General features: G+C 59.9%; 70 protein-coding genes and 1 pseudogene. 42 read left to right on the forward strand and 29 right to left on the reverse strand.

Features of this window, described 5'->3' with window-relative positions:
• Positions 1–1,009 precede the first annotated feature (1,009 nt).
• Positions 1,010–2,050: a pseudouridine synthase gene (locus HMPREF3155_RS08620; protein ID WP_082778664.1), complete on the reverse strand. Its 1,041-nt coding sequence runs from the start codon at positions 2,048–2,050 to the stop codon at positions 1,010–1,012.
• On the opposite strand from HMPREF3155_RS08620, the gene HMPREF3155_RS13060 reads away from it, so the two are divergent.
• From HMPREF3155_RS13060 to HMPREF3155_RS08635, 4 genes are all read left to right on the forward strand, one after another.
• Positions 1,998–2,141: a hypothetical protein gene (locus HMPREF3155_RS13060; protein ID WP_162839578.1), complete on the forward strand. Its 144-nt coding sequence runs from the start codon at positions 1,998–2,000 to the stop codon at positions 2,139–2,141. The two genes, HMPREF3155_RS08620 and HMPREF3155_RS13060, sit on opposite strands and share 53 nt — an antisense overlap.
• A 43-nt stretch (positions 2,142–2,184) precedes the next feature.
• Positions 2,185–3,084 (forward strand): universal stress protein, encoded by a 900-nt coding sequence (locus HMPREF3155_RS08625; RefSeq protein ID WP_061925137.1) that lies wholly within the window; start codon positions 2,185–2,187, stop codon positions 3,082–3,084.
• Positions 3,085–3,239: 155 nt separating this feature from the next.
• The gene (locus HMPREF3155_RS08630; protein WP_061925134.1) at positions 3,240–3,503 is read left to right on the forward strand and encodes a GlsB/YeaQ/YmgE family stress response membrane protein; all 264 of its coding nucleotides are present in this window, start codon (positions 3,240–3,242) and stop codon (positions 3,501–3,503) included.
• Positions 3,504–3,578: 75 nt separating this feature from the next.
• Positions 3,579–4,187: a TetR/AcrR family transcriptional regulator gene (locus HMPREF3155_RS08635; RefSeq protein ID WP_070433098.1), complete on the forward strand. Its 609-nt coding sequence runs from the start codon at positions 3,579–3,581 to the stop codon at positions 4,185–4,187.
• Here HMPREF3155_RS08635 and yidC read toward each other — a convergent pair.
• Positions 4,144–5,118: a membrane protein insertase YidC gene (yidC, locus tag HMPREF3155_RS08640; protein ID WP_070433099.1), complete on the reverse strand. Its 975-nt coding sequence runs from the start codon at positions 5,116–5,118 to the stop codon at positions 4,144–4,146. The genes HMPREF3155_RS08635 and yidC overlap by 44 nt on opposite strands.
• Positions 5,119–5,179: 61 nt before the next feature.
• Between yidC and HMPREF3155_RS08645 the strand changes: the two genes are divergently transcribed.
• Both HMPREF3155_RS08645 and HMPREF3155_RS13065 read left to right on the forward strand, forming a co-directional pair.
• Positions 5,180–5,911, forward strand: coding sequence for a class E sortase (locus HMPREF3155_RS08645; RefSeq protein ID WP_061925125.1), 732 nt, complete (start codon positions 5,180–5,182; stop codon positions 5,909–5,911).
• Positions 5,912–6,064, forward strand: coding sequence for a hypothetical protein (locus tag HMPREF3155_RS13065; RefSeq protein WP_162839577.1), 153 nt, complete (start codon positions 5,912–5,914; stop codon positions 6,062–6,064).
• Here the strand turns inward: HMPREF3155_RS13065 and HMPREF3155_RS08650 are convergent.
• A complete protein-coding gene (locus HMPREF3155_RS08650; protein WP_061925122.1) occupies positions 6,061–6,615 on the reverse strand; it encodes a DUF2020 domain-containing protein in 555 nt (184 codons plus the stop codon). The two genes, HMPREF3155_RS13065 and HMPREF3155_RS08650, sit on opposite strands and share 4 nt — an antisense overlap.
• On the opposite strand from HMPREF3155_RS08650, the gene HMPREF3155_RS08655 reads away from it, so the two are divergent.
• The gene (locus tag HMPREF3155_RS08655; RefSeq protein ID WP_070433100.1) at positions 6,614–7,786 is read left to right on the forward strand and encodes a sensor histidine kinase; all 1,173 of its coding nucleotides are present in this window, start codon (positions 6,614–6,616) and stop codon (positions 7,784–7,786) included. The two genes, HMPREF3155_RS08650 and HMPREF3155_RS08655, sit on opposite strands and share 2 nt — an antisense overlap.
• Positions 7,787–7,828: 42 nt before the next feature.
• Positions 7,829–8,467: a LuxR C-terminal-related transcriptional regulator gene (locus tag HMPREF3155_RS08660; protein WP_061925116.1), complete on the forward strand. Its 639-nt coding sequence runs from the start codon at positions 7,829–7,831 to the stop codon at positions 8,465–8,467.
• Between the two features lie 53 nt (positions 8,468–8,520).
• On the opposite strand, the gene HMPREF3155_RS08665 is transcribed toward HMPREF3155_RS08660, so the two are convergent.
• Positions 8,521–9,153, reverse strand: a complete 633-nt coding sequence (locus HMPREF3155_RS08665) for a DUF6474 family protein (RefSeq protein ID WP_070433101.1) — start codon at positions 9,151–9,153, stop codon at positions 8,521–8,523.
• Between the two features lie 66 nt (positions 9,154–9,219).
• Here HMPREF3155_RS08665 and HMPREF3155_RS08670 point away from each other — a divergent pair, with 66 nt between their 5' ends.
• Positions 9,220–10,683, forward strand: coding sequence for a TM0106 family RecB-like putative nuclease (locus tag HMPREF3155_RS08670; protein WP_083281292.1), 1,464 nt, complete (start codon positions 9,220–9,222; stop codon positions 10,681–10,683).
• Positions 10,684–10,766: 83 nt separating this feature from the next.
• Here the strand turns inward: HMPREF3155_RS08670 and HMPREF3155_RS08675 are convergent, their stop codons facing one another.
• Positions 10,767–12,047: a copper oxidase gene (locus tag HMPREF3155_RS08675; RefSeq protein ID WP_246815567.1), complete on the reverse strand. Its 1,281-nt coding sequence runs from the start codon at positions 12,045–12,047 to the stop codon at positions 10,767–10,769.
• Between the two features lie 11 nt (positions 12,048–12,058).
• Positions 12,059–13,210, reverse strand: a complete 1,152-nt coding sequence (locus HMPREF3155_RS08680) for an MFS transporter (protein WP_070433103.1) — start codon at positions 13,208–13,210, stop codon at positions 12,059–12,061.
• Between the two features lie 92 nt (positions 13,211–13,302).
• Here HMPREF3155_RS08680 and HMPREF3155_RS08685 point away from each other — a divergent pair, with 92 nt between their 5' ends.
• Positions 13,303–14,211 (forward strand): LysR family transcriptional regulator, encoded by a 909-nt coding sequence (locus HMPREF3155_RS08685; RefSeq protein ID WP_070433104.1) that lies wholly within the window; start codon positions 13,303–13,305, stop codon positions 14,209–14,211.
• A gap of 95 nt (positions 14,212–14,306) precedes the next feature.
• Here HMPREF3155_RS08685 and HMPREF3155_RS08690 read toward each other — a convergent pair whose 3' ends face one another.
• On the reverse strand, positions 14,307–14,909 hold the full coding sequence (locus tag HMPREF3155_RS08690; protein WP_061925107.1) for a superoxide dismutase: 603 nt from the start codon (positions 14,907–14,909) through the stop codon (positions 14,307–14,309).
• Between the two features lie 197 nt (positions 14,910–15,106).
• On the opposite strand from HMPREF3155_RS08690, the gene msrA reads away from it, so the two are divergent.
• Positions 15,107–15,757: a peptide-methionine (S)-S-oxide reductase MsrA gene (gene msrA / locus HMPREF3155_RS08695; protein WP_070433105.1), complete on the forward strand. Its 651-nt coding sequence runs from the start codon at positions 15,107–15,109 to the stop codon at positions 15,755–15,757.
• Between the two features lie 40 nt (positions 15,758–15,797).
• On the opposite strand, the gene HMPREF3155_RS08700 is transcribed toward msrA, so the two are convergent.
• Positions 15,798–17,645, reverse strand: a complete 1,848-nt coding sequence (locus HMPREF3155_RS08700; protein WP_082778662.1) for an alpha/beta-hydrolase family protein — start codon at positions 17,643–17,645, stop codon at positions 15,798–15,800.
• 130 nt (positions 17,646–17,775) lie between these two features.
• Between HMPREF3155_RS08700 and HMPREF3155_RS08705 the strand changes: the two genes are divergently transcribed.
• The 3 genes from HMPREF3155_RS08705 to HMPREF3155_RS08715 are packed head-to-tail and all read left to right on the forward strand — an operon-like array spanning position 17,776 to position 20,363.
• Positions 17,776–18,723 (forward strand): L-lactate dehydrogenase, encoded by a 948-nt coding sequence (locus HMPREF3155_RS08705; protein ID WP_061925105.1) that lies wholly within the window; start codon positions 17,776–17,778, stop codon positions 18,721–18,723.
• The gene (locus tag HMPREF3155_RS08710; RefSeq protein ID WP_070433106.1) at positions 18,723–19,421 is read left to right on the forward strand and encodes a glycerophosphodiester phosphodiesterase family protein; all 699 of its coding nucleotides are present in this window, start codon (positions 18,723–18,725) and stop codon (positions 19,419–19,421) included. The genes HMPREF3155_RS08705 and HMPREF3155_RS08710 overlap by 1 nt, the downstream gene beginning before the upstream one ends.
• A gap of 21 nt (positions 19,422–19,442) precedes the next feature.
• Positions 19,443–20,363: a DUF5926 family protein gene (locus HMPREF3155_RS08715; RefSeq protein WP_062036768.1), complete on the forward strand. Its 921-nt coding sequence runs from the start codon at positions 19,443–19,445 to the stop codon at positions 20,361–20,363.
• Positions 20,364–20,481: 118 nt separating this feature from the next.
• Here the strand turns inward: HMPREF3155_RS08715 and HMPREF3155_RS08720 are convergent, their stop codons facing one another.
• From HMPREF3155_RS08720 to HMPREF3155_RS08730, 3 genes are all read right to left on the reverse strand, one after another.
• Complete coding sequence (locus tag HMPREF3155_RS08720; protein WP_070433107.1) at positions 20,482–21,825, reverse strand: LCP family protein; 1,344 nt, start codon at positions 21,823–21,825, stop codon at positions 20,482–20,484.
• A 103-nt stretch (positions 21,826–21,928) separates the two neighbouring features.
• Entirely contained in the window at positions 21,929–22,678 is a 750-nt protein-coding gene (locus HMPREF3155_RS08725) for a CPBP family intramembrane glutamic endopeptidase (protein ID WP_179294350.1), read from the reverse strand.
• Positions 22,675–23,823, reverse strand: a complete 1,149-nt coding sequence (locus HMPREF3155_RS08730) for an amidase (RefSeq protein ID WP_070433109.1) — start codon at positions 23,821–23,823, stop codon at positions 22,675–22,677. Before HMPREF3155_RS08730 ends, HMPREF3155_RS08725 begins: the two co-directional genes overlap by 4 nt.
• Before the next feature lie 33 nt (positions 23,824–23,856).
• On the opposite strand from HMPREF3155_RS08730, the gene pheA reads away from it, so the two are divergent.
• Both pheA and HMPREF3155_RS08740 read left to right on the forward strand, forming a co-directional pair.
• Positions 23,857–24,774 carry a prephenate dehydratase gene (gene pheA, locus HMPREF3155_RS08735; RefSeq protein ID WP_070433110.1) on the forward strand — a complete coding sequence of 306 codons (918 nt, stop codon included), beginning with the start codon at positions 23,857–23,859 and terminating at the stop codon, positions 24,772–24,774.
• A gap of 11 nt (positions 24,775–24,785) precedes the next feature.
• Entirely contained in the window at positions 24,786–25,451 is a 666-nt protein-coding gene (locus tag HMPREF3155_RS08740) for a histidine phosphatase family protein (protein WP_062043068.1), read from the forward strand.
• A 9-nt stretch (positions 25,452–25,460) separates the two neighbouring features.
• Here the strand turns inward: HMPREF3155_RS08740 and HMPREF3155_RS08745 are convergent, their stop codons facing one another.
• Genes HMPREF3155_RS08745 through HMPREF3155_RS08755 form a run of 3 tightly spaced genes read right to left on the reverse strand, consistent with a single transcriptional unit; the run spans position 25,461 to position 27,715 of the window.
• Entirely contained in the window at positions 25,461–25,808 is a 348-nt protein-coding gene (locus tag HMPREF3155_RS08745) for a metallopeptidase family protein (protein WP_096337089.1), read from the reverse strand.
• A 45-nt stretch (positions 25,809–25,853) separates the two neighbouring features.
• The gene (locus tag HMPREF3155_RS08750) at positions 25,854–26,936 is read right to left on the reverse strand and encodes a septum formation family protein (protein ID WP_070433111.1); all 1,083 of its coding nucleotides are present in this window, start codon (positions 26,934–26,936) and stop codon (positions 25,854–25,856) included.
• Positions 26,937–26,980: 44 nt separating this feature from the next.
• A complete protein-coding gene (locus HMPREF3155_RS08755; RefSeq protein WP_061925084.1) occupies positions 26,981–27,715 on the reverse strand; it encodes a GntR family transcriptional regulator in 735 nt (244 codons plus the stop codon).
• A 65-nt stretch (positions 27,716–27,780) separates the two neighbouring features.
• Here HMPREF3155_RS08755 and serS point away from each other — a divergent pair, with 65 nt between their 5' ends.
• The 6 genes from serS to HMPREF3155_RS08785 all read left to right on the forward strand — a co-directional run bounded on the left by serS (position 27,781) and on the right by HMPREF3155_RS08785 (position 36,383).
• Complete coding sequence (gene serS, locus HMPREF3155_RS08760; RefSeq protein ID WP_061925081.1) at positions 27,781–29,037, forward strand: serine--tRNA ligase; 1,257 nt, start codon at positions 27,781–27,783, stop codon at positions 29,035–29,037.
• 140 nt (positions 29,038–29,177) lie between these two features.
• Entirely contained in the window at positions 29,178–30,998 is a 1,821-nt protein-coding gene (locus HMPREF3155_RS08765; RefSeq protein ID WP_070433112.1) for a lysophospholipid acyltransferase family protein, read from the forward strand.
• 353 nt (positions 30,999–31,351) lie between these two features.
• Positions 31,352–33,064, forward strand: a complete 1,713-nt coding sequence (locus tag HMPREF3155_RS08770; RefSeq protein ID WP_070433113.1) for a glycerol-3-phosphate dehydrogenase/oxidase — start codon at positions 31,352–31,354, stop codon at positions 33,062–33,064.
• A 27-nt stretch (positions 33,065–33,091) separates the two neighbouring features.
• Positions 33,092–33,832 carry an MIP/aquaporin family protein gene (locus HMPREF3155_RS08775; RefSeq protein WP_061925072.1) on the forward strand — a complete coding sequence of 247 codons (741 nt, stop codon included), beginning with the start codon at positions 33,092–33,094 and terminating at the stop codon, positions 33,830–33,832.
• A 45-nt stretch (positions 33,833–33,877) separates the two neighbouring features.
• Complete coding sequence (glpK, locus tag HMPREF3155_RS08780; protein WP_062043075.1) at positions 33,878–35,425, forward strand: glycerol kinase GlpK; 1,548 nt, start codon at positions 33,878–33,880, stop codon at positions 35,423–35,425.
• 121 nt (positions 35,426–35,546) lie between these two features.
• On the forward strand, positions 35,547–36,383 hold the full coding sequence (locus HMPREF3155_RS08785; RefSeq protein ID WP_062043078.1) for a Cof-type HAD-IIB family hydrolase: 837 nt from the start codon (positions 35,547–35,549) through the stop codon (positions 36,381–36,383).
• Positions 36,384–36,418: 35 nt separating this feature from the next.
• Here HMPREF3155_RS08785 and HMPREF3155_RS08790 read toward each other — a convergent pair whose 3' ends face one another.
• Complete coding sequence (locus HMPREF3155_RS08790; protein WP_070433114.1) at positions 36,419–38,578, reverse strand: N-acetylmuramoyl-L-alanine amidase; 2,160 nt, start codon at positions 38,576–38,578, stop codon at positions 36,419–36,421.
• Positions 38,579–38,782: 204 nt separating this feature from the next.
• Between HMPREF3155_RS08790 and glf the strand changes: the two genes are divergently transcribed.
• Complete coding sequence (glf, locus tag HMPREF3155_RS08795) at positions 38,783–39,979, forward strand: UDP-galactopyranose mutase (protein WP_070433115.1); 1,197 nt, start codon at positions 38,783–38,785, stop codon at positions 39,977–39,979.
• Between the two features lie 258 nt (positions 39,980–40,237).
• Positions 40,238–41,728 carry an ATP-binding protein gene (locus HMPREF3155_RS08800; RefSeq protein WP_070433134.1) on the forward strand — a complete coding sequence of 497 codons (1,491 nt, stop codon included), beginning with the start codon at positions 40,238–40,240 and terminating at the stop codon, positions 41,726–41,728.
• Here HMPREF3155_RS08800 and HMPREF3155_RS12700 read toward each other — a convergent pair.
• Positions 41,725–42,115, reverse strand: a pseudogene (locus HMPREF3155_RS12700) (type I restriction enzyme endonuclease domain-containing protein); the annotation flags it as partial. The gene HMPREF3155_RS08800 and the pseudogene HMPREF3155_RS12700 overlap by 4 nt on opposite strands.
• Before the next feature lie 291 nt (positions 42,116–42,406).
• On the opposite strand from HMPREF3155_RS12700, the gene HMPREF3155_RS13150 reads away from it, so the two are divergent.
• Positions 42,407–42,949, forward strand: coding sequence for a three-helix bundle dimerization domain-containing protein (locus HMPREF3155_RS13150; protein WP_061925057.1), 543 nt, complete (start codon positions 42,407–42,409; stop codon positions 42,947–42,949).
• A gap of 8 nt (positions 42,950–42,957) precedes the next feature.
• On the opposite strand, the gene HMPREF3155_RS08815 is transcribed toward HMPREF3155_RS13150, so the two are convergent.
• Complete coding sequence (locus HMPREF3155_RS08815; protein ID WP_070433117.1) at positions 42,958–44,268, reverse strand: hypothetical protein; 1,311 nt, start codon at positions 44,266–44,268, stop codon at positions 42,958–42,960.
• A gap of 210 nt (positions 44,269–44,478) precedes the next feature.
• Here HMPREF3155_RS08815 and HMPREF3155_RS08820 point away from each other — a divergent pair, with 210 nt between their 5' ends.
• From HMPREF3155_RS08820 to HMPREF3155_RS08870, 11 genes are all read left to right on the forward strand, one after another.
• Complete coding sequence (locus HMPREF3155_RS08820) at positions 44,479–46,458, forward strand: glycosyltransferase (RefSeq protein ID WP_070433118.1); 1,980 nt, start codon at positions 44,479–44,481, stop codon at positions 46,456–46,458.
• Positions 46,448–46,975, forward strand: coding sequence for a phosphatase PAP2 family protein (locus tag HMPREF3155_RS08825; RefSeq protein WP_070433119.1), 528 nt, complete (start codon positions 46,448–46,450; stop codon positions 46,973–46,975). The genes HMPREF3155_RS08820 and HMPREF3155_RS08825 overlap by 11 nt, the downstream gene beginning before the upstream one ends.
• Positions 46,972–47,967 carry a decaprenyl-phosphate phosphoribosyltransferase gene (locus tag HMPREF3155_RS08830; RefSeq protein ID WP_061925046.1) on the forward strand — a complete coding sequence of 332 codons (996 nt, stop codon included), beginning with the start codon at positions 46,972–46,974 and terminating at the stop codon, positions 47,965–47,967. Before HMPREF3155_RS08825 ends, HMPREF3155_RS08830 begins: the two co-directional genes overlap by 4 nt.
• A 128-nt stretch (positions 47,968–48,095) precedes the next feature.
• Complete coding sequence (gene zomB / locus HMPREF3155_RS08835) at positions 48,096–49,856, forward strand: arabinofuranosyltransferase AftB family protein (protein WP_371441327.1); 1,761 nt, start codon at positions 48,096–48,098, stop codon at positions 49,854–49,856.
• Between the two features lie 225 nt (positions 49,857–50,081).
• Positions 50,082–51,104: an alpha/beta hydrolase gene (locus tag HMPREF3155_RS08840; protein WP_061925041.1), complete on the forward strand. Its 1,023-nt coding sequence runs from the start codon at positions 50,082–50,084 to the stop codon at positions 51,102–51,104.
• Positions 51,105–51,365: 261 nt separating this feature from the next.
• Positions 51,366–53,333, forward strand: coding sequence for an alpha/beta hydrolase-fold protein (locus HMPREF3155_RS08845; RefSeq protein WP_070433121.1), 1,968 nt, complete (start codon positions 51,366–51,368; stop codon positions 53,331–53,333).
• Positions 53,334–53,335: 2 nt separating this feature from the next.
• Positions 53,336–53,869 (forward strand): DUF732 domain-containing protein, encoded by a 534-nt coding sequence (locus HMPREF3155_RS08850; RefSeq protein WP_070433122.1) that lies wholly within the window; start codon positions 53,336–53,338, stop codon positions 53,867–53,869.
• An 11-nt stretch (positions 53,870–53,880) separates the two neighbouring features.
• Positions 53,881–54,816 (forward strand): cutinase family protein, encoded by a 936-nt coding sequence (locus HMPREF3155_RS08855; RefSeq protein ID WP_061925032.1) that lies wholly within the window; start codon positions 53,881–53,883, stop codon positions 54,814–54,816.
• Between the two features lie 102 nt (positions 54,817–54,918).
• Positions 54,919–56,757, forward strand: coding sequence for a FadD32-like long-chain-fatty-acid--AMP ligase (locus HMPREF3155_RS08860; protein ID WP_070433123.1), 1,839 nt, complete (start codon positions 54,919–54,921; stop codon positions 56,755–56,757).
• Positions 56,758–56,938: 181 nt separating this feature from the next.
• Entirely contained in the window at positions 56,939–61,720 is a 4,782-nt protein-coding gene (locus HMPREF3155_RS08865) for a type I polyketide synthase (protein WP_070433124.1), read from the forward strand.
• Complete coding sequence (locus HMPREF3155_RS08870; RefSeq protein ID WP_062043135.1) at positions 61,720–63,264, forward strand: acyl-CoA carboxylase subunit beta; 1,545 nt, start codon at positions 61,720–61,722, stop codon at positions 63,262–63,264. Before HMPREF3155_RS08865 ends, HMPREF3155_RS08870 begins: the two co-directional genes overlap by 1 nt.
• A gap of 240 nt (positions 63,265–63,504) precedes the next feature.
• On the opposite strand, the gene HMPREF3155_RS08875 is transcribed toward HMPREF3155_RS08870, so the two are convergent.
• Genes HMPREF3155_RS08875 through trmB form a run of 6 tightly spaced genes read right to left on the reverse strand, consistent with a single transcriptional unit; the run spans position 63,505 to position 69,652 of the window.
• Positions 63,505–64,569: an HNH endonuclease signature motif containing protein gene (locus HMPREF3155_RS08875; RefSeq protein ID WP_061925021.1), complete on the reverse strand. Its 1,065-nt coding sequence runs from the start codon at positions 64,567–64,569 to the stop codon at positions 63,505–63,507.
• A gap of 41 nt (positions 64,570–64,610) precedes the next feature.
• Positions 64,611–64,955, reverse strand: a complete 345-nt coding sequence (locus HMPREF3155_RS08880) for a DUF3054 domain-containing protein (RefSeq protein WP_061925014.1) — start codon at positions 64,953–64,955, stop codon at positions 64,611–64,613.
• A 6-nt stretch (positions 64,956–64,961) separates the two neighbouring features.
• A complete protein-coding gene (locus HMPREF3155_RS08885; protein ID WP_062043141.1) occupies positions 64,962–65,978 on the reverse strand; it encodes a lysylphosphatidylglycerol synthase transmembrane domain-containing protein in 1,017 nt (338 codons plus the stop codon).
• Complete coding sequence (locus tag HMPREF3155_RS08890; RefSeq protein WP_070433125.1) at positions 65,975–68,272, reverse strand: MMPL family transporter; 2,298 nt, start codon at positions 68,270–68,272, stop codon at positions 65,975–65,977. The genes HMPREF3155_RS08885 and HMPREF3155_RS08890 overlap by 4 nt, the downstream gene beginning before the upstream one ends.
• Before the next feature lie 7 nt (positions 68,273–68,279).
• Positions 68,280–68,876 carry an NYN domain-containing protein gene (locus tag HMPREF3155_RS08895; RefSeq protein ID WP_062043147.1) on the reverse strand — a complete coding sequence of 199 codons (597 nt, stop codon included), beginning with the start codon at positions 68,874–68,876 and terminating at the stop codon, positions 68,280–68,282.
• A complete protein-coding gene (trmB, locus tag HMPREF3155_RS08900; RefSeq protein WP_061925002.1) occupies positions 68,876–69,652 on the reverse strand; it encodes a tRNA (guanosine(46)-N7)-methyltransferase TrmB in 777 nt (258 codons plus the stop codon). Before trmB ends, HMPREF3155_RS08895 begins: the two co-directional genes overlap by 1 nt.
• Before the next feature lie 407 nt (positions 69,653–70,059).
• Here trmB and HMPREF3155_RS08905 point away from each other — a divergent pair, with 407 nt between their 5' ends.
• A complete protein-coding gene (locus HMPREF3155_RS08905) occupies positions 70,060–71,877 on the forward strand; it encodes a phosphoenolpyruvate carboxykinase (GTP) (protein WP_070433126.1) in 1,818 nt (605 codons plus the stop codon).
• Between the two features lie 398 nt (positions 71,878–72,275).
• Here the strand turns inward: HMPREF3155_RS08905 and HMPREF3155_RS08910 are convergent, their stop codons facing one another.
• Positions 72,276–73,061 (reverse strand): class I SAM-dependent methyltransferase, encoded by a 786-nt coding sequence (locus tag HMPREF3155_RS08910; protein ID WP_070433127.1) that lies wholly within the window; start codon positions 73,059–73,061, stop codon positions 72,276–72,278.
• Positions 73,062–73,085: 24 nt separating this feature from the next.
• Here HMPREF3155_RS08910 and HMPREF3155_RS08915 point away from each other — a divergent pair, with 24 nt between their 5' ends.
• Positions 73,086–74,189, forward strand: coding sequence for a glycosyltransferase family 4 protein (locus HMPREF3155_RS08915; protein WP_061924992.1), 1,104 nt, complete (start codon positions 73,086–73,088; stop codon positions 74,187–74,189).
• Here the strand turns inward: HMPREF3155_RS08915 and HMPREF3155_RS08920 are convergent.
• Both HMPREF3155_RS08920 and HMPREF3155_RS08925 read right to left on the reverse strand, forming a co-directional pair.
• Positions 74,154–75,524 carry an MmpA family trehalose lipid delivery protein gene (locus HMPREF3155_RS08920; protein ID WP_083281293.1) on the reverse strand — a complete coding sequence of 457 codons (1,371 nt, stop codon included), beginning with the start codon at positions 75,522–75,524 and terminating at the stop codon, positions 74,154–74,156. The genes HMPREF3155_RS08915 and HMPREF3155_RS08920 overlap by 36 nt on opposite strands.
• Before the next feature lie 124 nt (positions 75,525–75,648).
• Positions 75,649–76,800 (reverse strand): PorA family protein, encoded by a 1,152-nt coding sequence (locus HMPREF3155_RS08925; protein WP_070433128.1) that lies wholly within the window; start codon positions 76,798–76,800, stop codon positions 75,649–75,651.
• A gap of 61 nt (positions 76,801–76,861) precedes the next feature.
• On the opposite strand from HMPREF3155_RS08925, the gene HMPREF3155_RS08930 reads away from it, so the two are divergent.
• Entirely contained in the window at positions 76,862–78,022 is a 1,161-nt protein-coding gene (locus HMPREF3155_RS08930; RefSeq protein WP_305763936.1) for an acyltransferase family protein, read from the forward strand.
• Here the strand turns inward: HMPREF3155_RS08930 and HMPREF3155_RS08935 are convergent.
• Genes HMPREF3155_RS08935 through HMPREF3155_RS08945 form a run of 3 tightly spaced genes read right to left on the reverse strand, consistent with a single transcriptional unit; the run spans position 77,938 to position 81,848 of the window.
• Positions 77,938–81,120 (reverse strand): alpha-(1->3)-arabinofuranosyltransferase domain-containing protein, encoded by a 3,183-nt coding sequence (locus tag HMPREF3155_RS08935; RefSeq protein WP_070433130.1) that lies wholly within the window; start codon positions 81,118–81,120, stop codon positions 77,938–77,940. The genes HMPREF3155_RS08930 and HMPREF3155_RS08935 overlap by 85 nt on opposite strands.
• Positions 81,120–81,317 carry a DUF2613 domain-containing protein gene (locus tag HMPREF3155_RS08940; RefSeq protein ID WP_061924980.1) on the reverse strand — a complete coding sequence of 66 codons (198 nt, stop codon included), beginning with the start codon at positions 81,315–81,317 and terminating at the stop codon, positions 81,120–81,122. The genes HMPREF3155_RS08935 and HMPREF3155_RS08940 overlap by 1 nt, the downstream gene beginning before the upstream one ends.
• 33 nt (positions 81,318–81,350) lie before the next feature.
• Positions 81,351–81,848 (reverse strand): universal stress protein, encoded by a 498-nt coding sequence (locus HMPREF3155_RS08945; protein ID WP_061925158.1) that lies wholly within the window; start codon positions 81,846–81,848, stop codon positions 81,351–81,353.
• A 59-nt stretch (positions 81,849–81,907) separates the two neighbouring features.
• Between HMPREF3155_RS08945 and HMPREF3155_RS08950 the strand changes: the two genes are divergently transcribed.
• Genes HMPREF3155_RS08950 through HMPREF3155_RS08960 form a run of 3 tightly spaced genes read left to right on the forward strand, consistent with a single transcriptional unit; the run spans position 81,908 to position 86,609 of the window.
• Positions 81,908–83,077 (forward strand): glycoside hydrolase family 3 N-terminal domain-containing protein, encoded by a 1,170-nt coding sequence (locus HMPREF3155_RS08950; RefSeq protein ID WP_246817718.1) that lies wholly within the window; start codon positions 81,908–81,910, stop codon positions 83,075–83,077.
• Positions 83,078–83,135: 58 nt separating this feature from the next.
• Positions 83,136–84,821 (forward strand): VanW family protein, encoded by a 1,686-nt coding sequence (locus tag HMPREF3155_RS08955; RefSeq protein ID WP_210385658.1) that lies wholly within the window; start codon positions 83,136–83,138, stop codon positions 84,819–84,821.
• A 3-nt stretch (positions 84,822–84,824) separates the two neighbouring features.
• Positions 84,825–86,609 (forward strand): ABC transporter ATP-binding protein, encoded by a 1,785-nt coding sequence (locus tag HMPREF3155_RS08960; RefSeq protein WP_070433132.1) that lies wholly within the window; start codon positions 84,825–84,827, stop codon positions 86,607–86,609.
• Positions 86,610–86,892 lie beyond the last annotated feature (283 nt).

Genomic DNA, 86,892 nt, shown 5'->3' on the forward strand with positions numbered 1-86,892 from the left:
CCGCAACACCCCTACCAACAAGCCGCTCTCAGCAGCTGGAGGTCTTGTGATCGCAGGGGTATTTGCGGCGTCAATTATTCACTCAAGCCACACCGGTTTTCCAATAGTGCTCCTGTTTGTACACCGATTTTCCCGTTTCCCTTAGGAATGCTCAATCCCTGCGTTTTTGAATGGCGTTTAGATCGCTTTATTCGTTGTTCAGCTAGTCGAGACGTTTTCCGTGAGTAGTCCCATTTTGAGCCGGTGGGTAATTGCGTCTATTTGTTTGCATAGCTGTGCAATTGGTGCTTGTCCGTCTCGTGAATGTGCAGGTAGAGACAGTTTCACTGATAGCGGCGCGCCGCCGGACTGATTTATTGCCCGTGGGCGACGGTGTCGGTGACTGTTCCAATTCGCCGTCCTTAGTCTCGGCTTAAAGCACAGTGTCGAAACGCTTCTTATGGATGGATCGCATGAAAGTAGACATTTCGCCGTCGATTTCTCTATTGCGATTGCAGCCGTGGACCGGTTGGTCCTTGGGTAGTGGCGACGAGTGGGGTACGGAGTTGCTATGGGGCTTACGGTGCCGGTGTAGTTTCGGGGAATCGCAACCTCACCGAGGTAAGTCGCCCTTTCAAGTTTTGTCGTTTCGTTTGCGTCGCGGCGGCTCCGACTTCATCGTCTGCGGAGCGTTGAGTCTTAGTCGTTCGGGGTGACCTTATGCTGCGGGCTATAACTCTAAGTCTGCGGCTTGTACGTGGTTGCTGTAACGGGTCGTGCCTGTTTGGTGGTTTGCTCGCGCCAGGGTTATTGCTTTCTGGTCGGGTCCAGGGCACGATAGCTTGAGCATGAATGCTCTAATGCGCGCTGCATTTTAATGTGGGCGAGGCACGGCTTTTGAAAGTTTGGAATGCGGGTCGGCTGTTTTTATTTCTTTTCGGTTTAGTGGGTTGGGTAAAAGATGAGTTTGTAGACGCTCGTAATTTTCCTGGTGAAAAGTTCGATGGGATCGACGTACGAATTACAACATTTATGGGTGAAGGAAATTATGGGCGACTAGTGGCAAGTTTGAGGAGAACTCGCGAGGTTTGCCAGAAAGTGGATCGGTGAATGCGATGTGCGTTGCGGTGAGATGCATTGGGACGCGCATGTCCTCCGCGTCGGCGGGATAGATGACGGGGTACACGGGGTCGCCGAGAATGGGTACGCCGGCTTGCCACATGTGGAGCCTTAGCTGATGGGTCTTACCCGTCTTCGGCTTGAGCGTGTAGCGGGCGAGCGGGGGTTGCTTGCCATGAATATTTTCGTAACCGGTGTTGTCCACAGCGGTCACGTCGGCGAGGATGGTGATCGCGTTTACGGGGCCGTCCACAATGCGCCCTTGGATTTCGCCAGGGGTCTTTTCGATGCGTGACTCCCACACGGTGCCCGCCGCGACGTCGGAAAGCGGGGCGATAGCCTCGTAAGTCTTTTGCACACGCCTTTCCGCAAATAGTGTCTGGTAGGCGCCGCGTACGTCCTTCGTCTTTGTAAATACCAAGATTCCGGAAGTAAGTCGGTCGAGGCGATGCGCGGGTGTGAGTTCGTCGATTCCGGTCTTGCGGCGCATCTGAACAGTGGCCGTCTGGACGATGTGCTTTGCGCGCGGCATCGTTGCCATAAATGGCGGCTTGTCTACTACGAGCAGGTGCTCGTCCTCATAGATGATCGGGATGTCATAGGGCACCGGTGTTTCGGGCGCCGGCATGCGGTAGAAGAACACGTCAGTGTCGGTGCTGAGCAGTGTATCCGAGCGCAGGACCGTTTGGTCGCGCAGAACCACCTCATTGTTGTCGAAGCGCGCCTGGAGCGCCGCGGCGTCGTCAAGCGGACTGCGATGGCGCTGTGCTGTAATCACTTCTTCCAAAAATGCCCAGGCTGTAATTGGGCCGGCCGGTACGCGCACCCTGGTCGGATTCAGACCATCTTTAATTGGCAATGGGCTGAACCCCTTGCGCATATGCACTAGTCTGTTTCCCATGGATTTTGACTCTCTTCTCGCACCGGTAATTGAATTCTTCTCTAACGGCATTGGCGCCGTAATCGCACAGATTGCGGAGTTCTTGTACTCCGTATTTTTCCCAGCTAATGCAGGCGCTGCAACTACTGCGGAGATTGGTTAGTACGTACTAGACTGAGGGTATAACCAGCTGAAAGGAAAACATCATGGCCAAGGAAGACATTGTTGTTGTTGCCGTAGACGGTTCGGAAGCCTCCAAGAACGCTGTTCGTTGGGCTGCTAACACCGCAACCAAGCGCGGCATTCCGCTGCGCATTGCCTCCAGCTACACCATGCCGCAATTCCTGTACGCAGAGGGCATGGTCCCTCCGAAGGAACTCTTCGATGATCTGCAGGCAGAAACTCTGGAGAAGATCGAAGAAGGCCGCGCCATCGCTCATGAGGTTTCGCCGGATCTGAAGATCGGCCACACGGTGGCTGAAGGCTCCCCGATTGACATGCTGCTGGAAATGTCCAAGGACGTCACGATGATTGTCATGGGCTCCCGCGGTATGGGTGGTCTCTCCGGCATGGTGATGGGTTCCGTTTCCGCTTCCGTGGTTTCCCACGCTGCCTGCCCGGTTGTTGTGGTTCGTGATAACAACAACGTCACCGAGCTGAACAAGTACGGTCCGGTTGTTGTTGGTGTCGATGGTTCTGAGGTTTCCCAGAAGGCTACCGCTTATGCCTTCAAGGAAGCAGATGCCCGTGGCGCCGAGCTCATCGCGGTTCACACTTGGATGGACATGCAGGTTCAGGCTTCCCTCGCTGGCCTCTCCGCCGCACAGGCTGAGTGGGCAGACGTGGAGAAGGAGCAGGCAGAGCTGCTCAGCGAGCGCATTGCTTCCCTTCAAGAGGAGTACTCAGGCGTTCAGGTCAAGAAGGTTATTGCTCGTGACCGTCCGGTCCGCGCACTTACCGACGCCGCTGATGGCGCCCAGCTGCTCGTCGTTGGCTCCCACGGCCGCGGCGGATTCAAGGGCATGCTTCTTGGCTCCACCTCCCGCGCACTCTTGCAGTCGGCACCATGCCCGATGATGGTTGTGCGTCCGGACTCCGGAGAATAGAGCGCTAGTTTCTGGGGGTTCCCTGGCAATTAACTAACGATTCATCAACGCTTCGAGGGACGACCTGCGGAAACGCAGATCGTCCCTTTTGTGTTTATATTTTTTGCTGGCACCATAGTGCTTGTAGCTGAAAGAACTAATAAAAGGAGATAGCTATGGGCATGGGCCTAGGATTTTTCGGATCGATCATCGTCGGCATTATCGCTGGCTGGTTGGCAGAGAAGATTATGAAGCGTGATCACGGCCTTCTGACCAACCTGATCGTCGGTGTACTTGGCGGCCTCTTGGGCGCAGGCATTATGTCCTTTGTTGGTTTTGACTCCCCGAATCGATGGATCATGATGATCGTCGTCGCCACCTTGGGCGCTTGTTTGCTTCTGTGGATTGTCGGCCTGGTTACCAAGAAGTCTCCCAAGTAAACAGGATTAATTAGCGTACATACCGGTTTGTCTATATTGTATAGATGAACCGGTTTTGTCGTTTTAGGAGAGGATATGCCAGAAAAGAAATCGCGCAGGAACCGTCCGAGTCCGCGCAGCCGACTCCTTGAGTCCGCAACCAATCTTTTCACCACCGAGGGCATTCGCGTCATCGGTATTGACCGCATTCTCCGCGAGGCGGATGTGGCCAAGGCATCCCTTTATTCCCTCTTTGGCTCTAAAGACGCCCTCGTCATTGCATATGTGGAGTCGCTTGATGAAAAGTATCGGGCCGATTGGGAAGCCCGTACCGCAAACATGACCGATCCGCACCAGAAGGTGCTGGCCTTCTTCGATAAAGCAATCGAGGAACAGCCAGGAATCGAATTCCGCGGCTCCCACTTCTTAAACGCGGCGGGCGAATATCCACGCCCTGAAACCGATGCTGAACGCGGCATCGTGGCAGCCTGCGTAGAGCACCGCACCTGGGTGCACAACACCATGACTGCGCTGCTTACCGCAAAGAACGGCTATCCTTCTGCCACGCAGGCAAGCCAGCTGCTCATCTTCCTGGACGGCGGCATGGCAGGCGCGCGCCTTACCCGTGAGCTTTCACCGCTGAAGACCGCGCGCGAACTGGCTATTCAGCTTCTTTCTGCGCCTCCTGCTGACTATTCGATCTAAGCTGCTTGCGAGCCTGCGCTACGATGCGCATGTTTTCCTTGCGCTTCGCCTTAGCCTGTTCCTTTGCCTCCTTGCCGGAACGGGCTTTCTTTTTGCGCTTTTCTTCCTTGGAACGCCAGCGGCCGATGGTCTCACGGCGGAAGGCATGGACTTCCTCTGGTAGCGGGTAACGGCGGCGCAGGATTAGCTCATAAACCACTGTCTGGATGAGCGTGTAAAGATACGTCCAGCCCCAGTAGTAAATGATTGCCACCGGGATAGGTGCGTTCATTGCGGTGTTCCACAGCAGCCACGGCACCAAGAAGATGAGCAGGACCGTAAACCAGAGCATGCGGCGGTTGAACTTCTTATCAAACTGCGTGGTCAGATAAGAGCGGTAAAGCGTGATGACCATGTTCAGAACGGTGAACAAAAGCGCTAGCACCAAGATGGGAATCACAAGATCCTTGTGCTCACGGGCGAAATCCGTAATCGGTACTCCGTTGAGCAAGGTGGTGCGGAATGCCGCGACGTCTGCGGGATTTAAAAGGCCCACATGGTCGCTGTTGCCCTCGCGGGAGGCGCGCAAAACCACCTGGTAGAGGCCCAAGAACATCGGCATGATGATGAAGATGGGCAGGCAGCCTACCGCCGGGTTGAATTTGAATCGCTCACGCAGTTCCTTTTGCGCGGTGAGGATCTCCATCGCCTCTTCCACCGTGGTTGCCTCTTTGAGGCGGGCATTGAGAGCGACCTGCTCTGGGCGCATGAGCGCGCCAATGCGCCCCGACTTCACCGAAAGCCAATTCAGCGGTGCGATAAAGCTGCGGATTGTGATCACAAGGAAGACGATTGCCACCAACCACGCCAGCGAGCTATCGAGGAATTGGGCGAAAAGTATGTGCCACAACTTCATGATTCCGGAGACCGGGTACATGAATATTTCGAGCATGTTAATCCTTCACGAGGCGCGGATAGGGCTTTCTGTACTGTACAGCGATTAAGTTTAAATTATGAGCAAAAATAGAGTGAGCACCGTCATCGGTGAGCTATTGCTGACCAGTGGCGTCATCTTGCTTCTCTTTGCCTTCTATGAGGCCTACTGGACCAACCTTGAGTCTGACCGTCTGCAGGAAAAGGCGAGCGAAAACTTGGAAACTCAGTGGCATAACCCCCGCGGAAAACTCCACCCCAAGCTGGGTGAGGCCTTTGCCCGGATGTATATTCCGACGTTCGGCTCGGATTTCCAATTCGCCATCATTGAAGGCACGCAGGAAGAGGATCTACTGCGCGGTCCAGGTCGCTACACCGATAGTCAGATGCCGGGGGAACTCGGAAACTTCGCCGTCGCCGGCCACCGCGTGGGCAAGGGTGCCCCATTTAATGACTTGGCTAATCTTGAGACCTGCGATGCCATCGTGGTCGAAACCCAGTCGGAGTGGATAACCTACCGCGTGTTGCCAATCGACGGCGCGCCAGCTGATTGCTTTAGCCCTGAACAGAAGGCTAAGCCTGAGTACCAAGGTCTGAGCGGTCGGCATATCACGCTGCCTGGCGATGTCGGGGTTATCGCCCCTGTCCCGGGCTGGGATACCCCGGTCGAGCAGGCGTCGGAAGCCTTGCTCACCCTAACCACCTGCCACCCGCAGTTTTCGAATGCGGAGCGCATGATTGTCCATGCCATGGAAGTCGCACATGAACCGAAGGTAGAGGGCAAGACCCCTGCCGTACTGGAGGAGAGCTAGATGTATCGCGCACTATGGAATCTTTTGCCAGGGCCTACCGCCGTCAAAGTGGTGTTGGTGCTCGCGATTGCGGTTGGCGTATTTTTTCTCCTGATGGAGGTTATTTTCCCGTGGGTTTCGACGATAATGCCGTATAACGACGTGGCGGTTTAAAGGCCCAAGTTCTTAATCGCCTCTTGGGCGATGAGCTCAGCCTTCAAGGTTTGGAGCTGATTCGACCACACCAGCACGGCCTTGTTGTCCTTTTGCACGGCGTATACGGAATACGCTTCGTCGAAGACGCCGCGGCCGCCGGACCAGCCTGCGAACTCGGCTAGTTCCGTGGAATCGACCGGGGCGGCCCAATCCACCACGGCACGGGCCTGTTCAACGTCCGGCATCTCGCGGACTACGACCGTGGCCTGCGGGTCTTCCGGATAGGACCAGAAGATGCACGCGGGGGTGCTAAAGCGCTTGTCGACGGCCGTGCGGGTCATCCTCTGCCCATTCGTATCAGCTACCCACTGGGTATCGAGATAGGGGCAGGCTTCTTCGGCATTCGGCTCGGCGGTGGCATCGACGGGCAGGCCGTCTCCTGGAGCCGCGGAAGACGGCGCGGCGTCGTGAGGCGCGGGTGCGGAGTCGGTGGATGCGGTCTCCTGGGAGCTGCAGGCGCCGAGGGCGAGCGTGACGGCCAGAAGGCCGGACAGTAGGCTTTTGCGCATGATGTCCACAATAGACCAGCGTTCCTCAGAGACTGAGGCTTTGCGCAATGGCATTCATATCCTTACCGCGACCTTGCTCGTGGTGGCCATCTTCAGCACGGTGCGCCTGCCGTTGTGGCAGGCCGTGATTAACCTGTTGCTGCTGACGGCGTTTGCGGCAATTTACTTCGCAGGCTCGGTCTTTTTGGAGCAATGGCCAAAGGGCGTGCGATACCTATGGCTGGTGATTCTATCCGTCGTGTGGATGGCAGACATGTTCGTCGCTCCCGTTGCGATTTACCTGGTCTTCGCGCTGTTCTTTTTGTATCTCTACGTACTGGACCTGTACGTGGGCATAGTCTGCGTCATTGCGGCGACGGCGATTTCGGTGATCATGCAGATCCCGGGTGGGTTGACCTTCGGCGGTGTCATGGGACCTGCGGTCTCTGCGCTAGTGACGGTGGCTATCTACTACGCATTCCGAGCCTTGTCCCTGATGAATCGCGAGCTCATCGAGACGCGTTCGCAGCTGGCGGAATCGGAACGTGAAAGCGGCATGATCGCAGAGCGCCAGCGCATCGCGCACGAGATTCATGACACCCTGGCTCAGGGGCTTTCCTCCATCCAGATGCTGCTGCATGCGGCAGATCGGGACTTGGGGAAGGAAGACATCAAGCGAGCCCAGGAGCGCATCGAACTCGCGCGGCGAACTGCGGCCGATAACCTGCACGAAGCCCGCGCCATGATTGCGGCGCTCCAACCACCCGCGCTGGCGGAGGCTTCACTGGAGGCGGCGCTTAACCGCATGGCTGAGAACTTCGCGGCCACTAGCGGCGTGAACGTCGAGGTGGAGGCAGAAGGTGAAGAAGTTAAGCTGCCGATGAAGGTAGAGGCGGCGCTTTTGCGTATCGCGCAGGGCGCGGTGGGCAACGTCGTCAAGCATGCGGGTGCCACCCGCGCGCGCATCACCGTGACTTATGCCCCGGACGAGGTGCGTGTCGACGTCGTGGATAACGGGCATGGCTTTGACGTAGCGGAGGTGCAGGACCAGCCCGCGGGCCTGGGGCATATTGGGCTCAGCGCTATGAGCCGGCGCGCGGAGGAGCTCGGCGGTGAGGTCGTGGTGGAGTCAACACCAGGTTCCGGTACTGCGGTGTCAGTTAGTATGCCCTTGGGCGGCACGGTAGATTAAACTTTTGGATGATTGTCTCGACCACTTTAGGAGGAAGCGCGCGTGATTAGGGTCTTGTTGGCCGATGACCACGAGATCGTTCGCCTCGGGCTGCGATCCGTACTCGAAGGCGCTGAAGACATCGAGGTTGTAGGCGAGGTGGCAACTGCGGAGGCCGCGGTGTCCGCGGCACAGGCCGGCGGAATCGATGTCATCTTGATGGACTTGCGCTTCGGCGCCGGTGTGGAAGGCACGCGCGTGATGGGCGGTGCTGAGGCAACCGCAGCTATTCGCTCCTCCATGGCGCATCCGCCGAAGGTTCTCGTAGTGACTAACTATGACACCGACGCCGATATTCTCGGCGCCATTGAGGCTGGCGCAGTGGGCTACCTGCTCAAGGACGCTCCGCCGAACGAGCTGCTCGCTGCCGTGCATTCCGCCGCAGATGGTGACTCGGCGCTTTCGCCGATCGTGGCAGATCGTTTGATGACCCGCGTGCGCACTCCGCGCACCTCGTTGACCCCGCGAGAGCTAGAGGTACTCAAGCTGGTGGCTGCCGGCGCTTCCAACCGTGAGATCGGCCAAGACCTCATGCTGTCTGAGGCAACCGTGAAGTCCCACCTGGTGCACATCTACGACAAGCTGGGCGTGCGCTCGCGTACCTCCGCTGTGGCGGCTGCTCGCGAGCAGGGCGTGTTGTAGAGCCTTCTCGGCCTTACTGCCCACAGGGGGAAACGGGATATTACTGGTCGACCTTATGCGGACAGACGCTGCTGGATTTCAGCGGTGATGTTGTCAATCTCCGCGTTGATGGTCTTGTGCACGCGGCGGCGCTGCTGGTCGGTCATGTACTCAGCGTTATCGATGGAAGAATCAACCTCGTTGAGGCGCTCCTTTACGTCACGCTTGAAGCCGGCCGGGAGATCAGAATCCTTGAGGGTGTTGCGGATGCCTGCGGTGCGAGCCTTTAAGGAAGCACCGTGGCCGGAGAATGCCGCCATCTGATCGGTGGTCAGGCCGGCTTTCTTAGCGCGGTTGGCCTCAAGCTGGCCCTGTGCCGCAACGATGCCACGGTAAACGAGCGGCAGCAGCAGTGGGGCAGCGGTGCGCAGAGCGCCGGCGTAACGCTTGACATTGTCCTTGTTAAGGCGGCCGTGCTTGAGCTTATCGAGCTCGAGCTGTGCCATCTTCTTTTCGTGCTTGCGGCGCTTCTTAAGGCCCTTCTCCTCGGACTTGATAAGCGCCTTTTCCTGCTTGGCCAGGATCTTCTGCTGGCGCTTCTGGGCCTTGGATGCTTCCTTAACCTCTGCCTTGACGCGGGTCTTAGCGGCCTTGACCTCGGCGCGTGCTTCGCGGCGAGCCTTCCTAATCTTCTTCACGATGCTCATAAATTTTTCCTTTACTTAATTGTCTGGGTTCAACTTTACCTTGCTGTTCTATTAAGCTCACCCGTTGTGAAGGATGTGCTTGGTGCTGCGGACCTCGTGGGGTGCCGCTATAGGCTGGTGCAGCGGCGTGCCCATCCGGAGATCCAACCAACTGAGGCCTCCAAGGCCCGGGCCGAAAGGCACGTGGCCGCCGTAGAAGCCGCGATGGCGAACCTGCCGGTCAAGGCTCCCGGCCGCTTCCGGCGCATCGACTTGGAAGGTGATGAGTGGGAGCGTTCTATGGCCACGCTAGAAGCGTTGGCTTATGGATACACGCATATTACGGGAGCCATTTTCGCCACCGGCGAATGGAAGGTAGAAATAGACCTTCTGCTGCGTGAGGGGGAGGCCTATACGCCGATCATCGTCTCGAATCACCGCGTAGCGCGCCGTAACGAAAATGCGCGCACTCTGGCGGTGCCCACCCACAGGGTAGGCCTTAGTGAACCACTAGAGGTGCCTTATAAGCTGCGGCATCATTCCGTCGACGGCTATCGTCTGGCATTTGCCGCGCGTGCGCTGGAGGACCTTGATCTAAATTCGGGCCGGGGCGGAGCGATTGGCCAGGATCGCTCGCGGGTATTTTTCACCGACACCGCACGTTTCGACGTCGCGAGTGCGTTGGCGGAGCCTTTGCCCACGGGTCCACGCCGCGTCAAAGAGTGCGCAACCTGCCGTTTCTGGAAGCTGTGCGAGCCTGAGCTGCGCGCCCGCGACGACATTTCACTGTTCCTGCCGGGCGATCGCGCCAAGGCCTACCGTGAAAAGGGCATTGAGACGGTGCAAGCGCTTATCGACGCCCAGTTGGGCGAGCCCTCCCAGCTCGCCAAGGCCTGGCGCGTGGGCGAGCCACTTTTGCGCCGCGATGAAACTGCACAGAGCGCTCAGCCCGGACTCACCGTGCCACGTGCCGACGTCGAAGTCGATGTGGACATGGAGGCCTACCTGGACCAGGGCGCTTATCTCTGGGGTGCTTGGTATGAGGGTGAGTACCACGCCTTCGTGACCTGGGAACCGCTCGGCGGGCGCGCTGAGGCCGCTAACTTCGCGGAGTTCTGGGAGTGGCTGATGGGCTTGCGTGCCCAGGCGCATGCTGCGGGCAAGACCTTCGCGGCCTATTGCTATTCCGCGCACGGTGAGAACCACTGGATGCGCATGTCCGCCAAGCGTTTTGGCGCCCCACAGCTCGAAGAGGTCGAAGAGTTCATCGCCTCACCCGAGTGGGTTGACATGTTTGTCCACGTCAAGCGCAACTTTATGGGCCCCTATGGGCTCGGCCTTAAGACCGTGGCTCCCGTTGCCGGTTTTCAATGGCCCGAAGACTTCGACGGCGAGGAATCCGTCAACGCCCGCCGCGAAGCATTGGCAGGGGATATGGAAGTTCGCCAGCAAATCCTTGACTATAATTCTGGCGACGTGCAGGCCACCCGTGCCGTGCGCGACTTTATGAGTGCTGGCGCGCCGGGCGTGCCTGCGCTTTCTAGCATCTAGCCTTTGGGGCTTTATCTAATCTCTCTAGCATCCTCCGATCCTGGATACGCCGGAACCGCCGCTGTAAGCGACGAGTCTGCGTATTAGAACAGCAGCAGTGGTGCCAGGATGGCAGCGCCTATGCCCACTTGGTGCCACGGAATGGTGGTCTCCGGGGCAGGGCCCTCGGCTTTCTTCTGCAGCACTGCTTTCTGGGCTTTCACCGCGCGTACGATGAGCACCGGGTAAACCGCGAGGGAGCCGATGCACAAGAGGGCGGCGCACAGGGTGACCCAGACTGTCGTCGAGGACATCCAGATCGCCACGCCGCCGTTGATGAAAGTGGCGCGCAGCAGGCCTAAGCGGTTGAGTTCCTGCAGGCCCGAACGGGTGGCTGCCGGGCCGCCGCCCATGGTGATGGGAAGCAGGTAGCTCATCACGCCAAAGAGGAGCTGTGCGGCAAAGCCCACCACCAGTCCAAGCGTGGGAATGCCGGGCTCAGGGCTAAAGAAGTGTTGCACCGTGTAGTAGGTCAGCGCGCCTACCAGCCAGAAAGCGGAGCACAGAACGGAGATCGAAGGGTAGTTCACCCGCCCGCGCGGATCCTTAGCCACATTGAGCACGTTGGTGACCCATCCCTCAAGGCTTAAGACCCAACCCACGCAGTAGACCGCGAGCCCGAACTCCGGGTGGTTAACAATGGTGCCGACCAAGGTGATGACAACGCCGAGCGCCAACAAAAGGAAGCTTGGGCGCATACGCTTGTTGACGCCCTTGGTGCGCCAGATGGACGGGAACAAGATTGTCAGCGAGCCGGCCGCGGCCAAGCCCACGAAGCCGGCGACGTTGGCCGTGACGTGGGCGATGAGCAGCTGTGGGTGGGCAGGATGCACCGAAAGCAGCGCGCCCAAAGCAGCGCCCACCGCGAGGAAGAAGGCGGAGGCGACGTAGGCGGCAATGACGGGGCGGAAGCGTTTGCCCTTGCTTCCACGCCACTGGCCGGACAAGGAAACGCCATGCCAGGCAATCATCGCAGCAACTATCGTGGCGCCGACCTGGGTGAGTATCCAGTGCTGTGACCACGCATGCAGAAGCAATTGACCGATAAGCACCAGCACAATGCCCGCGTTGAGCACGTAGATGCGGGTGAGCTGGGCGGGCCGGGCGGAATCCGGCAGGCGGGTTTGCACAAACTTCTCAGAAAGGTGCTGGGACCACACCACGATGGAGTTGCTCAGAATGCCCAGCGTGAAGATGTGAATGAGCACCCAGCGCGCGTTCGGGATAAAAGTGTGGATAGCGCCTGCAACGATGAAGACCATCATCCAGATTGTCACGGGACGCGAGGCCCGGCGATGCCACGTGCGCGCTGACCATTTATCCATAAAACACGAGTTTATTCGTTTTTTCTCAAGGTCAAAGTCAGGCCTGTCAGTACCAGCGCCGCGCCGCCGTAACAGGCGATGAAGCCGGCCCAGGGCAGGGCGTCGAAAAGCAGGCCTGCCACCGCGCCCAGGACGGAAGAACCAAAGTAATAACAAAAGACGTACATGCTGGAGGCCTCCGCACGGTCATGGGTGGCCAGGTGGCCCACCCAGCCGGAAGCCGTGGAGTGCGCGGCAAAGAAACCGACCGTCAGCGCCACGATGCCCAGCAGAACTAGCGGAAGGGGGCCGGCGCAGGCAAAGATACCGAGCGCGAAAAGGAGGCAGGAAGAAAACAGTGTCTTTCCATGGCCGATCTGCTGTACCAGCCGGCCTGCGCGAGCCGAGGCCCACGTGCCGCTCAAGTAGAAGAGGAACACCGAACCCGCCAGCGCTGGCGCCAGGCCAAAGTGCTGGATGAGCCGGAATCCTAAGAAGTTGTACATCGAGACAAAGGTGCCCATCGCCAGAAATGCCACGAGGTATAGCTCCACCAGTTTGCGGTTGAGCAGATGGCCAAAGATGGCGCGTAGCTCGTTGCCAAAGCGCAGTTCCTTAGGGGTGAAGTTGCGCTGTGCAGGCAGCAACAAGATGCAAACGAGGGCGAAAAACAACGAGACGCAGGCTGAGCCGAACAACGCCCATCGCCAAGAGCTGAACTCCACGATGCTGGTGGGCACGAGACGGCCGGTTAGCCCGCCGATGGAGGTGCCGGCGATGTAGAGGCCCATCGCGCGGGCGAGATCGGTGGCAGAAAGCTCCTCAGATAGCCAGGCCATAGCCGTGGCTGGGGCGCCGGCAATCACCGCGCCCTGCAGGCCCCGCAAAGTAATGAGCAGTGCGGCGTTTGGGGCTAGCGGTACGACTAAGCCCAGCAACGTCGCGCCCACCGCCGAGACGATGAGCAGGCGGCCGCGTCCGAATCGCTCCGAAAGGATGGAAGCGGGAATCACGCATAGTGCCAGCGCGCCAGTGGCCGCTGACACCGTCAGGGCGGCCTGCGTGGAGCTGAGCCCCATCTGTTCCACCAGCGTGGGCAGTAGGGCTTGGGTGGTGTAGAGACAGGAAAAGATCGCCAGCCCCACGAAGAGCATTGCGAGCATGGCGCGCCGGGTTCTAGTCATATAAATAGCATGCGTGGCGGCAATGCATGTGTAAAATGTCTGAAAGTTAGAAACTTAATGCAGACGGCGCATATAGAAAAGTGGGTGCGGGAATGAACCTGGATGACGTTCGTGGCGTCGTCGCCGTTGCGGAGCTCGGGCAGGTGGGCGCCGCGGCCGATGAGCTAGGCATTTCCCAGTCTGCGCTCACCCGCCGAGTGCAACGCATGGAGCGCGCGCTGGGGGCAAGTCTTTTCAACCGCGTGGGGCGCAGGCTGGTGCTCAATACCCGCGGTGAGGCATTCGTAGTGCACGCACGGAAGATGCTCGCCGCCGAGCGCGCCGGGCGGGATATGGTGGCCCGGCTCATGGACCCGGAACGCGGCACGGTTCGCTTAGATTTCATGCATTCGCTGGGCACCTGGATGGTCCCTGACCTGGTCAAGGCTTATCGCGCACAGCATCCGAACGTGGATATTCGTCTGCATCAAGGCGCCGCGCAAGAGCTGGTTGGCCGCGTGCTCGCGGGCGAGTCTGACCTAGCGCTGGTGGGCCCGCGGCCTACTTTGCCCGAAGCGGCGGAGCCGGCAACTAGCGCACAGGTAGGTTGGCATCAGATCGAGAGGCAGCGGCTGGGGCTCGCCGTGCCCGAGGGGCACTGGGCCGCAGGCCGCGCGGAGGTAGGAATCGCCGAGTTCCGCGAGGAACCCTTCATCGGCATGCTTCCCGGGTATGGCACGCGCATGCTTCTCGACGCCCTGGCAGACAGTGCAGGCTTTAGCCCACGGTTGGTCTTTGAGTCGATGGAGCTAACCACTGTAGCAGGACTCGTTGCCGCCGGCCTGGGTAGCGCGCTTCTGCCCCTCGACGACCCCTACCTGCAGGTGGGGAACCTCGTTCCGCTGCAGCCGCCCGCCTACCGCGAGCTTGGCCTCGTCTGGCGGCAAGGAGATGAGGCTCCGCCGGTCGCGCAGTTCCGCGACTTCATCGTGGAAGGGGCCTGGGCTAAAGGCAGGGGCTAACAAGGGCTCGAGAAGTAGGTGAAAACAAAAAGAAAGCCGGCCTTCCTGCCAATCAAAGGCGGGTAAAGGCCGGCTCTAAGAGCGTGAATTAACGCTTACTTGGAAGCTGCAGCGAAGCGCTCAGCAACGTCATCCCAGTTGAATACGTTCCAGACTGCCTTGACGTAGTCAGCCTTCACGTTCTTGTACTGGAGGTAGAAAGCGTGCTCCCACATATCCAGCATGAGCAGCGGGGTGAAGTTGATGGAGGTGTTGCCCTGCTGATCGGTCAGCTGCTGAACGAGCAGGCGGCCAGCGATGTGGTCGTAACCAAGCACTGCCCAGCCGGAGCCCTGCAGGCCAAGAGCCGCAGCGTTGAAGGCCTTCTGGAAAGCCTCGAAGGAACCGAAGTCACGGTTGATAGCCTCTGCCAGCTCGCCGGTTGGCTCGCCGCCACCGTTAGGGCCAAGGTTCTTCCAGAAGATGGAGTGGTTGGTGTGGCCACCCAGGTTGAAAGCAAGGTTCTTGTACAGAGCGCGCAGGCGGTCAGCGTTGCCCTCACCCTTGATCTCAGCGTCGATAGCCTCGAGAGCAGCGTTTGCGCCAGCAACGTAGTTAGCGTGGTGCTTGGTGTGGTGCAGCTCCATGATCTCTGCGGAGATGTGTGGCTCGAGTGCGTCGTATGCGTAGTCGAGTTCTGGAAGTTCGTAGACAGCCATTGTTAATTCCTTTCTTTGGGTACGGTGCCCAATGATAGGAGCGCTGAAAGTATTCCGCCACAATTTTTCCACCCTGCGCTACACTCGTCCGCATCGAAGAGCAGGCCTTGGCCCTAAACGGTGGCCAAACGGCCCGAAGAAAATTCGTGAAAACCATCAAATAACCATCAAATTCAAAGTGAAACGAGGAAGAAAACATGTCGTGGTTGTTTAAACCAGAACCGAAAATCGTTAGCCGGGAAGATGCTCTGCCGGGGCGCGCGGAACCGATCTTGGAGCCGCAGCCGCACGCTGTGTTGGGCACGCCGATTACCGGCCCCTGGAAGGAGGGGCAGAAGTCTCTCGTGATCGGCATCGGCTGTTTCTGGGGTGCGGAGAAAATGTTCTGGGAAACCCCCGGTGTGGAGTCCACGTCCGTTGGCTATGCCGGCGGCACCACCCCAAACCCCACCTATTACGAGGTCTGCCGCGGGCTGACCAATCACGCGGAGGTCGTGCAGATTACCTATGACCCGCAGCAGGTAACCCTGAAAGAGCTCGTGGTCAAGGCCTTGGAGGCACACGATCCAACGCAGGGCTTCCGCCAGGGCAATGATGTGGGAACGCAGTACCGCTCGGCCTTTTATCCAGAGACCGAGGCCGAGCGCGTGGATATTCAGGGCATCGTTGGCTCTTACGCGGGCAAGCTTGCCGACGCCGGCTTTGGTGACACCACCACCGAAGTAGTCGTGCTATCTGAGACCGACGCAGGCGAGTATTACCTCGCCGAAGACGAGCACCAGCAGTACCTGCACAAAAACCCGCACGGCTACTGCCCGCATCATTCCACTGGCGTGAAGTGTGGCTAAGACCCAGCCATGCCGGGATAGAGCGAGAAGCGTTTCTTAGCTAAAAACGCTTTTTTACCTGGTGCCGGAAATCGGAAGGCTTGTTGAGCTGGTCGCGCTCGACGAAGGCGCGCATGCGCTCTGCCAGTTCTGGCGTTAGCTGCGTACGCGCCTGTGAGCCGAGCACGCTATCCCAGTACCAGAAGGTTTCCTCGAAGTAGTTATGCCCGTGCCCGCCGGGAACGTTGAGGGAGTTGAGCTGGTCCAAAGCAACCTGCCAGAAGGTGATAAACGGCACCCATGGCAGGCGCCTGAAGGTATCTGCGTACAGCGTCCTTGGGGTGGGTTCCTGGATCCAGTCAGGGCGCATGAAGATAAGGCGGCGATCCCACCATACGATGGCGTCCGAGGCGTGTTGGCCAAAGACCACGCGGGGGCGCTGCCAGCGTTGATAGTCGTTGCCGAAGGCATCGTGCTCCATATGAGCAGGTACGGAGGCAAACCTGACGTGCCGCCCGGCGTCGATAAGCGGTAGCCGCTCCAATGAACCGCGGTCGCGGGCGCGGGCCAAACGGCGGGTAAAAGCCGTCATCCGCGGCGGGCCGGTAAAGACCGCGCCGTCGCAAGCCGCCAGCAATTCCTCCAAGTCCCGATAGTTTTCAACGATGCCGTAGCAGCCCAAAGACTCCCCGGCGAAGTAAAGCTTCGGCCGGTTATCCTCCGGCATATCGTTGATGCGTGATTGCACCGCGGCGATGAGTTCGCGTGCAGCATTGATTGGTGCTTTGCGGTCCACGACGTAGCAAAAGACCGAAGGAAGATAGGAAAACTGCAGCGTCACGGTGGCGCAGTCGCCATGGGTTAAAAACTCATAGGCGGATACCGAATAGTTGTTGATCCAACCGGAACCTGCTGGCATCTCAATCACAATGGTGTCGCGGCGGAAGGCACCGGTGCGTTCCAGCTCGGCGAGCGCCTGTTGAGCGGCAGCGATGGGGCCGCGGCCTTGGACCAATCCAATGAAAATGCGGATCGGTTCGTGCGCATCAGAGCAGAGCATGACGTCCTTGATGTCGTGCGCGCGGGGGCCGCGATCCAAAAAGGCGCGGCCTTGTGAGCCCACGGCAGTCCATGGCTCCAGGGACCACGGGCTGCCGGAGCGCTCAGGCTCCCACGGCATCACAGAGCCGGGATAGACCAGCTTATTAAGCTGCAGCGCCTGCATCGAGGCGTCGTGGATGAAGCGCCGCCACAGCATGCGGTCACTAAACAAAGTCATGAGATAACCCACGGTTGATCCGGCCAACGGCCACGCCAGCCAGCGTGGCAGCCAGCGTTGGGCCTGGCGGGAGAGCTGGGTGACAGTGAGCTGAGCGGCCTCGCCGATGACGAGCAGGCTGCCATAACCTAGGATTCCGATGGCGATGCCGAGTGCTGCCGACTGGGGGCCGCGTTCGTTGTACTTGTTGACCAGCTTGGCCTGCTCGCTCTGATTACGCAGAGAGCGCACGCCCATCAAAAGAGTGACTGCGCCCAGTGCGAGGTGGGTGCGGCTGCGGGTGGTGGGGCCAACCCTGTCTTGCGGGCGCTTACCGATGTAGCGCAGCCCGCGTTTAGTGATAAACGCAGCGGTGGTTGCCGTGAAATGTCCGGCTGCCTGCCCGATGGCGACGTTGGCGGCCGTGACCCACCACGGGCGAGGAAGGAGCGAGGGTGAGACCGCCGCCCAGGTGGCAATCTCGGCGGCGAAGATGCCGGGCGCCATATTTTGTGGCAAACGTCTCCTGCCCGTCATGCGTACTCCAGGGGTAAGATCGCTTAGCACTTCCAGGCCGAAAACCGCAGCTGAAAGGGTATGTATGGCTGCGGTGCGGGCGAATTTGCGGGCGATATCACGCATGCGAACCATTCAACCAGCATCCTCACCCTCGTGCAGGGGATGTTTGATCGGGCATAAATGATGTGAAATCGGACAGTCCCTTGTGTGAGATCGGGCGTACAACAGGCGAAGTTGGGGGACTCGGGGCACAATAGGGCTCATGGGAAATCATGTAGGAAACAAAGTCGTACTCATCGGCGCAGGTGATGTTGGAGTTGCCTACGCATTCGCACTCGTTAACCAAGGAACCGTCGACCACCTGGCCATCATCGACATCGACGAGAAGAAGCTCGCCGGCAACGTGATGGACTTGAACCACGGCGTGGTCTGGGCGCCTTCGCGCACCCGCGTCACCAAGGGCACCTACGCGGATTGCGCTGATGCCGCAATGGTGGTCATTTGCGCCGGCGCCGCGCAGAAGCCGGGCGAAACCCGCCTGCAGCTGGTGGATAAGAACGTCAACATCATGAACTCGATCGTCTCCGACGTCATGGCCAACGGCTTCGATGGCATCTTCCTGGTTGCTTCCAATCCAGTGGACCTTTTGACCTACGCAGTGTGGAAGGCTTCCGGCCTGCCGCATGAGCGCGTCATCGGCTCCGGCACCATCCTGGACTCCGCGCGTTATCGCTACATGCTCTCGGAGATGGATGACATCGCTCCGACCTCCGTCCACGCCTACATCATCGGCGAGCACGGCGACTCTGAGCTCCCGGTTGTCTCTTCGGCCAATATCGGCGGTGTGTCCTTGTCCCACCGCTCCGAGGAGGACCCGGGCTACAACGAGCGCATCGAGAAGATCTTCGAAGATACTCGCGACGCTGCCTACACGATCATCGATGCCAAGGGTTCCACCTCTTACGGCATTGGCATGGGCCTGGCACGCATCACTCGTGCAGTCATCCAGAACCAGGCAGTTGTGCTTCCGGTTTCTGCGTACCTGCAGGGCCAGTACGGCGTTGAGGATGCCTACATCGGCACCCCGGCAGTGATCGATCGCTCCGGTATCAACAAGGTCGTTGAGCTGGCGCTCGACGAGCACGAAAAGGAGCGCTTCCGCGCTTCCTATGAAACGCTCAACAAGATCAAGACTGAGATCTTCGGATAGTGAAAATCGTCGCACACAGGGGATACTCCGGTAAATATCCGGAATTGTCCCCTCTTGCATTTGCTAAGGCGCTGGAGCTGCCGATTCACGGCCTCGAGTGCGATATCCGCCTGTCCCGGGACGGCAAGGTGGTGGTCAACCATGACGCCACCCTTGACCGCACCGCGGGCCGCCCAGGCCGCATCGCGCAGATGGATTGGGAGGAGTTGCACCAGGTCGATATCGGCGGCGGCCAGCACATGTTGCTGCTCGATGAACTGCTGGAGATGCTGGGCGATAACCCGCATCACCTTTACATCGAAACCAAGCATCCCTCCGGCCAGGGCGATGTCCTTGAAGAACAGCTGGTGCTGCGCTTGCGCTACGCCGGGCTTCTCGACGACCCCCGCATCCACATGATTTCCTTTTCCCACAAAGCAGTCCGGCGCATGCAGTCTCTTGCCCCGCAGGTCGATCGCTTCTATCTACGTCGCGACTGGGAGCGGCACTTCCCGGATGTTTTGCTTTCCCGCCCAACGGGCCTGGGCATGTCGTTGTTGCGTGCCAAATTGCGCCCCGATGACATCGGGGCCCTTGGGCTTCCCACCTATCTGTGGACGGTGGATAAACCGGATGACATGAAGTGGGCGTGGTCCAACGGGATAGACATTTTGGCCACGAATCAACCAGAAGTGGCCCTACACGCCATAGAGCTCTAGCCAGCAGGTAGATTGGTGAACATGGCCAAGAAGAAAAAGAACAAGGAACAGCTGCCTGAGGGAATGTCTCGCCGTCAGGCCAAGCTAGCTGCTCGCGCCGCAGAGCGCGCGGCCCTAGAAAAGGACGCCCGTCCGTTTGGCGGCTTGAGCGCTGAGGCTTCCCTCGTTGCGATGCAGGAATTCGTTCCTTCCGCGACTGCAAAGCTTTCCCTCAAGGGCTTTGACAAGGACGTTTATGTCGCCACCGTTCTGCCGGGCGCTTCTGCCGCACTCATCCGTGACGATGAGTTCGGCGGCGACGCATTCGTGGGCTTGCAGGTACAGTCCCACACCCACAACCCGGGCCGCGACCTCGCATTCGCCCTGAACTGGGTAAAGAATAATGAGCCGGGCTCTACCCTTGAGTCCACCGCGGCAGACGGCTCCGAGCCGGCTCTTAGCGAGCTGCTTGAGGAATCTGCAGACTTGGATATCAACGTCTACCAGGACTTCTCCTGGTGGATGCCAGAGGGCGCTCAGATCACCCCGCAGGTGGCGCAGTCCATGCAGATGGCAAACGACTCCGTCATCGAGTCCCACCAGGTAGGCAACGACATCGAGGGCATCGCCTTCTGGGCAAACGCCGGCGGCGGCAAGGCGCACATCCGTTGGGTACGCCCGAACGATGATGAGAACGCCTTCTTGAACGCCCTGGCCCGCGTTGCAGCACGCGGCGAGCTGAACCTTGGTGAAAACACCAAGTTCGCCGGCGTTTTCCGCACCCACGGCCTCATCGCGCCGGTCTTTGACCTGCAGCCAGAGGTAGCATTCGACTCCTACGAGGCAGAGCTTGCCCGCGTAGACAAGGCACTCGCCGCAGAGATCGACAACGACGAGAACCTGAACTCCGACGAGCGCAAGCAGCTCGAGAACATCAAGTCCCGCCAGGTCACCCTGCGCTAGAAAGTAGCTGTTTAGTACTTCCCGCGCGGACGATGCGCCTACAAAAGACACAAAGAAGGGGAGGCACCTCCGATGAGGTGCCTCCCCTTTCATGATCGCTGCTTTACCGGGAGCGGTCTTACTTCAGCGAATCCCATAGCTGCTGGGTTGCTTCTTCATCCCAGAGCACCACGTTGCCCACCGTGGTGTCCTCGAAGCCGCCGATTGGCACGGTCTCGGTCTCCACGCCGCTGGCCATGGCCAGCGCCACGCGGGCCAGGTGCCAGACGTGGTCTTTTTCGCCCACGATGAAGGAGCTGGCGGTGTGGTTGACCAGGGAGATGGTCCTAAACGGATTGATCAGCGTGCCCGGCGAGGTGATCTTATCCAGCAGCGCTGCGAAGAACTCGCGCTGGCGCTGGACACGGTCAAGGTCGCCCATCGCGGTAGCGCGCGTACGCACATAGCCCAGCGCCTCCGGTCCGCGCAGCTCCTGGCAGCCCGGCTGCAGGTTGATGCCGGCGAGCGGATCATCAATCGCTTCCTTGACGCAGATATCTACGCCGCCAACAGAATCGACCACGTTGGCCAGGCCGCCCATGCCGATTTCGGCATAGTGGTCGATGTGCAGGCCAGTGGATTGCTCCACGGTTTCCGTCAGCAGCTGCGGGCCACCATAGGTAAAGGCAGCATTGATCTTGTCCATGCCGAAGCCGGGTACCTCGACGTAGCTATCGCGGGGAATGGAGACCAGCTTGGCCTTGCCGGAGGTCGGAATATGAAGGACCATGATGGTATCGGTACGGCCAACGCCCACGTCACCGCCGGTGCCGAGCTCTGCCTGCTGTTCCTCCGTCAGCCCCTGGCGGGAATCGGAGCCCACCAACAGCCAGTTGGTGCCCGCCGTATTGGAGACCTGCTGTTCCGGCATCGCCTCGATGCGGGTCAGGCGCGAATCCGTCCACAAGGTAAAGACCAAAGTCAGCACGAGCATGATCGCCACGAACCAGCCCAGGCAGCCCAAAGACTTCTTAATCGGGTTTACCTTCTTGCGGCGGCGATGCGGACGCTGCGGCTTTACGCCCCTTGTGCCTTCAGGTGAGCGATAGCTGCGCGGTACATCCGGCGTTGCGCGCCGAGGCGCGCGCTGTGGCATAGGCTGTTGCTCGAGCCGGGGCGGCGTGCGCCGTGGCGCGCCCTGATTGCGCTCCATGTATGCGCCCACATCAAAACGGGTTTCTTCCGGGCGGGGAGAGGTTGGGCGGGAGCTAGGGTTACTCGCCGCAGATCCTGCCCGCGGTGGGCGCGGCGCTGCTTGGCGACGCCGCACTGGGCGCCCAAAGCGGTCCCTTATAGGTTTGCCGTCAGCACCGAGCACGTAGTCTGCGGCCGAGCCTGCGCCGGAATCTGCTCCGGAGGCGGGCACAGGGCTATCACCTGCGCGGCGTGCCTCGCGATGCGGGTCTCGTCCAGATTCAGTCATGCGCTCAACTCTACATCGAATTCACTCCTGTCCCATATGTGTACATGCGTTTGTCCACATGCGTGTGTCCCGAACTGGGCCGTGAATAAACAGAATACGCAATCTAGAAAAGCAGGGCATATCCCACGAAAGCCACGGCGTCGATGAGAAAGTGCGCGATGATAAGCGGCCAGACCTTGCCGGTCTTGGCATAGAAGTATCCGTAGACCAGCCCCATCACGATGTTGCCGAAACCTGCCGATACACCCTGGTAGAGATGATAAGAACCGCGCAGGATTGATGACGCCGCGAGGGTGGCCGGCAGCGCCCAGCCTGATTGGCGCAGGCGGGTCATAAACCAGTAGACCACCACGACTTCCTCGGCAAAGGCGTTCGCGGCTGACTTCAAAAGCAGCACTGGCATTTCCACCCAGGCATTATCGAAGGAGGTTGGGACGACTTCCTTGGTCCAACCAAAGTGCAGCGCAGAGTAGTACAGTGCGAGCCCCGGCAACCCGATGAGCGCGGCCAGGCCTGCGCCCTGCAGCCAATCCCTTACACGCGGGAAACGCTCAAGCATCGCCGCGGGTTTGTTTCGGACCGAAAGCAAATAGAGCGCCAGCGCGCCCCAGGAAAACAGCACGGCGGCGGAGCAGAGCTGCAGGCCCAGGTCCAGCCACGGGGAGACAGATTGGCTCGAGTTGATGGTCACCGATTGCTCGTTTAGCGGTGCTGGATTGAGCAGGTCATCGATGAGCCGCAGCACCGAGCGCACGCCCGAAATACCAAAACTCAAGGCCAAGACGATGAGGATTTCCGTCAGCGTTGCTCGCATCGCCTGGGGTCGAGCATCCTTGTGTAGATTGCGCGTCATGGGTGCAGCACTTTCGCGAGGCCGAGCAGCTCGGCGTCGTCAAGCGTGATGCCTCCCAAATGCACGCCCACCGGCGGATGGTCTGGCACCTTCCAGGGAATCGAAACCGCGGGCAGCATCGCGACGTTGAACAGCGAGCCCCACGGCGACCACCGCGTTTGTTCGTCGAAATTCTCCTGGTGCGGGAGGGAGGTGAACGCGCCGCGCCTGGGCGGATCATAGGCCAGCATTGGTGTGAGAATGGCGTCTACCTGCCAGTACTCCGCTAACAACGCTGGCAGCTGCGCCGCGTGTTCGCGCGCCGCCGCGTGCTCCGCGTTGCTAACCTGCATCCCGTGCTGGCGAATCCACTCGGCATAGCCGGTGGTCTCCGGGAGCTTGGCCAGCTTGCGCATGAATAGGTTCTGGAAAGCTTGGAATGTCTCGCCTGCCTGCGGATAGGGCGAAATCGACACCGTTTCAAAACCCTGGCCCTCCAGTACCTGCGCTGCTTGATTGACCGCCTGCACCATGTGCGGGGCAACGGCCGTGGAAGCAAAGAGCGGATCGACCAGCACGCCTACCCGTGCGCGTGGCGTCCGTGGGCGCAGCTCGTGGAGAAAAGCGGCGTCGTCAAGAGTGCGCGCAATAAAGCCCTGCACCGCCAGCTCCTCGCCGGAGGGCTTGAAGCCCACCACGCCACAAGCCGCAGCGGGCACACGGATGGAGCCGCCTCCATCCGAAGCATGGGCCGCACGCAGCAACCCTCGGGCCACCTGCACGGCCGCACCGCCCGAGGAACCACCCGGCGTCTTTCCTGGATAGAGCGGATTATCTGGATGTGGCAGGCCTACCGGCTCCGTATCTATCCGCAGGCCCAGCTCCGGTGCCGCGGACTTACCCACGATGCGCGCTCCCTGCTGCTCCAAGCGCTCGATGAAAGGATCGCTGAACTCTGGGAGATAGGTGCGCTGCGCATGCCCCATGGTGGTAGGCATGCCCGCTACATCGTTGAGATCCTTGGCGGAGAGTATCCACCCGCTCAACCGGCCTTCCGCCTGTGGTGCGCGCTCCAAGTCGAGGTGGGTAAATCCATGCTCTTCGGCGCTTAAATGCCCAAGCGATTCGCGGAGAGCCGCCAAGCTGAAATCCGGGGAAAACTCCATGGCGCCACAGTCTAGTGGGCTAGGGTTGCCAGCATGAGCACCGCAACAAAAATTGCCTTCCTTGGTCCCGCCGGTACTTTCACCGAGGCTGCCCTGCAGCAGATGGCCAGTGAATTCGCTGCAGTGGAGCCGCTGCCAGTGGACTCGCCCGCGGCAGCTGTGAACGCGGTGCGCGCAGGTGAAGCGGACTATGCCTGCGTTGCCCTGGAAAATTCGGTCGACGGTGCGGTGACCGCCACGTCCGACGCCCTGGTCGATGGCGACGCAGTGCAGATCTATCGCGAAGTCGACCTGTCTGTTGCGTTTAGCATCATGGTTCGGCCCGGCACTAAGCCCAATGACGTGCGTACCTTCTCCACCCATCCGGTGGCCTTTCAGCAGGCCCGTGGCTGGTTGGCAGAGAATCTTCCCGCTGCCACGTTTGTTGCCGCCAGCTCCAATGGCGCCGCAGCCCAGGCGGTAGCTGCGGGGGAAGTCGATGCGGCAGCAGCGCCGGCCCGCGCCGCGGAACTCTTTGAGCTGGACACGCTTGCCGATGCCGTGGCCGACGTCCAGGGCGCCACCACCCGCTTCGTCCTCGCGGGGCTGCCCGGAAAACCAACGACCCGCACCGGTCGTGACAAGACCGCAGTGGTCTTTACCCTTCCCAACGAACCCGGTTCGTTGGTCGGCGCACTGGAGGAATTCGCCCACCGCGGCGTGGATCTTTCCCGCATCGAATCGCGACCTACCCGCACCGGACTCGGCACGTATAGGTTCCACGTGGAACTAGTAGGCCACATCGATGACGAACCCGTGGCCGCAGCGCTGCGCGCATTGTGGTTGCGCGCGGAAGAACTCGTCTTCTTGGGTTCGTGGCCCTCCTATTCGGATAAGGGCACGCAGCCGCGTGATCTATCGCGCTTGAAAGCGGCAGATGAATGGGTAGCGCGGGCACGGAAGGGCCAATAGTGTAGGAAACTATGAGCGGAAGAATCTTTCTCGTGCGCCATGGCCAGACCTACTCCAACGTCGAGCACCTGCTTGATACACGCCCGCCGGGAGCCGAGCTTACCGAGCGTGGCCGTGGTCAGGCCACGGACGTGGGCCAAGAGCTTGCGGAGCTAACCGCAGGCCGCAAGGTGCGCTTTTATTGCTCTATTGCGTTGCGCGCCCAGCAAACCGCGATGCTGGCGGCGGAGTCTTTTGCCAAGGCCACCGGCCAAATCCGTGTGCCTGTGGAGGTGAAGACGGGCATCCACGAAGTCTTCGCCGGCGACTTCGAGATGGACGGCAGCGAGGACGCCCACCGCTCCTACATGGTGGCGCTGCGCGGCTGGCTCGACGGCGACGAGAACGCCTGCATGGAAGGCGGCGAGACCTACCGCAACGTTTTGGAGCGCTATCAGCCGGTGATTGAAGAAATTGCCGCTAACTTAGGCGAGGACGAGGACGCGGTCGTTGTCAGCCATGGCGCTGCCATTCGTGTGGTCAGCCGTCACGCCACCGGAGTCGACGCGGACTTCGCCTACACCGGGTACATGGCAAACGGACGTTTTACGGTGATGGAACCCAACGGCCAGCCCTTTGGCAAGTGGACACTGAAGCGCTGGGCAGATACCGATATGGAAGAATCCAGCAGCATCTAGCCGAGGGGGCTAACCCCAGCCCAGATGGTGTAGCTCGTGTTCTTCTAGCCCGAAGTAGTGGCCTAGCTCGTGGAAGACAGTCACCTCGACTTGGTGCGCCAGCTCTTCTTCCGTGTTGCACCATTCCTGCAGCGCACCGCGGTAGATGAAGATGGTGTCGGGTAGAAAGCCCGTGTGGTCGAAAGTGCGATCTGGAAGGGCCACGCCCACGTAGAGGCCCAACAGGTGGGGATTTTCTGCGTTGAAATCCTCCACCAAGATGGCCAGGTTGCGCATCCGCTGGACGAACTCGTCCGGGAGTTTATCGAGCGCATCGTTGACCATCTCATCGAAGCGCTCTTCGCTTACTAAATACACCTGCTGCTCGTTATCGCCTTTTGTATTACCGATTTGCTCGGCTTATTACTGCGCGGCAGGTGCCGGAGCGTTAGCCGCCGAGTTATTGTCTGCTGGGGCGCCTTGTGCGTTAGGCGCTGTGGTGGGCGCTGCGGAAGGCTTGCGCACCGGATTGCGCTCTGGCTGGACTGCTGGTGGCGCGCCGTCGATAGTCAGAGCGTCACGGCCGCCGGTGGCTGAGCCGGTGATTGCGGAGAAGTGGCCATCGTTTGGGTGCATCAAAGAGCAGTTCACGGAGCGGCTGCCACCGTTCCATGCGGCCTCGCTGACCGAGCCCCAGAAGGGCTGCAAGGTGGACTGATAAAGGTTTTCTTCCTCGCCCAGGTACTCGATGGCGGCGGCCGTACAAGTTTCGTTGAGGTAGGAGTTTAGTTCCTCACCGTTGGGGTAGCCACCGGTGAAGTGTTCGCCTAGGTTCACGATGGATACGGTCTCCAGCTGGTGCGGCTGCGCACAGTCCACGGTGCGCACGATCTGCTTGTCATCAATGCTGCGGCATTCGCCAGGCTTGGCGACGACCGACTGATCCACCGCTTCCACGTTGCCGGTATTTAGCTGTGGAACGCCTGCCTCATCGGTGGTCTGTAGGCCACAGAGTAGGGTGCGATCTCCTTGCTGCCATGCTGCCTGTGGCGGCAGGACGGATGCAATGTCGAACTTGCCGTTTGGATCCCATTTGCCGTGCAGGTAGCCCAGGGTGCTGGACTCGCACAGCTCATCGCGCAGCGCGTTCTGGCGGGTGACGTCGGGCCGCTCAGCGTCGGGGCCGAACTCACTGGTGGGGTAGGTGCTGAGATCCTCGCGAGCAGCAACCTCAAAGCGGTGCGGCTTATCGCAGGAAATCTCGGCGAAGTTGGAGATTTCTCCCTTGCCGTCGATGTCCCAGGATAAGCAGGTGCCGGACTCGGCCGAGGTAAATGCAACTACCTCCGGCTCGGCGGAGGGCTGCTCTGCTTTATTGGGAGCGGACTGGTTGCCAGTATTCGGGCTAAGCAGCCCGTATGCACCGAGAAACGCGGCGGCTGCGAGGGTGGCCACCAAGAATAAGCGGACGGCAAACGATGAGCGCCAAGGAGAATTCTTACTCATAAGGCCTCCCATAGTACCCGCCTGCCTGGGATTCTTCTTATCTCTTAGGTGTCGAGAGCGCGGCTTACCCGCGTGGTAAGCCGGTAGCGGTCGGTGCGATAGACCGAAGAACACCACTCAACTGGGCGATCGCCCGAGCGGGACTTGCGGATGATGTGCAGCAGTGGGGTGCCGGGCTCGACGTCGAGAAGCTGCGCTATCTCCGCATCCGCCGCAATCGCCGTGACCGTCTGATCCGCCTCCGTGATTGGCAGATCGAAGTTGGAGTCCAGGATGGCGTAGACCGAGTTGTAGATGTCATTTTCCAGAAGGTTGGGAACAAAGGCAGAGTTATACCAACCGTCATCGATGGAATAGGGCTCCCCATCGCCCAAGCGAAGGCGGCGCAGGTGGGTATGCGTCACGGAAGGATCGGCGCCGAAGAACTCGGACACCTCATCCGGGGCTGACGCGCGGCCGCCCAAGAGGATTTTGCTGGAGGCCTGGACACGTTGGGCACCCATTTCATCGGAGAATGAGGCCAAATGCAGACGAGATACTAGGGGATTAGGGGCGACGAAAGTGCCTTTGCCGCGCACGCGCCGCAGGCGTCCGGCGGCAACCAAATCACCGATAGCGCGGCGCACCGTGATGCGAGAGACGCCATAAGTCTCTTCCAGAATGCGCTCACCTGGGAGGATGTCCCCTGGTTTCAAAGTGGTGTTGCACAGCTCGGTGAGGATGTCACGCAGCTGGGCATGCTTTGGGACGGGTCCATCGGTGATTATTTGTGCGGTCATAAACACATAATAATTCGCTGGTTATTACCACTGCAAGGGCAGCTTAGTGCGCTAAACTCTTAAGCGTGATTGATCTAAAGTTCCTCCGCGAAAACCCAGACGTTGTCCGTGCCTCCCAGGTAACCCGTGGTGAGGATCCAGCTCTTGTTGACGAGCTTCTGGCCGCCGACGAAGCCCGCCGTTCTGCCATCCTGGCAGCCGACGAGCTACGTTCCGAGCAGAAGGCCTTCGGCAAGAAGATTGGCCAGGCATCCCCAGAAGAGCGCCCAGCCCTGCTGGAGGGTTCTAATGAGCTGAAGGAAAAGGTCAAGAAGGCCGAGGCGGAACTGGCTGCTGCTGAAGAAAAGGTAAACGAGCTGCAGTTCCAGCTCTCCAACGTCGTGGAGGGCGCGCCGGCTGGCGGCGAGGATGACTTCATCGTCCTCGAAGAGGTTGGCACGATCCCAGAGTTCGACTTCGAGCCGAAGGATCACTTGGAACTCGGCGAGTCCCTTGGGCTTATCGACGTAAAGCGTGGCGCCAAGGTGGGCGGCGCCCGCTTCTACTACCTGACCGGTGACGGTGCCTTCCTGCAGCTGGGCATGCTCATGCTCGCGGCACAGAAGGCGCGCGAGGCTGGCTTCCAACTGATGATCCCGCCAGTTCTGGTTCGCCCAGACATCATGGCTGGCACCGGCTTCTTGGGCCAGCACTCCGATGAGATCTACTACCTGCCGGCAGATGATCTCTACCTCGTCGGTACCTCCGAGGTTGCGCTCGCGGGCTACCACAAGGATGAAATCCTGGATCTCAGCGACGGCCCAATCAAGTACACCGGTTGGTCCTCCTGCTTCCGCCGCGAGGCTGGCTCCCACGGCAAGGACACCCGCGGTATCCTGCGTGTTCACCAGTTCGACAAGCTGGAAATGTTCGTCTTCTGCAAGCCGGAAGAAGCAGAGCAGATGCACCAGATGCTGCTGCAGATGGAAAAGGACATGCTCGCTGCGATGGAGCTGCCTTATCGCACCATCGACATCGCTGGTGGCGACCTTGGCTCGTCTGCTGCCCGCAAGTTCGACAACGAGGCATGGGTTCCAACCCAGGGCTGCTACCGCGAGCTAACCTCCACCTCGAACTGCACCACCTTCCAAGCGCGTCGTCTGCAGACCCGCTACCGCGACGAAAACGGCAAGACCCAGTACGCCGCAACCCTCAACGGTACCCTGGCCACCACCCGCTGGCTCGTTGCCATCCTGGAAAACCACCAGCAGGCCGATGGCTCCGTGGTTGTCCCAGAGGCGCTGCGCCCATTCGTGGGCAAGGACGTTCTACGTCCGCGCTAAAGCAGATTAGTTAACAGTTATATATACGTCCCCCGGGTTTTCCTGATCCGGGGGACTTGTCGTGCTTAACTAGTAATTGTTTTGTCCGAGCTACCTTTAGCCTCCACAAAGTCCCGCATTTTTAACCAGGGGGAAGAACTATGAACGCCGTTAAAGACTTCTTTTATCAACGCATTGTCACCCTGGCACGGGGCGTTACTATTGCGCAGGGGCTTAAGTTTCGCACCTGGGGCGAGGAGAATATCCCGGACAAGGGCGGTGCGGTGCTCGTGGTCAATCACACCGGTTACATGGACTTTGTCTTCGGCGGTTTTCTGCCGCATAAGAAGAAGCGCCTGGTGCGCTTTCTGACCAAGGCCGGCGTCTTCAAGACCCCAGTCGTGGGCCCACTGCTGAAGATGATGGGCCACATCCCGGTAGACCGTATAGATGGTGGAGCTTCCATCCGCCAAGGCATCGAGCTGGCCAAGGCCGGCGAGCTGGTCGGCGTCTTCGCCGAGGGTACGATTTCCCGCAGCTTCGAAATCCGCAGCATGCGTGGCGGCGCAGCCCGCATCGCTTATGAAGCCGGCGTGCCGATTATCCCGACGGTCACCTTCGGCTCCCAACGGTTGTGGACCAAGGGACAGAAGAAGAACCTGGGCCGCAGCAATACCCCGCTGCTTATCCGTGCCCTCGAGCCTTTTAAACCGACTGGCGACGTCGAGGCAGACACCGCCGAGATTCGTCGCCGCATGCAGGAAGGCCTCGAGATGCTCTGGAAGGACTACGAGGCGGAGTTTGGTCCAATGCCGAAGGGCGCTTTCTGGGTTCCAGCCCGCATGGGCGGCGGAGCGCCGAGCCTGGAGGAAGCAGAGCGCGAGGATAAGGCGGTCGAGTCGGAGCGCTACCGCGTGCGCCGCCTGCGCGATGACCTGATGGGGCTCAAGACTCGCATCTCCGAAGCCACCTCTGAGCTGGTCAAGGATCGTCTGGCCATTACCGCAAAGCCGGCCAGCGGCGAGGTGGAGGAGCTCAAGCGCACCACCCCGGAGACACTCGAGTGGATCAAGGAAAACCTCAACACCGTCATCGAGGAGGCCACTCGTGGCTTGGGTGAGGGCCGCGACAAAGTCACCGAAATCATGGGACAGCTCAAGGTTGACGTGGCTGAGGCGCAGGCCAACATCGCCACCAGTAGCAAGGAAGTCTTCGCGGGCTCCAAGGTGGAGCAGGGCTTGTTGAGCGCTGCGACCCAGTCGCGCCTTATCGTTTCCCGCCTGCCGCACCGCATGAAGGCGCACTTCACGCAGATCCCGCGCATCGTTGTGGCAGATGAATCCACCTTGAATTATGAGGATGGTTCCGTGACCAAGCGCCTGCACGATGCATTCGCCGGCGTTTATCCGGAGTCACAGATGCTGGTGCTGATGTCCCCGCAGGCGTCGGCTTACCCGGACTCTACCTTTGCCAATATCCAGCAGGAACTGTGGAGGATTGAGCATCAGGGCGGCGTCGTCAAGCATGGCTCCGAGGTTATTGCTATGCACCCGCTTTCCGACGCCACCGTCGCCGCCGTCGAAGCACACAGCGACATTGTCGTCGAATGGGCCTACGAGGGCGGGGAAGTAGTCTCTGGTCATATCAAGCGCGAGCTGCGTGAGGTGAAGGACGTCCTGGGTGAAGTATCCGGTGCCCGTTTCGTGGACACCCCAACGGGGCTAATCGTGGTTGCAGATGAGGCATGTCGTTGGGTTGCTACTGAGCAGATTCTTGAGCTAGTGGGGGCGGCCCCGCGTGAGGTGATCGTCTTTGCTGGTGAGGCAGGAGACGAGGTTTTCTTGGACCACACGCAGGTGGTCGCGCTGGAGACCGCACCCATTGAGCTGGTCAAAGAAGCAGGTTCCGTGACCTACTCGGCAGAGCGCGCTGGCGTCTCCGAGGTGCTGGAGGCGATGGCGAAGTTGAATAAGAAGAAGTAGACCTTAATAAAGTTAGGGGAACCGCAAGGAGCGTCTGGATATGACCAGAGGCTCTTTTTATTTGTCCGCCTATACCCCCTTATAGGGGTGACATAAGTTTCTTTCCTTTATAAAAATTAATGAAAAATGCTGGTTACGGTGGAGGAACTTACGAGTGAGTAGCGCAACAGCGCGCTTTCTGTCGTGACCCCTAACATAAGATTCAGGAGAAAAGATCTTCAAGGCCCGAGGCGGGGAATGGACCACTTTGGGCGACCATGAGGCTCCGCCTGTCACCGTAGCGCGCGCCGTGCGAGAGCACGGCGACTGTATTGCGATGGCATAAGGGGCAAGTAAAGGAGATGAGTTTAGTAATGACAAAGCTAAGCAATCAGAGTTTCAACCCGGAATACTTTGAAAAGGCATGGGAGAACTACTCCGATGAGGAATATGACGTCGTCATCATCGGCGGTGGCTCCGTTGGCGCAGGCGCAGCAGTCGACGCCGCTACCCGTGGCCTGAAGACCGCAGTTGTCGAGTCTCGCGACTTCGCAGCAGGTACCTCTTCCCGCTCCTCCAAGATGTTCCACGGTGGCCTGCGCTACCTGGCGATGTTCGACTTCCGCCTGGTCGCCGAGTCTCTCCATGAGCGCGAGCTCAACATGTCCACCCTGGCTCCGCACCTGGTCAAGCCGCTGAAATTCATCTTCCCGCTGACCCACCCAGTCTGGGAGCGCGTGATGATGTTCGGCGGCTTTACTTTGTATGACCTCATGGGCGGCGCAAAGAGCGTTCCGATGCAAAAGCACCTGACCCGCAAGGGCGTGCTGAATGTTGCCCCGGGCCTGAAGGATCACGCAGTGGTTGGTGGCGTGCGCTACTACGACACGCTTGTCGACGACGCTCGCCACACCATGACCGTCCTGCGTACCGCCGCCGAGTTCGGCGCCAGCGTCCGTACCGGCACCGAGGTCGTGGGCTTTGAAAAGGACCGCGGCGGCCGCATTACCGGCGCGCATGTCCGTGACGTTGCAACCGGCCGCGAGACCACCATCAAGGGCCGCGTCTTCATCAACGCCACCGGCGTGTGGAATGACAAGATTCAAGAGATGGCCGGCGTGGAGGGCAAGTTCACTGTCCACGCTTCCAAGGGCGTGCACATCGTCGTGCCGAAGGACGCCCTCGACGCCGATGCTGCACTGTGCTTCGTCACCGAGAAGTCCGTCCTCTTCGTTATTCCATGGGGCGAATACTGGATCATCGGTACCACCGACACGGACTGGGAAAAGGGTCTATCTCTGCCGGATCCGGCACCAACCAAGGCCGACATCGACTACATCCTGGATCAGGTTAACCAGCGCGTTTCCCGCACCATTACCCGCTCCGACATCGTCGGCGTTTACTCCGGCTTGCGCCCGCTTTTGACCGGTAAGTCCGACACCACCACCAAGCTGTCCCGCAACCACGCCGTGGCCAAGGTTGCTCCGGGCCTCGTCTCCGTTGCCGGTGGCAAGTACACCACCTACCGCGTCATTGGTAAGGATGCCGTTGACTTGGCAGTAAAGGAGCTGACTTTCGACGCTCCAGAGTCCGTCACCGAACGCACCCCAATCCTGGGTGCCGAGGGCTACCACGCTCTGGCTAACCAGGTACCGACCTTGGCTAAGCGCTACGGAGTGCACCAGGACGTCATCGAGCACCTGCTTGGCCGCTACGGCTCCCTGCTGGGCGAGGTCCTTGCTCCGGCAGAAGAAGACGCTGAGCTGCTGAAGCCGGTCCCAGGTGCAGAGCAGTACCTGTGGGCTGAGGTGCGCTACGCCGTTACCCACGAGGGTGCACTGCACCTGGATGACATCCTTTCGCGCCGCCTGCGCATCGCCATTGAGTACGCACACCGCGGCGTCGATTGTGCCGATGCGGTGGCCAACTTCGTCGCTCCGCTGTTGGACTGGGACGATGCTACCAAGCAGGCAGAAATCGCCGCATTCAAGCAGCACACCGAAGCCGAGCTGCAGGCAGAAGCAGCACTGACCGACCAAGAAGCAAACGACATCCTCGTGCGCGCGGCAGGCAAGCCGCAGGTATAAGGACCATTCAAGAGAAAGACTAAAAGCATGACCGCAATGGATGCTTTCCTCTGGGAGTTCATCGGAACTGCCCTGCTCCTCCTGCTGGGTAACGGCGTGTGCGCCTTGGTTACCCTGCGCACCTCCGGTGCCAAAGGATCTGACTGGATTGTCATTGCCCTGGGCTGGGGCATGGCAGTTTTCGTGGGCGCCAGCGTGGCGGACCCTTCCGGCGGCCACCTCAACCCGGCCGTGACCTTGATGGTTGCCATCAACGGCGGCCTTGAGTGGAACCTCGTTCCTGCTTACATCGCAGGCCAGCTATTGGGCGCAATGCTCGGCGCATTGCTTGCTTGGGCGGCCTTCAAGCAGCTTTTCGACGCCAATAACCTCGACGAAGCTGGCAATGAAACCGGTGCGAACGCCTCCACCGGTGGCATCTTCTTCACTGGCCCTGCTCACCCGAATAACTTCTGGAATGCGGTCACTGAGTTCATCGGTACCTGCGTACTGTTGATGTTCATTGCCTTTGGTCCTTCCGGCGGTGAGATTGGTGCACTGAAGTATTTCGCAGTCGCATTCGTCGTCGTTTCGGTCGGCCTTTCCCTGGGTACCCCAACCGGCTACGCCATCAACCCGGTCCGTGACCTGGGCCCGCGCTTGATGTACGCATTCGTCCTTCCCATCAAGGACAAGGGAAGCGCCAACTGGGGCTATGCCTGGGTGCCAATCGTCGCCCCGCTGCTTGCTGCAGTAGCCATCGGTTTCCTTTCCATGGCTTTGGCTTAAATACGCATCTCACCGCATCTTTGAAAATACGCAAGGAGTAAATCCATGAGCGAAAACAAGTTCGTAGCAGCAATCGACCAGGGCACTACGTCCACCCGCTGCATCATCTTCAACCACGACGGCGAGCAGGTCTCCGTCGGCCAGTTCGAGCACGAGCAGATCTTCCCGGAAAAGGGTTGGGTTGAACACGACCCGAAGGAAATCTGGGACAACACCCGCCGCGCCGTCGGCGAGGCTTTGGCCAACGGCGACGTCTCCGTCGAGTCAATCGTTGCGCTGGGCATCACCAACCAGCGCGAGACCACCGTCGTGTGGGATAAAAACACTGGTGAACCGGTCTACAACGCAATTGTTTGGCAGGACACCCGTACCACCCAGATCTGCAAGGAGCTGGCGGGGGAGGAAGGCCCGGACAAGTGGCGTCGCCGCACCGGCTTGGTCATCAACTCCTACCCGGCAGGCCCGAAGGTCAAGTGGATCCTCGATAACGTCGAGGGCGCTCGCGAGCGTGCCGAGGCTGGTGACCTGCTCTTCGGCACCATCGATACTTGGCTGCTGTGGAACCTGACCGGTGGCGCCGAGGGCGACGGCGACCAGCCGCCAGTTCACGCAACCGACGTCACCAACGCATCCCGCACCTTGCTCATGGACATCGAAAAGCTCGAGTGGGATGAGGAACTGTGCAAGGAGATGGGCATTCCTACCTCCATGCTGCCGGAGATTCGTCCTTCCCTCAGCGACTTCCGCACTGTGCGTGCCCGCGGCTCCCTGGCTGGTGTGCCGATTCGCGCCATCCTCGGCGACCAGCAGGCAGCAATGTTCGGCCAGGGCTGCTTCCGCCCGGGTTCTGCAAAGAACACCTACGGCACCGGCCTATTCTTGTTGCTGAACACCGGTACCACCCCGAAGTTCTCCGAGAACGGTCTGCTGACCACGGTGTGCTTCCAGCGCGAGGGTGAACGCCCTGTCTACGCGCTCGAGGGCTCGGTCTCCATGGGCGGTTCCCTGGTGCAGTGGCTGCGCGATAACCTGCAGATGATTCCGAACGCGGCCTCCATCGAGAACATGGCCCGCTCCGTCAAGGACAACGGCGGTGTTTACTTCGTGCCAGCCTTCTCCGGTCTCTTCGCACCGTATTGGCGCCCGGATGCCCGCGGCGTCATCGTTGGCCTTACCCGCTTTGCTAACCGTAATCACATCGCCCGCGCGGTTCTGGAGGCAACTGCCTACCAGACCCGCGACGTCGCAGATGCCATGGTTGCCGATTCCGGTGTGGAGATCACCGAGCTGCGCGTCGACGGCGGCATGACGCACAACGAGCTGCTCATGCAGTTCCAGGCGGACATCCTGAACGTCGAGGTGCACCGCCCGAAGAACGTGGAGACCACCGCAACCGGTGCTGCTTTCGCCGCTGGCCTGCAGGTTGGCTACTTCGAGGATCTAAAGAGCCTGGACACCGGCAGCGGTGAGTTCAAGGTCTGGAGCCCGAAGATGGATGAGGAGGAGCGTTCCAACCTCTACAGCGAGTGGAAGCGCGCCATCAAGCGTTCCCTGGCTTGGGAAGACTCTGAAGACGATGACGTCATTCAGTAGGCAACCCTCCCGCTAGCTCCCGATTAGCTAGCGCGCTCTAGGTCCCGCATCTTTTTGGTGCGGGACCTTATTTCTTGCAGGAGGTGCTAATTGCCTGCGGGCGCGAAGTAGACTGTGGGGCATGGTTGATTCCTTATGGGCGCCGCGCCTTATTGCCAGTGACATCGACGGAACTTTGTTGGATAAGAACCATCGCGTCACCAAGCGAAACCGTGAAGTAATAGCCCGAGCCGTGGCTTCGGGTGCGTACTTTGCGCTTTCCACCGGGCGCCCGTTCCGCTGGATTGCGCCCGTGCTGGAGCAGCTGCCCGTCCGCCCGGTATGCGTGACGTCGAATGGCGCCGTCATCTACGATTCCGCGGAAGATAAGCTCCTCAATGTTCACGCACTCTCGCCCGCGGCCATCACAGACGTCATCGCCTTGGCGCAGGAGGTGCTCGACCCGCTTGGGGGAGCAGGCTTCGGCGCGGAACGCGGCGGGACCTCGCTTGCCGACCCCGTCGAAGAGCTTTTTGTGGTGGAGCCCCACTATTCCGAGAACGCGCTTTTCGACGGCTTTGGGGTCGTTTCCATCGATGAATTAGCGGCTGAGCCCGCGGTGAAATTGCTTATCCGCAACACGCAATTTAGCGCCCCTGAACTCTACGATCTGATTGCTCCGCGGGTGGACCCAACGGTTGCCCATGTTACCTATTCGATGACGGAGGGCATCCTCGAAGTCGCTGCCCCCAACGTGACCAAGCGCAAGGGCGTGTCCTGGCTGGCGGAGAACTTCGGCATCGAACGCAGCGACATAATCGCTTTTGGGGACATGCCCAATGACATCGAAATGCTGTCGTGGGTGGGGCGCGGCGTCGCCATGGGCAATGCGCATCCTGCCGTGAAGGAGGCCGCTGACGAAGTCACCATGGCCAACCATCAATCGGGCGTAGCAAAGGTGCTAGAACAATGGTTCTAGCACCTTAATCCTGCAGGGGTGTCAGCCCCTGCCAACTAGTCGGTGAAGACGTTAATCTTCTCGGTTGCTGGGTCGTACTGGATGTAGCCACCCTGGAAGTCCACGCGGATTTCGCGGCCGTTGCCAGTGGAGACCTCGTCGGAGGTTGGCAGGCCGAGCTTGGTGGAGTTGTCGCCTTCGGACCAAGCCTTAGCGATCTGGCCCGTTAGGGCGTGAGTGCCGGTCTCCTCGGAAGAGAGAACGACGCCGTTTTCAAAGAGCTGGGAGACAACGCCCGCCTTGAAGTCCGGGCCGCCTACTGCGAGGCCGAGAACCGGGCCGAAGGCGTTCAGGATTGCCGTCCAGGACTGCTGCAGGCTCGGGTTGCCGGAGATCTGGACGACCTTGGAGACAATGTTTGGAATCTCCGAGGTGGTCAGGCCACCGACGACGGTCTTATTGCCGTCGACCTTCTGGCCCGAGCGAGACAGGAAGATGCCGACCAAAGTCGCGGCGATACCGGCAACCGCCTGGATTACTGCAACCGGCACCTGGACGCCGCCCAGGGAGGAGATAGCGCCGTTCGTACCGGTGTTGCCGCCGGTGTTTCCACCCGGATTATTGGTACCCGGCGTCGTGGTGCCGGGCTTCGTGCCGGTGTTGGTGCCAGTGCCCGTGTTGGTGCCATCGTTGGATGGCAGCTGCGCACCGGAGCCGGCAGTGCCGTTCTTGATGGACTGGTATTTGCGGTAGGTCGCATTGCGGATATCGCCCCAACGTGCCACGGTGTACTGGCCTGGGCAGGCGGTGTAGTGCAGGTCATTGTGGCCGTGGAAGGTTGGAACGTGAGCAACCGCGCCTGCTGGGAAACGGGAGCCGTTGAAGCCGCCGGAGACCAGGTCGGTGGAGCCCTTCGGGTTGATGTTGGAGATCGCGGCCTTCCAGCCGGCGATTTCCGCCACGGAGTTCAGCATTTGCTCCGTCGGTGCTGCGGTTTCGTAGTTACCAATCATGGAGATGCCCCACGTGTTGGTGTTGAAGCCGCCAACATGTGCGCCCTGCACGGCCTTATCGAGGCCGCCGTAACGGCCCTCGTAGATGGTGCCGTATTTATCCACCAGTGCGTTGTATCCGATATCGCACCAGCCCAGGTTCTGCGCGTGGTACTGGTAGATTCCGCGCACCTGCGCTGCAGCATCAGCCTTGGTGTAGTTGTTGCTGCCCGCGGTGTGGTGCAGGGTCAGTGCCTTAACGCCGTCATCGTAGTCTGGCCCCATGCAGCGCTTAGACTCGTCCGCACCCCAGCCTGCGCGGGAGACGACCTTTGGCATGCCGTCGGTGACGGCGGTCTGCTCGATAGCCTCGCCCGCCTGCGCATTGCCGTCAATGAAGACAGCCTCCATGCCCTCGGTGCTGGTGTTGTTTGCCGACGCGTCAGATTCCTGTGCACCGGATTCCTGTGCGCCGGAATCCTTAGTGTTCATCTCCTGCACGTCAGCCACCGCCGCAATGTCACCGACGTTGTACGGCAGCGGCGCCGGGTGCGGGTTGGCTGCTGCTTCCGCGGCCTGTTCAATCACGGACTGATTGGAGTCCTCCGCCGGTGCGGAAGCAGGCGACTGGCTTGCCGACGCCGCCGGTGCCGAGGTTTCCGGTGCCGCGGACTCTGGGGCCTGCGTACCGTCTTCTTCCACGGGGGTTTCCTCGAAGCTCTTGTCCAGGTTGGTGCCCGAGACAAGATCGACGTTGTTGATGGAAACCTGCACGTCGTTGGTGGTTCCTGTGTAAATCAGCTCGGTGCCGTTAGTGGCGTTCGGATCGTCGTTGGTATAACCCGAGTTGTCCATGCCGTACCACTGCGACCACGAACCGTCAGCCTGCTTCGCGCGCACGAAAGCGGCGACGTCACGAGCGCCCTTCCAGGTCACAGCGAACATGGAGAAAGGTTCGTCCCGGTGGAACTGCTTGACGGCGCGGGGGCCGTCGCCTTCGCCCTGGGCAGAGATAGCAGCGTCATCGACAACGACGGTTTCGCCGTCGCCAAAGCTCGTCGAGGCGGAAGCTACTTCGATGGGGCCGGAGCCGTTTTCTTGGGTGCGCAGCACTTGGTGGCCGCCGAAGGCGGCAGCCGCAACCATCGAGACAGAGGTGACAGCAGCGATGATCGGAGTGGACCACTTCGACTTGGTAGGAACGAGACGGCGTCGTAGTTGCACGTTATCTCCCTTGAGGTTTTGCGTAACGCGTGCGGGTGGTTTAGACAGCTCAAACCGAATTACGAAAGTTAACAGTTGCGCAAAATGTTACTTTTGTTGTTTCTGTTAATCCTGTTCCGACACGCGTCAAAAGTGCATTCTTGATGAAGTTCTTTGTGGGTGTCATCCCCGGCGAGAAGGGCGATCTCCAATAAGGTGGGGTACATGACTTCTTATGACCTCATCGTTGTTGGATCCGGATTCTTCGGCCTGACCGTTGCAGAACGTGCGGCCTCACAATTGGGTAAGAAGGTGCTCATCGTCGAGCGCCGTAACCACCTAGGCGGCAACGCCTACTCCGAGGCGGAGCCGGAGACCGGCATCGAGGTGCACAAGTACGGAGCGCACCTGTTCCACACCTCTAACGAGCGCGTGTGGAACTACGTCAATCAGTTCACTGATTTCACCGACTATCAGCACCGCGTCTTTGCCATGCACAACGGCACCGCGTATCAGTTCCCAATGGGTCTGGGCCTTATCAATCAGTTCTTCGGCAAGTACTACTCGCCGGATGAGGCACGCCAGCTCATCAAGGATCAGGCCGGCGAGTTCGACGTTGATGAGGCGCAGAACCTGGAAGAGAAGGCCATCGCTCTTATTGGTCGTCCGCTCTACGAAGCATTCATCCGCGATTACACCGCAAAGCAGTGGCAGACCGACCCGAAGGAGCTGCCGGCGGGCAACATCACCCGTCTGCCGGTTCGCTACACCTTCAACAACCGCTACTTCAACGACACTTACGAGGGCCTGCCGGTAGACGGTTACGCGGCATGGCTGGAGAACATGGCGAAGCACGAGCTTATCGACGTCCAGCTGGACACCGATTGGTTCGAGGTTCGCGAACAAGTTCGCGAAGAGAATCCGGATGCGCCGGTTGTTTACACCGGCCCGTTGGATCGCTACTTCGACTTCTCTGAGGGTGAGTTGGGCTGGCGCACCCTGGACTTTGAACTTGAGGTCTTGCCGACCGGCGACTTCCAGGGCACCCCGGTGATGAACTACAACGATGCTGACGTTGACTACACCCGCATCCACGAGTTCCGCCACTTCCACCCAGAACGGCAGGATAAGTACCCGAAAGATAAGACTGTCATCATGAAGGAATACTCGCGCTTCGCCGAGTCTGGCGACGAGCCGTACTACCCAATCAACACTCCAGAGGACCGCACCAAGCTCGAGGCTTATCGATGCCGCGCTGCCGCCGAGGCACGCGAGAACAACGTTCTTTTCGGCGGCCGCCTGGGTACCTACCAGTACCTCGACATGCACATGGCCATTGCCTCCGCGCTGAGCATGTTCGACAACAAGCTGGCCCCGTTCTGGAACGAGGGCAAGGCCCTCGAACAGGAGCGCGGCCACTAAGCCGAACTCCGTCAACATAACACTTAACACTCAACACTCCACCCAACACTCCACACTGTGGAGTGTTGGGTGGAGTGTTGTATGTAGTGTTGCGCAGGCCGGGAAAGCTATGATTGACCTGCGAAATCAACCCTTACTTTGAGGATTTTGGACGAGGAACACGTGCGAACACTACACAACACACCACAGTGTGTGTAGTGTTGTGTGTAGTGTTTGAGGGTGTTCAGGAGCGTTGAGCGCTGATAGGGGTGAGTGATTGTGGTCTGGGACGATGACCAGGCGGAGATCGCCGAGATCATTGGGAGCCTGCGATCTCAGGGCACCGATACGCGCGCCGTAGAGGTCAAGGCAGCTGCGGGAGGTTTTCCCAAGAAGCTTGTTCGCTCTATCTCTGCCTTTGCTAACGGAACCGGTGGAATCATCATCTTGGGGCTGGATGAAGACAACGGGTTCGTTCCGGTACCAGGCTTTGATGCTACCGCCATGGCGGATGCCCTGGCTGGCGCATGTGCAGACCTCGTGACCCCGTCGGTTCGCGCCCAGATCGACATTGTTGAGTGGGAGGGCGCGAGCATTGTCGTTGGCACCATTCCCGAATGTGCTCCTTTTGAGAAGCCTTGCTGGGTCGTTTCTCAGTCGAAGTATCACGGCAGCTATATCCGGGTCCATGATGGGGACCGCGTACTAAAGCCATACGAGATCGACAGGCTGGAGGAAAACAAGACCCAGCCGGAATGGGATCTGGAGCCGGTTCCGGCTGCTGACATCGACGATCTGGATCCTGACATTGTGGCCGAGATCTTGGCCCGCGAGTGCTCCATCCATGAACGCATTTTTGGACGGTTGAGCGATGAAGAGGCGATGTTAGCGCTCCACCTGATTACCCGGAATGACAACGGAAAACTAGTGCCAACTCTGGGCGGACTTATGGCAGCGGGCACTTACCCGCAACAGTTTTTCCCGCGGCTCAACGTGACCTTTGCAGCATATCCCGGCACCGATAAATCGGCCGGAATAGGCAAGCAGCGCTTCCTCGACAACGAAAGTCTGGTGGGGCCCATTCCGGTGCTGGTCGCGGATGCCGTGCGGGCAGTCCGACGCAATATGCGCGTCGGAGGCGTAATCGAGGGAGTCTTCCGTAAGGACTTGCCGGACTACCCTCCGGAGGCTGTGCGTGAGGCAGTCGCTAATGCGCTTATGCACCGTGATTATTCGCCGCAGGCGCGGGGCACGCAGGTACAAGTGAACCTGTATGTCGACCGGCTGGAGATCCTTAACCCCGGTGGTCTTTATGGAACGGTCACCGTTGATCGATTGGGCACTGCGGGTATGTCTAGCGCGCGCAATCAGCATTTGTCTGCGTTGCTGGAGGTGACTCCTGCCGGTGACGGAGACGGGTACATTGCGGAAAATCGTGGTACCGGATATATCGAGATTCTCGACCAACTGGAGCGGCAGCTGCTGCCGCCGCCGGTACCACGGGATTCATTAACCGAATTTGAGCTCACCTTTGCGCGGCGAAATCCGACTACCCCGGAGCGCACCGCGGCGTTGGGTGGCGGAACCCGCGGGCGCGTGCTCGACTATCTGCGCGAACACAGGACAGCGTCCAGCCGCGAATTGGCAGCGGCTGCAGGGCTGTCCCTCAACGGCGTGCGCAGGACCATTAACGAACTTGTTGAGGAAGGCGTCATCGTGCGCACTGAGCCGCTGAAGAGCCCGAAGCAGCGCTATCGGCTGCAGGGCTAACCACGGCGTTCAACGTCACCTTGTTCGTGCGCCGCCGCTGAATACCTCGGCGCGAATTTCTCCATCTGTTCAAGCACGAGCTTGATGGCCTCCGGTGCCTTGTCCGGTGGATACTTGTAGTCGCGAAGCAACCTGCGGACCGAGCGGCGTAGTTTCGCACGTACGTCATCGCGTACTGTTCAGTCGGTCTTTGCATCGCGACGCAGCATGGAAACGAGCTGGCGTGCGATTTCAGCAAGAACTTCGTCCATGAGCTCGGTTGCGGATTCGTTTGTCGACACCGCGTCGAAGAAGGTGAGCTCGTCATTGCCTAGTGGCGGGGTGAATTGTTCACCGCGATTGCTTGTCCTTGACAATCGCTTTGGACGGGCGGATGAGTTCGGCGATGGCATGCACATGGCGATCGCTTCTGCGCTGAGCATGTTCGACAACAAGCTGGCCCCGTTCTGGAATGAAGGCAAGGCGCTTGAACAGGAGCGCGGCCACTAAAACAGCTTGCCTGCTTAAATCCCCGCCGACGAGGAGCTTTGAATCTTCTTCGGCGGGCTTTTTGTATCTGTACGCCGGCGCTTTGCCGGTTTACGTGTGCCGCGGGTCGGTGTTGAATGCGGGGGTGAAACTCCGTAAAGTTAACACTAGGTTAACAAACAGAGAACAGAAAGTAATTGGGTGAGTACCATGACGCATCTCAATGATCACCGCCTCGCGACCCTGCGCCAGGACCTCCACGACCTGTACGGCAACACTCACGCTGCCGCTGAAATCGACGCCGAGGTAGACGCGGCAATCGCGCGCCATACTGCCGGTGCAACGGTCGAAGAATTCATCCCTGTTCTGGTTGAACGTGAGGTAAAAGAATACTTCGGCGGGCACCGCATCCATGTTCGTTTCTCTGCTGGCACCAACCACGCCCTTGCGGAGAAGGTTGTTGAATTGACCAAGGAACAGGCCGGTGACGCCTTGTTTGTCGACGCCGCCCATTTTCACACCGAGGTTGACCCCAACAACCGCATGGTCAGCATGCCTGACTTCATCGTATACCTAGGCCGCGACATCCCGCGCGACGAAGCTGGCAAGGACATCAAGATTTGGGATATCGCTGCGGCCAATACGCCAGAGGAAGAGCGCGAACTTATCGACGACCTCGGCGCACGCGTGCTTTATATGTTGGGCAAGCTGGGCATCGAGCCAGCGGGCGATAAGGCCCCTGTCAAAGCCTAATCTCACAACTAGAAGCGATAGGCTGGCGGCAGTTTTTCATCAATAGCGCTGTTGGCTACCCAGAACTCGGCGTAGTTATAGGGCATGTAGTGCGTGCCCATGCCTGGATGCCAATCCTGCTCGCCTAGTTGCGGCGGAACTGAGCGCTGTTGATTGAGTTCGCCGTGGGCATAAAGCCGCTCGGGCAGCGCGCCGATGATGGGCCGGTAGTCGGCGAGAAGGCGCGCGAACTGCGCCGAGAAATCCGCGCGAGAAAGATCCTTTTCCAAGATCTCAATGCGCTCGAGAAGGGCGCTGATCGCGCTCGTCGCCGGAAGGTCTCCGCTTTTTGCCACTGCAGAAGCTTTCTGCATATCTGCTTTCAACCATGCCAACTCAGTTGACCGCGTGAGTTTTTCGCCCTTAGCCATGCGCTGGAGATCATCCAGCTGCGCCTTCGCAGTGCTGAGTCGGCGCAACTGGCGGTAACCCTGCGTAATCGACCTGCTGTGTTGGAAAAGTAGGGAAGTGCTAGCCGAAGGATCCATCGAATCCAGTGCCACAATATTCGGCTTTACCCGGCGATAGTCAGCCTTGATCTGTTCCCATTGAGCCTTGAAGGCTTCGTTAATCAGCGGGGTATTAAGTCCCGCGACGATTTTGTCGCCCTCGATGATGAACTTTGTGGCAGCCGGGAGGGTACCACGGTTGAAATCTAGCTGTTCGAGGAGTCGACGGGCGGTTACCCTGCGCGAATACAGAAATGAAGCCACGAGCATCGTGACCGCCAGCACTGATATCGCGATGAAGATGCTCCAGCCCGGAAGCCCCGTGGTCGATTCGCGGGAGATAGAGGGATCGCCCGCAGCCTTGGCCGCTAAAAGCAGGCCGACGGTGTAGTTGCCGCCGCGCACCGGCGCTTCCATCTGGTCCAGAATACCGTCCAGGCGTCCCGGCGCCTCGATGGAAATCGCCTCGCACACGTCAGTACTGCAACGGGCAGTCGATGACACTGGCTCCAAACCAACGCCGATGAGCAGCGTTCCTTCCCTAAGACTGCGTCCATCCGGGTTCAGCAGGCCGCGGGCGTTGTCTCGCAGGTATTCCAATGCATCAGTCGATACATCCTCGTGGTTGTGCTCATAGGTGAAGTACAGAATCCGGCTTACCTCAGGAGGTAGGTCGAGTGCCTCCGATTCCTGGCGCAGAGTTGATTCATCCGAGGGAGAAAGCAGATTACCTTCATCAAAAATTTCCACCGTGGGCGTAGCGGCGTGTGCCGTTGCTGGCAGCGTCACCAGCAAGAAAGCTACGGCGAGTAGCTGGAAGAGATATTTCATTAGATAAAAGAGTCCGCTCTTAAAAGATGGAGAATGCGAGCGCATTTATGGCTCTTTAGGCTCGGATCAATCGTAGTGCTCACGGCCGGATTGTATTAAATACGCGTCACTGCAGCCATGAATCCGTGTGGGAGCGAGGTTATCGGCCACAAACCACTAGGCTGTTTGACTGAATATTGTCATAAAACCGTTTGGAGAATCGAAGTAATCGTGACTGCCAACAATCCCTCCGCCAGCGCCGCTGGCAGCGAAACCCGCGTTTTCGAACCTGTTCAGCGAATCTTGCTGCCCAAGCGCGGCGAGCCTTTTGACGTCCGGATGCTCTATCTCATCGAGTCCGAGCAAAACCGCGAGCGCCTGAGCTGGACCAACCGCACTGCGGTGACGATTCCAGCGGGTGAAGAGGCTTCTTTCGAGACCTACTTCAACGCTTTCCCTGCTTCCTACTGGCGCCGCTGGTCCCAGCTGAAGTCCATCGTGCTCTCCCTCGAGCTCGAAGGCCAAGCCAACGTGTCCATTTACCGTTCCAAGCAGGACGGTCAGCGAATCTCCGTGGCCAACCACCTGGTCGGCAGCGGTCACCATGACTTCGAACTGCCGCTGAAGAACTTCGAAGACGGCGGCTGGCTGTGGTTCGACATCACCGCAGAGAAGGAAACCGTCCTTTCTAATGCGGCATGGTGCGCACCGCATGCTCCACAGGCACAGATCCTGCCCGATGGCACCGAACTACCGGCTTCGGAAAAGCGCGTTGCCGTGGGCATTCCTACCTTTAACCGCCCAACCGACGCCGTCGCAGCGCTGCAGGCTCTCGCCGAGGACCCAGTGGTCGACGGCATCATTGACTACGTCCTTATGCCGGACCAGGGCAACCAGCACCCAGCAGACGAGCCAGGATACGAGCAGGCCGTCGAGCACTTCGGCCCGCGCTTCCGCGAGTTCCGTCAGGGCAACCTGGGCGGCTCCGGCGGCTACTCCCGCATCATGTACGAGGCATTGGAGAACACCGATTCGCCGTTCATCCTCTACATGGATGATGACATCGCCATCGAGCCTGACTCCATCCTGCGCGCAGTTCAGGCCGCGCGATACGCCGCAAAGCCGATCATCGTTGGCGGACAGATGCTGAACCTGCAGGAGCGCTCCCAGCTGCGCACCACTGGCGAGCAGGTCAACAAGCACGACTTCATGTGGGGCGGGGCACCGCACGCGGTCTACGACCACGACTTCGCCAAGTACCCATTGCGCGCTATTGGCGACGCCCAGTCGCACCTCGACCCACGCAAGTACGACTCCCGTGCTCTGCATCGCCGCGTCGACGTCGAATACAACGGCTGGTGGATGTGCCTGTTCCCACGCGTAGTTGCCGAGTCCAACGGCCAGCCGCTGCCGCTGTTTATCAAGTGGGATGATACCGAGTACTCCCTGCGCGCAGCCGCTAACGGCTTCCCAACCGTGACTTGGCCAGGCGCTGCCATCTGGCACATGGCCTGGGCAGACAAGGACGACGCCATCGATTGGCAGGCGTACTTCCACCTGCGCAACCGTCTCATCGTCGCTGCGATGTACCACGACGGCGACGTCAAGGGCATTACGAAGTCCATCTTCAAGTCCACCCTCAAGCACACGATGTGCATGGAATACTCCACCATGGCCATCCAGCTGGAAGCTATGAAGGACTTCCTCGCCGGCCCGGATCACCTCTTCGACATCCTGGAATCCTCCCTGCCGCGCATCGCGGAAATCCGCAAGAACTACTCCGATGCCGTCATCATCGAGTCTGCCGACCAACTGCCAGCTCCGACCGGCGCGCCGGGCGTACCGACCCGCAACATCGGCGGCCGCCTCGGCAAGGTCAAGAAGCTGCCATGGCTGCTGAAGTCCGCAAAGCACCTGGTCACCAAGGAAGACCGCGCGCACCACGAGGCGCCGCAGCTCAACCTCACCCCAGACGAGGCGCGCTGGTTCACCCTGTCCCGCGTGGACTCCGCAACAGTTTCCACCGCAGGTGGCACCGGCGTGGCCTTCCGCAAACGCGACCGCGATCTGGCCACCGACCTCGTCAAGCAGACCCGCGGCCTGCTCAAGGAGATCGAGGAGAACTTCGACGATCTGAAGGCGCAGTATCGCGCCGCGATGCCGGAGCTGACCTCCCGCGAATCCTGGAAGAAGGTATTCGATGCCCAGTAAGCTTTCTGTAGCTGAATCACACGTTCTGGAAAGCATCCAGAACGCAGCTTTCGACATCCCTGGAGTTGTACCTGCCGCCCGCGGCCTTAGCCACTTGGGTGAGCATGCCTTGGGCTGGATGGGCACTTCCGCTCTCATGTACGCGGTCAATCGCACGGACAAAGCGAAGGCTCGCCAGTGGGCATACGTCGGCGCGAGTGCTTTTACCGCCCATGCGGCCAGCGTTGTGTTAAAGCGCATCGTTCGCCGCAAGCGTCCCGATTACCCGTACGTGCGTGTGGGCGTGGCAACGCCGTCTAAGCTGTCGTTTCCTTCTTCCCACTCGACGTCGACAACCGCGTTCCTCGTCGCCGTCGCGCATCTTTTGTCCACCCCAGCGCCGCTTGTCGGCGTGCCCGTGATGATGGCTTCGCGTATGGTGCTCGGAGTGCATTATCCAACGGATACCGCGGTTGGAGCTGCGATCGGCGCAGTCACCGCAGAGGCATTAACCCGCTACGAAAGGAAGACCGCGTGAGCGATTCCCACCACGACGACGGTACGCAGCGCGTGTTCCACTCTGAACCGCATACTTCAGGCATCGACACTGGCCGCAAGCGTAAGCCGCCGAAGAACCTCGCCGACGGAATGGTAAAGGCCCTCCGCCCAAAGCAGTGGGTCAAAAATGTCCTCGTCCTCGCTGCTCCAGCAGCAGCGGGTGCGGACGCACTGTTCCATTCGCGCGTGCTTCTCGACGTCCTCCTTGCCTTCATCGTCTTCTGCATGGGCGCGTCCTCGATTTACCTCATCAATGACGCACGCGACGTCGAAGCTGACCGCGCGCACCCGACCAAGCGTTTCCGCCCGATTGCCGCCGGCGTCCTACCGGTTGGCCTGGCCTACGCCATGGCGGCAGTGCTCATCGTTGGCTCCATTGCTTTGTCCTTCCTGGCCACCGCTGGCCCACAGCTGGCAATCGTGATGGCTGTGTACATCGCTTTGCAGCTGGGCTACTGCTTTGGCTGGAAGCACATGCCGGTTATCGACATCGCGCTGGTTTCCTCTGGCTTCATGCTGCGCACAATGGCCGGTGGCGTTGCCGCGGGCATCGTCTTGTCGCAGTGGTTCCTGTTGGTTGCGGCATTCGGCTCGCTGTTTATGGCTTCCGGTAAGCGCTATTCCGAGATTCTTCTTGCGGAGCGCACCGGCGCCAAGATTCGCAAGTCCCTCGAGGGCTACACGCCGACCTACCTACGCTTCGTCTGGACCCTTGCGGCTACCGCTTTGGTCATGTCCTACTCGCTGTGGGGCTTCCAGCTTTCCAACGCCGCCGATGGCCCAGCTGGCGTCTGGTACCAGGTTTCGATGGTTCCGTTTACCATCGCTGTGCTGCGCTATGCCGCTGACGTCGACCGCGGCAATGGCGGCGCTCCAGACGAAATCGCCCTGGAAGACCGCGCACTGCAAGTCCTTGCGCTCGCGTGGCTGGCCTGCATCGCTATGGCGGTCTACATCATGCCGATGCTGTAGAGAACAGGATTCTCTACAGGGGCAGGGTGCTCTACAGGGACGGAATATGACACCATAAGGAATGTATTCTGGCAGCACAAAGCTAGGAATATAACCAAATAAGATGGGTAATGTTAAACTTTTACCCCGTGAATAACACTAATAACAAGAATCTGGTCCGGCTCAGTGCCGTGGCATCGGTGATTGTTATTAGTGTTTTTTCTTTTTGGGGAGGCTTTGTCCGCCGCTGGATTTCCGACGACGGCCTCATCGTCCTGCGCACCGTACGCAACCTCGAAGCCGGAAATGGCCCCGTGTTCAACATGGGCGAGCGCGTCGAGGCTAACACCTCCACGCTGTGGCAGTACCTGATCCTGCTGCTGCGCTGGATCACTAGCGCCGACCTCGCAGGCATTGCCATCTACTTAGGGCTTTTCCTTTCTGTCTGTGCGATGGCGCTCGGCACATTTGCCACCGTTGGTCTTGTTTCGCGGGGCAAGAGCGCAACCCTCGTCGCTCCTGCCGGCGCACTGGTCTACCTCGCGTTGCCACCAGCTCGCGACTTTTTCACCTCCGGCCTCGAATGGGGCCTAGCCATCTTCTATCTGGCCGTGCTGTGGTGGATGCTGCTGAAGTGGGCTCGGGGCGTCGACAAGCATGCGGCGAATGCCAGCGACTCCATGCCATATTGGCTGGCTGTCTGGGCTGGTCTGTCCTGGCTCGTGCGCCCAGAGCTCGCTCTCTATGGCGGGCTGGTTGGTGTGCTGCTGCTGGCTGCCCACCGTAATTGGAAAGCATGGCTCGGCATTCTCGCTGCGGCGCTGCCTTTGCCGCTGGGCTACCAGATTTTCCGCATGGGCTACTACGGCCTACTTACCCCGCACACTGCGGTGGCGAAGTCCGCATCCGGCGCAGTGTGGAGCCACGGCTTTAACTATTTGGGCGACTTCGCTCTGCCTTATGCGCTCTACGTACCGCTCATTGTCCTCGCTGCGTGGGCGCTGTGGAGCCTGCGTCGTGAACTGCGTCCCAGTGGGTTTCGTACTCCGGCCACCGCAGCCTACCTTTTGCTCGCGGCCGGTCTTTTGCATCTGATTTATGTCCTGCGCGTCGGCGGTGACTTCATGCACGGCCGAATGCTTTTGCTGCCGCTCTTCGCGCTGCTGCTGCCCGTCTTCGTCCTTCCACTGCGCTCCATCCTTGGCGCTGTCACCACCTCCATCTGTGCAATCTGGGCATGCGTGATTGTTCTGCGTGGGCATTCCGTTGACTGGGATGATTTTTCTCGCCCGCTCAACATCGTCGACGAGCGTGAGTTCTGGACGCATGCCACCAAGCACCAAACCGGCCACCCGCCGCGCTCGGTGGAAGACTTCGACCACATGCGCTTTATTGAGCACTACCAAGAGGGCATGGATGAGCTCGAAGCCGGCGACGCCCTTGCCGTTCTTTATGCCAAGAAGGGTGAGGAGAATGCCTATGGCTGGATGGGCATCGAACGAGACCCCAGCATTGATGAATTACCCACGGTCTACTTCATCAACATGGGCATGACTTCTATGAACGCACCGCTCGAGGTGCGCGTGCTCGATGACATCGGCTTGGCGACGCCGCTCGCCGCCCGCCAACCACGCATCGCCGACGGCCGCATCGGTCACGACAAGAGCCTGCCGACATATTGGCAGGCGGCGCAGACCGCGGTGGACATTGACGAGCTGCCATCCTGGTACGACAAGGAAGAAACCCGGAAGGCGCGCAAAGCCTTGCAGACTGAGGACTTCCAGAAGCTGTTTGCCACCTACAAAGATCCGCTTGATGCGAAGAGATTTTTCGAAAACATCAAATTCGCGCTAACCGACGGCCGCACCCTGACTTTTTCCGAAGATCCTGGCGATTACCTTGGGAAATGATAGGGGTTTAATCTCCGTTACGGCGTGGCAGCTTCCCTAAACTGCCCTGCGCCTACTCAGCGAACGTGGTTCTGGATGGGACTTTGCTGGCTAAGTGGGTTAAGCTGCTAGAGATTCCTCGTTATATTTCTGTGACGTTAACGTTTCCAGATGTGGCGACGATATGTGTCAGTAGCACTAAATTTTTCTATCTAGCTCTTGTTGAGAAGTACATAAAGGAGAGACATGACTTCACTGAGCTCGGGTCTCAAGGCGCGTGTTCTCACAGCCGTAATGACCGTTGCGGTTGCGCTTGGACTCGCTGTTGCCGCCGGTAGCCAGGAAGCGTCCGCTGCAAACCGCGACTTTTTGCGTGCTGATGCCACGGGCACCTGTGACTGGGATGCCGTCGGTTGGTGGGTGCAGCGCTGTGACGTTTGGTCCCCAGCAATGGGCCGCAACATTCCGGTGCAGATTCAGCCGGCTAAGAACGGCGGCAACGCTGGTCTGTACTTGCTGGATGGCCTGCGCGCGACGAACCGCACCAACGCTTGGATCAACGACGTAAATGCTGCCCGCACCTACGAGCCGCACAACATCACCCTCGTAATGCCGGTTGGCGGAGAGGCCTCCTTCTACGCTGACTGGGAGGGCCCGGCTACCTACAACGCTGTTTCCCCGATCAACTACAAGTGGGAAACCTTCCTGACCTCCGAGCTGCCTGGCTACCTGGAGCGCAACTTCGGCGTTGCTCGTAACAACAACTCTATCGCTGGTCTGTCCATGGGCGGCACCGCAGCCATCACCCTGGCCGGTAAGCACCCAGACCAGTTCCGCCAGGTTCTGTCCTACTCCGGCTACCTGACCACCACCTTGCCGGGTGCGCAGACCTTTATGCGCCTCGCGCTTCTCGACGCCGGCGGATTCAACATCAACGCAATGTACGGTTCTCTGGTTAGCCCGCGCCGTTTCGAGAACGATCCGTTCCGCGTCATGGGCGGTCTGCGCAACACTGACATCTACATCTCTGCAGCTTCCGGTATCCCAGGTGCAGGCGATGCAGGTTACTTGCCGCAGCATCAGCTGTCTGGCGCCGTTTTGGAGATGTTCGCTGGCGCTACCACCCGTATCTGGGAGGCAAAGGCTCGTGCAACTGGTCTGCGCGTGACTTCCAACTACCCAATGCAGGGTCTGCACAACTGGGCACAGTTTGGCTACCAGCTGGAGCACTCTAAGCCACAGGTTCTCAATGTGATGAACGCTTGGTAAGCATCTAGGGAATTCGTTAGGAATCGCTCCGGCGAATTGTCCTAGATGGGTTCTTAACCGGCCGCAGGTTTTCCTGCGGCCGGTTTTGTGTTTTGGGCGTGTTCCTCTATGAAAAGTCTCAAGTTCAACTTAAACTTGAGCACACAATAGACAGCACTTCGCGGCCTAGATGAGGAAAGTCCGGAGGAGGGGAACCTTCGGAAACCACGCCTAGTCCGCTACCTCGACATTAAAACCTCGACTTCATACAAGGACTCATCTATGCGTAAAAATGCGTCTGCATCCAGCCTGCGCTCTCCAGGTTCCCCGACCAAGGCTCGTAAGGGTCTGGCCATCGCAGCTTTGCCTACTGCTGTAGCGGTGGGCTTGTCTCTCCTGCCGAATGCAACGGCTCAGTCCTCCCTTGGTTCTTTGACACAGAACCTGGGTAGCTCCAACCTATCTGATGCTTTCGCTCCTGGCACCCCGCCGGAGCGCACTCCGATTCAGACCGAGTACCCAGAGGTTGAGGGTCTTCCGGAAGGCGTCGATATCTCCCGCGTGGAATACCTGACCAACCGCAACCTGCGCGTCTACATCAAGTCCGCAGCGATGCCGGACAAGGAGCAGGTTGTCCAGATCCAGCTTGCTCGTGACTGGTACTCCAGCCCGGATAAGAAGTTCCCAGAGGTATGGGCACTCGACGGCCTGCGCGCACGCGATGACGAGTCCGGCTGGACCATTGAGACCGACATCGAGACTCAGTTCGCTGACCGCAACGTCAACCTCATCATGCCGGTGGGCGGCGAGTCCTCTTTCTACTCTGACTGGCAGAAGCCGGACAATGGCCGCAACTACAAGTGGGAGACCTTCCTGACCAAGGAGCTCGTCCCGATTCTCGATAAGGCCTACCGTTCCAACCAGAAGCGCGCCGTTACCGGCATCTCCATGGGCGGTACCGCGGCTATGAACTTGGCGGAGCGTAACCCGCACCTGTTCAAGTTCGTTGGTTCCTTCTCTGGCTACCTGGACACCACCACGCAGGGCATGCCTGAGGCTATCGCCGCAGCCCAGATGGATGCTGGCGGATTCACCTCCACCAACATGTGGGGCCCGCACTACTCTCAGGATTGGATCGACCATGATCCGAAGCTGGGCATCGAAGCACTCAAGGACATGAAGGTCTACGTCTCCGCTGGCTCCGGCAAGGATGACTACGGCAATCTGAAGTCCGTGGCAAAGGGCCCTGCGAACGCTGCTGGCGTTGGCCTTGAGGTTATCTCCCGTATGTCTACCCAGACCTTCGTCGACTACGCGAAGCGTGCTGGCGTTCCAGTTGTTTCCCGCTTCCGCCCATCTGGCGTTCACAGCTGGGAATACTGGCAGTTCGAGATGCGCGAGGCTTGGCCAGTCATGGCCGACGCCCTCGGCATCGCTAAGGAAGACCGCGGCGCAGATTGCACCCCGGTTGGAGCTATCGCAGAGGCAACCAAGTCCGGCATCCTGGGCTCCTGCCTGAACAACGAGTACGACGTCGCCGGCGGAAAGGCCGAAGACTTCCAGGCGGGTACCGCTTACTGGTCCCCAGAGACCGGCGCACACGCCATCTTTGGCCGCATCGGCGCACGTTACGCAGAAAGCGGCGGACCGACCTCCTGGCTGGGCTTCCCAACCACCGGCGAGACCAAGACCCCAGACGGCAAGGGCCGCTTCGTCCACTTCCAGCACGGCTCCATCTACTGGACCGCAGAAACCGGCGCTTGGGCTATTCCAGGTGACATGGTTGAGGCATGGGGCAAGAACGGCTTCGAAGGCGGCGACCTTAAGTACCCAACCGGCCCGGTCACTAAGGTCGGCGAGGGCTTCGCACAGGACTTCCAGAATGGCGTTCTGACCCGTAACCCGGATGAGTCCCACTCCATCGTCCACGGTGCTATCGGTGCCAAGTACAAGGAGCTGGGCGGCCCGTCCTCCCCGCTGGGCTTCCCGAAGGGTGGCGAAAAGCCAATCAAGGGCGGCTTCTTCCAGGAGTTCGAGCACGGCAACATCTACTGGTCCGCTGAATCCGGTGCGCACTACATTCTGTACGGCGCAATCATGGACGAGTGGGGCAAGCGCGGCTTCGAGCAGGGCGAGTTCGGCTGGCCAACCAGTGACTACAACCAGATTGCAGCCGGCGGCATCTCCCAGACCTTCCAGCACGGTGAGATCCGCGAAATCATGGGCAGCGTTCAGGCGGAAAAGAAGTAATCATGCGTACCTCCTTCCGGGTTCCTGTAATGTGCGCAGCCTTCATGGCTGCAGCACTCGGCCTAAGCGCCTGTGGTTCCGCAACGGTTGAAAGCGAGAACTCTCCCGAGCAGACGAAAGTCGCCCCGCTCGAGCGTTCTTCGCAGCCTGCAAGTGCTTCGGAAAGCGCCTCTGAAGCTAGCTCGCAGTCGGCGGATTCTTCGGACGAAAAGTCCTCTTCGGAATCCAGCGCTGCTTCGGCAAGCGATGAGCCTGAAGACCGTGGCGCCCGGGAAATCTCCGCTATCCCTTCGCCTAGCCAGACTCAGGGACCTGAGCAAGATTTCCTAGCTGCAGTTCAGAAAGCTGGAGTAGAAACAGAAGGTGCAGAAGATCAAATCATCGGTGCAGGCCAAGCTGCATGCAACGAAGGCGATGCCGTAACCATCCCCGCTGTTGCAGGTCAGCTCATCGAGCAAGGCCGCGCACCTTTGTCACATGAGGAGCTAACCGCCGTCCTCACGGACCAAGCGCGCGGCACCCTGTGTGCTAAATAAGGTAGAAATTTATGCGAAAAACACTCACGGTTGTTGCCGTCCTCGTCGTATTAGCTGTCATCGGCGCGGGAGCGGTTCACTTCTTAAACGCCAACAAGGCAGGAGAATCCAACAACCTGAGTGAGCCGGTGCCCACCGAGCAGGGCGGGGGAGTCGAGGCCCCTGCCCAGCCGGATTGGTGCCCGCGCTTCGAAGTGATTTCTGCCCCTGGCACTTGGGAATCTAAGGCCGATGATGACCCTATCAACCCGACCGCCAACCCCAAGTCCTTCATGCTTTCCATCAGCAACCCGCTGAAGGAGGCCTACGTTCCTGAAGACGTAAAGGTCTGGACGCTGCCTTATACCGCGCAGTTTAAAAACATCAACGCTCAACAGGAGATGAGCTACGACGAATCCCGTGATGAGGGTACCTCTCGCCTCGAGGGCGAGCTGACCACCATGCACGAGAACTGCCCAGCCACCAAGTTCATCATCGCCGGTTTCTCTCAGGGCGCTGTCATTGCGGGCGACGTCGCAGACCGCATCGGTGGTGGCAATGGCCCAATCCCAGCCGAGGCTGTCTCGGGCGTTGCGTTGGTGGCAGATGGGCGCCGCCAAGCAGGTGTAGGCCAGAACCCCGGCGTGCCCGTTGCTGGTGTCGGTGCAGAGATTGCTCTGCAGCCGGTTGGCATGCTCATCCAGGGCATAGTTCCTGGCGCATCCATGCGTGGCCCACGCGCAAACGGCTTCGGTTCCTTGGCAGATCGCACCTTCCAGATTTGTGCACCTGATGACTCCATCTGCGACGCCCCACTCGATGGCCCAAACGGCCTTGAGCGCGCACGCGGGCTCATTGAAGCAAACGGTGTGCATGCAATGTATGCCACCAACCCGAACGTGATTCCGGGTACCACTGCTAACCAATGGGTCGTCGGCTGGGCGCGGGAAATTATCGACCGCACCTAACTTCGTTCAAACTTAAAACGGTCATGTTATGTAACGCTGTGCGTCTCCGAGATGATATTTTTAATGTCAAAAGTAAACAATCTAAGCCCAAAAGGAGATTAGATGGACCTCCAAGCATTGATTGGCCAGTTCTTTGACGGGAATGGTCGCATTGTTCTGCCGCCTCACTTGACCCTGCCGGGGCTTTGTGAGTACGTCTTTGAAATGGAACAACAATCAGGAGTTCCTGATCGCCCGGTTTTGCGCCAGTGGCTCTTTGATGATGACCCAGCTGGTGCTCCGCGCGATTTCACCCGCTCAGAGGTAAACAAGCGAATCAAGGTTGTGGCCGCGCGCCTGCAGCAGGTCGGCGCAGTAGGGGACCGCGTGGCTATTCTTGCCGGAAACTCTCCTGAGTATCTGTTTGGCTTTATGGGCGCGATGTATGCGGGAATGACGCCGCTGCCACTCTATGATCCGAACGAGCCGGGGCACTCCGAGCACCTGCGCGCAGTCTTTGGTGATTCGAATCCTTCGATTGTTCTGACCAACAATGTTTCTGCAGCCGCAGTTCGCCGCTATTTCGCAGACTTGCCGTCGGCGCAGCGCCCACGCGTGATTTCCATCGATTCTCTGCCGGATTCGCTCGCGGCTTCGTGGAAGAATCCAGTTGAGCAAGGCGCCGGTGAGGGCGCAGCAGCGCCCGTCGACGCTCCCGCTTTCCTCCAGTACACCTCCGGCTCTACCCGCACTCCAGCGGGCGTGTTGCTGACTAACCGCTCGATTTTGACGAATGTGCTGCAGATTTTTGCTGCGGTACACATCAAGACGCCGCCGCGCATCGTTTCCTGGCTGCCGTTGCACCACGATATGGGCATTATTTTGGCTTCTTTCGCCACCATTTTGGGCTTGAACTTTGAGATGATGTCACCGCGTGACTTCGTGCAGCAGCCGAAGCGTTGGGTGCGCCAGATTAGCCGTCAGCCGGGTGATGAGAACTTTGCGGGAATTTATGCCGTGGTTCCGAACTTTGCGCTCGAGCTGGCTGCTCGTTATGGCGCACCGGTTGCGGGTGAGGATATTGATCTGTCGCATGTCGATGGCATTGTCATCGGCTCCGAACCTGTAACAGAGACTGCAGTGGACAATTTCTGGGAGGTCTTTAGCGAATACGGGCTCAAGCGCGAGGCTATGCGTCCTTCCTACGGCCTGGCAGAAGCTTCGCTGATGGTGGCTACTCCGCAGGAAGGCGAGCGCCCGCTCATCACGCACTTCAACCGTGAGCAGTTGACGGCAGGCAAGGCCGTTGTGGAGGACAAGTCCGAGCAGACGGTGGCTTTTGCATCAAATGGTCAGGGCATGCCTGCTCAGTATCTGACGATCGTGGATCCAGAAACCAAGGCTGAGCTTGCCGACGCCCAGATTGGCGAGCTGTGGTTGCACGGCGACAACATGGCGGCCGGTTACCTGGGCCGCGAGGACGAGACAGCTTCTACTTTCCGGAATACTTTGGCCACGCGCCTGCCGGAGGGTTCCCGCGTTGTTGGGGCGCCGGAAGATGACAAGTGGATGGCCACGGGCGACCTTGCCACCATCGTGGATGGTCACCTCTACATCACGGGCCGTTTGAAGGACTTGATCGTGGTTGCGGGACGAAACCACTACCCGCAAGATATCGAGGCGACCGTCCAGGAGGCCTCGGCGCATGTGCGACCAGATTCCATCGCTGCCTTCTCTGTGGAAGGTGGCAGTACCGAGCAGCTAGTGCTGCTGATCGAACGTGCTGATGATGCAGATTCTGCAGGCGATGAAGCAGCGACTGAGGTTATTCGTACCGCCGTCTCGAAGGCACACGGTATTACACCGGAGGTCATTCGCTGGTTTAGCGCGCATGAAATCAATCGCACTTCTTCTGGGAAGATTGCACGCCGTGTAGCGAAGAAGCACTTCCTCGCGAGCTAACGCGGCGCTCTAATCGCTTTTACACCTCTGCTGTATTGCACTGCCATATAGCAGAGGTGAGTTGTTATCGTGACAGAAGTTAACAAAATGAGACAATAAAGCGATAAAGATTGCAGGCATGCGGCAACCAGTGCTGTGCAGAATTGTGCGGAAACTCCCCATTTATAGAAAGCTAATTTAGATGACTGTTGAAGAACTACGAGGCTGGCTACGCAATTGGGTCGCGCAAACCACCGGCCTATCCGCTGAGGAAATTACTGATAGCAAGCCTCTAGAAAACTTCGGGTTGTCCTCCCGCGATGCAGTGGTTCTCTCCGGTGAGCTGGAGAACCTACTCGGGATGAAGTTAGAACCGACTGTCGCTTATGAATACCCGACTATTGCACAGCTCGCTGACCGTCTGGTCAACGGTGTAGCATCCTCGAGCAACTCCGCGGCCGATTCCAGCAGCGGTACCGCCTCCTCGCGCAATGCCGGCATCATTGGCGGCGATATCGCGATTATCGGTGAAGCTGGCCGTTTCCCCGGCGCGCAGAACGTCAAAGAGTTCTGGGACATGTTGGTCGAAGGCCGTGCCGGAACCGGCCCGCTACCTATGGGCCGCTGGTCGGAGTACGCCGCAGAGCCGACGGTCTCGGAAAAGATCGCTAACCAGAACACCGATGGCGGTTACCTCGAAGACATTGCTAGCTTCGATGCGGAGTTCTTTGGGCTTTCTCCCCTCGAAGCCGCGAACATGGATCCTCAGCAGCGCATTCTTCTCGAACTAGCTTGGGAAGCGCTCGAGGACGCAGGGCTTCCAGCCAACCAGCTGCGCGGCACTGCAACGGGCGTGTACATGGGCTCGACTAACAATGACTACGGCATGCTCATCGTCGCTGACCCTGCAGAGATGCACCCTTATGCCATGACCGGCACCTCTTCTGCAGTGGTGGCCAACCGCATCTCCTACGCACTGGACCTGCGTGGCCCTTCCATCAACGTGGACACTGCATGCTCCTCCTCGCTGGTCGCTGTTAGCCAAGCCGTCAATGACCTGCGCACAGGTGTCTCTGACGTAGCTTTGGCCGGCGGCGTTAATATCCTCGCTGCTCCGCATGCCTCGACTGGTTTTAGCGAACTTGGAGTTATCTCCCCGACCAGCGCTATCCACGCTTTCTCCGACGACGCCGACGGTATCGTCCGCTCTGATGCCGCCGGCGTTTTGGTGCTCAAGCGTCTCGCCGATGCCGAGCGCGATGGTGATAACATCCTCGCCGTCATCAAGGGCACTGCCGTTAACTCCGACGGCCACTCCAACGGACTAACCGCCCCGAACCCAGACGCGCAGGTTGACGTCCTTGAGCGCGCCTACGCCGACGCTGGTATTGACCCGCAGCTAGTCGACTACGTCGAAGCCCACGGCACCGGCACCATCCTCGGAGACCCAATCGAGGCCACCGCCCTTGGCCGTGTTCTCGGTTCCGGGCGCGAAACGGCAGCGCCGATGCTTCTCGGTTCTGCGAAGTCGAACATCGGTCACTCTGAATCCGCTGCTGGCGTAGTTGGCCTCATTAAGGTCATCGAGTCGATGCGCCACGGTGTCATCCCGCCAAGCATCAATTTCTCCGCCCCAAACCGCTACATCGATTTCGACAACGAGCACCTCGAAGTCGTTGAGGATCCCCGCGAGTGGCCGGAATACTCGGGCCAGAAGGTCGCCGGTGTCTCAGGCTTCGGCTTCGGTGGAACCAACGCGCACGTCGTCCTCACCGACTACCGCGGCCTGACTGCCGAGACCGCAGCGCAGGTCAACATCGACGAGGGCGCTCCAGTCTCCCTGCCGATTTCCGGTCTTCTGCCATCCCGTCGCGCGGCTGCTGCAGGCCAGATCGCTGACTACATCGAGCAAGAACATCCTGACCTGCTTTCTCTCGCGCGCACGCTTGCGCGCCGAAACCATGCACGCTCCCGTGCAGTGGTGACGGGCGTCAGTGAAGAAGACGTCGTCAAGCGTTTGCGTCAGGTAGCCGACGGCAAGGTCTCCATGGGAATCGCCTCTGCAGATTCCCCGTCTGTACCAGGCCCTGTCTTTATCTACTCCGGCTTCGGTTCCCAGCACCGCAAGATGGTTAAGGATGTGCTCGAGATTTCTCCAGCGTTTAAGGAACGCTTGGAAGAACTCGACCGAATCGTCGAATTCGAGTCCGGGTGGTCCATCCTTGACATCGTTGCCGACGACGCCCAAACCTATAACACTGAAACCGCCCAGGTAGCGATTACCGCAATCCAGATTGCTTTGACGGACCTTCTTGCATCCTTCGGCGTTCGTCCGGCGGGTGTTATCGGTATGTCCATGGGCGAAATCGCCGCTGCCTACGCTTCCGGCGGTATCACTGCAGAAGACGCCATGCTTATCGCCGCTCACCGTTCCCGCTTGATGGGCGAAGGTGAAAACTCGCTCGGTGAGGAAGAACAAGGCGCAATGGCTGTTGTCGAGCTTACTGCTGCTGAAATCGAAGCTCTGGACGGCAACATTGAACCTGCCGTCTACACCGGCCCTGGTATGACAACTGTTGGCGGTCCGCGCCCTGAGGTCCTCGCTTTGGTGGAAAAGCTGGATGCAGAAGGAAAGTTCGCACGCGCTCTTAACGTGAAAGGTGCAGGACATACCTCGGCTGTGGACCCAATTCTGGGCGAGTTGTATGCAGATATCGCTGGTATCGAACCACGGCCGCTGCACACGACGCTGTACAGCTCTGTTGATCGCGGTGAAATCTACCGCCCAGGTGCCCTTGTCCACGATGAGGATTACTGGATTCGTATGACTCGCCAGCCGGTCATGCTGCAGGATGCTACGGAAGCCGCTTTTGCCTCTGGACATACGCAGATTGTGGAAATATCACCGAACCCGATTGCGTTGATGGGGCTAATGTCGACTGCTTTTGCGGTTGGTAAGTCTGATGCGCAGTTGCTGTTTAGCTTGAAGCGGAAGGTCGATCCGACGGAGTCTTTGTTGGACCTTCTGGCGAAGCTGTATGTGGCTGGCGCACCGGTAGACTACACGGCGGTCTTTGGTTCGGGCGCGCTTGTCGACGCCCCTCACACCCAGTTCAAGCGCCAGCGCTTCTGGACGAATGCCCGTCCTTCTTCTGGCATCTCTGGTTTGCCAGGTGCGCGGGTTAACCTGCCGGAGGGCAAGGTTGCGTTCTCGACGAATGCAGACCAAGCTCCTTCTGCTCTGGCAATTTTGGAGGCTGCTGCTGAGGCGGTTACTCCGGGGGCACAGATTGTGGCTTCGGAGGAGCACGGTGACTTGCCACCGCAGGGTGAGGTAACCACTGTGGTGTCGAAGTCATTGGGCGGCCTGTCGATTGCGGTTTACTTTGTGAACGGTCCGGCTACGCAGCTGGTTGCAGAGGGTTTCGCTTCCGCATTGAACTTGGCTGAAACCGGCATTCCGGGTGTGGCTGCGATTGCCGAACCTGCCGCACCGAGTGCACCGGCATCCTTTACTGACGTCAGCGACGTAGAAGCTGTGCGTTGGGACCCATCGAAGGAGACGGTGGAGGAGCGGCTTTCGCTGATCGTCTCTGAGTCAATGGGCTACGACGTTTCTGACCTGCCGCGTGAGTTGCCGCTGATCGACCTAGGCCTGGACTCGTTGATGGGCATGCGTATTAAGAATCGCGTGGAAAATGACTTCCAGATTCCACCGATGCAGGTGCAAGCGCTTCGCGACGCCTCTCTCGCCGATGTCATCACCATGGTCGAGGATGCCGTCGCCGGTAAGTCTGTTGCTGGTGCTGCCGAGACCAGCGCTGCGGAGGTTGGCGCTGTAGAAGCCGACGCTGAAAAGGACGGCGTCGACAAGCACGATGCAGAAAACAGCGCTGAAGGCGTGGGTGTTGCCCCTCGTGATGCCTCTGAGCGCATGGTCTTTGGCACCTGGGCAACCTTTACCGGCAAGGCAGCAGCGGGCGTGACCTCTCAGCTTCCGCAGATTGATGAATCTGTAGCGGCGGATATCGCGCAGCGCCTGAGCGAGCGTGCTGGCATTGAAGTCACAACTCAGCAAGTCCTCGATGCCGAGACCCTCGAACCTTTGGCGGACCTTGTTCGCGAGGGGCTGGAGACCGAAGTCGAAGGCAACATCCGCGTTCTCCGCGAAGCCGAGGGACCCGCTGTCTTTATGTTCCACCCTGCCGGCGGAACGACGGTTGTCTACCAACCACTGGCGCGTCGTCTGCCAAGTGATGTCGCAGTCTACGGCGTCGAAAGGATCGAAGGCTCTTTGGAGGAGCGCGCTACTGCCTATATCGATGACATCATCAAGTACGCCCGCGGCCGCAAGGTAGTTCTCGGCGGCTGGTCCTTCGGTGGTGCTTTAGCCTATGAGGTTGCCTACCAGCTAGCGGACCGCACAAAGCGCGGTGAGGAAAGCGCAGAGGTTGCTTTCATCGCGTTGCTCGATACCACTCAGCCTTCAGATCCTGCTCCGGATACTCTCGAGGAGACTAAGGCGCGGTGGGCTCGTTACGCTGCCTTCGCAAAGAAAACTTATGGCCTAGACTTCGAGCCGCCATACGAGATGCTCGAGACCATGGGCGAGGATGCCTTGATGACCATGCTCGCAGAGTTCCTGTCTAACACCGATGCATCTGAGCACGGCTTGGCTGCTGGTGTCTTGGAGCATCAGCGCGCGTCCTTCGTGGACAATCAGATTCTGGGCAAGTTGGATATGCAGCGTTGGGCTGATGTTGACGTCCCGGTGATTTTGTTCCGCTCGGAGCGCATGCATGAAGGTGCCATTGAACTCGAACCGCGGTATGCCGAGATTGACCCGGATGGTGGCTGGGGCGCTATCGTTGAGGATCTGGAAATCGTGCAGCTGCAGGGCGATCACCTAGCAGTTCCTGATGAGCCGGCTATCGGTATCGTGGGCAAGCACATGAATGATTGGATCGAGGAGAAGATTCGGTAGTGACTACTACTGCTCATAAGCTGGAAGACCTGCGCCAGCGCTTGGAGCGCGCGCAGGACCCAGGCAGCGAGCGCTCCCGCAAGCGCCGCGATGACGCCGGCCGCTCAACCCCGCGTCAGCGTATTAATGCGCTGCTCGACGAAGGTTCTTTCGTTGAAACGGGTGCCTTGGCAAAGACCCCGGGTGACCCGGACGCGATTTACTCGGACGGCGTTGTCACCGGTTATGGCCGCGTGAATGGCCGCCCAGTGTGCATCTATGCGCACGATAAGACGGTTTATGGCGGCTCGGTTGGCGTTATCTTCGGTAAGAAGGTTACCGAGATTATGGACATGGCCATCAAGATCGGCTGCCCAGTAATCGGTATTCAGGACTCCGGCGGCGCGCGTATTCAGGATGCGGTGACTTCGCTGGCGATGTATTCGGAAATTGCGCGTCGCCAGCTGCCACTTAGTGGTCGTAGCCCGCAGATTTCCATCATGATGGGTAAGTCTGCTGGCGGTGCTGTGTACGCCCCGGTTACTACTGACTTCGTTATCGCAGTCGATGGTGAGGCCGAGATGTATGTGACCGGCCCTAACGTCATCAAGGAGGTCACGGGTGAGGAGATTACTTCCCATGACCTTGGTTCTGCGCGCCAGCAGGAGCTAAACGGAAACGTTAGCGCTGTGGTTGCCTCGGAAGACGATGCTTTCGATTTGGTACGAGACTTGCTGGACCATCTGCCGCTGACTTGTTTCGATGAGGCGCCGGAGTTTGCAGCTCCCGAGGATTCGGAGCTCGAAGATCCAGAGCTCAATGAGTTCATGCCTGACGACACGAACGCGGGCTATGACATGTTGGAGCTTTTGGCGCAGCTAGGTGATGACGAAGAAATCATCGAGCTACAAGAAAACTACGCGCCGAACATGATTACCGCCTTTGGCCGAATTGATGGCAAGGCTGTCGGTTTTGTTGCCAATAACCCGATGCATCTGGCCGGTTGTATCGATGCCGATGCTGCGGATAAGGGCGCGCGCTTTATCCGTATTTGCGATGCTTATAACATTCCGCTCGTCTTCGTCGTTGATACTCCGGGCTACCTGCCGGGCGTTGAGCAGGAAAAGGCGGGGCTCATCCACCGCGGCGCTAAGTTCGCATTCGCGGTGGTGGAGGCAACGGTGCCTAAGGTATCGCTGATTGTGCGAAAGGCTTATGGCGGCGCTTATGCGGTTATGGGTTCAAAGAACCTGACCGGTGATATTAACCTGGCCTGGCCGACTGCGCAGATCGCTGTGATGGGCTCTGCGGCCGCAGTCGTGATGATTGCAGGCAAGCAGCTCGAAGCTGCAGAGACCCCGGAGCAGCGTGCAATGACGAAGAAGATGTTTATGGACTTCTACGACGAGACCATGACCGCTCCTTATGTCGCTGCAGAGCGCGGCTACTTGGATGCAATGGTGGAGCCGAGCCAGTCGCGTTTGGCTTTGCGTCAGGCTTTGCGACAGCTGGCCACGAAGACCGAAAGTGACTTGCCTAAGAAGCACACCATCGCGCCGATGTAACGCCCTAAAGGGGAGCGGACGATAAAGGTGGATGAAACGACCTCAGAAATGAAGGAGAAAGTAAATGTTGCTGTCTAGCGCACTCGATATTGTCGGTGAAATCATCAACTACGTCGTTATGATTTTCAACTATGGCGCAGCAATGTCCAGCTAAGAACTTTTGCCAGAAGCCTTTCTGGCAGCCGAAAGCAGTCTTCCCACAGGGCAACTTGTGGGAAGACTCTTTTTGTATAGCGGGGTTTATATTGCAGGGCTGGGAACTACGACTGGTCTGCCACCGCCGGGAGGCAACCAACATATTCGACCTCTCAAGCGGGCCATTCTTCCGCGGCCGGTGGGTTTATCGGGTGAATCATCGTTGATGGCGTTGTGGTAGTGGCATAACGGAACCAAATTGTCGATGTTTGTCATTCCGCCGTCTTCCCATCTATCCAGGTGATGGAATTGGCATTCGTTGGCTGGGCGCCGGCAGCCCAGCCATGCGCAGGTGGGATGCTCAGCCGCCAACATGGTGCGCTGTTTTGCCGACGCAAAACGCCGCGTGCGGTACAAGTTAACCGGGCCAATTTCTGGATGAACGAGGGTAACGAAGCCGATGTCTGCGAAACGCTTCTGGATGAACTCTGCGCCGCTTAGCGTTCCGCCATCTGTGGCCAGAAGCTGGATATCGTCGCCGTCACCGCGGGCGATTTTATCTAGCTGTTCCAAGCGCACAATCACGTGCGCATGCAGCTGTGGCGAGCTGGAGCCAGCGCCGCTAAATACTTGGCGGACTGCTCCGAGCAAGTCGAGGCCGGCTGCAGCTTCTTCAGCCGCAGTTGCGGCGGCAGTGGGGTCTTTAGCAGTGGCTTTGATGGTGCCGAATAAATCAGCAATAGCGCGCGGGGAGTCAGTAATGACGAGACTGTGCGGGCCATTATCGCGCCGTAGCACCTTTACCCCGCGGGCAACCTGCGGTGGCTTCCTTAGCTCTTTCAGGCGGGCGACAGCCACCTTGGCAATATCGCGCTCCCTGGTGGCACACAGTTCTTCTCGTAGGCGCCAAGCTTTGCGCTTATCCCTAACGCGGCCGACGTACTTTTCAATCTCTCGCAGCGATTCCAAAGAGTGCGAAGTATTTCGCGCTGCGCGCTGCATGGCGCTGAAAGCAGTCTTTCCAAAATAGATTTCATGCAAGGACAACAAGGACTGCGCAAAAGACTCGGTGGCGCCCATCGCCACCAACTCGCTGCGGTTGTGGCCCGCACATAACGAGACCACGTGCATACCGCGCGCAAGTACCCCGAGTAAGTCCCCCAACTTCATGCCCAAACCATAAACGGCGTGGGGTGGCCCCGCAACTGGAACTAGTGGCGGCGGGAAGCGAGTGCGGCGATACCGCGCCAGCCGAAGAAGAACAGTGCCGACATCGTGGTTGCAACGATAAGGAAGCTGTAGTGCGGAAGGCGGCCGTTCACCAGCATCCATAGAGCCATTCCGCCAATTACAGCAGAAAGCCAAACTACGAGGCCTTCCTTCCAACGACCACCGATTTTTGCAGCGAGGATGATAACCCATCCGAGAAGAGCGCCGACGGTCCACGGCCAGAATGCATCAACCCAGCTACTGAAGGAGAGCCCTCCATGCGCAATGCGGGCGAGAACTGCGAAGATGGCGAGGGCGATGATGTCGATAATCGGTGCTGTGCGCATGAGTGTTTAAGTGTCCTTTCGATTCAGCGCTTGGTAGGTCAGCCCCTTGCTGGCGTAATGCACAAAGTAGATGACCCAGCCAATGATAGTGACCAGAGCAAAGGAAATAAGGCGGTAGATAATCGCTGCGGAGGTGGCATGTGCGGCAGTCAGGCCCGTAGCCACCAGCGGCGCAATGAGGGCGGCCTCCACCGTTCCAAGACCGCCCGGCGTAACCTGCGCCGAGCCCGCCAGCTTTGCGGCGAGGAAAGCGAGGGCGATGCCGGCCATCGTTGTGTGGTCTTCAGCAGCGCGTAGCCAAGGAATTTCTCCAGTAATGGCCCACACGCTGGCCCACAAAGCGAGCATGTCGCACAGGCGGTGCAAGAGCGAGGAGATACAAATGACCGCAAACGGGCCGCGGCTCAAGTGCACCTCGTCAAGGTTGTTTACTTCCTTGCGGACGCGCGCTAGCTTCGCACCCTTGAGAACTCGCTGGTGGTTTAGCCAGCGCTGAATGGTTGCCGGGTGGGATGTAATCCAGAAGATAGCGCCCATTGCCGCCAGCATCAGGACGATGGTGGTCAGCAACGACCCCAATGCCATATCCGCGTTCAAGAAAAACACACCGGCGACGCCGATGAGAGCCAGGAACATCGAGGAAATGATCGATGACAGGAACAGGAAATAGCTGCACAATGCCACCGATGCGCCCCACCCGCGCTGTACCTGGAATGTCAGGATCGCAGCGAAGGCCGGTCCTGCGGGAAGGGTGGTGGACCAGGAATTGGAGGCCAGCGTAATTGCATAAGTTTCCCGCAGCGGGACCTCAATCTTGCCGGCCTTGATGAGCAGACGCATGACCTCTGCCATGCCGGCAATAGACCCGAATGCGAAGAGTACAACCAGCACGACTGGTAGCGGCTCCGCATGCCGAAGGCGTGTTAGGCCCTCGGCGATAAAACTCAGGTGGCCACGAAAGAACCATCCGAGTGCGATCAGGATGAGCAGCGAAACAATCCAGGTTAACCAGTTCTTCTTCATCGCTCTCCCGTGCGCTTATCGGCTTGGAGGCGCTGCATGAGCTCGCTGAATGGGATGAGGGAAGAGTCTTCCGCGAGGGAACGGCCACTGCGCTCGGGGCCTTCGTCCTCGTCTTTAGATGGCATCGCGGCAGCGGTTGGTTGGGCAGCAGACGGTGCAGAGACCGAAGCTGGCTGGCTGGAAGCTGGGGCGGGTTCGCGGCCGTGACCCAACTTGTCGTAAGCGCGATGGATGAAGCGGGGCGCCCACCAGTTGTCTTCCCGCAGCAAGTGCATGACGGCGGGGACGAGCAGCATGCGGACGATGGTGGCGTCGATAAGCAGTGCAAAAATCATGCCGAAAGCGATGTATTTCATCATCACGATGTCGGAAAAGCCGAAAGCGCCTGCCACTACAATCATGATGAGAGCCGCAGCCGTAATAATGCCACCGGTGTGCGCAGTGCCGATGGCGATGGCTTCATCTGTATCGGCACCGTCCGTACGACGCCTTGCCTCCACCATGCGGGAGACTAGAAAGACCTCGTAATCGGTGGAAAGACCGAAGACGATGGCAATGATAAGCACCAGAATTGGACTCATCAGCGGGCCGGCAGTAAAGCTCAAAGCGCTCGCTCCCAAGCCGTCGACGAACATCAGGGTCAAAATGCCGAGCGTTGCGCCGAGGGAGAGCAGCGTCATCAAAATGGCCTTAATCGGCAAGATGAAAGAGCCGAAAACTAGAGACATCAGCACGAATGTTGCCAGGACGACGTAGAGTGCCATCCACGGCAGCTTGTGGAAGAGGGCATCCAAAGACTCAACCTCCATGGCCGGAGTGCCTCCCACATAGAGCTCAACGCCCTCCGGTGCTTCCACCTGCTCGAGTTCGTGGACGATACGGGCGTAGTCATCACGATCCTTGATACCCGCAGCAAGGACGGTGGTGCCGTCCTTCGTTGGAGTAACAGGGCCCATCGGCTTGGTGAGGCCTTCGAGCTGGCGTACTTGCATGACGACGTCGACAAGCTGCTGATTGGTGGCGTTAGTTACCACTAGCTTTACCGGCTCAGTGCGGAAGGACGGGAACTGCTCGTTGAACTCGTCCTGAGCCATGCGGGTTTCATGTTGAGGCGGCAGGTAGGTCTCGTTGATGCCACCGAACTTAACGCCAAGAACCGGCAAGGTAAGGGCAATGAGCAGGCCGCAGATGGCCACGGTCATGAGCTTGGCATGGCGCATGGCCCAACGAGGAAGCTTGTACCACACTGTGTCTTCTAAACGGCGGGCTTTTCGAGAAGTCTTGCGCACGGAGAACTTGTCGATGCGCTTGCCCAGCAGGCCGAAAAGCGCCGGCAAGACGGTCACAGACAACAGCGCTGCTAGGCCTACTGCAGAAATCGAGCCATAAGCCACGGACTTCAGGAAGGCCTGCGGGAATAGGAAAAGACCAGACAACGCCACGGTCACCATGCCCGCGGAAAAGACCACGGTTTGGCCGGCTGTGGCGGTAGTGGTGGCAACGGCATCGGGGGTCGAGCGGCCTTTATCCAGCTCCTCGCGGAAGCGAGAGACCATGAACAAGCCGTAGTCGATAGCAAGGCCCAAACCGAGCAGCGTTACGACGGCCTGGGCAAAGACGTTGACCTGCTGGAAGCCAGCGAGCACAGACAAAATACCCAGCGAGCCCAAGATAGAAAGGCCACCTACAACAAGCGGCATGCAGGCAGCGACAACCGAGCCGAAGACAATCAGCAGTAGGAGACCAACCAAAGGAAGGGCTGCTTTTTCAGCGCGGGAGATGTCGTGCGCCATGCCCTCATCGAGGCTGTCAGCGACGGCAGTAGCGCCAGCGACTTTGACTGGGATGTCGGTGGCGGTGAGGTCGCTTTCAATCGCGCGGAAGTCCTTCAGCGTCTGTTCGCCGTCGCCTTTGAGACTGATAGCGGCAAAGGCAGTGCTGTGGTCACGATTGACCAAGTTTGGGTTCTTGGTATCAAAGTAGCTGGTGATGCCATCGATTTCCTGCGGGTGCTGTTCTTTTAGCGTTGCGAGGTGGTCCTTTGCTGCGGCAAAGTTCTGATCGGGATCAGAAAACAGCAGGATGACGTCGCCGGAGTTATCGCGCCCGAAGGTTTCCTGTTCGATGCGGGCTGCGCTTGTCGACGCCGCGCCGGGATCCTCCCAGCCTTCCTGGCTCATGCGCTCGCCTAAGCGAGTACCGAAGCCGATGAAAAGCAGCAGGATGATGCCAACAATGACGAGCGGGACGACTTTGCGATGCGCATAGGAAAAGCGGCCCCAAGCGTAGAACATGGTCCTCCTAACGCTGCTTGAGTAGGGCGGTGAGCGGGCGGAAGGGTTGCAACCAGGCGCCGCCTTCTGGCAGGTTGTCGAGGTTGATGCGCGGCAGTGGCTCGCGGAAGACGCCTTCGATGTCCTCGAGGTCGACGAATTCGATGTCATCGTGTGTCACGGCCCAAGAGGCATGCTCGTGGAAGCCGAGAACGCAGACGGGCTTGCCCTCGGCTGCGATTTCTTCGAGGAGGGACTGGAAATTCTGGCCGTCGGCGGAGGCGACGATGACGCCTTCGAGTTTGTCGCGGTTGGCCTGGATGTAATCCACCATGTCTGGATCGACATCGTCGTCCTCGTGCAGCTTCGGCTTGGCAAAGACTGCGAAGCCGACGTTACGGATCGCCTCGACCCACGGGCGGATGACGTCAGCGCCGCCGGGGGTGACGTTGGTGAAGACGGCAGCTTCTGGCTGGGCGTCGTTCTGCAGAGCGATATCGACGAGCCAGCGGCCGATGGCATCAAAACGTGGGCGGTGCGCTGCAGTTGGGCGGCCACCGAGGATCGCGCCTAGCCCCATGTCCATGTTGGGGGCGTCCCAGATGAGTAGGTAGGAACCTTGCATTAGATTTTCTCCCACAGGTACTCGGTGATGACGTGGTCTTTGTCGAGGCCCTTGCCCTCGAACTTGGTGATGAGCTGGCGATCAGTCAGCTGCGGGCACTCGGGCCATGGCCAGCCTTTGTAGCGGAGGGCGGGCTCGACGTCGACAAGCTCGTTTATCCACTCGGCGTAACCTGCGTGGTCAGTAGCGACGTGCAGAACACCGCCCTTTTTCAGGCGGGAGGCAAAAAGGTTGAGGGTGCCGGATTGGATGATGCGGCGCTTGTGGTGGCGGGCCTTCGGCCATGGGTCAGGGAAGAAGACACGGATGCCGTCCAAGGATTCTGGCGCAAACATGCGGACCATCACCTCGATGCCGTCGCCGCGGATCATGCGGATGTTGTCGATGTCGTTGCGAACGACAGAGCCTAGGAGCTTGGCTAGGCCCGGCTTGTAGAGCTCGACGGCGATGATGTTGGTGTCCTGCTCGAGCGGTGCCATAGCGGCGGTGGAAGTGCCGGTGCCGGACCCGATTTCGACGATGGTCTTGGCGCCGGTGCGGCCGAACCAGGAATCGATGTCGAGGCGTTCGTCGGCAAGCATTGCTCCTAGGCGTGGCCAGTGCTCTTCGAAGAGGGCATTCTGGTTGTCCGTGAGTGTGCCGCGACGGAAGGTGACGTTGCCGAGGCGTGGGTAATCGAGGTCGTTGCCGAATTCAGCGTTGAAGTCGGTCTGCAGCGGGCGGCCGTGAGGCATTTCGCCGGCTGGGGAGTTTTGAGGATTATCTGCAGTATTCATTGCTCTTTATTGTTCCCTGTGCTTATGCCTCTAACAAAGTGCCGCGCCGCTTTTCGCTGGGTGGTGGAGGGAACTTTACGCGGTGGATATAACCGGGTTGAGTCTCGAGGGGGTGGATTATTCCAGACAAAGCTGCGCCCACTTCTGAACATTTCAGCCCCGTATTGGGGTGGAGTGAGGGGCTGTATGCTGTATGTCACAACGGCATACGCTTGGTTAAGTTGTGGTGAACGGCATGGTTATAACCATATTGGCTTTGAATGCCTAATTTTGACCCTAATTCGCGGCGACGTGGGGTTAATCTTGTGGTGAAAGACCCGTGGGGGACGTGTGCTCCGGCCAAGAACCCGGTAGATGTTCCTCGGCGGTAAAAATCCTCACGAACCGGACCACTAGGAGATTCTTAGATGACCGCCACCATTAAAGGCCTCGTCGGCGAGTTGCCAACGAGCAACGAAAAGCTCATTTCTTGGATTAGCGAAAGTGTTGAACTCTTCCAACCGGAGCGCGTGGTCTTCGTAGACGGCTCCCAGGAAGAAGCAGATCGTCTGGCAGGCGAGCTCGTCGAAAAGGGCACGCTCATCAAGCTGAACGAGGAAAAGCGCCCGAACTCCTACTTGGCTCGCTCTAACCCTTCCGACGTCGCGCGTGTAGAGTCCCGCACTTTCATCTGCACTGAGTCTGAGGAAGATGCGGGCCCTACGAACAACTGGGCACCGCCAGCGGCGATGAAGGAGGAGATGGCAGAGGCATTCCGCGGCTCCATGAAGGGCCGCACCATGTACGTCGTTCCTTTCTGCATGGGGCCAATCAGCGACCCAGAGCCAAAGCTGGGTGTGCAGCTGACTGACTCCGAGTACGTCGTTTTGTCCATGCGCATCATGACCCGCATGGGAGCACAGGCACTGGAGAAGATCGGTGCGGACGGCGACTTCGTGCACGCTCTGCACTCTGTCGGCGCTCCTTTGGAGGAGGGCCAGGAGGATGTGGCTTGGCCGTGCAACGAGACCAAGTACATCACCCAGTTCCCAGAGACCAAGGAAATCTGGTCCTATGGTTCCGGTTACGGCGGAAACGCCATCTTGGCCAAGAAGTGCTACGCGCTGCGCATCGCTTCTGTTATGGCCAAAGAAGAGGGCTGGATGGCTGAGCACATGCTCATCCTGAAGCTGACGAACCCAGAGGGCAAGAACTACCACGTTGCGGCGGCTTTCCCGTCTGCTTGTGGCAAGACCAACCTCGCGATGATTACCCCGACCATCCCGGGCTGGTCCGCAGAGGTTGTCGGTGACGACATTGCTTGGATGCACCTGCGCGAGGACGGCCTGTACGCCGTCAACCCGGAGAACGGCTTCTTCGGCGTTGCGCCGGGCACCAACTACGATTCCAACCCGATTGCCATGAAGACCATGGAGCCGGGCAACACCCTGTTCACCAACGTTGCGCTTACCGACGACGGCGATGTCTGGTGGGAGGACATGGGCGAGGCTCCAGCCCACCTCATCGACTGGCTTGGCAATGACTGGACCCCTGAGTCCACCACCAATGCGGCACACCCGAACTCTCGCTACTGCGTTCCGATTACCCAGTGCCCAACCGCTGCACCGGAGTTCGATGACTGGAAGGGCGTCAAGATTGATGCCATCCTGTTCGGCGGCCGCCGCGCGGATACTGTCCCGCTGGTTACTCAGGCATTCAGCTGGAACCACGGCACCATGATCGGCTCCCTGCTGGCTTCTGGCCAGACTGCAGCTGCGGAGGGTAAGGTCGGCGCACTGCGCCACGACCCAATGGCTATGCTGCCGTTTATCGGCTACAACGCTGGCGACTACCTGCAGCACTGGATTGACATGGGTGAAAAGGGCGGCGAGCGTATGCCGTCCATCTTCCTGGTCAACTGGTTCCGCCGTGGCGAAGATGGCCGCTTCCTGTGGCCGGGCTTCGGTGAGAACTCCCGCGTTCTGAAATGGATTGTCGATCGCATCGAGGGCAAGGCTGAGGCTGTCGAGACCGTCGTCGGCCACACCGCTCGCGCTGAGGACATCGACATCGAGGGCCTGGACTTCGATATCGAAGATGTTCGCGAGGCGCTGGCCGTCAACGCTTCCGAATGGGCTGGAGACATGGAAGACAATACCGAGTGGCTGCACTTCCTGGGCTCCCGCGTTCCTTCCGAGGTGTGGGACGAGTTCAATGCTTTGAAGTCCCGCGTGGAAAACGCCTAATCTTCTTACTTTCCACGGTTGGCTAAGTCTAAAGCAGTTAGCTGATTGCTGAAGAGGCCGACTTCTGGACAGCTTGAGTAACTGAATTCAGGCTGTTTGGGCATCTAGGGTCTGGCTCCGATCATGCATCGGAGCCAGACCCTTTGTGTTATTTCGGGCAAATGGTAGGTCAAACAAAAGGCCTAAAAGGACAGAAGTCGATTGAGCCGCGATAAAAAGAATGGCGGTGAAACAAACTCGTACACCACGCTAACGGGCGCAACCCAATTTTCGCGGATCAGCCAACTGCATCCTTGGATAAAGCTAATGCAGCTGTAGCTATTGTTACCCACGACGACCGTGTTCGGAAACAATGTTCCCGAACGTTTGAATTGGATACATTTTGCGGGGAATCGGGCTCAACGGCGTAGCACGAGGACAAGGTTTGAGGTAAGGAACTCGCGCAGGACGGGCACCCGCGTTACCCACCACGCCCAGCTGGGGTGGTAGCGCGGGAACGTCGCTACTAGCGTCGGACCATCCACAGTGGCGCCGCCAAGTGCGGCGCCACTGCTGGTGATAGCTTCCGCCCACTTAAGGCCCTCGCGGGCAGAGACCGCGAACAGCGAAGTGCCGAAGACGTTCTTCGGCGGGTGGCCGTGGCGGCGGGTATAGCGATCGCGGGCGAAGGCGCCGCCGACGTAGTGCTCCCAGAGGCCGGTCTCGTGCCCGCCGAAGGGGCCCAGCCACACGGTGTAGCTGAGCACAACCAATCCGCCGGGCTTGGACACGCGCAGCATTTCTTCTCCCATATCCCATGGATGCGGGATATGTTCGGCCACGTTGGAGGAGTATGTGATGTCGAAGGTATCTGCAGCGAAGGGTAGCTGCGTGCCATCACCGCGCACGGCGCTCGCCAGGGCAATTCCCGCCGCGGACATTTCCCCGGCGTCCGGTTCCACGCCGAAATACTGTGCCCCGCGGCGGGCGAAGGCCTCTGCGAAATAGCCCGGGCCGCCGCCGACGTCGAGAACGCGCGCGCCGGTGAGTTGGGTGCCGGCGTCGTGGCAGAGGGCGTCGATAAGCAGTGCGGTGTCTTCGGCCAGACCGCCGTAAAAAATATCCGGCGCAGTCTGCTCAAAGCGGAAAGAACGGAGCAGGCGCCACGAACGCGCGAGCGTGGCCAAGGCACGGGTTTGTTTCATAACCCACTAGGCTAGTAGTTCGACATGAAGATTCTTTTACTGTGCTGGCGTGATTCCACCCACCCTCAAGGCGGTGGCTCGGAACGCTATCTGGAGCGCGTCGGGGAGTACCTGGCGGCGCAAGGCCACGAGGTGGTCTTCCGCACCGCGCGGCACATGAATGCTGCAAAGCGTGAGCATCGCGAAGGCGTTTTATATTCTCGCGGCGGTGCCAAGTTCAGCGTGTATCCGCGCGCGTGGCTAGCCATTTTGGCCGGGCGCTTGGGGCTTGGCGACGCCAAGAACATCGATGTCATTGTCGATACCCAGAACGGCATTCCTTTCTTCGCCAAACTGGTCTCGAAGGCGCCAACTGTTTTGCTCACCCATCATTGCCATCGCGAACAATGGCCGGTTGCGGGCCCTCTCTTGGCACGTTTGGGGTGGTTCTTGGAGTCGAAGGTTGCGCCAAGGGTTTATCGGAGCAGCCCTTATGTGACGGTCTCGCAGGCTTCCAAGCAGGATTTGGAAGAGCTGGGAATTAAAGGCGCGCACATCATCGAAAATGGTGTCGACCTACTGCCAGAACATGTGCCGACCCTGCAACGCGAGACGGCCATCCATCTGGTGACGCTCTCGCGGTTGGTTCCGCACAAGCAGATTGAACATGCGATGGACACGGTGGCAAAGATGCCTGGCGCGGTCCTCGACGTCATCGGTTCCGGCTGGTGGGAAGCGCAGCTGCGTGAGTACGCCGAGCGCATTGGAGTGGCCTCGCGGGTTCGCTTCCGCGGGCAGGTTACCGAGGACTATAAGCACGCTTTGCTTGCGCTTGCCGACGTCCACCTCATGCCCTCGCGCAAAGAAGGCTGGGGGCTGGCAGTGATGGAGGCCGCGCAGCACGGTGTGCCGACGGTGGGCTATTCCTTCGGGCTGCGCGATAGCGTCATCCCGGGCCAGACTGGCGTGCTGGTCGATACCGAGGAAGAGTTTGTGCGGGCAGTCCGCGAGCTTGTTGCGGATGCGAGTTTACGCCGTCAGTTGGGCGAGAATGCCCGTGAGCTGGCAGCACATTACTCCTGGGAGAAGACGGGGCGCGCTTTTGAGAAGTTGCTAACGCAGACCGCTCGTGCGACGGCGGGTAGCTAGAAGGCCTGGACGGACCAGCAGCCAGAGCACTAAGCAGGCCAGCGGGCTGGCCACCCAGGCGGCGGTAAGAGCCCACGGAACCTTGGGCGCGGGGGCGGGCGGCTCGGCGACGATGCGGCCGTCAACAACCACCGCGCCCACGCCGAGTTGGGCGAGCTTATCTAAGTCCTGGTCCTGCCAAGCTTGCAGCGCTGCGCGGTAGGCGGGCTGGGCTTGGTCGACTACAACGCCGTCGACGCGCAGTTCGCCGGATTCCAGTTTGTTCACGGCCTTCGAATACGGGTCGACTGCGGTGGTGCCGTCGGACAAAGTGACGAGGGAGGGGCGTTGCGGGAAGAGTGCTAGCCGGCCGTCTAGCTCTTCGACGAGCTGGTGATCAATGCCGCTGGGGCGTGGCGTGAGGACAGCTAGCTCGCGTGGAGTGTCGGGAGCCTGAAGCAGGCAGGCGAGGAGCGCCAAGGCTGCGGGGAGGTTAGGCAGGGCGCCGATACCGGCGACGTAGAGGGGTAGGGCAAGTAGCGTTAGCTTGGAGGCGTCGCGAAGCAGGCCCGCGCCGGGGACCGTTTCAATCAGCCACGCCAGTGCGCCGGGGCAAGCCCAGGAAATAAGCGCGCTGCCGAGGCCTACGGCGGCGAGGAGGAGCAGGGGGCGTCGGCAAGCGGGGGCGAGGCGGCGGGCGCCGAGCAGCGCAACAGCTGCAACCACTAGCCCTGCGAGCGCAAAGCCGTGGTGGCGGGAGTCGGGAACGGCGTCGGCGCTCCAGATGCCGCCGAGACCAAGGAGAGCGCCGACGGTGCCCACGCCAGCTTCCGCGCGAGGCGCGAATGCAGCCACCTGCGCGGCAGCCGGACCGGGAACTGCGTTGTTGGTAATCGCCGGCACCAGCCACGGCAGGCACAGCGCCACGCCACCCGCGGCGAGCTTGAAACGGCCAGTAACAAGGGCGATTAGCACGCCGAATACGCCGCCGGTGGGAGTAAGGGAACTTGCCCACAGACTCAGCCACGCGGGAATCGCGCGCTTGTGCAGGCACGCCCATGCCAGAACTGGCGCGAGCCATCCCGCAATTGCAAGGGACCAGTGCCCCAGGAGCAGGCGCTCGACGATGAAAGGATTGGCCACCGCACAAGCCATCGCAGCGGCGGCGGAAAGCGAAGTGCGGGCCCACTTCGCGGCAACGTATGCGCTAGCACTTGCGGAAGCGGTGACGAGCACGCGTGCGAACCAATCACCACCCAGCAAAGTCAGCGCGCCGTCCTGGGGCGCATTACGGGCGGGCAGCGAGCCCAGCCCAAAGTTGGAGGCGGTAAAACCGGGGTTGTGGAGTAGAACCATATCGCGCCACACCATCTCGCCGGGCAGGAAAAACGGCCAGCACACTGCCACCACGAGCAGGGTGCCCCACAGCCCTAGGCCCCAGCGCGCGGACCTGCATCGCGCGGACCTGTGGCGCGCGGGTTTAGGCGCCGGCACGGTGGCGGCGCATGTACATAAAGGCGGCATAGGCCAGCAAGATAACGCCGATGACCTTGCCTAACCAGCCGACGATGCTGAGAATCTTCACGTTGTTGATGGTCGTGCGCACCGTGTCCAAACGTTCCTTCTTGGTGGCATCGGACCAGTTCAAGCTGGCCTGGAAGAGGGAGCGGTCGACAGTGTCGTCCTCGGCAACCATCTTCTTCGCCTGGTCCTGGTCGGTGGCGAGGAAAATCTTTATGTCCTCATGAGCATCGACGATGGTGCCGGTGGTTGGTTCTACCCAGACGTCACGCGTGACCGTGTAGAAAGGCTCGAGGCTGACGTGCTCGGTGGGGTCCAGCCCGAAACGGCGCAGCGACTCCTCATCGAACATCGCCTGCGCCGGGCCGGAGCGCTGTAGCTTCTCTGGGCTCGTGCGTGTGGCTTTCTCATCGGGGGTTTGCTGCTGCAAGATGCCCAGCGAATAGGCCAAGGCAACCGGCTCAATTTCCTGGTGGAAGATGTAGGTCGGAATTGTCTCGCGCTTTTCGGTACCGGTGAAGTCGATGGGCGCTGTGGTCTGCGTCATCGGATCGAAATACGGGTAGCTGCGCTGTTCCGCCTTAGCCGGGAAGAAGTAGCTGATGCCATCGCGCGAAAAGTCGCGGCCAGCCGCAGAGATATTCAGCGGGGCGATATCAACCTGCTGTGAGCTATTGGGCCCTGCTACCGGATAAGCGGATTCGCGGTTGAGCAGTGAGTTTTCCTTGATCTCCGCGATAGTCTGGCCATTCGAGGTGACCTGGAGGAGGGAATCGGCGGAAGCCACGGCGTCGTCGGCAGTAGGCGAGGTGCGGGTGGTGCGTTTGAGCGAAACGTTCCGGTCCTCTACATAGCAATAAAGCGGCGCATCCTTGGCATCGCAGTCAGGGTTGCCGTGGGCATCCGCTGGCTTCTTGTGTTGCACAGCGCGGCTGACGTTAAGAGCCGTGCCCTGGGTAGGGGCGGTGTCGATGGTGAAGTTTAGATCATCTGGCAGCGGCCGGGCCTGATTGTTGTACAACGGCGGCAGCACAGAACCGAGGAGCAAAAAGATGATTGCCGCGACGATCACCTTCGTCATCCGCGAGCTCCAGTTAATCAGCCGCTTCATTACAGTAGAGTTCCAATCAGTTTACGTGCGCCGTGCATTATGAGGAGGAAGGAAAATTAGTGTGGCTTCCCATTCTTCCTTAAAGAGCCTACCCCGCCATATTTCTGAGTTGGATGGTATGCGAGGCTGCGCCGCTTTGGGAATTGTGGTCACGCATGTCTCCTTTCAAACGGGCACCGGTTGGGGGATTGCGGAGCGTTTCGATTACTTCGTTTCGGTGTTCTTTGCGCTGAGCGCTTTCCTGCTGTGGCGCCGGCGCGGCCTGCACAGCCCGCGGGATTATGCGTGGTCCCGCGTGGGACGCCTGGCGCCTGCGTATCTGGTGTGTGTGGTGCTGGTCTTCGCACTGCTTCCCGACGCCCATTCCGCCACCGCTACCCAGCTATTCAGCAACCTAACGGGCACGCAGATTTATGTAGTCGACGGTTTGGCGCCGGGGCTTACGCAACTGTGGTCGCTGTGTGTGGAGTTCGCGTTTTATCTGGTGCTGCCGCTGCTGGCGGCGGTGATGCGCGGATGGTCGCGGCGGCGCAGGGTGTGGGCCATTGCTGTGGCGGCGGTGCTGAGCTGGGGCTGGGGCTTTGTTCCCTTCGTGGCTGATTACGCCAAGGGGGACGTGAATTCGCAGATTTGGCCGCCGGCGTATGCCTCGTGGTTTGCAGTCGGGATGCTGCTAGCTGAAGCAGAAACTGTGCGCGGGCAGTTTCCAGGGTGGCTAAAACGTGCGCCGCGGATGCGGTGGGCGTGGTGGCTGGTGGCGTGTGGTTGCCTGTGGCTGGCTAGCCGCGAGTGGTTTGGCCCGCGGGGTTTGGCGCATCCGGAGCCAGGGGAGTTCGCGCGACGCATCATGGTGGGCGCGGTCTTTGCGGTGTGCGTGATGGCGCCTGTGGCTTTGGCCCCACGGGAGTCTTCGCTGCTGAGCAGCCAGTGGGGGCAGGCTTTGGGGCGTTGGTCCTACTCGCTGTTTTTGTGGCACGTTGCGGTGTTGTCGGTGGTCTTTCCATTGCTGGGAGTGCCGCTGTTTTCGGGCAAGGTCATGGACTTCTGCGTGGTCTTCGCGGTGACGGTGGCGGGCAGCCTGCTGGTTTCGGCCGCTAGCTACGCCGTGGTGGAAGAACCCGGCAAGCGGTTGGTTGGTCAGTTCGCGCGGCGGCTGGGCCACAGGACGCAGGCTAGCGAGGCCGCGCACAAGCAGGTCACGAGGACCGAATCGCCGGCATAGCTGCCGCTGGCCCACGGAGCGCGGGCAAGCATGGTCCCGGCCGCCGCCGTCAGGGCGGCGGCTAAAGGAGCAGCGCCTAGCGACGTCCATTTCAACACCACCCACGCAGCAACACCCGCGAGTACGGCGGGCAGGCCGAGCAGGCTGAGCGTACCCAGGCCGCATACTGCAGCGAGAATGTGGGCACCGCGGCCATCGGCTGGCTGCCACGGCGCGGTGGGGCGGCGGCGAAGAGAAAGCAGGCAGCCGGCCACGGTCAGCAGGGCCAGCGCGCCGCCTAAGCCAAGCGCGGTCTTATAGGTACGCGCCGCGGCAAAGCTCATGCGGAAGCTACCGCTTCTGCCTGCGGGAATAACAAAAGCCTGGAGGGAAGCGTTGATCTCTCGCGGCGCGAGGTCGATGCTGCCGGCCTCCGAATCGAGGTGGCCCTGCAGGCCGGGGTTAAACGCATTGCCGGTGATAAGCAGCCGGTCCTGCCCCGTGGCTTCGATGGTGCCGGAGGTTCGTTTGCTGGCGGCGGCCGGTGACCAGCCCACCTCGCGCAGGCTGATCCATCCGCCGGTGCTGCGCACGCGGTGGGTGCCGGAGCGGAGGGTGAGGTGCGCACCGGGGTTATAACGCACACCGTCGATAAGCACGGGCTTGCGGGCGTCCAGCTCCAACCGCATGGTGCGGGGCACCGTGAAGTCACGGATGAGGATACGGGTGTCCTGGGCTAGCTGCTGGAAGAAGAACTGGTGGACGTCCGGGGAAGTCGCCGGAACGGTGACCACGCGCTCGATGGGGGAGCCCACGACCTGCGCGTTGGCGATGCCCACGCGCTCGGAAAGATCGATGCGGATGCTGCGGGTATCCCCACCCGGCACACGCACTTCGCGGGAGCGGTAGGGCTTGAGTTTAACCTTGACCTTCGCGCTTCCCGAGCGCACGGTGACCTCGGTGCGGGCAGTGGCCATGAGCTTGACCACCGGCGCGTGCCACGCCGGCGTATTCGGGTCCTTGTTTAGCTCCAGCCAGCCGGTATCGCCGGGGGCGGGCCACCAGGCGGTGGAATTTTCGCCGTCAACAGCAGCGGTGCGCGAGCGCGCGGGATTGGCGCCGCCGAAGGCATCGGCGTCGGCAGCCGCGGAAGAAGCGCGGACTGTGCCGCCGTGCGAAACCACCTTTGTCAGCGGCCCGGCGGAGGGGTAGTCGCGCAGGCGGTTGTTCACCGTCGAGGGATCTCCCTCGGCCAAAGGCGCGGAGATGGGCCCGTCGAGGGTGCCGTAGTTGCGGTCGGTCAGCGTGGGCGTATCGGTGACGATGTCGGCGTCACGATCGACGAGCTCGTAGGCAGGAGCCGAACCGTCACCATGGGCATCCAGGAAGGCCAGGGACTCCCCGCCGCCGGCCACGCGGACGGGATTGGCGGAGGTCAGTGTGCCTACGGCGTCGTCGGCAGGCGGGAGGATGATGACCTCCACCTCGTCATCAGGGCCGAAGGAGTGGACCTGCCCGCCGTAGGAGGAAGCATCGCGCCAGGCCGCCAGCGGGGAGTCATCGCGGCCGTTCGCGCCTTCTGTAGACGCTAAGTCGTGGCGCAGCAGCACCGCACCGATGCCGAGGCGGCGCAGCGCGGCGCTACCGGTGGCGGGATCTTCGTGGAGGGCTGCCACCACGCCGTCGAGTCCGCGAATGGCCTCGGGTGGGACGAGGGGGATGGCGTCGCGGACGGCCCACGGGACGTCGAGAAGCGGCTGTGCCGGCTCATCGCGTGTCCAACCCCAGTTTTGGCGTGCGAAAGAAGCCTCGGGGAACAGCAGCGTGCGCGTGCCCTGGGCATGGGTGTTGAGGAAGTCCGCAGCCTCGTGCCAGTACTCCGGGACCTTTTCGTAGGCGCCCTTGGGAAGCAGGCGCCCAGTCCACGCGGGCGAGAAGGACGCGCAAGCAATGGCGGCCACCAGCACCGCCACCGCTTGGCGACGCCCCGGCCGCAACCACTCGTCCCGCACCCGCGGCAGGGGCAGGGCGGAGGTTGCCGCGGCGAAACCGAGCAGCAGGGGGATGCGCACGAGCGGATCGAACTTGTGGAGGTTTCTTAGCGCGGCGAGCGGGCCGTCGAGCGCGTGGAGATACCAGGCGGCGTGGGTGCCGAGGATAGCGATGCCCACGCAGGCCATGACCGGCCAGACTCGTGGCAGTCGTGCTAGGCCGTAGAGGCCAATTGCTGCCACCGTCATGGTGACCAGCCCGAAGAAAGGCTGGGTGGCCAGTGCATATCCGGCTACGCGCTCCGTGTCGACGAAGGGTGCCCAGCTGGTGGTGCCGCGGAGAATTTCCGGCAGGTTTAGCCAGCGGGTGGTGACATAGGAAGACTCGATGAACTCAGTAAACGGCGGGGCGTAGCGCCCCAGCACCAAAAGCGGCACTATCCACCACAGAGAAACCGCTGCGCAGCCAGCCAGCCACACAAGGCCGGGACGCCAGGCCCGGCGGTACAAAAGCACCACCGCTGCCGGAACACACGCAGCGAGGGTAGCGGTGGCATTGACCGCGCCCATCGCTGCCACCGGCAAAACTGCTGCCGCGGCGCAGCGCCACGTTAGCTCCCGGCGCAAGAAAGGCAGGATGACCCATGGCGCCAGCATGACCGGCCAGGTCTCCGAGGAAATTGCGCCTATCGTAGTCAGCGCGCGGGGCGAAAGCGCGTAAAGCAGGGCCGCAAGAAAAGGCCAGACGGGCGAAAACTCCCGCCTAAGGCCCTCCCGCCTAAGGTCTCTGAACTGCGGAGGAAGAGACGCATAAATCAGCCGGTGGAAGCCCCAAAAGCCCACGCCTAGGACGAGCAACCACCACAAGCGCTGAGCTACCCAATCCGGCAGCGGCGAGGTAAGAAGAAAAAACGGGCCCTGCGGGAAAAGATAACCATAAGCCTGGTTCTGTAACTGGCCGAGCGTAAAGACCTCGGTATAGGCGCTGGTCGCCCCGCGTAGAAAGCCCAGGGGGTTAGCGGTGAGATCGTGCTTGGTATCCGCCGCAACCAAGCCAAAGGGCTGGGTAAATACAAAAACAGCGAGAGCTAAAAGCCCGCCTATGCGCCAGCGGGACTGCGCATTCATTAGTTCCTAGAGCCGTACTCCGGGCCGCCCATTACGGCATCAGAAGCGGAAACTGCACCGTCCGACGGAACTGCATCAGCATTAGAAAACTGCGCGATGCCGATGATGGTGATGACGCCGAGGGCGATGCCCACGACGGTGCTGCCCACGGCGGGGCCGAGGGTGCGCTTGTTGAGGGAGTCCGTCTCGAGTGCCATAAACCCACATCCTAGCAGCTACCTGCTAGAAATTTAGCTATCTTCTTCCTCCGCGTCGTCGTCCAGCTCGGGCGGAACAATAAAGACCGGAAGGCCAGCGTTACGCACGATGTGCTCGGCCGTGGAGTTGGTCCACCAGCCGCGGAAGCCGCTGAGCGCGCGGGTGCCGGTGACGATGATATCGACGTCGAGTTCTTGCGCGGCGTCGACAATAGCGGAGGCAATCGTGGTCACCGACTCCACCAAGTGGGCGCGGCCGGAAAGGCCCAGGTTTTCTGCAACCTCGACTCCTTGCCTACAAATCCGCAGCGCTTCCTCATAGGCCGGATCATCTTCCACCGCTTCCGGCGCCACCGTGGACTGGTGCATGCCAGTACGGCTGACCGCACGCGCTGCCTGACGGGCCATCGGCTCCCACGCCGTCAAAATCTCGACGTGGCGCGGGCGCAGCAGGCGGGCTGCGTGCTCCATCGCGCGGGCTGCCCGAGTGGAGCCGTCGTAAGCAATCAACATCGTCTCACCGTTACTCATGGATGCCATACTAACCCCCTACGCGGGCATGTCGCTGGAAATCGTGCACACTGGAAGGCATGGAACTTTCCCCGTCCCCGATGTTCTCGGCCCGCACTGCGGCTGCCGCTGTCCTCACGCTTGGGCTTGGGTTTTGCTTGGCTTCCTGCGATAGCGAGCAGCCGGAAAGCACGCAGGAGCCCGCGGCGTCGAGCTCGGCGCCTGGTGCGGCGTCGGCAAGCGCGGCACCAAGTACAACCCCCAGCGAGGAAGCGCCTGTGCCCGTGGACCGCCGCCAGCTGGCCGCATCGGTGCTCATGCCGCCCGCGGTGAACTACGACGACGCGCTGGCCAAACTACAGGCCGGCGCCGGCGGAATCTTCATCCCCAGCTGGGCAGACCCGGCCCTGCTCAGCGAGCCAGGACGCGACATTAACGCCCTGCGTGCGGCAGTGGGCCGCGATTTCCAAGTCTCCATTGATTTCGAAGGCGGGCGTGTACAGCGCTTTTCCGAAATCCTCGGCGAGCATCCTGCACCTGCGCAGATGGCCGCCGAGCATAGCCCAGAAGAAGTCGAGCAGATGGGTGCCGAGATCGGGCGCGTGCTGAAAGAACACGGCATCAACGTGGACTTCGCGCCGGTTCTCGACGTCGATGGTGGCGAACTCGAAGTAGTAGGCGACCGTTCCTTTTCCACCGACCCCAAGCAGGCCGGCGAGTACGGCGCGGCTTTTGCTCGCGGCCTGGAATCGGCGGGAGTAAAGGCTGTGTTCAAGCACTTCCCAGGTCACGGCCGCGCTTCCGGCGACACCCATCTCGGCGAGGCTGTAACTCCGCCGCTGGAGGAGCTCTACGGTCACGAGTTTGTGCCTTTCCAAGAGGCGATCCCGGCGGCTCCTGCGGCGGGACTCATGATGGGGCACCTCGTTGTGCCGGGGCTGGGCGACGGGCAAACCCCCGCCTCCATCAATCCCGCGGCATACCAGCTTGCGCGCGAGCAGCTGCACTATGGCGGGCCCATCTACACCGATGACATCGGCGGCATGGCCTCTATCGCAGACACCATGAACGTCCCGCAGGCGGTGGTGGCTGCGCTGGCTAGTGGCGCGGATATGCCACTGTGGTCTACGGATGCTGAATTCCCCGCGGCCGTCGATGCGGTGGTAGCAGCACTCGATGACGGCACGCTCACCGATGCGCAGCTGCAAGCCTCCGCCCAACGACTTACGGGTGGAAAATTGCCCGAATAGTAAGAGCTGATCAGTACCTTACTAGGAAAGTTTCAGCTTGAACGATAGTCTTTAAGGCGTGAAAAAGGCAGTAGGAAAGCAAACTGGCAAAGGCTGGCGCATCACACTTGGTGTGATTGTCGGCTTTCTCCTCATCGCAGGCATCGCCTACGGGTGGGATGTAATTGCGAATCAGGGCAAGGTCCCGCGCGCGACGTCGGTTGGCGGCGTCGACATTTCCGGAATGGAGCGCACCGCAGCGGTTGAAAAGCTGGAGCGGGAGCTTGGCGACGTCGAGACCAAGCCTGTCTCGGTCACCTCTGGAGAAAAGTCATCCCAGCTGGTGCCGAATGAATCCGGCTTATTTTTGAACTATCAAAAGGCCGTGGACGGTATCCCTGATGCTTCCTATAATCCGTTTAGCCGCCTGTACAGCTTCGTGAAATCCACCAAGGAAATCCCGGTGACCGTGGACGTTGATGCAGCGGCTTTGGACAGCAATTTGGAACGGGTAAAGAAGGAACTTTCCTTCGAGCCGAAGGACGGCATGCTGGAGCTAAACAACGGCGGTCTGAAGGCAACTAAGCCGGTCCTTGGCCAGACCGTGGATGATGCGGATCTGAAGAAGTCGGTGAAGGAGAACTGGTTGGACCCAGCCGGCGTTGAGGTGGCTCCTGTTGTTGTGGAGCCGGCGATTAACGACGACGCGATTGAAGCAATGCGCACCGGTGACGTCGCGAAGGCTTTGGATAACCCGCTGACCTTGAACGGTGAGAACAATGTCTCCGGCACGCTGCGCAAGGATGAGATCGCGCAGTTTGTTTCCATCGAGGCAAAAGACGGCAAGCTGGAACTGAAGGTGGATACCCCGAAGGCGCAGCAGTTGTTTGAAGAGCACATGGATGGCTCGCAGGTGCCAGGCCAGAATGCCAAGATTTCCTTCAGCGGCAGCAAGATGAACGTGACTCCTTCGGTCGATGGCTCGATTATCGACTGGGAGAAGACCATGAAGGATTTCGACAAGCGCGTTAAGGGCGACGAGCGCACCTGGGATGCGGACTACAAGCCGGATCCGGCGGAGTACACCACGGAAATGGCGGAGAAGGCAACCTTCAACGACACTGTTTCTGAGTTTTCTACCGGTGGCTTTTCGGGCGCTTCGGGTGAGAACATCCGCCGCGTGGCGGAGGAAGTAAACGGCGCTGTTGTCAGCCCGGGCGAGACTTTCTCTCTTAACGGCTACACCGGCCCGCGCGGTACTGCGCAGGGCTATGTGGAATCCGGCATCATTATTGATGGCCACTCCGGTACTGCAGTGGGCGGCGGCATCTCGCAGTTCGCCACCACGTTGTACAACGCTGCCTACTTCGCTGGCATGGAAGATGTGGCGCACACGCCGCACTCATACTACATCTCACGCTACCCGGCGGGCCGTGAGGCTACCGTGTACGAGGGTGCTATCGACCTGCAGTTTAAGAACACCACGAACACCCCGGTCCGCATTGAGACCAGCTTCGGTGGCGGCAAGATCACCGTCCGCTTCAAGGGCGTGAAGACCTACAACGTGGAGTCTGTCAACAACGGTCGCTGGGCCACTACCCAGCCAACCCGTATGTCGGTGGGTGAGGATTGCTCGCCGTCGTCAGGCGCGCCGGGCTTTACTACCTCGGATACCCGCATTATTAAGGACCTCTCCGGCCGCGAGATTTCGCGCGAAACCACCACCACGGTCTACGACCCGCAGCCCATCGTCTCCTGCGGTTAGGTCATGGCTCGGCCGATGCACACCGCGGTGAAGGACCCGGCGGACGTCGATCAGCTGGCCCAGCACCCGATTGCCTTTCGCCGCGTGGCCGGCCTTTTCGCAGCCCACCGCGGCACGCTGCTTGTGGTGGTAGCGCTCATCATCGCGACCTCTGGGCTGACGGTGGTGCAGCCTTTCTTGGTGCGCCGCACCGTGGATGAGGCCATTCCCAACCACGACACCGCACTGCTTCTGTGGTTGGTTGGCGGCATGCTGGCCATCACCGTGGTCTCCCAAGCCATTGGCGTTATCCAGTCCTTTTTATCCGCGCGGGTGGGGCACACCATCATGCACGAGCTGCGCACGCAGGTCTTTGCCAACCTGCAGCGCCAATCGCTGCAGTTCTTCACCAATAACCGCGGCGGCGAAATCCAGTCCCGCCTGACCAATGACATCGCGGCGATGCGCGGCATGGTGACCACAACCGCGACATCCGTGGCCAGCAACCTCACCATGACTGTGGCTACGTTGGTGGCGATGGTGGCGCTTTCGCCTACCCTCTCGCTTTTGTCCCTGGTGGTACTGCCGCCTGCAGTGTGGCTGACCCGCCGCGCCGCCGTTCTGCGCCGCAGCCTCATGGAGAAAAACAGCCGCGCGCAGGCGACGCTGCAGCAGACCATTTCGGAGAACCTGTCCGTGTCCGGCATGCGCCTGGCGGCCACGCTGGGTGCGCAGGAGCGCGTCTATGACGGCTTTGAGAAAACCTCCCGCTCCCTCATCCGTTTGGAGCTGGAATCGCAGTTGGCCGGGCGCTGGCGCATGGCGCTGACGCAAATCATCTTCGGCGTGATGCCGGCCCTGATTTACCTGGCGGCCGGCTTGCGCCCGGGCATTACGATTGGCACGCTCATCGCCTTTTCCACCCTGCAGACCCAGATCTTCCGTCCCATTACCGGCCTGCTCAACGTGGGCGCGCAGTGGGTGGCGTCGATGGCGCTGTTTAGCCGCATCTTCGAGTACCTGGACCTGGAGCCCGAACTCACCGAGGCCACCCAGCCCGCCCAGCTTGCCGACGCCTCCCTCACCCTCCAGCACGTCTCCTACCGCTACCCCGGCACCGACACCGACGCGCTTTCCGACGTCTCCCTTTCCATCCCCGCCCACACCACCACCGCGCTAGTGGGGCATACCGGGTCCGGCAAGTCCACGGTGGCCGCACTTTTTGCGCGCCTTGCCGATCCGACCGAAGGCACCGTGCACCTGGGCGGGGTCGACCTGCGCGATATTCCACCTGAGCAGCGCGCGGAGGTCATTGGCGTGGTCTCCCAGGAGACCTACCTGATTCACGGCACGGTGCGGGAGAACCTCCTCTTCGCGCAGCCGAATGCGAGTGAGGAACAGATGTGGGCGGCGCTTAACGCCGCGCGCGTGGACGAGGTCATCGCCGCGCTGCCGGAAGGTCTGGACACAGTGGTGGGCTCGCGCGGCTACCGCTTCTCCGGCGGTGAGCAGCAGCGCCTTTCGCTTGCCCGCACGTTGCTGCGCCAACCACGGGTGCTCATCTTGGATGAGGCCACCTCCGCCCTCGACAACGAGACGGAGCGCGCCATCCAGGAGGCAGTGCTTGGCGCGGATGCTACCCGCTTGGTCATCGCCCACCGCCTGTCCACTATCCGCGATGCCGACCAGATCATCGTCCTCGACGCCGGCCGCGTGGCCGAGCGCGGCACCCACGCTGAGCTGCTGGCCCGCGACGGCGCTTATGCGGCGCTCCTTCGTGCCGCGAAAACTACTGGTGATCGTTCTTAGAGAGCCCCGCCAAGAAACCTAGGGATGCTAGCTTTCTATCTGGAGTTTGTTAAAGACCGAGAAAATATATGGCTTCGGGATTGTCCTGAGGTACCTTCTTGCCGCGCCCCAGTGGTTGCCCATGAAGATTCACGTCTACCTGGCGATATTGACAGTGTTAATGGTTGTGCTGGTGGTTGCATGGCGCTCTTGGTAAGCGTTTCGCAGTGAGATAGTTGCCACCAATGTGCCTGGGCAAGGCTGCTAGAGCCCCCGTAAGGGGGCGGTGAGGTCGATATCACTC

It is taken from the genome of Corynebacterium sp. HMSC06D04 (assembly GCF_001807315.1).
GTDB lineage: Bacteria > Actinomycetota > Actinomycetes > Mycobacteriales > Mycobacteriaceae > Corynebacterium > Corynebacterium simulans.

Excerpts from the sequence above, each read along its gene's own strand:
- HMPREF3155_RS13060 (WP_162839578.1), top strand. The coding sequence starts at position 1,998 with ATGGATTTTGACTCTCTTCTCGCACCGGTAATTGAATTCTTCTCTAAC.
- HMPREF3155_RS08620 (WP_082778664.1), bottom strand. The coding sequence starts at position 2,050 with ATGCCGTTAGAGAAGAATTCAATTACCGGTGCGAGAAGAGAGTCAAAA.
- HMPREF3155_RS08625 (WP_061925137.1), top strand. The coding sequence starts at position 2,185 with ATGGCCAAGGAAGACATTGTTGTTGTTGCCGTAGACGGTTCGGAAGCC.
- HMPREF3155_RS08630 (WP_061925134.1), top strand. The coding sequence starts at position 3,240 with ATGGGCATGGGCCTAGGATTTTTCGGATCGATCATCGTCGGCATTATC.
- HMPREF3155_RS08635 (WP_070433098.1), top strand. The coding sequence starts at position 3,579 with ATGCCAGAAAAGAAATCGCGCAGGAACCGTCCGAGTCCGCGCAGCCGA.
- yidC (WP_070433099.1), bottom strand. The coding sequence starts at position 5,118 with ATGCTCGAAATATTCATGTACCCGGTCTCCGGAATCATGAAGTTGTGG.
- HMPREF3155_RS08645 (WP_061925125.1), top strand. The coding sequence starts at position 5,180 with ATGAGCAAAAATAGAGTGAGCACCGTCATCGGTGAGCTATTGCTGACC.
- HMPREF3155_RS13065 (WP_162839577.1), top strand. The coding sequence starts at position 5,912 with ATGTATCGCGCACTATGGAATCTTTTGCCAGGGCCTACCGCCGTCAAA.
- HMPREF3155_RS08655 (WP_070433100.1), top strand. The coding sequence starts at position 6,614 with ATGATGTCCACAATAGACCAGCGTTCCTCAGAGACTGAGGCTTTGCGC.
- HMPREF3155_RS08650 (WP_061925122.1), bottom strand. The coding sequence starts at position 6,615 with ATGCGCAAAAGCCTACTGTCCGGCCTTCTGGCCGTCACGCTCGCCCTC.
- HMPREF3155_RS08665 (WP_070433101.1), bottom strand. The coding sequence starts at position 9,153 with ATGAGCATCGTGAAGAAGATTAGGAAGGCTCGCCGCGAAGCACGCGCC.
- HMPREF3155_RS08675 (WP_246815567.1), bottom strand. The coding sequence starts at position 12,047 with ATGGATAAATGGTCAGCGCGCACGTGGCATCGCCGGGCCTCGCGTCCC.
- HMPREF3155_RS08680 (WP_070433103.1), bottom strand. The coding sequence starts at position 13,210 with ATGACTAGAACCCGGCGCGCCATGCTCGCAATGCTCTTCGTGGGGCTG.
- HMPREF3155_RS08685 (WP_070433104.1), top strand. The coding sequence starts at position 13,303 with ATGAACCTGGATGACGTTCGTGGCGTCGTCGCCGTTGCGGAGCTCGGG.
- HMPREF3155_RS08690 (WP_061925107.1), bottom strand. The coding sequence starts at position 14,909 with ATGGCTGTCTACGAACTTCCAGAACTCGACTACGCATACGACGCACTC.
- msrA (WP_070433105.1), top strand. The coding sequence starts at position 15,107 with ATGTCGTGGTTGTTTAAACCAGAACCGAAAATCGTTAGCCGGGAAGAT.
- HMPREF3155_RS08700 (WP_082778662.1), bottom strand. The coding sequence starts at position 17,645 with ATGGTTCGCATGCGTGATATCGCCCGCAAATTCGCCCGCACCGCAGCC.
- HMPREF3155_RS08705 (WP_061925105.1), top strand. The coding sequence starts at position 17,776 with ATGGGAAATCATGTAGGAAACAAAGTCGTACTCATCGGCGCAGGTGAT.
- HMPREF3155_RS08715 (WP_062036768.1), top strand. The coding sequence starts at position 19,443 with ATGGCCAAGAAGAAAAAGAACAAGGAACAGCTGCCTGAGGGAATGTCT.
- HMPREF3155_RS08720 (WP_070433107.1), bottom strand. The coding sequence starts at position 21,825 with ATGACTGAATCTGGACGAGACCCGCATCGCGAGGCACGCCGCGCAGGT.
- HMPREF3155_RS08725 (WP_179294350.1), bottom strand. The coding sequence starts at position 22,678 with ATGACGCGCAATCTACACAAGGATGCTCGACCCCAGGCGATGCGAGCA.
- HMPREF3155_RS08730 (WP_070433109.1), bottom strand. The coding sequence starts at position 23,823 with ATGGAGTTTTCCCCGGATTTCAGCTTGGCGGCTCTCCGCGAATCGCTT.
- pheA (WP_070433110.1), top strand. The coding sequence starts at position 23,857 with ATGAGCACCGCAACAAAAATTGCCTTCCTTGGTCCCGCCGGTACTTTC.
- HMPREF3155_RS08740 (WP_062043068.1), top strand. The coding sequence starts at position 24,786 with ATGAGCGGAAGAATCTTTCTCGTGCGCCATGGCCAGACCTACTCCAAC.
- HMPREF3155_RS08750 (WP_070433111.1), bottom strand. The coding sequence starts at position 26,936 with ATGAGTAAGAATTCTCCTTGGCGCTCATCGTTTGCCGTCCGCTTATTC.
- HMPREF3155_RS08755 (WP_061925084.1), bottom strand. The coding sequence starts at position 27,715 with ATGACCGCACAAATAATCACCGATGGACCCGTCCCAAAGCATGCCCAG.
- HMPREF3155_RS08765 (WP_070433112.1), top strand. The coding sequence starts at position 29,178 with ATGAACGCCGTTAAAGACTTCTTTTATCAACGCATTGTCACCCTGGCA.
- HMPREF3155_RS08770 (WP_070433113.1), top strand. The coding sequence starts at position 31,352 with ATGACAAAGCTAAGCAATCAGAGTTTCAACCCGGAATACTTTGAAAAG.
- HMPREF3155_RS08775 (WP_061925072.1), top strand. The coding sequence starts at position 33,092 with ATGACCGCAATGGATGCTTTCCTCTGGGAGTTCATCGGAACTGCCCTG.
- glpK (WP_062043075.1), top strand. The coding sequence starts at position 33,878 with ATGAGCGAAAACAAGTTCGTAGCAGCAATCGACCAGGGCACTACGTCC.
- HMPREF3155_RS08785 (WP_062043078.1), top strand. The coding sequence starts at position 35,547 with ATGGTTGATTCCTTATGGGCGCCGCGCCTTATTGCCAGTGACATCGAC.
- glf (WP_070433115.1), top strand. The coding sequence starts at position 38,783 with ATGACTTCTTATGACCTCATCGTTGTTGGATCCGGATTCTTCGGCCTG.
- HMPREF3155_RS13150 (WP_061925057.1), top strand. The coding sequence starts at position 42,407 with ATGACGCATCTCAATGATCACCGCCTCGCGACCCTGCGCCAGGACCTC.
- HMPREF3155_RS08815 (WP_070433117.1), bottom strand. The coding sequence starts at position 44,268 with ATGAAATATCTCTTCCAGCTACTCGCCGTAGCTTTCTTGCTGGTGACG.
- HMPREF3155_RS08825 (WP_070433119.1), top strand. The coding sequence starts at position 46,448 with ATGCCCAGTAAGCTTTCTGTAGCTGAATCACACGTTCTGGAAAGCATC.
- HMPREF3155_RS08840 (WP_061925041.1), top strand. The coding sequence starts at position 50,082 with ATGACTTCACTGAGCTCGGGTCTCAAGGCGCGTGTTCTCACAGCCGTA.
- HMPREF3155_RS08845 (WP_070433121.1), top strand. The coding sequence starts at position 51,366 with ATGCGTAAAAATGCGTCTGCATCCAGCCTGCGCTCTCCAGGTTCCCCG.
- HMPREF3155_RS08850 (WP_070433122.1), top strand. The coding sequence starts at position 53,336 with ATGCGTACCTCCTTCCGGGTTCCTGTAATGTGCGCAGCCTTCATGGCT.
- HMPREF3155_RS08855 (WP_061925032.1), top strand. The coding sequence starts at position 53,881 with ATGCGAAAAACACTCACGGTTGTTGCCGTCCTCGTCGTATTAGCTGTC.
- HMPREF3155_RS08860 (WP_070433123.1), top strand. The coding sequence starts at position 54,919 with ATGGACCTCCAAGCATTGATTGGCCAGTTCTTTGACGGGAATGGTCGC.
- HMPREF3155_RS08865 (WP_070433124.1), top strand. The coding sequence starts at position 56,939 with ATGACTGTTGAAGAACTACGAGGCTGGCTACGCAATTGGGTCGCGCAA.
- HMPREF3155_RS08875 (WP_061925021.1), bottom strand. The coding sequence starts at position 64,569 with ATGAAGTTGGGGGACTTACTCGGGGTACTTGCGCGCGGTATGCACGTG.
- HMPREF3155_RS08880 (WP_061925014.1), bottom strand. The coding sequence starts at position 64,955 with ATGCGCACAGCACCGATTATCGACATCATCGCCCTCGCCATCTTCGCA.
- HMPREF3155_RS08885 (WP_062043141.1), bottom strand. The coding sequence starts at position 65,978 with ATGAAGAAGAACTGGTTAACCTGGATTGTTTCGCTGCTCATCCTGATC.
- HMPREF3155_RS08890 (WP_070433125.1), bottom strand. The coding sequence starts at position 68,272 with ATGTTCTACGCTTGGGGCCGCTTTTCCTATGCGCATCGCAAAGTCGTC.
- HMPREF3155_RS08895 (WP_062043147.1), bottom strand. The coding sequence starts at position 68,876 with ATGCAAGGTTCCTACCTACTCATCTGGGACGCCCCCAACATGGACATG.
- trmB (WP_061925002.1), bottom strand. The coding sequence starts at position 69,652 with ATGAATACTGCAGATAATCCTCAAAACTCCCCAGCCGGCGAAATGCCT.
- HMPREF3155_RS08905 (WP_070433126.1), top strand. The coding sequence starts at position 70,060 with ATGACCGCCACCATTAAAGGCCTCGTCGGCGAGTTGCCAACGAGCAAC.
- HMPREF3155_RS08910 (WP_070433127.1), bottom strand. The coding sequence starts at position 73,061 with ATGAAACAAACCCGTGCCTTGGCCACGCTCGCGCGTTCGTGGCGCCTG.
- HMPREF3155_RS08915 (WP_061924992.1), top strand. The coding sequence starts at position 73,086 with ATGAAGATTCTTTTACTGTGCTGGCGTGATTCCACCCACCCTCAAGGC.
- HMPREF3155_RS08920 (WP_083281293.1), bottom strand. The coding sequence starts at position 75,524 with ATGGTTCTACTCCACAACCCCGGTTTTACCGCCTCCAACTTTGGGCTG.
- HMPREF3155_RS08925 (WP_070433128.1), bottom strand. The coding sequence starts at position 76,800 with ATGAAGCGGCTGATTAACTGGAGCTCGCGGATGACGAAGGTGATCGTC.
- HMPREF3155_RS08935 (WP_070433130.1), bottom strand. The coding sequence starts at position 81,120 with ATGAATGCGCAGTCCCGCTGGCGCATAGGCGGGCTTTTAGCTCTCGCT.
- HMPREF3155_RS08940 (WP_061924980.1), bottom strand. The coding sequence starts at position 81,317 with ATGGCACTCGAGACGGACTCCCTCAACAAGCGCACCCTCGGCCCCGCC.
- HMPREF3155_RS08945 (WP_061925158.1), bottom strand. The coding sequence starts at position 81,848 with ATGAGTAACGGTGAGACGATGTTGATTGCTTACGACGGCTCCACTCGG.
- HMPREF3155_RS08950 (WP_246817718.1), top strand. The coding sequence starts at position 81,908 with ATGGAACTTTCCCCGTCCCCGATGTTCTCGGCCCGCACTGCGGCTGCC.
- HMPREF3155_RS08960 (WP_070433132.1), top strand. The coding sequence starts at position 84,825 with ATGGCTCGGCCGATGCACACCGCGGTGAAGGACCCGGCGGACGTCGAT.